The 110,039-nt window shown below is 66.1% G+C and carries 114 protein-coding genes (2 of these 114 cut by a window edge); 45 read left to right on the top strand and 69 right to left on the bottom strand.

Features of this window, described 5'->3' with window-relative positions; all coding sequences use genetic code 11:
- Positions 1-1,067, top strand: the 3' portion of a protein-coding gene (locus ASF57_RS12750) for a cobyrinate a,c-diamide synthase (protein WP_056179041.1). The gene continues 244 nt to the left of window position 1, outside the view; only the last 1,067 of its 1,311 coding nucleotides appear in the window; the start codon falls outside the window, past its left edge; it ends in the stop codon at positions 1,065-1,067.
- Between the two features lie 17 nt (positions 1,068-1,084).
- On the opposite strand, the gene ASF57_RS12745 is transcribed toward ASF57_RS12750, so the two are convergent.
- Positions 1,085-1,489, bottom strand: a complete 405-nt coding sequence (locus ASF57_RS12745; protein WP_056179038.1) for a helix-turn-helix transcriptional regulator — start codon at positions 1,487-1,489, stop codon at positions 1,085-1,087.
- Positions 1,490-1,974: 485 nt separating this feature from the next.
- Between ASF57_RS12745 and ASF57_RS12740 the strand changes: the two genes are divergently transcribed.
- Positions 1,975-2,310 (top strand): antibiotic biosynthesis monooxygenase, encoded by a 336-nt coding sequence (locus ASF57_RS12740; RefSeq protein ID WP_056179034.1) that lies wholly within the window; start codon positions 1,975-1,977, stop codon positions 2,308-2,310.
- An 87-nt stretch (positions 2,311-2,397) separates the two neighbouring features.
- Here ASF57_RS12740 and ASF57_RS12735 read toward each other — a convergent pair whose 3' ends face one another.
- Positions 2,398-3,600, bottom strand: a complete 1,203-nt coding sequence (locus tag ASF57_RS12735) for an MFS transporter (RefSeq protein ID WP_056484506.1) — start codon at positions 3,598-3,600, stop codon at positions 2,398-2,400.
- A 500-nt stretch (positions 3,601-4,100) separates the two neighbouring features.
- Between ASF57_RS12735 and ASF57_RS12730 the strand changes: the two genes are divergently transcribed.
- Positions 4,101-5,603 (top strand): undecaprenyl-phosphate glucose phosphotransferase, encoded by a 1,503-nt coding sequence (locus ASF57_RS12730; RefSeq protein ID WP_056484503.1) that lies wholly within the window; start codon positions 4,101-4,103, stop codon positions 5,601-5,603.
- 88 nt (positions 5,604-5,691) lie between these two features.
- Here ASF57_RS12730 and ASF57_RS12725 read toward each other — a convergent pair whose 3' ends face one another.
- Positions 5,692-6,180 (bottom strand): Fur family transcriptional regulator, encoded by a 489-nt coding sequence (locus ASF57_RS12725; protein ID WP_056483825.1) that lies wholly within the window; start codon positions 6,178-6,180, stop codon positions 5,692-5,694.
- A gap of 122 nt (positions 6,181-6,302) precedes the next feature.
- Between ASF57_RS12725 and ASF57_RS27265 the strand changes: the two genes are divergently transcribed.
- From ASF57_RS27265 to ASF57_RS12715, 3 genes are read left to right on the top strand one after another with little or no spacing between them, the layout of a single operon-like run.
- Positions 6,303-6,428 (top strand): hypothetical protein, encoded by a 126-nt coding sequence (locus tag ASF57_RS27265; protein ID WP_274533536.1) that lies wholly within the window; start codon positions 6,303-6,305, stop codon positions 6,426-6,428.
- Positions 6,429-6,435: 7 nt separating this feature from the next.
- Positions 6,436-7,281, top strand: coding sequence for an ABC transporter ATP-binding protein (locus ASF57_RS12720; RefSeq protein ID WP_056484500.1), 846 nt, complete (start codon positions 6,436-6,438; stop codon positions 7,279-7,281).
- A gap of 38 nt (positions 7,282-7,319) precedes the next feature.
- A complete protein-coding gene (locus ASF57_RS12715) occupies positions 7,320-8,144 on the top strand; it encodes a metal ABC transporter permease (protein ID WP_156376132.1) in 825 nt (274 codons plus the stop codon).
- A 64-nt stretch (positions 8,145-8,208) separates the two neighbouring features.
- On the opposite strand, the gene ASF57_RS12710 is transcribed toward ASF57_RS12715, so the two are convergent.
- On the bottom strand, positions 8,209-8,811 hold the full coding sequence (locus tag ASF57_RS12710) for an exopolysaccharide biosynthesis protein (RefSeq protein WP_274533535.1): 603 nt from the start codon (positions 8,809-8,811) through the stop codon (positions 8,209-8,211).
- 364 nt (positions 8,812-9,175) lie between these two features.
- On the opposite strand from ASF57_RS12710, the gene bcsS reads away from it, so the two are divergent.
- The gene (bcsS, locus tag ASF57_RS12705; RefSeq protein WP_082503918.1) at positions 9,176-9,886 is read left to right on the top strand and encodes a cellulose biosynthesis protein BcsS; all 711 of its coding nucleotides are present in this window, start codon (positions 9,176-9,178) and stop codon (positions 9,884-9,886) included.
- On the opposite strand, the gene ASF57_RS12700 is transcribed toward bcsS, so the two are convergent.
- Both ASF57_RS12700 and ASF57_RS25770 read right to left on the bottom strand, forming a co-directional pair.
- Positions 9,864-11,504: a cryptochrome/photolyase family protein gene (locus tag ASF57_RS12700; RefSeq protein WP_082503917.1), complete on the bottom strand. Its 1,641-nt coding sequence runs from the start codon at positions 11,502-11,504 to the stop codon at positions 9,864-9,866. The genes bcsS and ASF57_RS12700 overlap by 23 nt on opposite strands.
- A 5-nt stretch (positions 11,505-11,509) precedes the next feature.
- Positions 11,510-11,773: a hypothetical protein gene (locus ASF57_RS25770; protein ID WP_156376115.1), complete on the bottom strand. Its 264-nt coding sequence runs from the start codon at positions 11,771-11,773 to the stop codon at positions 11,510-11,512.
- Here ASF57_RS25770 and ASF57_RS12695 point away from each other — a divergent pair.
- Positions 11,751-12,617 carry a formyltransferase family protein gene (locus ASF57_RS12695; RefSeq protein WP_056483822.1) on the top strand — a complete coding sequence of 289 codons (867 nt, stop codon included), beginning with the start codon at positions 11,751-11,753 and terminating at the stop codon, positions 12,615-12,617. The genes ASF57_RS25770 and ASF57_RS12695 overlap by 23 nt on opposite strands.
- Positions 12,618-12,635: 18 nt before the next feature.
- On the opposite strand, the gene ASF57_RS27260 is transcribed toward ASF57_RS12695, so the two are convergent.
- From ASF57_RS27260 to ASF57_RS12685, 3 genes are read right to left on the bottom strand one after another with little or no spacing between them, the layout of a single operon-like run.
- On the bottom strand, positions 12,636-12,779 hold the full coding sequence (locus tag ASF57_RS27260) for a hypothetical protein (protein ID WP_274533534.1): 144 nt from the start codon (positions 12,777-12,779) through the stop codon (positions 12,636-12,638).
- Positions 12,733-13,032: a type II toxin-antitoxin system RelE/ParE family toxin gene (locus tag ASF57_RS27255; protein WP_274533533.1), complete on the bottom strand. Its 300-nt coding sequence runs from the start codon at positions 13,030-13,032 to the stop codon at positions 12,733-12,735. Before ASF57_RS27255 ends, ASF57_RS27260 begins: the two co-directional genes overlap by 47 nt.
- Entirely contained in the window at positions 12,920-13,180 is a 261-nt protein-coding gene (locus ASF57_RS12685) for a type II toxin-antitoxin system ParD family antitoxin (protein ID WP_056179019.1), read from the bottom strand. Before ASF57_RS12685 ends, ASF57_RS27255 begins: the two co-directional genes overlap by 113 nt.
- Positions 13,181-13,263: 83 nt before the next feature.
- Here ASF57_RS12685 and ASF57_RS12680 point away from each other — a divergent pair, with 83 nt between their 5' ends.
- The gene (locus ASF57_RS12680; RefSeq protein ID WP_082503960.1) at positions 13,264-13,437 is read left to right on the top strand and encodes a DUF2256 domain-containing protein; all 174 of its coding nucleotides are present in this window, start codon (positions 13,264-13,266) and stop codon (positions 13,435-13,437) included.
- Positions 13,438-13,505: 68 nt separating this feature from the next.
- Here ASF57_RS12680 and ASF57_RS12675 read toward each other — a convergent pair whose 3' ends face one another.
- From ASF57_RS12675 to ASF57_RS12660, 4 genes are read right to left on the bottom strand one after another with little or no spacing between them, the layout of a single operon-like run.
- Positions 13,506-14,093, bottom strand: a complete 588-nt coding sequence (locus ASF57_RS12675) for a nucleotidyltransferase family protein (RefSeq protein ID WP_056483819.1) — start codon at positions 14,091-14,093, stop codon at positions 13,506-13,508.
- The gene (locus ASF57_RS12670; RefSeq protein ID WP_056483813.1) at positions 14,086-15,111 is read right to left on the bottom strand and encodes a molybdopterin-binding protein; all 1,026 of its coding nucleotides are present in this window, start codon (positions 15,109-15,111) and stop codon (positions 14,086-14,088) included. Before ASF57_RS12670 ends, ASF57_RS12675 begins: the two co-directional genes overlap by 8 nt.
- On the bottom strand, positions 15,108-15,809 hold the full coding sequence (locus tag ASF57_RS12665; protein WP_056483810.1) for an XdhC family protein: 702 nt from the start codon (positions 15,807-15,809) through the stop codon (positions 15,108-15,110). Before ASF57_RS12665 ends, ASF57_RS12670 begins: the two co-directional genes overlap by 4 nt.
- A 9-nt stretch (positions 15,810-15,818) precedes the next feature.
- Positions 15,819-16,184 (bottom strand): XdhC family protein, encoded by a 366-nt coding sequence (locus tag ASF57_RS12660; protein WP_056483807.1) that lies wholly within the window; start codon positions 16,182-16,184, stop codon positions 15,819-15,821.
- Between the two features lie 184 nt (positions 16,185-16,368).
- Here ASF57_RS12660 and ASF57_RS12655 point away from each other — a divergent pair, with 184 nt between their 5' ends.
- Positions 16,369-17,520 (top strand): branched-chain amino acid ABC transporter substrate-binding protein, encoded by a 1,152-nt coding sequence (locus ASF57_RS12655; protein ID WP_200935861.1) that lies wholly within the window; start codon positions 16,369-16,371, stop codon positions 17,518-17,520.
- A 331-nt stretch (positions 17,521-17,851) separates the two neighbouring features.
- Positions 17,852-18,124 (top strand): translation initiation factor IF-1, encoded by a 273-nt coding sequence (gene infA, locus ASF57_RS12650; protein WP_056178999.1) that lies wholly within the window; start codon positions 17,852-17,854, stop codon positions 18,122-18,124.
- A gap of 105 nt (positions 18,125-18,229) precedes the next feature.
- Here the strand turns inward: infA and ASF57_RS12645 are convergent, their stop codons facing one another.
- The 3 genes from ASF57_RS12645 to recO form a co-directional block, all read right to left on the bottom strand.
- Complete coding sequence (locus ASF57_RS12645; protein WP_348528124.1) at positions 18,230-18,445, bottom strand: hypothetical protein; 216 nt, start codon at positions 18,443-18,445, stop codon at positions 18,230-18,232.
- A gap of 119 nt (positions 18,446-18,564) precedes the next feature.
- Positions 18,565-20,814 carry a DNA topoisomerase IV subunit A gene (parC, locus tag ASF57_RS12640; RefSeq protein WP_056483801.1) on the bottom strand — a complete coding sequence of 750 codons (2,250 nt, stop codon included), beginning with the start codon at positions 20,812-20,814 and terminating at the stop codon, positions 18,565-18,567.
- A 53-nt stretch (positions 20,815-20,867) separates the two neighbouring features.
- On the bottom strand, positions 20,868-21,608 hold the full coding sequence (gene recO, locus ASF57_RS12635) for a DNA repair protein RecO (RefSeq protein ID WP_056483798.1): 741 nt from the start codon (positions 21,606-21,608) through the stop codon (positions 20,868-20,870).
- A 127-nt stretch (positions 21,609-21,735) separates the two neighbouring features.
- On the opposite strand from recO, the gene ASF57_RS12630 reads away from it, so the two are divergent.
- From ASF57_RS12630 to ASF57_RS12620, 3 genes are all read left to right on the top strand, one after another.
- Positions 21,736-22,155: a hypothetical protein gene (locus ASF57_RS12630; protein WP_056484488.1), complete on the top strand. Its 420-nt coding sequence runs from the start codon at positions 21,736-21,738 to the stop codon at positions 22,153-22,155.
- A gap of 76 nt (positions 22,156-22,231) precedes the next feature.
- On the top strand, positions 22,232-22,936 hold the full coding sequence (locus tag ASF57_RS12625) for a gamma-glutamylcyclotransferase (RefSeq protein ID WP_056483795.1): 705 nt from the start codon (positions 22,232-22,234) through the stop codon (positions 22,934-22,936).
- A gap of 213 nt (positions 22,937-23,149) precedes the next feature.
- Positions 23,150-25,144: a HAMP domain-containing methyl-accepting chemotaxis protein gene (locus tag ASF57_RS12620; protein ID WP_244476924.1), complete on the top strand. Its 1,995-nt coding sequence runs from the start codon at positions 23,150-23,152 to the stop codon at positions 25,142-25,144.
- A 318-nt stretch (positions 25,145-25,462) separates the two neighbouring features.
- Here ASF57_RS12620 and dnaE read toward each other — a convergent pair whose 3' ends face one another.
- From dnaE to ASF57_RS12500, 24 genes are all read right to left on the bottom strand, one after another.
- Positions 25,463-28,966, bottom strand: a complete 3,504-nt coding sequence (gene dnaE / locus ASF57_RS12615; RefSeq protein ID WP_056483792.1) for a DNA polymerase III subunit alpha — start codon at positions 28,964-28,966, stop codon at positions 25,463-25,465.
- A 335-nt stretch (positions 28,967-29,301) separates the two neighbouring features.
- Positions 29,302-29,574 (bottom strand): Txe/YoeB family addiction module toxin, encoded by a 273-nt coding sequence (locus tag ASF57_RS12610; RefSeq protein WP_056483789.1) that lies wholly within the window; start codon positions 29,572-29,574, stop codon positions 29,302-29,304.
- Entirely contained in the window at positions 29,571-29,825 is a 255-nt protein-coding gene (locus tag ASF57_RS12605) for a type II toxin-antitoxin system prevent-host-death family antitoxin (RefSeq protein ID WP_056483786.1), read from the bottom strand. Before ASF57_RS12605 ends, ASF57_RS12610 begins: the two co-directional genes overlap by 4 nt.
- An 88-nt stretch (positions 29,826-29,913) precedes the next feature.
- Positions 29,914-30,627: an ABC transporter ATP-binding protein gene (locus ASF57_RS12600; protein ID WP_056178969.1), complete on the bottom strand. Its 714-nt coding sequence runs from the start codon at positions 30,625-30,627 to the stop codon at positions 29,914-29,916.
- Positions 30,628-30,641: 14 nt separating this feature from the next.
- The gene (locus ASF57_RS12595; RefSeq protein ID WP_056178967.1) at positions 30,642-31,946 is read right to left on the bottom strand and encodes a lipoprotein-releasing ABC transporter permease subunit; all 1,305 of its coding nucleotides are present in this window, start codon (positions 31,944-31,946) and stop codon (positions 30,642-30,644) included.
- Positions 31,947-31,954: 8 nt separating this feature from the next.
- A complete protein-coding gene (gene proS / locus ASF57_RS12590) occupies positions 31,955-33,280 on the bottom strand; it encodes a proline--tRNA ligase (RefSeq protein WP_056178964.1) in 1,326 nt (441 codons plus the stop codon).
- Between the two features lie 735 nt (positions 33,281-34,015).
- Entirely contained in the window at positions 34,016-34,351 is a 336-nt protein-coding gene (locus ASF57_RS12585; RefSeq protein ID WP_200935860.1) for a DUF1467 family protein, read from the bottom strand.
- Between the two features lie 5 nt (positions 34,352-34,356).
- Complete coding sequence (gene mce, locus ASF57_RS12580) at positions 34,357-34,761, bottom strand: methylmalonyl-CoA epimerase (protein ID WP_056178961.1); 405 nt, start codon at positions 34,759-34,761, stop codon at positions 34,357-34,359.
- 171 nt (positions 34,762-34,932) lie between these two features.
- Positions 34,933-36,606, bottom strand: coding sequence for a ribonuclease J (locus ASF57_RS12575; protein WP_056178958.1), 1,674 nt, complete (start codon positions 36,604-36,606; stop codon positions 34,933-34,935).
- A gap of 13 nt (positions 36,607-36,619) precedes the next feature.
- The gene (locus ASF57_RS12570) at positions 36,620-37,399 is read right to left on the bottom strand and encodes a biotin--[acetyl-CoA-carboxylase] ligase (RefSeq protein WP_056483783.1); all 780 of its coding nucleotides are present in this window, start codon (positions 37,397-37,399) and stop codon (positions 36,620-36,622) included.
- A 4-nt stretch (positions 37,400-37,403) separates the two neighbouring features.
- Positions 37,404-38,846, bottom strand: a complete 1,443-nt coding sequence (nuoN, locus tag ASF57_RS12565) for an NADH-quinone oxidoreductase subunit NuoN (protein ID WP_056483776.1) — start codon at positions 38,844-38,846, stop codon at positions 37,404-37,406.
- Positions 38,847-38,858: 12 nt separating this feature from the next.
- A complete protein-coding gene (locus ASF57_RS12560; RefSeq protein ID WP_056483773.1) occupies positions 38,859-40,382 on the bottom strand; it encodes an NADH-quinone oxidoreductase subunit M in 1,524 nt (507 codons plus the stop codon).
- Between the two features lie 31 nt (positions 40,383-40,413).
- Positions 40,414-42,549, bottom strand: coding sequence for an NADH-quinone oxidoreductase subunit L (gene nuoL / locus ASF57_RS12555; protein ID WP_056483769.1), 2,136 nt, complete (start codon positions 42,547-42,549; stop codon positions 40,414-40,416).
- Positions 42,550-42,692: 143 nt separating this feature from the next.
- Entirely contained in the window at positions 42,693-42,998 is a 306-nt protein-coding gene (gene nuoK / locus ASF57_RS12550; RefSeq protein ID WP_055947368.1) for an NADH-quinone oxidoreductase subunit NuoK, read from the bottom strand.
- A 43-nt stretch (positions 42,999-43,041) separates the two neighbouring features.
- A complete protein-coding gene (locus ASF57_RS12545; RefSeq protein WP_056483766.1) occupies positions 43,042-43,662 on the bottom strand; it encodes an NADH-quinone oxidoreductase subunit J in 621 nt (206 codons plus the stop codon).
- 189 nt (positions 43,663-43,851) lie between these two features.
- On the bottom strand, positions 43,852-44,340 hold the full coding sequence (nuoI, locus tag ASF57_RS12540) for an NADH-quinone oxidoreductase subunit NuoI (protein ID WP_056178940.1): 489 nt from the start codon (positions 44,338-44,340) through the stop codon (positions 43,852-43,854).
- Positions 44,341-44,364: 24 nt separating this feature from the next.
- The gene (gene nuoH / locus ASF57_RS12535) at positions 44,365-45,387 is read right to left on the bottom strand and encodes an NADH-quinone oxidoreductase subunit NuoH (protein ID WP_056483763.1); all 1,023 of its coding nucleotides are present in this window, start codon (positions 45,385-45,387) and stop codon (positions 44,365-44,367) included.
- Between the two features lie 12 nt (positions 45,388-45,399).
- Complete coding sequence (gene nuoG, locus ASF57_RS12530; protein WP_056483760.1) at positions 45,400-47,481, bottom strand: NADH-quinone oxidoreductase subunit NuoG; 2,082 nt, start codon at positions 47,479-47,481, stop codon at positions 45,400-45,402.
- Between the two features lie 46 nt (positions 47,482-47,527).
- Entirely contained in the window at positions 47,528-48,829 is a 1,302-nt protein-coding gene (gene nuoF, locus ASF57_RS12525; RefSeq protein ID WP_056483757.1) for an NADH-quinone oxidoreductase subunit NuoF, read from the bottom strand.
- 1 nt (position 48,830) lies between these two features.
- The gene (nuoE, locus tag ASF57_RS12520; RefSeq protein ID WP_056483751.1) at positions 48,831-49,940 is read right to left on the bottom strand and encodes an NADH-quinone oxidoreductase subunit NuoE; all 1,110 of its coding nucleotides are present in this window, start codon (positions 49,938-49,940) and stop codon (positions 48,831-48,833) included.
- A gap of 19 nt (positions 49,941-49,959) precedes the next feature.
- A complete protein-coding gene (locus tag ASF57_RS12515) occupies positions 49,960-51,150 on the bottom strand; it encodes an NADH-quinone oxidoreductase subunit D (RefSeq protein ID WP_056178923.1) in 1,191 nt (396 codons plus the stop codon).
- 16 nt (positions 51,151-51,166) lie between these two features.
- Positions 51,167-51,814: an NADH-quinone oxidoreductase subunit C gene (locus ASF57_RS12510; protein WP_056483748.1), complete on the bottom strand. Its 648-nt coding sequence runs from the start codon at positions 51,812-51,814 to the stop codon at positions 51,167-51,169.
- Positions 51,815-51,832: 18 nt separating this feature from the next.
- Positions 51,833-52,420, bottom strand: a complete 588-nt coding sequence (locus tag ASF57_RS12505) for an NADH-quinone oxidoreductase subunit B (RefSeq protein ID WP_056483745.1) — start codon at positions 52,418-52,420, stop codon at positions 51,833-51,835.
- 90 nt (positions 52,421-52,510) lie between these two features.
- The gene (locus tag ASF57_RS12500; RefSeq protein WP_056484480.1) at positions 52,511-52,876 is read right to left on the bottom strand and encodes an NADH-quinone oxidoreductase subunit A; all 366 of its coding nucleotides are present in this window, start codon (positions 52,874-52,876) and stop codon (positions 52,511-52,513) included.
- A 425-nt stretch (positions 52,877-53,301) separates the two neighbouring features.
- On the opposite strand from ASF57_RS12500, the gene ASF57_RS12495 reads away from it, so the two are divergent.
- From ASF57_RS12495 to ASF57_RS12485, 3 genes are all read left to right on the top strand, one after another.
- Positions 53,302-54,435 (top strand): glycosyltransferase family 4 protein, encoded by a 1,134-nt coding sequence (locus tag ASF57_RS12495; protein ID WP_056483742.1) that lies wholly within the window; start codon positions 53,302-53,304, stop codon positions 54,433-54,435.
- A gap of 161 nt (positions 54,436-54,596) precedes the next feature.
- Positions 54,597-56,927, top strand: coding sequence for a glycogen debranching N-terminal domain-containing protein (locus ASF57_RS12490; protein WP_056483739.1), 2,331 nt, complete (start codon positions 54,597-54,599; stop codon positions 56,925-56,927).
- Between the two features lie 279 nt (positions 56,928-57,206).
- Positions 57,207-57,578: a hypothetical protein gene (locus ASF57_RS12485; RefSeq protein ID WP_156376114.1), complete on the top strand. Its 372-nt coding sequence runs from the start codon at positions 57,207-57,209 to the stop codon at positions 57,576-57,578.
- 376 nt (positions 57,579-57,954) lie between these two features.
- On the opposite strand, the gene infC is transcribed toward ASF57_RS12485, so the two are convergent.
- Both infC and ASF57_RS12475 read right to left on the bottom strand, forming a co-directional pair.
- Positions 57,955-58,476 (bottom strand): translation initiation factor IF-3, encoded by a 522-nt coding sequence (gene infC, locus ASF57_RS12480; protein WP_244476923.1) that lies wholly within the window; start codon positions 58,474-58,476, stop codon positions 57,955-57,957.
- A gap of 188 nt (positions 58,477-58,664) precedes the next feature.
- Complete coding sequence (locus tag ASF57_RS12475; protein WP_056483730.1) at positions 58,665-59,897, bottom strand: glycosyltransferase family 4 protein; 1,233 nt, start codon at positions 59,895-59,897, stop codon at positions 58,665-58,667.
- A 182-nt stretch (positions 59,898-60,079) separates the two neighbouring features.
- Here ASF57_RS12475 and ASF57_RS12470 point away from each other — a divergent pair, with 182 nt between their 5' ends.
- Complete coding sequence (locus ASF57_RS12470; protein WP_056483726.1) at positions 60,080-60,859, top strand: alpha/beta hydrolase; 780 nt, start codon at positions 60,080-60,082, stop codon at positions 60,857-60,859.
- Here ASF57_RS12470 and ASF57_RS12465 read toward each other — a convergent pair.
- Together ASF57_RS12465 and ASF57_RS12460 are read right to left on the bottom strand one after the other, a co-directional pair.
- A complete protein-coding gene (locus ASF57_RS12465; protein WP_056483723.1) occupies positions 60,856-61,140 on the bottom strand; it encodes a DUF1150 domain-containing protein in 285 nt (94 codons plus the stop codon). The two genes, ASF57_RS12470 and ASF57_RS12465, sit on opposite strands and share 4 nt — an antisense overlap.
- A 76-nt stretch (positions 61,141-61,216) precedes the next feature.
- Positions 61,217-61,687, bottom strand: a complete 471-nt coding sequence (locus ASF57_RS12460) for an Hsp20 family protein (protein WP_056483720.1) — start codon at positions 61,685-61,687, stop codon at positions 61,217-61,219.
- Between the two features lie 566 nt (positions 61,688-62,253).
- On the opposite strand from ASF57_RS12460, the gene ASF57_RS12455 reads away from it, so the two are divergent.
- The 7 genes from ASF57_RS12455 (at position 62,254) to ASF57_RS27250 (ending at position 66,429) form a co-directional block, all read left to right on the top strand.
- Positions 62,254-62,667 (top strand): Tat pathway signal protein, encoded by a 414-nt coding sequence (locus tag ASF57_RS12455; protein WP_244476940.1) that lies wholly within the window; start codon positions 62,254-62,256, stop codon positions 62,665-62,667.
- A gap of 53 nt (positions 62,668-62,720) precedes the next feature.
- Positions 62,721-63,413 carry a MotA/TolQ/ExbB proton channel family protein gene (locus ASF57_RS12450; protein ID WP_056483714.1) on the top strand — a complete coding sequence of 231 codons (693 nt, stop codon included), beginning with the start codon at positions 62,721-62,723 and terminating at the stop codon, positions 63,411-63,413.
- A gap of 155 nt (positions 63,414-63,568) precedes the next feature.
- Positions 63,569-64,066, top strand: a complete 498-nt coding sequence (gene tolR / locus ASF57_RS12445) for a protein TolR (RefSeq protein ID WP_056483711.1) — start codon at positions 63,569-63,571, stop codon at positions 64,064-64,066.
- 4 nt (positions 64,067-64,070) lie between these two features.
- Positions 64,071-65,171: a TonB family protein gene (locus ASF57_RS12440; RefSeq protein WP_056483708.1), complete on the top strand. Its 1,101-nt coding sequence runs from the start codon at positions 64,071-64,073 to the stop codon at positions 65,169-65,171.
- Positions 65,172-65,199: 28 nt separating this feature from the next.
- The gene (locus tag ASF57_RS12435) at positions 65,200-65,730 is read left to right on the top strand and encodes a metallophosphoesterase family protein (protein ID WP_056483705.1); all 531 of its coding nucleotides are present in this window, start codon (positions 65,200-65,202) and stop codon (positions 65,728-65,730) included.
- A gap of 159 nt (positions 65,731-65,889) precedes the next feature.
- Positions 65,890-66,198 (top strand): hypothetical protein, encoded by a 309-nt coding sequence (locus ASF57_RS26945; RefSeq protein WP_082503916.1) that lies wholly within the window; start codon positions 65,890-65,892, stop codon positions 66,196-66,198.
- A 96-nt stretch (positions 66,199-66,294) separates the two neighbouring features.
- The gene (locus tag ASF57_RS27250; RefSeq protein ID WP_280138762.1) at positions 66,295-66,429 is read left to right on the top strand and encodes a hypothetical protein; all 135 of its coding nucleotides are present in this window, start codon (positions 66,295-66,297) and stop codon (positions 66,427-66,429) included.
- Between the two features lie 20 nt (positions 66,430-66,449).
- Here the strand turns inward: ASF57_RS27250 and ASF57_RS12425 are convergent, their stop codons facing one another.
- Positions 66,450-66,695 (bottom strand): hypothetical protein, encoded by a 246-nt coding sequence (locus tag ASF57_RS12425; RefSeq protein ID WP_056484477.1) that lies wholly within the window; start codon positions 66,693-66,695, stop codon positions 66,450-66,452.
- Between the two features lie 173 nt (positions 66,696-66,868).
- Here ASF57_RS12425 and flaF point away from each other — a divergent pair, with 173 nt between their 5' ends.
- Positions 66,869-67,228, top strand: a complete 360-nt coding sequence (flaF, locus tag ASF57_RS12420; protein ID WP_056483698.1) for a flagellar biosynthesis regulator FlaF — start codon at positions 66,869-66,871, stop codon at positions 67,226-67,228.
- 87 nt (positions 67,229-67,315) lie between these two features.
- Here the strand turns inward: flaF and ASF57_RS12415 are convergent, their stop codons facing one another.
- Positions 67,316-67,735 carry a flagellar biosynthesis repressor FlbT gene (locus tag ASF57_RS12415; RefSeq protein WP_056483695.1) on the bottom strand — a complete coding sequence of 140 codons (420 nt, stop codon included), beginning with the start codon at positions 67,733-67,735 and terminating at the stop codon, positions 67,316-67,318.
- A 242-nt stretch (positions 67,736-67,977) separates the two neighbouring features.
- Between ASF57_RS12415 and ASF57_RS12410 the strand changes: the two genes are divergently transcribed.
- Positions 67,978-70,065, top strand: a complete 2,088-nt coding sequence (locus ASF57_RS12410) for a flagellin (protein WP_162241563.1) — start codon at positions 67,978-67,980, stop codon at positions 70,063-70,065.
- 119 nt (positions 70,066-70,184) lie between these two features.
- Here ASF57_RS12410 and ASF57_RS24765 read toward each other — a convergent pair whose 3' ends face one another.
- The 4 genes from ASF57_RS24765 to modA all read right to left on the bottom strand — a co-directional run bounded on the left by ASF57_RS24765 (position 70,185) and on the right by modA (position 73,399).
- Complete coding sequence (locus ASF57_RS24765) at positions 70,185-70,589, bottom strand: hypothetical protein (protein WP_082503915.1); 405 nt, start codon at positions 70,587-70,589, stop codon at positions 70,185-70,187.
- 148 nt (positions 70,590-70,737) lie between these two features.
- Entirely contained in the window at positions 70,738-71,838 is a 1,101-nt protein-coding gene (gene modC, locus ASF57_RS12400; RefSeq protein WP_056483689.1) for a molybdenum ABC transporter ATP-binding protein, read from the bottom strand.
- On the bottom strand, positions 71,835-72,560 hold the full coding sequence (gene modB, locus ASF57_RS12395; RefSeq protein WP_056179963.1) for a molybdate ABC transporter permease subunit: 726 nt from the start codon (positions 72,558-72,560) through the stop codon (positions 71,835-71,837). Before modB ends, modC begins: the two co-directional genes overlap by 4 nt.
- A gap of 47 nt (positions 72,561-72,607) precedes the next feature.
- Positions 72,608-73,399 (bottom strand): molybdate ABC transporter substrate-binding protein, encoded by a 792-nt coding sequence (gene modA, locus ASF57_RS12390; RefSeq protein WP_056483686.1) that lies wholly within the window; start codon positions 73,397-73,399, stop codon positions 72,608-72,610.
- A gap of 404 nt (positions 73,400-73,803) precedes the next feature.
- Here modA and ASF57_RS12385 point away from each other — a divergent pair, with 404 nt between their 5' ends.
- From ASF57_RS12385 to ASF57_RS25760, 6 genes are all read left to right on the top strand, one after another.
- Positions 73,804-74,742 carry a 50S ribosomal protein L11 methyltransferase gene (locus ASF57_RS12385; RefSeq protein WP_056483683.1) on the top strand — a complete coding sequence of 313 codons (939 nt, stop codon included), beginning with the start codon at positions 73,804-73,806 and terminating at the stop codon, positions 74,740-74,742.
- Positions 74,743-74,764: 22 nt separating this feature from the next.
- On the top strand, positions 74,765-76,591 hold the full coding sequence (locus tag ASF57_RS12380) for an aminopeptidase P family protein (RefSeq protein ID WP_056483680.1): 1,827 nt from the start codon (positions 74,765-74,767) through the stop codon (positions 76,589-76,591).
- Positions 76,592-76,762: 171 nt separating this feature from the next.
- Entirely contained in the window at positions 76,763-78,931 is a 2,169-nt protein-coding gene (locus ASF57_RS12375; protein ID WP_056483676.1) for a protein-disulfide reductase DsbD domain-containing protein, read from the top strand.
- A gap of 200 nt (positions 78,932-79,131) precedes the next feature.
- A complete protein-coding gene (locus ASF57_RS12370) occupies positions 79,132-80,364 on the top strand; it encodes an MFS transporter (protein ID WP_056483673.1) in 1,233 nt (410 codons plus the stop codon).
- Positions 80,365-80,543: 179 nt separating this feature from the next.
- The gene (locus tag ASF57_RS25765; RefSeq protein ID WP_156376113.1) at positions 80,544-80,696 is read left to right on the top strand and encodes a hypothetical protein; all 153 of its coding nucleotides are present in this window, start codon (positions 80,544-80,546) and stop codon (positions 80,694-80,696) included.
- Positions 80,697-80,753: 57 nt separating this feature from the next.
- Positions 80,754-81,122, top strand: coding sequence for a hypothetical protein (locus ASF57_RS25760; protein WP_156376112.1), 369 nt, complete (start codon positions 80,754-80,756; stop codon positions 81,120-81,122).
- A gap of 23 nt (positions 81,123-81,145) precedes the next feature.
- Here the strand turns inward: ASF57_RS25760 and tolB are convergent, their stop codons facing one another.
- The 5 genes from tolB to ybgC form a co-directional block, all read right to left on the bottom strand.
- Positions 81,146-82,465 (bottom strand): Tol-Pal system beta propeller repeat protein TolB, encoded by a 1,320-nt coding sequence (tolB, locus tag ASF57_RS12360; RefSeq protein ID WP_056178844.1) that lies wholly within the window; start codon positions 82,463-82,465, stop codon positions 81,146-81,148.
- Between the two features lie 151 nt (positions 82,466-82,616).
- The gene (gene tolA / locus ASF57_RS12355; RefSeq protein WP_056483666.1) at positions 82,617-84,011 is read right to left on the bottom strand and encodes a cell envelope integrity protein TolA; all 1,395 of its coding nucleotides are present in this window, start codon (positions 84,009-84,011) and stop codon (positions 82,617-82,619) included.
- A gap of 13 nt (positions 84,012-84,024) precedes the next feature.
- The gene (locus tag ASF57_RS12350; protein ID WP_056178837.1) at positions 84,025-84,471 is read right to left on the bottom strand and encodes a biopolymer transporter ExbD; all 447 of its coding nucleotides are present in this window, start codon (positions 84,469-84,471) and stop codon (positions 84,025-84,027) included.
- Positions 84,472-84,498: 27 nt separating this feature from the next.
- Positions 84,499-85,215, bottom strand: a complete 717-nt coding sequence (gene tolQ, locus ASF57_RS12345) for a protein TolQ (protein WP_056178834.1) — start codon at positions 85,213-85,215, stop codon at positions 84,499-84,501.
- Between the two features lie 253 nt (positions 85,216-85,468).
- On the bottom strand, positions 85,469-85,912 hold the full coding sequence (gene ybgC, locus ASF57_RS12340; RefSeq protein ID WP_056483663.1) for a tol-pal system-associated acyl-CoA thioesterase: 444 nt from the start codon (positions 85,910-85,912) through the stop codon (positions 85,469-85,471).
- Positions 85,913-86,294: 382 nt separating this feature from the next.
- Here ybgC and ASF57_RS12335 point away from each other — a divergent pair, with 382 nt between their 5' ends.
- A complete protein-coding gene (locus ASF57_RS12335; protein WP_082503914.1) occupies positions 86,295-89,054 on the top strand; it encodes an EAL domain-containing protein in 2,760 nt (919 codons plus the stop codon).
- Between the two features lie 9 nt (positions 89,055-89,063).
- On the opposite strand, the gene ruvB is transcribed toward ASF57_RS12335, so the two are convergent.
- The 4 genes from ruvB to ruvA all read right to left on the bottom strand — a co-directional run bounded on the left by ruvB (position 89,064) and on the right by ruvA (position 92,461).
- Positions 89,064-90,116, bottom strand: a complete 1,053-nt coding sequence (gene ruvB, locus ASF57_RS12330; protein ID WP_056484467.1) for a Holliday junction branch migration DNA helicase RuvB — start codon at positions 90,114-90,116, stop codon at positions 89,064-89,066.
- 657 nt (positions 90,117-90,773) lie between these two features.
- Positions 90,774-91,271 (bottom strand): bacterioferritin, encoded by a 498-nt coding sequence (gene bfr / locus ASF57_RS12320; RefSeq protein WP_056178826.1) that lies wholly within the window; start codon positions 91,269-91,271, stop codon positions 90,774-90,776.
- A gap of 62 nt (positions 91,272-91,333) precedes the next feature.
- Positions 91,334-91,591, bottom strand: coding sequence for a (2Fe-2S)-binding protein (locus ASF57_RS26940; protein ID WP_082503913.1), 258 nt, complete (start codon positions 91,589-91,591; stop codon positions 91,334-91,336).
- Between the two features lie 252 nt (positions 91,592-91,843).
- Positions 91,844-92,461, bottom strand: coding sequence for a Holliday junction branch migration protein RuvA (gene ruvA / locus ASF57_RS12315; protein WP_056484465.1), 618 nt, complete (start codon positions 92,459-92,461; stop codon positions 91,844-91,846).
- Positions 92,462-92,637: 176 nt separating this feature from the next.
- Between ruvA and ASF57_RS12310 the strand changes: the two genes are divergently transcribed.
- On the top strand, positions 92,638-93,279 hold the full coding sequence (locus ASF57_RS12310; protein ID WP_056484462.1) for a YceI family protein: 642 nt from the start codon (positions 92,638-92,640) through the stop codon (positions 93,277-93,279).
- On the opposite strand, the gene ASF57_RS12305 is transcribed toward ASF57_RS12310, so the two are convergent.
- Together ASF57_RS12305 and ruvC are read right to left on the bottom strand one after the other, a co-directional pair.
- Positions 93,263-94,018 carry a hypothetical protein gene (locus ASF57_RS12305; RefSeq protein ID WP_056483657.1) on the bottom strand — a complete coding sequence of 252 codons (756 nt, stop codon included), beginning with the start codon at positions 94,016-94,018 and terminating at the stop codon, positions 93,263-93,265. The genes ASF57_RS12310 and ASF57_RS12305 overlap by 17 nt on opposite strands.
- 119 nt (positions 94,019-94,137) lie before the next feature.
- A complete protein-coding gene (ruvC, locus tag ASF57_RS12300) occupies positions 94,138-94,704 on the bottom strand; it encodes a crossover junction endodeoxyribonuclease RuvC (protein ID WP_056178815.1) in 567 nt (188 codons plus the stop codon).
- 84 nt (positions 94,705-94,788) lie between these two features.
- On the opposite strand from ruvC, the gene ASF57_RS12295 reads away from it, so the two are divergent.
- Complete coding sequence (locus tag ASF57_RS12295) at positions 94,789-95,007, top strand: hypothetical protein (protein WP_056483653.1); 219 nt, start codon at positions 94,789-94,791, stop codon at positions 95,005-95,007.
- Here ASF57_RS12295 and ASF57_RS12290 read toward each other — a convergent pair.
- The 5 genes from ASF57_RS12290 to ASF57_RS12270 all read right to left on the bottom strand — a co-directional run bounded on the left by ASF57_RS12290 (position 94,998) and on the right by ASF57_RS12270 (position 99,586).
- The gene (locus ASF57_RS12290; RefSeq protein ID WP_056483649.1) at positions 94,998-95,744 is read right to left on the bottom strand and encodes a YebC/PmpR family DNA-binding transcriptional regulator; all 747 of its coding nucleotides are present in this window, start codon (positions 95,742-95,744) and stop codon (positions 94,998-95,000) included. The genes ASF57_RS12295 and ASF57_RS12290 overlap by 10 nt on opposite strands.
- 424 nt (positions 95,745-96,168) lie before the next feature.
- The gene (locus tag ASF57_RS12285) at positions 96,169-96,921 is read right to left on the bottom strand and encodes an HAD-IA family hydrolase (RefSeq protein WP_056483646.1); all 753 of its coding nucleotides are present in this window, start codon (positions 96,919-96,921) and stop codon (positions 96,169-96,171) included.
- Positions 96,915-97,601: a ribulose-phosphate 3-epimerase gene (gene rpe / locus ASF57_RS12280; protein ID WP_056178807.1), complete on the bottom strand. Its 687-nt coding sequence runs from the start codon at positions 97,599-97,601 to the stop codon at positions 96,915-96,917. The genes ASF57_RS12285 and rpe overlap by 7 nt, the downstream gene beginning before the upstream one ends.
- Before the next feature lie 33 nt (positions 97,602-97,634).
- Positions 97,635-98,495 carry a phosphoribulokinase gene (locus tag ASF57_RS12275; RefSeq protein WP_056178804.1) on the bottom strand — a complete coding sequence of 287 codons (861 nt, stop codon included), beginning with the start codon at positions 98,493-98,495 and terminating at the stop codon, positions 97,635-97,637.
- A gap of 29 nt (positions 98,496-98,524) precedes the next feature.
- Positions 98,525-99,586, bottom strand: a complete 1,062-nt coding sequence (locus tag ASF57_RS12270) for a class 1 fructose-bisphosphatase (protein ID WP_200935859.1) — start codon at positions 99,584-99,586, stop codon at positions 98,525-98,527.
- Between the two features lie 230 nt (positions 99,587-99,816).
- Here ASF57_RS12270 and ASF57_RS12265 point away from each other — a divergent pair, with 230 nt between their 5' ends.
- Positions 99,817-100,773 carry a LysR family transcriptional regulator gene (locus ASF57_RS12265; RefSeq protein ID WP_056178801.1) on the top strand — a complete coding sequence of 319 codons (957 nt, stop codon included), beginning with the start codon at positions 99,817-99,819 and terminating at the stop codon, positions 100,771-100,773.
- Entirely contained in the window at positions 100,770-101,993 is a 1,224-nt protein-coding gene (locus tag ASF57_RS12260; RefSeq protein WP_056483643.1) for an FAD-dependent oxidoreductase, read from the top strand. Before ASF57_RS12265 ends, ASF57_RS12260 begins: the two co-directional genes overlap by 4 nt.
- An 18-nt stretch (positions 101,994-102,011) precedes the next feature.
- Here the strand turns inward: ASF57_RS12260 and ASF57_RS12255 are convergent, their stop codons facing one another.
- Positions 102,012-102,350 (bottom strand): helix-turn-helix transcriptional regulator, encoded by a 339-nt coding sequence (locus tag ASF57_RS12255; protein WP_056483640.1) that lies wholly within the window; start codon positions 102,348-102,350, stop codon positions 102,012-102,014.
- 303 nt (positions 102,351-102,653) lie between these two features.
- Between ASF57_RS12255 and ASF57_RS12250 the strand changes: the two genes are divergently transcribed.
- The 7 genes from ASF57_RS12250 (at position 102,654) to ASF57_RS12235 (ending at position 107,562) form a co-directional block, all read left to right on the top strand.
- On the top strand, positions 102,654-103,151 hold the full coding sequence (locus tag ASF57_RS12250; RefSeq protein WP_056178791.1) for an META domain-containing protein: 498 nt from the start codon (positions 102,654-102,656) through the stop codon (positions 103,149-103,151).
- A 124-nt stretch (positions 103,152-103,275) separates the two neighbouring features.
- The gene (locus ASF57_RS25755) at positions 103,276-103,449 is read left to right on the top strand and encodes a hypothetical protein (RefSeq protein ID WP_156376110.1); all 174 of its coding nucleotides are present in this window, start codon (positions 103,276-103,278) and stop codon (positions 103,447-103,449) included.
- A 256-nt stretch (positions 103,450-103,705) separates the two neighbouring features.
- Positions 103,706-104,683, top strand: coding sequence for a cysteine synthase A (gene cysK / locus ASF57_RS12245; protein WP_056178788.1), 978 nt, complete (start codon positions 103,706-103,708; stop codon positions 104,681-104,683).
- A gap of 123 nt (positions 104,684-104,806) precedes the next feature.
- A complete protein-coding gene (locus ASF57_RS12240) occupies positions 104,807-105,148 on the top strand; it encodes a hypothetical protein (RefSeq protein WP_056483637.1) in 342 nt (113 codons plus the stop codon).
- Between the two features lie 2 nt (positions 105,149-105,150).
- Complete coding sequence (locus tag ASF57_RS24755) at positions 105,151-105,426, top strand: hypothetical protein (RefSeq protein ID WP_082503911.1); 276 nt, start codon at positions 105,151-105,153, stop codon at positions 105,424-105,426.
- 4 nt (positions 105,427-105,430) lie between these two features.
- The gene (locus tag ASF57_RS26425; protein ID WP_200935858.1) at positions 105,431-105,607 is read left to right on the top strand and encodes a hypothetical protein; all 177 of its coding nucleotides are present in this window, start codon (positions 105,431-105,433) and stop codon (positions 105,605-105,607) included.
- 299 nt (positions 105,608-105,906) lie between these two features.
- Positions 105,907-107,562, top strand: coding sequence for an acyl-CoA synthetase (locus ASF57_RS12235; protein ID WP_056483634.1), 1,656 nt, complete (start codon positions 105,907-105,909; stop codon positions 107,560-107,562).
- 140 nt (positions 107,563-107,702) lie between these two features.
- On the opposite strand, the gene typA is transcribed toward ASF57_RS12235, so the two are convergent.
- Both typA and ASF57_RS12225 read right to left on the bottom strand, forming a co-directional pair.
- A complete protein-coding gene (gene typA, locus ASF57_RS12230) occupies positions 107,703-109,523 on the bottom strand; it encodes a translational GTPase TypA (protein WP_056178778.1) in 1,821 nt (606 codons plus the stop codon).
- Between the two features lie 155 nt (positions 109,524-109,678).
- Positions 109,679-110,039: the 3' portion of an MFS transporter gene (locus tag ASF57_RS12225; RefSeq protein ID WP_056483631.1), read on the bottom strand. The gene runs 956 nt beyond the window's last position; the window shows 361 of its 1,317 coding nt (coding positions 957-1,317); its start codon lies off the right edge, out of view; its stop codon occupies positions 109,679-109,681.

The raw sequence follows: 110,039 nt of genomic DNA, 5'->3' as shown, positions 1-110,039 counted from the left end.
CCGACCTCGTGGTGGCCGAGGGGTCGATGGGGCTGTTCGACGGTATCGTGGCGCATGAGGGCCGGACGGGGGCGAACGCCGACATCGCGGCGCGCTACGGCTGGCCGGTGATCCTCGTCCTCGACGTGTCGGGCGCGGCCCAATCCGCCGCCGCCCTCGCCCTCGGCTGCCGGGCCTACGATCCCCGCATCCACATCGCCGGGGTGGTGCTGAACAAGGTCGCGAGCCCGCGCCATCGCCGTCTCGTGGAGGCGGGCCTGAGCCGCATCGGCATGCCGGTGCTCGGCGCCCTAATGCGCGACGCCAGCCTCGTCCTGCCCGAACGGCATCTTGGCCTCGTCCAGGCCCGCGAGACCAACGACCTCGAGGCTCGCCTCGACCGGCTGGGCGACCTCGCCGAAGCGGGGCTCGACCTCGACGCGATCCTGGCCGCCGCGGCCGGTGCGGCGCCCGGCCCCGGCTCGGGCACCCTGCCCCGGCCGCCGGGCCAGCGCATCGCCCTGGCGTCCGATGCGGCCTTCTCGTTCCTGTACCCGCACATGGAGGCGGGCTGGCGCGCGGCCGGGGCGGAACTGGTCCCGTTCTCACCACTGGCGGACGAGGCGCCGCCCGCCGATTGCGATGCGTGCTGGCTGCCCGGCGGCTATCCGGAGCTGCATGCCGGCCGTCTGGCGCAGGCCGATCGTTTCCTCGGCGGCCTGCGCGACTTCGCGCAGCATAAGCCGGTCCACGGCGAATGCGGCGGCTACATGGTCCTCGGCGAAAGCCTGGAGGACGCCGCCGGCGTGACGCACGCGATGGCCGGGCTGCTGCCCGTGGCGACGTCCTACAAGGCGCGCCGCCTCCATCTCGGCTACCGGGTCGCGACGCTTCTGGCCGAAGGGTCCCTCGGCGGAGCGGGCGCGCGCCTGGTCGGGCACGAGTTCCACTACGCCAGCGAGCGCAGCGACGCACCGACGCAAGAGACCGGCCTGGCTGCCGTGACCGACGCGGAAGGCGTGCCCCTCGGCATCGCGGGGCACCGGCGCGGCTCCGTCACCGGCAGCTTCTTCCACTGGATCGGGTAGGGCCTCGACGCGAGCCCCTACTCGGCAGCGGCGGCGGGCTCGGGGGCCTGCTTGCCCATCTTGGCGGCGGTGCGCACGATCGCCAGCACGTCGCGGCGCAGTTGATCGTCCTCGATCAGCGCGTAGGCCCGCAGCAACTCGATGGCGCCCTGCGCACTGAGGAAGCCGAAGACGTCCGACTGGGTGCCGCCGACTTCGTCCTCCTCGAAGAACGCCGAGACCGGAACCTCGAGGAGACGGGCGATCTCGCGCAGGCGACCGGCGCCGACGCGGTTCTGGCCCTTCTCATACTTCTGGACCTGCTGGAAGGTGACGCCCACGGCAGTGCCGAGTGCGGTTTGACTGAGGCCGCGCGCCTTGCGCAGTGCGGTGATCCTCAATCCGACGAGGCGATCAACGTCGGTAGTCTGCTTCGGCATCATCTCTCGATTCAGTCCCTAAAGAAATTCCCGCTCGGCCTCGCTCCCGGAAGGGCTGGGAGAATTGAGCGCTTTCGTACAAAGCTGTGCAGGACACCCCAAGCTCATTCATCACGAAACAAAGGCAGTCGAACGTCAATTTCACGAGCTCTGTGAGACTATCCTTGTCTGCCGTCAAATGCCACTGGGCGTTTTACTCCGCATCAGCATCGGACCTGACCATTCTGACAGCTTGACCACAAAGCCGGCACGGATTGCAAGCGCGACGTTGTGATCTCCAAGCCGAGATTCGCTGCATTGCGCTGTCATTCGCAGCACGAAACCCTTCGGCGTCACCTTCGGTAACGACACGGATCGGGGTTCAGGCGGGGCGGCTCCGGCCGCGGCCGCGACGCATGCGCCGAATCCGATGGTCTTTCCCCGGCCGGCGCCCCAGATTCCCTTCGTCGATGGGGACCGCCCCGGACGCCCGAAAACCCAGGTGGATCATGTTTATCGCAATGAATCGCTTCAAAGTCGTCAAGGATGCGACGGAAGATTTCGAGCAGGTCTGGCTCGGTCGTGACAGTCATCTCGGCGAGATGGCGGGCTTCGTCGAGTTCCACCTGCTGCGCGGACCCGAGCACGAGGACCACGTCCTCTATGCGTCGCACACCATCTGGTCGTCGAAAGCCGATTTCGAGGCGTGGACCCGCTCGGAGCAGTTCCGCAAAGCGCATGGCCGCGTGCCCTCGACCAAGCCCCTGTACCTGGGCCATCCGCAATTCGAGGGATTCGAGGCGATTCAGACCGTCGCGCGCCCCGATTCGGAGGCCGCGGCGTAGCGCGCGGCTCCTATTCCCGAGGACGGGACCCGTCCGCGACCCCGCGCACCTCCGGCGTCGGGCCGGCTGTCGTGGCCGAAACGGGGGTCAGCGGCTGGCGAGGCGCGGCAGCAATGCCGCGCTGAGGCCGATCAGCGGCAGGTAGGCCGAGAGGGCGTAGACGAACTCGATGCTGGTGTGGTCGGCGACTTCGCCCAGGATCGCCGCCCCGAGCCCGCCCATGCCGAAGGCGAAGCCGAAGAACAGGCCGCCGACCAGCCCCACCCGGCCGGGCAGCAGTTCCTGGGCATAGACCAGGATCGCCGGCATCGCCGAGGCCAGGATCGCCCCGATCGGGATCGTCAGCGCCACCGTCCAGGCCAGGTTGGCATGGGGCAGGATCAGCGTGAACGGCAGCACACCGAGGATCGAGCCCCAGATCACCGGCTTGCGGCCGACGCGATCCCCGATCGGGCCGCCCAGGATGGTGCCGGCGGCGACCGCGCCCAGGAAGACGAACAGGTAGACCTGGGACTGTGCCACCGACACGCCGAAGCGATGGATGAGATAGAACGTGTAGTAGGACGAGAAGCTCGCCATGTAGAAATACTTGGAGAAGATCAGCGTCAGCAGGATCGCGACCGTTGCGACGATGCGGGCGCGCGAGAGCGGCGTGACCGTCCCCGCGCGGGATCGCGCCGGCGCCCGGGCACTGGCGGCGAGCCGGTCCCGGTACCAGCGCCCGACGATGCCGAGGACGATGATGCCGGCGAGCGCGGCCAGGGAGAACCACGCCACGCTGGACTGGCCGTGCGGCACCACGATGAAGGCGGCGAGCAGCGGGCCGAGAGCCGTGCCGGCATTGCCGCCGACCTGGAACACCGATTGGGCGAGCCCGTAGCGCCCGCCGGAGGCGAGGCGGGCGACCCGCGAGGCTTCCGGGTGGAAGATTGCGGAACCGATCCCGACGAGGCCGGCCGCGAGCAGCAGCACGCCGTAGGTCCAGGCCATCGAGAGGAGCAGGAGCCCGACCAGGGAGGCGGCCATGCCGAGGGCCAGGGAGAACGGCATCGGGCTCCGGTCGGTATAGAGCCCGACGACCGGCTGCAGCACCGAGGCGGTGAGCTGGAACACTAGGGTGATGAGGCCGATCTGGCCGAAATCCAGGTGGAAGCTCTGCTTCAGCAGCGGATAGATCGCCGGAAGCAGCGACTGCACCAGGTCGTTGAGGAGGTGCGACAGGCTCAAGGCCGCGAGGATAGCATAGGCCGTCCCTCGGGCGGCGCTGGCTGGAGCCGGCGACGCAGGCATCGACTCGACGGTGTCATTCAGGGTCGGGGACATCGGAATTCCGTCACGCGCCGGGACGACGCACAGGTTTCTTTACCGTCACGCCGCGCAGCCGGAGGGCGCGCAGCAACGGCAATCTCGAGGCCGCCCGGAGACAAACCAAGGTTGCGCCAGAACAGCGCCGACACTATGCGCCGTGCTTGTCCACACCTGACGCGCGAAATCAACCGAAACTCGGCCCCTGTTCATCTCCAGTTGTTTTCTCATCGAGCAGTAGAGACGCCTCCCGGGCAGGCCGGATCGGAATCCCGGTCTGTACAGCGCACAGCCCGGCCGTCTAATCCTGCGGCGTTGCGGCAAGCCATGGTGACTGTCGGGCTGATCGCTCCCGGTGATCTCGGAACACTGCCGAGAAACGTCAGGTCCGGTCTTTGCTGAGTCTATCGCAGAAACCAAGATTGAGTCGCATTTTGTCTCAACTTGGGACAGTCTTCGCATCAGGACGGGACATGGCGCTCCAGATGTTTCACGATCGGATCCCGGAGGCTTTCGAGAAGCTTCCGGTCACGCGCGCGCGCCGCGATGTCTGGGCGGCTCTCCTGCCCCGTCGCCGGCGGGCGGCGTTCCGCATGGGCCTGTCGGCGGCGACGGCCTGTGTGGATCTTCTCACCATCTTCACGGTCGCGGCCTTGGTCGACGTCACCTATTACGGCGGGCTCGTCGGTGCGATTCCCGAGGTCAGCACCAGCGGCAGCTTCGAACTCTCGGTGCTGGTCGGATTGTTCGTCCTCCTGACGCACATCGTGCGCGAGGATTACCGGATCGAGACGCTGCTGGCGGACCGGCCCCACCTGCGACGGACCGCGACCGCCTGGGTCGGAGCCTGGGCCATCGTCCTGGTGATCGGCTTCGGCACCAAGACGACCCACGATTATTCGCGCCTCGTCTCCCTGGGGTTCTTCTTCACGGGGTTGCCCGCGATGTTGCTGGTCCGGTGGGGCATGCTCAGCCTCGTCCGCAAGGCCGCGACACCGAACTCGGCCTCCACCAACCGGGTTCACCTCGTCGGCTACGAGGAGGATATCGCGCGGTTCTATGCCCACAACGACGCCGAAGCCCTCGGCCTGCGGGTGATCGGAACGAGCTACCTGCGCCGGATCGACACGATGGGCGACGACGAATCCCGCCGTGCCCAGCTGTCGGAGGATCTCGACCTCGCGGTTTCGGTGGTGCGCTTCCTGCGCCCGGACGACGTCTTCATCCTGGTGCCGTGGTCGGCATCCGCGGACATCGAGCGCTGCATCGACGCCTTTCTGCGCGTGCCGGCCGCCCTGCATCTGCGCCCCGGCGCCGTGATGGACCGATTCCCCGACCTCAAGCTCGCCCGGGTCGGCGGCCTGTCCGGCATCAACATCGGACGGCGCCCGCTTCAGGCCGGCGAACTGTTCCTGAAGCGCAGCCTCGATCTGGTGCTCGCCCTGATCGCCCTGGTGCTGCTCAGCCCGCTGTTCCTCGTGGTGGCGGTGCTGATCAAGCTGGACAGCCCCGGTCCGGTGTTCTTCCGGCAGAAGCGCTATGGCTTCAACCAGCAGCCCTTCGGCGTCTTCAAGTTCCGCAGCATGAAGGCCGCCGGAGACGCGGTGTTCAAGCAGGCGACCCGCAACGACAGCCGGATCACGCCGGTCGGCCGGGTTCTACGCCGCTCGAACATCGACGAGCTGCCGCAGCTCTTCAACGTGGTGCGGGGCGAGATGTCTCTCGTCGGCCCCCGCCCGCACGCCCTCGCGCATGATCGCAGCTTCGAGAACCGCATCGCCCTCTATGCGCGCCGTCACAACGTCATGCCGGGCATCACCGGATGGGCCCAGGTCAACGGCCTGCGCGGCGAGACCCTGACGGATCTCGACATGGAACGGCGCGTCCAGCACGACCTGTACTACATCGACAATTGGTCGGTCTGGTTCGACATCCGGATCATGTTCATGACTGTCTTCTGCGCGCGCGCCTACAAGAATGCGCGCTGAGGGGAAACGGCGCCCGAAGCCGGCCCGCCGCTCGCGTCTTTCGTTTGTCGTGTCGGGATAACCGGCCTCCACGGATCCCTGACAAACGCTAGTCGTCGGCGGACCGCAGACGACATGCGCCGCACTCGCCCTCGACTTCGAGGATCCGGCTCGTCGGCTTGAAGCCGACCTTGGCCAGGGTGCGCCCGAGCTGATCCTCGACTTCCGGCGACGTGGTCTCGTCGATGGTTCCGCAGTTGCGGCAGATCAGGAAGACGAGGCCAGCCCCGTCCGTGTGCGCGTGGCCGCAGGACACGAAGGCGTTCCGGCTGGCGATCCGGTGGACCAGTCCGTGCTCCGTCAGGAAGTCGAGGGCGCGATAGACCGAGACCGCCGCCACGCGCCGGCCGGGCTCGCTCAAGGCCTCGGCGATGTCGTAGGCTCCCATCGGCCGGGTCTGGCCTGCCACCGCCGCCAGCACGTCGCGACGCAGGCGCGTAAACTGGAGGTCGCGCTCGCGACACAGGCGCTCCGCCCGTGCGATCGCCTCCTGCGCGCCGCCGCAACCGTGGTCATGCGTCGCCGCATGGTCGTGCATGGTCTGCCCCGCGAACCCGGACCGTTGAACTGGCCGAGTGTTACAGTGTATCATCACCAACATAAGCCGACGCTTCCGTTCGGGCAAATGATCCATCCGTGACCCGACCCCCGCGTCCTCCCGTGTCCCTTCGCTCTCCCGCGCCCCTGCGCCGCTCGCTGTTCCAGGCCGGCGCATCGCTGCGCTTCGCGGTGGCCTTCGCCCTGAGCCTGCTGCTCTGGGGCGCCATCCTGTGGGCTTCGCGATGAGGTGCCGATGAGCTGCGACGTTCCCGGCGCCATCGCGCTCCGCGGGTTGACCCTCGGCTACGACCGTCACCCCGCCGTCCACCACCTCGAGGGAATCATCCCGCCCGGCGCCCTCCTGGCGCTGGTCGGGCCGAACGGTGCCGGCAAGTCCACGCTCCTGAAGGGCATAGCCGGCGAGATCCCGTGCCTGGAGGGCCGGATCGAACGGCCAGGGCTGGATGAGGCCATCGCCTACCTGCCGCAGGCCGCCGAGATCGATCGCAGCTTTCCGCTCAGCGTCCTCGATCTCGTGGCGATGGGATTGTGGCGTCGTCTCGGACCCTGGCGCAGCGCGCGGCGCCACCAGTCGACCCTGCTGGAGGCGCTCGCCACCGTGGGCCTCGCGGGTTTCGAGAAGCGCCTGATCGGCACCCTGTCGGGTGGCCAGTTCCAGCGCGCCCTGTTCGCCCGCCTGATCGTGCAGGAGGCTCGCGTGCTCCTCCTCGACGAGCCCTTCACCGGCGTCGACGGGCGAACCACCGCCGACCTCCTCGGCCTCATCGGCATCTGGCACGGACAGGGCAGGACCATCGTGGCGGCCCTGCACGATCTCGGACAGGTGCGGAGCCACTTTCCGCACAGCCTGCTGCTCGCGCGCGAGGCTGTCGCCTGGGGACCGACCGAACGGGTGCTGACGGCCCCGAACCTCGCGCGCGCCCAGAGCCTGTCGGAGGCCTGGGACGAGGATGCGGCGGTCTGCGCCGGGCACGATGCGGGCGGGACCGAACCGGCCCATCGACACGACCATGCGGGTCCGCACGACCATTCCGGACACCCTTCTTCCGCGCACGACCACCACGGGCACGCCGCGTGATCGACCTGCTGTTCGGCCCCTTTCTCGAATTCGGCTTCATGCGCCGGGCGCTCGTCGGCTGCCTCGCGCTGTCGCTCTCGGCCCCGCCGGTCGGCGTCTTCCTGATGCTGCGGCGCATGAGCCTGATGAGCGACGCCATGAGCCATGCCATCCTGCCCGGGGCGGCCGTGGGCTTTCTCGTGGCCGGACTGTCCCTGCCGGCCATGACCCTGGGCGGCCTCGCGGCCGGCCTCGCGGTGGCGCTGATGGCCGGCTTCGTGACCCGCTCCACGGTGATCAAGGAGGATGCGAGCCTTGCGGCCTTCTACCTGATGTCGCTCGCGGGCGGCGTCCTCCTGGTGTCGTTGCGCGGATCGCAGATCGACCTCCTGCACATCCTGTTCGGCAGCGTCCTGGCCCTGGACGATCCGGCCCTGTGGCTGCTCGGGGGCATCGCCACCGTGACCCTGTTCGGCCTGGCGGCCCTCTACCGGCCGCTGGTGATGGAATGCGTCGACCCGCTGTTCCTGCGCACGGTCAGCCGGGCCGGCGGGCCGGTGCATTACGCCTTCCTCGGCCTTGTGGTGATGAACCTCGTCGGCGGATTCCAGGCCCTGGGGACCCTGCTAGCCGTGGGGCTGATGCTGCTCCCCGCCATCGCGGCCCGGTTCTGGGCGGCCGACCTGTCCGGGATGATCCCGGTCTCGGTGCTGATGGCGATCCTGTCGAGCGTGATCGGGCTCAACGTCTCCTACCAGGCCGACGTGCCCACCGGACCGGCGATCGTGCTGGCGGCCGGGGCGCTCTATCTGGGGTCGATGCTGGTGGGACGCCGCGGCGGCCTAGTCTGGCGGCTGTTCCGCGCCCGGCACCTCGAAGCCTGACGGCGCGAGGCGCCACGGAGGGCCCCCTGGTGTGGGAAGCGCCGCCGGCGGGGGCAGGCGCGGCTCAGAGGTTGAGCAGGCTCATGATGCCGGAGATGATGGCGTAGACGAAGCCGGCATTGAGGAGGACGCCGACCGCCCCGATGGCAAGGCCCCCCATCACCACGACGCCGTCGCGCTCGACGAGGCCGAGGCCGACAAGACAGATGGCGAGGCCGAGGGGAATCTGCCCGACGATCGGCGCGGCCACGATCAGCGCCAGCGACAGGGTGAGGAGCAGGAGGCCGACGCCCCGCATGCCGAGGCCGGTTTCGAACAGGCTCATGCGCGGACGGGACCAGTGCTCGAGCCGGCGCAGGAGCGGCACGGCGCGGCTCGCTGCGCGCTCGACGTCCCGGCGGGCGACAGACCGGCGCAGCAGCGCCCGCGGCAGCCAGGGCGAGGCCATGCCGGCCGTGATCTGGATGGCCACCAGCAGCAGCAGCAGCCCGCAGACCAGCGGGATCGGCGGCGGCATCGGCAGGCAGTTCGGCAGCCCGAGAATGACGATGAGGAGCGCGAAGGCACGATCCTTCAGGACGGCGACGATGTCGCCGACGGTCAACCGCTCACCCTCCTGCTCGGCGAGCACGGTGAGAACCTCGGAAGTTCTGGCAGCGGGTGACAAGAATGCTCGGCCATTGGCGACTGTCCTGGGCCGGGCTGTAGCCGAGTTGGGAGCCTAGGCCAAGCGGCGCATCCGCACGCCGCGCGATGACCCTCGGGTGATTCGCCGAAACGTGACGCCGCGCCGCCAAGAGCAATACAATCTCAGATTGAATAACCGAAAATCCATTTCCGTGAGGTACGAAGATTGGGTCGGAAGCGGCCGGGCCTGTTTCGAATCGTCACGATACTTTCTTATAACCTGAAAATTCCAAGCCTGTTCTTGATTTCCATTAAATTGAGTCAAACACTACCGGCTTCGTATACCATGAAGCAGGCAGGCGGTGCGTGTGCGCGCGGGGCTTTTGGGCGGAGCCAACCGCTGGATGGGACCCGTCGCGGGCCTCGCCGGTCTGGTTGCATCCGCGCCGACCGCGCCGGTTCGCGGGGCGGAGTTCGCCGGTCCGTCCCCGGCATCGGTTCTTCTCTTCGGGAGCCTGGAGGCCGGGCCCTCCGTCTTCGTCACGACAGGCGCCAAGGCGGCGCTGGATCGGATCGACCGGGAGGGGTTCGTCGCCCTGGCCAGTGTGGGCGGTGGTCAGCGTCGGGAAACGGCAGGCATCCGCGCCACCACCATCGGAGCGGTCGTGTTCGGCTATCAATGGTTCGCCGATTGGGGCGTGGTCGCACTCTACGCGGGACCGGAAGGCACGGCGGACGTGATCTATGGCTGCGGCTGCCTGCGGGCGCTGCCGCCCCGCTTCGGCCTGCGCCTGCACGGGGAGATCTGGGCGCGGCCCAGCGACGAAACTCTGTTCGTCGCCACCCTGATCCTCGGTAGTACGCGCGCCAGTGCCTGGGGCCGGGCCGCCTGGGGGTATCGGGCCTTGGGCGACTGGGTTTGGGGCGCCTATCTCGGACCGGAGGTGTCGTTCTACGGAGACGAGACCGGGTACCAGAAATGGGGTGCGGGCCTTCACGCCACCGATGTCGATCTCGGCCGGGTTCACCTCAGGCTCTCGGCCGGGCTGCAATTCGCCAGCGAGCGGCAGGATACCGGCCCCTATGTCGGGCTCACCGTCTGGTCGCCCTGGTGACGGGCGCCTCGGCGCGCCGTCGGAGGTTCGGGGAACGCGGGACCGCGAGGTCGAGGGTGCCCTGCTCGGTGGATGTCGGGCCGACCGGGGCGCCGTCACCGAGGCGATCGAGAAACCGGGACGCCTCCGCGACGATCGCCGCCCGCCGGGCCGCGTCCATGCGCTCAATCGCGCGGTAGGGCATCGCCAGGCGGGGGTTGTCGCCCAGACGGTCCGCGTGCCGGATGAGGAAGGCCCAGTACAGATAGTTGAACGGACAGGCCTTCGGACCGGACTTCTGGGCGACGTCGTAGGCGCAGGATCGGCAGTAATCCGACATGCGGTTGATATAGGTACCGGAGGCCGCGTAGGGCTTCGAGCCCATCACGCCGCCATCGGCCCACAGCACCATGCCGTGGACGTTGGGCAACTCGACCCACTCGTAGGCATCCGCGTAGACCACGAGGTACCATTCCTCGATCTGGGCCGGCGCGATCCCGGCGAGGAGGGCGAAGTTGCCCGTCACCATCAGGCGCTGGATGTGGTGGGCATAGGCGTGGGTCCGGGTGGCGTCGATGCACTGCGACAGGCAGTTCATCTCGGTCTCGCCGGACCAGTAGAACCACGGCAGATCGCGGCTCGCCGCGAGGGCGTTCGAGGTCGCGTAATCCGGCATCCGCGCCCAGTAGAGCCCGCGCACGTATTCGCGCCAGCCGAGGATCTGCCGGATGAAGCCCTCGACGCAGTGAAGCGGCGCCGCACCCGTCCGATAGGCACGCTCCGCTGCCCGGCAGACTTCGCCCGGCGTGAGCAGGCCGGCATTGAGCGCAGCCCCGATCAGCGCGTGATACAGGAAAGGCGCGCCGCTGCGCATCGCATCCTGATAGTCGCCGAAGCGGGGAAGACAGACAGCGAGGAAGTGCTTGAAGGCCGTGAGGGCCTCGCCGCGCGTGACCGGCCAGGCGAAGGCGTCGGTTGTGCCGAAATGATCCGGGAATTCGGCCTCTACCAGGGCGATCACCTCCCGGGTCACGGCATCGGGCGGGAAGCCGAGGCGTTCCGGCAGGATGTGGCCCTTCGGCAGCCCCTTGCGGTTTTCCGGGTCGAAGTTCCAGCGCCCCCCGACAGGCTCGGCCCCATCCATGAGCAGGCCGGTACGCCGGCGCATGCCGCGGTAGAACGTCTCCATGCGCAGGCTGCGGCGATCGCCCGCCCAGGCGGCGAACTCCGCCCGGGGACACAGGAAACGGTTGTCGTCGCGGATCTCCACCGGCAGGCCGAGATCGTCGCGCCAGGCCTGCATCATCTCCCAGACCCGCCACTCCCCCGGTTCGGTCACGACGATCCGGTCCGGGGCGTGGCGTGCGATCGCCCGCTCCAGCTCCCCGGTGAAGCTGCCGGTGTTGCCGGGCGCATCGAGCCGGACGTAGTCGACGGCGATCCCCTCCCCGTCCAACTCCGCCGCGAAGTGGCGCATGGCCGAGAACAGGAAGGCGATCTTCTGCTTGTGGTGGCGCACATAGGTCGCCTCGGCGCGGACCTCGACCATCAGGACGATGTCGTGGTCCGGGTCGAGATCCGTCAGGGTGGCGATGCGACGGGTGAGCTGGTCGCCGAGCAGGAGCCTGAGGGTGCGGATGGCGATCAGCCCTCGCCGCGCGCGGCCGGGCGCGCGGCGACCGGATTCGACATCCCGACCGGCGCCGTGTCACCCGTCGCGTCGGCGACCTGGTCCCGCCGCAGAGGCGCTTCCAGCCTGGCTACTCTCAACTTCGACGCTCCCAATTCGCCGCCGATCGGGTAGGTATGGCGAAAGCCGGTGACGGGGAGCCGTCGTCGCGCGGGATCGACCGATCCGTGACGTCGCAGGACCGCCGAGGGGCCCATGAAGTTCGCCTTTGCCGGCATCGATTTCCTCGGCGGCGTGTTCGAGGCCTTGATCGGGGCCGGCTGGACGCCGATCAAGCTGTTCACCCGCCCCTGCGACGGGCTGTACGATCACAACGAGGCGGTCGTGGCGAGCGCTCGCCGCCACCGCATTCCGATACAGCTCTCGCGGTTGAAGCCCGAGGATCTTGCCGCGCTGGCGGACGCGCAGGGGCGCGACTGGGCGCTGGTGGTCGCCGGCTATCCCTGGATGATCAGGGGCTGGCGGGGTTCTGCCGCCTACGGGCTCAACTTTCATCCGTCGCCGCTTCCGATGGGCCGGGGACCCTATCCGCTGTTCAAGGCGATCAGCGACGCCCAGTCCGAATGGGGCGTCACCGCCCATGTGCTCGCCGAGGAGGGTTTCGACACGGGCGACATCCTGGCCCAGGAACGCTTTCCCCTCGGCCCCCTGGAATCGCACGAGACCCTGCTGGCCAAGTGCCAGATGGCAGCGAGCCGCATCGCCTCCGGTCCCATCGCGCGCGATCTGCCGGCCCTCTGGAAGGCGCCCGTGCCCCAGGGCACCGGCTCGTACTGGCCGCGAGTGACGGATGCGGATCGGACCCTGGATTTTCGCACCGAGGTCGACGCGATCCTCCGCCGGGTACGGGCCTTCGGCACTATCGAGACGATCGCGCGGATCGGCGAGAGCCGGGTCTACGTGGCGGCGGCGGAGGGCTGGCGCGAGGCGCACCGCCACCCGCCCGGAACCGTGGTGCAGCGCTATCGCCGCCACGTCGTCGTCGCCGCCCGCGACGGCTTCATCCAGCTCAATCGCTGGAGCCCCGTCCCGGCGACGGAGGTCGGGCATCTCGGGCGATAGGCATGCGACACCGGCTCTTCAGAGCGCAAGGCCGCGCACGCTCCGCCCATGGACCAGTGCAAGGATCAGCACACCGTCCGGGATTTCCTCATAGAGGATGACATGGCTCTCGAACTCATGTCGCCGTACGCCTTCCGCGAGCCGATGGGCGGGACGTCCCAAGGCCTGGATTGTCGGCGAGGAGGCGAAAGCAGCGATCAAGGCCTGTTCGATAGCGCTGGGCCTGAACGTCCCCGAAATTTTGAAGCCCGAAGACGAAGAGGTCGAGAAGATCGTCATCTGCCCTTTGCGTCAGGCGATACTCACCCACGCCTCGATCCGCGCGCCAGATCCTGTGCCTGCGCGAAGATCGCGTCGACGTCACGCGGACTGGAGCCGCTGGCCCGAGCCTCGGCGACGCTCTGGCGGAGATCATCCATCGTCATGGCCATTCCGCGCCGCTCCCGATCACGCCGGATCAGATCGGCAAGATAGGCGCTTGAACTGGCGTAGGCGCCGGTCCGGACCTGAGCGTCAACCCAATCCGTGATCGGATCGGGAAGGGAAACGGTCATGGTGGCCATCAAGCCCCCTTTTCGATCGATGCGCTGCACCCGACGATATCACGATGAAGCCGGTTGCGGCGCGAAGAATGGACCTGATCCTCATGGCGCGCATGCGCAAGAAAGCCGACCTGCCCACCAAGATCTGCGTCCAGTGCGGCAAGCCGTTCGCGTGGCGCAAGAAGTGGGAGCGCGTCTGGGACGAGGTCCGCTACTGCTCCGACCGGTGCCGGGCGGAGGCCAAGCGCGGCGCCCGCGCGGGGGAAGCCCAAAGCTGAATCCGAGAGTCTTTCGTTTTCGTTTGTCGTGTCGGGATGACCGGCTTCCGCTTGTCCCTGACACACTTCTAGCGAAGCGCGTCGAGGCCGGCGGGGGTGTCGACGTCCTGGGTCACGCCGACATCCATCGCGATCTCCAGCACGTCGGTGCGTCCGGCCAGCAGGCGCCCGGCGCCCTGGTCGCCCGTGAGGGTCGCGAGGGCGGGACCGAGCCGAGAGCGGTTGAGCAGGACCGGGTTGCCCCGCTGTCCGCCATGGACCGGCACCACGGCGGAGGGCGCCGGGTCCGCTTCGCGAAACGCCTCGGCGAGACGCGTCAGGTGTTGGGGCGTGACGCGCGGCATGTCCCCGAGAAGCACCAGGACCGCCGCGACCTCGGCCGGGAACGCGGCGAGGCCGGCCTGGAGCGAGGTCGAAAGGCCCTGCGCGTAGTCCGGGTTCATGACCGGGACGAGATCGAGCCCATCGAGGGCGGCGCCGACCCGGTCGGCATGGGCGCCGAGCACCGCAACCACCGGGCCGAGCCCCGAGCCGAGGGCAGCCTCGGCCACATGGCGCACGAGGGGCTGCCCCCCGAGGGCCTGCAGCAGCTTCGGCTCCGTCCCGAAGCGGGTCCCGCGCCCGGCGGCGAGGAGGATGAGGCCGAGGTCAGGCATCGTCCTCGGCCGGGCTGCCGCCGGAGCGGGGCTGGGGCCGGGACACGATCTCCATGAGGAGCCCGCCGACGCCGAGGCCGACGATATCCGCGCGGGTCACCGCGAGGCCGGCCAGCAGCCGGTGCAGCACCCAGTCGAAGCCGTTCTCCTTGGGCGAGCGGGCACAGCCCGGTGCGCCGATCACCGGCACCTCGGCCACCGCCCCGACCAACAGGAGGTTGCCCGGGTCGACCGGCATCCCGAGATGCTCGACCCGCCCGCCCGCCGCCTCGATCCCGGCGGGAATGACGTCGCGCCGGTCGGCGATGGCGGAGGCGCCGAACACCACGACGAGTTCGGCCCGATCCTCCGCCACCGCCGCCCGGATCGCGTCCGCCACCGCTTCGCGGCGATGCGAGACGCGGGCCTCGGCGACGAGATCCGCCCCCGTCGGGGCGAGCCGGTGGCGCAGATTGTCCAGCGTCTTGTCGATGGTCGTGGGCTTGAGCCCCGGCAGCAGCGTCGAGACCACGGCGACCCGGCGCAGGCGATAGGGCGTGACCCCCAGGGCACCTCCGGGCGCGGCCCGGCAGGCCCGCGCGAGAGCCTCGCCCGAGACCGCGTACGGAATGATCTTGACCGTGGCGACCATCTCGCCGGCCACCACCGGCTTGTGGGGAGCCAGGGTCGCCACCGTGATCGCCTCGTCGACTCCGTTGACGGCGTCGATGGCAGCCCGATCGATGCGCAGCAATCCGGCGCTCGCCGCGTGCAGGTTGCAGCGCCCGGTGAAGGGCGGCGCGCGGTCGAGATGCGGGCCGGCGAGATGCGTCGCGAGGCGCTCGGCCGCCGCATCCTCGGCCACGTCGCCGGGTTCCAGGGTGACGGCGACGAGCTCCGACAACCCCGCCGCGTCGAGACGCGCCGCATCCTCCGCGGGAATCACCCGGCCCTTCCGGAGGGTGACGTCGTGCGCCCGCACCGTGTGGGCGGCGATCAGCCCGGCGGCCTCCCGGGTAGGAACGGCGCCGAACTTCACGGGGCGTCCCCGAGGCGCGGTGCCCGCAGCGCGGCAATGATCTGGGCCAGGATGGACACCGCGATTTCGGCCGGGCTGACGGCGCCGATGTTGAGCCCGATCGGCGCCGCGATCCGGCCGATCTCGGCTTCCGAGAACCCGGCCTCGGTCAGGCGGGTGACGCGGGCCGCGTGGGTTTTGCGCGAGCCGAGGGCGCCGACGTAGAAGCAATGCGCCCGCAGGGCCGCGACCAGCGCCGGATCGTCGATTTTCGGATCGTGGGTCAGGGCCGCCACCGCGCAGTAGCGATCGAGGGGTGGAACCGGCCCCGCGAAGGCATCGTCCGGCCATTGCGCCACGAGGTCGACGCTGGGAAAGCGCTCCGGGGTCGCGAAGGCGGTGCGCGGATCGATGACCGTCACCGCGAGGTCGAGGGCCTGGGCCATCGGGACCAGGGCCTGGCTGATATGCACCGCGCCGATCACCACCAGCCGCACCGGCGGGGCCTGCACGGTGAGGAAGACGCGGCGCCCCTCGGCCTCCGCGAGGCCGCTCTTGCCGGAGGCGAGATGCCGGGCGAGCAAGTCTGCGAGCGGGTCGCCGGCGATCTCGGCCTCCCGCACCACGCGCTGGGCGCCGCCGTCGAGGTCGGTCACCAGGATGGCGGCGCGGCGGGCGGCCCGTTCGGCATTGAGAATCGCGAGGGTTTCGAGCTGCATGGCCGCGCCTCAGGCCACGGGCTCGACGAAGACGCGGATGCGCCCGCCGCAGGACAAGCCGACCCGCCAGGCGGTCTCGTCGGCAACGCCGAATTCGATCACCCGCGCCCGCCCGTCGGCAATCGCCTCAAGACCTTCGGTGATCACCGCCCCCTCGACGCAGCCGCCGGAAACCGATCCTAGGAAGTTGCCCTCGCCATCGACCACGAGATGGCTGCCCACCGGGCGCGGCGCCGACCCCCAGGTCTCGATGACGGTGGCGAGCGCCACGGCGCGGCCCTCGCGCCGCCAGGCTTCGGCGGCGCCCAGGATATCGTTGAGGAAGATATCGTTGAGGGCGATATCGTTGAGGCGGTCGGTCTCGGTGGAGAGCATGGTCCTGACGAACTCCGGCGCGCGATTGGACCCGGCAACGGGACCCCTGACCCACGAATTAAGCGCCCGCGCGGCGGGGACAATGCGGCCTCGCGAACGATCGCGCCAGGGCGTGACTTCCCGCACCGACCCGCCGGCCCTATCCTGAGTGCCGGATTCTCACCGTCACGGACCTGCCCTCCCGATGCTCAGCCCGCGCGCCCAGGTCATTTCGCGAGCGTTCGCCTTCGGGCTCGCGGCCTGGTCTGTGACAATGGCCGGGCGCGCCGAGGCCCAGGTGCGGATCGGCGTGTCGGCTCCCCTGTCCGGCCCGGATGCGGCCTTCGGCCAGGGGGTGCGGCTCGGGGCCGAGCAGGCGGTTGCCGATCTCAACAAGGCCGGAGGCGTCAACGGCCAGCGCCTCGTCCTGGTGGTCGCGGACGATGCGGGCGAGGGCAAGCAGGCCCTGGCGGTGGCCCGGCGATTCGCGACCGACCGGGTCGGCCTCGTGGTGGGCCCTTTCGGTGCCGGAGCCGCCGGTCTCGCCATGCCGGCCTACGCCGAGGCGGGCATCGTCGCGGTGACGCCCGGGACCACCGATCCAGGACTGACCGGCAAGGGTCTGTGGAACGTCTTCCGCACGGTGCCGAACGAGTCCGAGCAGGGCACCGTCGCCGGGGCCTATCTGGTCGGCCACCATTCCGGGCAGCGCATCGGCATCGTCCACGACAAGAGCCTGTTCGGACGCGGCCTCGCGGAGATCGTCAGTCGGGCCTTGAAGGCGGCCGGACAGCCGGAGGTGGCCTTCGAAACCCTGAACCGGGGCGAGCGCGACGTCTCCACCCTGGTCGCCCGCCTCAAGCGGGCGCGGGTGGAGGTGGTGTATTTCGGCGGGCTCGCGCCGGACGCGGCCGTGCTCCTGCGGGCTTTGCGCGACGCCGGGGTGAGCGCGCCCCTCGTCGGAAGTGACGGGCTCCTCGATCCGGCCTTTCCGCAGGGCGCCGGGCTGGCCGCCGAGGGCACGGTGATGACCCTGGCACCCGAGCCGCGCCGCCTGCCCGAGCCGAAGGGAGCCAAGGCACCGCGGACGGCCGAGGCGAATGCCGTTGCGGCCCAGGCCTACGCCGCCGTCGAGGTTCTGCGCCAGGGCGTCGAGGGCGCCGGCTCCGCCGACGGACAGGCGGTTGCCGCGTTCCTGCACCAGGGCCGCCCCATCCGCACGATCCTCGGCGACCTCGCCTACGACGCCAAGGGCGACCTCAAGGCCGATCCGCGCCGGCCGACCACCCTGCTGCAGGTCTGGAAGCGGACGCCCGACGGCCGGATCGACTACGCCGGCAACACCGTCACGCCGTGAGACGTCGCGTCCGTGGACCGGTGCCGGCGCGATCCGCCGTCAAGCCACCCTGAAGGATTCATCCGGCCGGCCATCCGCCCCGCCTCCCCAGCCCCGATTCCGGCGCGACATCTCCCCGTCGTGCCGAACCTTCGACCACAGCATGCCGCTTTCGTCGGCCCTCGCCTCGGGAAAAGCTTGCTTCGGAGCGGTCCGGACATTATGTCGGGGCAACGCTCGCCGGTGTTGCGCATCCGATGGGATCGGACCCGCCGCCCGCCGCGTTTTGCCGAACGGCTTCGTTTTGTGTCCCGGGTCGCCCCTTTTCAGGCCGTCCGGCTGGAGAGTGTGGATGGCGAAAGAAGAGTTGATGCAGTTCGACGGTCTCGTGATCGAGATCCTGCCGGACGCGCGCTATCGCGTGCAGCTCGACCAGGGGCACGAGATCGTGGCCTATACGGCCGGCAAGATGAAGAAGAACCGCATCAAGACTCTGGCCGGCGACCGCGTCACCGTCGAGATGTCGCCCTACGACCTGGAAAAGGGCCGTCTCGTGTTCCGGCACAAGGACGAGCGCTCCTCCGGCCCCCGTCCGCCGATGCGCGGCCAGTTCCGCCGCCGCTGATCCGACGCATCCGCGATGCCTCTCCGTTTCGAGAGGCATCGATCGACGAACGCGTATGCGTCCAGGGGCTCCGAGGCGGTGTCGAGAGCGTGCGCCTCGCCCGCTTCACGCACCGATGAACTTGATGAAGGCGGTGCCCACCCCGAACAGGGCCGGACCGACCGCCATCCTGGACAGGGCAATCCGCCAGGGTGCGAGCATCCTGTCCCACTCGCGCGTCATGGCCTCGGCCGTCAGCTTTTTTGGCTCGGCGACGAATTTTTTGCTTTCCTCGCGTGCGCGCCGGATGCGTCCGATCCGCTCCTCGAGGTCAGGCGTCAACGGTGTTGGACCCTCGCCCATCGGGATCGTCTTTCGTCGCGTGGAATCGCGTAGCTGATCCTGCCCTCCTCCCGTGAGGGATCCAGCGCGCGCGTGTGATGCGCGCGCTGGATGTTTTCCTACTTCCCGAACCGCTCGAACTTCGGGAAGCTCCGGGTCATCAGGGTACCGGCATCGGAGCGGTGCCCCATCCATTTCTCCAGGATACCCGCCTGGGCGAGCCGGGCCTCGCCGCCGGTCTCGCGCCAGGGCAGGCCCTCCGCCAGGGTGAAGATGTGAGCGTCGGTGAGCGCGGTCTGGCGGCAGCGCTGCAGGCGTACGCCCTTGCCGCGCACCATCTCGGGCAGTTCGCTCAGCGGAAAGACGAGCATCAGGCGGTCGGCGCTGCACACCGCGATGTGGTCACCGGCAGCCGGCACCAGCACGGCGGCGGTGGCCGGCGAGTCGAGGCCCATGATGCCCTTGCCCTTGCGGGTGTTGGCCACGAGCGCATCGGCCGGGGCCAGGAAGCCGCGCCCGTCGGTCGCCGCCACCAGGACCTTCCCGCCCGGTTGGTAGGGGATGGCGGCGACGATCTCGGTGCCGTCGTCGAAATCCACCATCAGGCGGATCGGATCGCCGAAACCGCGCCCGCCCGGCAGCTTGGCCGCCTCCAGGGTGAACACCTTGCCGTTCGAGGCCAGCACCAGGATCTTGGCCGTGGTCTCGCTTGGAAAGGCCAGCTTCAGGCCGTCATCGCCCTTGAAGGCGACGCCCGAGAGATCGGCGACGTGGCCCTTGAGCGCCCGGATCCAGCCCTTGTTCGAGACGATGACGGTAATCGGTTCGCGCTCCACCATGGCGGCGGTGAAGTCGATGCCGGCGGTGTCCGGCGGGTTCTCCAGGGTGGTGCGCCGGGCGCCGATCTTGGTCTCGGGTCCGAAGGTCTTCTTCACCGCGCGGATCTGCTTGGTGATGTCGGCCCATTGCAGCTTGTCGGAGCCGAGCAGCCCCTCGATCCCCTCCTTCTCCAGGGTCAGAGCGTCGAGTTCGCGCTTCATCTCCATTTCTTCGAGCTTGCGCAGGGAGCGCAAGCGCGTGTCGAGGATGGCGTTGGCCTGGATCTCGGTCAGCGCGAAGCGTTTCATCAGGGCGGGCTTCGGCTCGTCCTCCTCGCGGATGATGCGGATCACTTCGTCGAGGTCGAGATAGACGATGAGCAGGCCGCCGAGGATTTCCAGGCGGCGGTCGATCTGACCGAGACGATGGCGCGAGCGGCGCTGGAGCACGACGCGGCGGTGGTCGAGCCACTCGCGCAGCGCCTCGGCCAGGCCGATGACGCGGGGGACGAGCCCGCCCACCAGCACGTTCATGTTGAGCGAGATGCGCGATTCGAGCTCGGTGAGCCGGAACAGCGATTCCATCAGGATCACCGGATCGACGTTGCGGGCGCGCGGCTCCAGCACGATGCGGACATCCTCGGCCGATTCGTCGCGCACGTCGGCCAGCAGCGGCAGCTTGCGCTCCTGCAGCAGCTCGGCGAGCTTCTCGATCAGGCGCGCCTTCTGCACGCCGTAGGGGATCTCCGTGACCACGATGGTCCAGGTTCCGCGTCCCAGATCCTCCTTGGCCCAGCGGGCGCGCACGCGAAAACCGCCGCGCCCGGTGCGGTAGGCCTCGGTGATCGATTCGGCGCTGTCGATCAGGATGCCGCCGGTGGGGAAGTCCGGTCCCTTCACGAAGGTGAGGAGTTGGGCCGAGGTCGCCTCGGGATGACCGATCAGGTAGAGCGCCGCGTCGCACAGCTCGGCGGCGTTGTGGGGCGGGATCGAGGTCGCCATGCCGACCGCGATGCCTTGGCTGCCATTGGCCAGCAGGTTCGGGAAGGCGGCGGGGAGCACCACCGGCTCCTCCTCCTGCCCGTCGTAGTTCGGGCGGAAATCCACCGAATCGTCGTCGAGGCCTTCGAGGAGGAGGCGTGCCACCTCCGTCATCCGGGCTTCGGTGTAGCGCTGGGCGGCGGCGTTATCGCCGTCGATGTTGCCGAAATTGCCTTGTCCGTCGACCAGCGGGTAGCGCTGTGCGAAGTCCTGCGCCATGCGCACCAGAGCGTCGTAGGCTGCCGTGTCGCCGTGCGGATGGTATTTGCCGATGACGTCTCCGACGATGCGGGCGCATTTCTTGAAGGCCGAGGTCGGATCGAGCTTCAGGAGCCGCATGGCGAACAGGATGCGACGGTGGACGGGTTTGAGCCCGTCGCGGGCATCGGGCAGCGCCCGGTGCATGATCGTCGACAGCGCGTAGGCGAGGTAGCGATCCTCCAGAGCGGTCTTCAGCTCGACGCTCTCGATGCCATCGGGACTCGATGGCGGCTCGAAGGGCTGGCCCATCACGAACTCCCGGGCCTCAGACGACCCAAATCAGAACAAAACACGAACGGAATTTAGGCGTTCCGCGTGCCCAATGCAACGAAGCGCGCGCGCTCCTCCGGAGCTGGGATCGCGCGCGGCCCCCAGATGTGCTGGTCGAGGAAGTACCCCGTCAAGGTAAACCCCTCCGTAACGGCACGGGAATCGGGGGTCATCGGCGCCAAGCCCCCCGGATCGCGGGCGCGCAGGAAGTCGGGCAGCGCCAGGAGCTTGTCGCGATAGGGCTCGCCGGCCGAGGCGCTGACGGCCCGGCCGCTGCGGGGCGAGACGTAGATCAGGGCATCGTTGCCCCCCGTCGCCGCGCAGGCCGCGAGATCGAGGCCGAAGCCCAGTTCCGCCAGGAGCGCCAGTTCGAAGCGCACCATCAGGGGCGGGGCGATGTCGGGATCGTGCAGGTGGCCGATCAGGAGCCAGGCGGCCTCGAACAGTTCGGGATGCGGATCGCGCTCCGGCAGCAGCCGGAGCAGGCCGGCCAGGTGGCTGACGCCGTAGAGCGCCAGGGCCGAGCCCATCAGCCGGGCGGCGACCGACTGGACCGGCTCGATCGCGAAGGCCCCGAGGCTCCCGTCGAGGCGCGCCCGCCAGGTGGCGCGGACCCGGTTGCCGGGCTGCAGCACCGGCTGCATCCGGCGTGAGCGTCCGCCATGCACCAGCCCGAGATGGCGGCCGTGATCGCGGGTCATCAGTTCGAGGATGACGCTGGTCTCGCCCTGTCGGCGCAGGCCGAGCACCAAGCCGTCGTCAGTCCATTGCATGGGCTGTCTTACGGCGGCGATCGCCCATTGCAAACGCGACGGGATGGCACCGATTGCAAGCCTGACGTTGTTCGCGCTTTGCGGGAATGTCACTACGCTCGACCACACCCGAATCGAGGCCCCCGCCATGCCATTTCCCTGTCGACCGTCGAGCCTCGGCCCGACCCTGCTGGCGGTCCTCACCATCGTGGCTCTGGCGGGCTGCACCGCGCGCGGATCGATTCCGGTGCCCGCCGCCACCGCGCCCATACGCGAGCGCCTCGCCGCCCTGGCGCTGAGCCAGACGGAATTCGGCTCACTCTCGCTGATTCCGGTCCGGTTCATTCACAGCCGGGTCTCCGGCCCCTTCCTCGACGAGGGCCGCACCCTCTACTGCGTGTCGAGCCGGATGCGGGGGCGCAGCTTCGGCCGGTCCGAACGGCCCAAGATCGTCATCCAGGAGAAGGCAGGCGTGCTCACCGTCATCAACGAGGACAAGGAGGCCTGCGACCTCCAACGCACCGAGCCGTTCCCCGAACTCGAGACGATGTCGGTCAACAAGGGGTGAGCCAACATGGGGTGAGACGGCAACGGTTGAGCCGGCGCGTCTTGCCCTGTGGAGCGCCCGATGATTCGGTGGGGCCATGCCGGACCAGCCGCTCGCCCTGAGCCTCGACCTGATCGCCCGCGCCCACCCGCTGCCGGTGGCCGACGACGCCACCGCCCTGGCCCTGATGACCGACGCCGAGTTGGCGCCGGGCCTCGCCGCCGCCCTGGCGGCCCACCCCGCCCCGTCGGAGGGGCTCTGGGTGTTCGGCTACGGCTCCCTGATCTGGCAGCCGGAATTCGCCTATGTCGAGCGCCGCGTCGGCACCCTGCATGGCTATCACCGGCGGTTCTGCCTGTTGCAACGCCGGTTTCGCGGCAGCCCCGGCAATCCCGGCCTCGTCCTGGCCCTCGAGACCGGTGGCACATGCGAGGGCGTCGCCTTCCGACTCACCGGGGCGACGGCCGCCGAGACGCTGCTGCCGGTCTGGCGCCGGGAGATGCGGGGCAACGGCTATCTCGGATGCTGGGTGCCGGTCGCGACGGCGGCGGGGACGATCCAGGCCCTCACCTTCGTGGTCAACCGCGAGAGCGACCGCTACACCGGCCCGATCTCCGACGCGGCCATTGCCGAGCGGATCGCCGACGGAGCCGGACATCTCGGCCCCAGCGCCGAGTATCTGTTCCGCACCGTGGACGCCTGCGTGGCGGAGGGCATCCGGTGTCCGCACCTGCTGACCCTGCAGGCCCTGGTGGCCGAGCGCCTGCAGGCACGCTTGGCGTCGAACGGGCCGAACGTCTGAGGAGACGTCGAGGCGCCACAACGCCTCACTTAGATCACAACCATAAGTATCAGTTCGCCCGCTGTCGTTCCTCTACGTGCGATGAGCTTTATTGGCTCAGCGAGACATCTGTATGGTGGAACGATTTGGATCAATACTTGCTCTTCAGACTTCTTTATTTGTTTCCGGCTACGTCGATTGATCAGAGAAATTACTCTTCTGGAATACGTCGTCATGCTCGGAATTCGTTCGCGCCTCTATGCCGGCTTCGGCAGCCTGATGATCATCACCGGCGGGCTCGGGCTCACCGCCCAGTATCAGCTCGCCTCGGTGGTCGACGATTACGGCCTGAGCGCGCGGCTGGAAGAGGGCGCGCGCAACGTCTTCTCGGTCAATGGCCAGGGTGAGCGCCTGTCCGGTCTGGCCATGGAGTTCCAGGCGAACCCGAGCCCCGAGCGGGTGATCGAGATGGAGCAGGCCCGCGACGCCATGGCGGGCCTGCTGAAGCGTCAGGTCGACATCGCCCTGTCGGCCGAGCGGAAGGCCCTGTACGCGGACATGTTCGACCAGACGTCGGCCCTCAAGGACGACATCCGGAACCTCGGGCGGGCGGGGGAGCCGGTGGCGCAGAGCAAGGCGACGCTGTTCAAGACCGGCGACGAACTCACCCGGGTCAGCGGCCTCCTCATGGCGGAGGTCCGCAAGACGGGCACCGCCGCACAGATCAGCCAGGTCGCGACCCTGGAGAGCGCCGTCCTGCTGATGCGGGTCAGCAACTGGCGCTTCCTGGCCACGCGCGACCCGAACGGCCCTGCGACCTTCGCGAACAACAGCCAGAAGGTCGATCTCGCGATGAAGGCCCTCCGGGCCCTCGATCCGGACGGCGTGTTCACCCGCTCGACGAAGGCGCTCGACGAGACCGTGTCGGCCTATGTGGGCGCCTTCAACGGCGCGGTCGCCGCGCTGGAGGCGACACGAGCCGCCTATGACGACGCCTTGAAGCCGCACCTGGCGGCTTTGGGCCGGTCCGGTCTGACCGTGCGCACCAAGATCGAGGCGGCGGTGGCCGAGATCCGGGCCGCCACGGAGGCGAGCGTGAGCCGGGCGCGCCTGATCCAAATCGCGCTGATCGCCCTCGCGCTCGCCCTCGGCGGCGCGCTGGCGTTCCTGATCGCCCGCAGCATCATCGGGCCGATCGTCGGGATGACGCGGGCGATGAGCCGCCTCGCCGCGGGCGAGACCGCGGTGGCGGTGCCCTCGCAGGAAGCCGTGGACGAGATGGGCCAGATGGCCAAGGCCGTGGACGTGTTCCGTCTGAACGCGATCGCCCGCATCGCCCTGGAAGAGCAGCAGGTCGCCGAGCAATCCGCTCGCCAGCGCCGGGCCGACCGGGTCGACGCGCTCGTACAGGGCTTCGAGCAGACCATCGCGGGGGCGATCGGCATCGTCACCTCGGCCGCGACCGAACTCGACGCGACGGCGCAGTCGATGACCCAGGTGGCCGAGAGCACCAGCGGCCAAGCCGCCGCCTCCAGCGCCGCCGCGGCGGAAACCTCCGCCAACGTGCAGACCGTGGCGGCGGCCGCCGAAGAGATGGTGGCCTCCCTGCACGAGATCGAGCGGCAGGTGCAGCAATCCAGCGCCGCGGCCGGCGTCGCGGCCCGTGAGGCCGAGGCGACGGATGCCACCATGGGAACCCTGACGCAGGCCGCCGACCGGATCGGCGAGGCGGTGACGATGATCTCCAGCATCGCCGGCCAGACCAACCTGCTGGCGCTCAACGCCACCATCGAGGCGGCGCGCGCCGGCGAGGCCGGGCGCGGCTTCGCGGTGGTCGCCGCGGAGGTGAAGGAACTCGCCGGCCAGACGGCCCGGGCCACGGATCAGATCAGCGGTCAGATCGCCGCGATCCAGCAGGCGACCGCCCAGGCCGTCGCGGCGATCCGGCAGATCGGGCAGACCATCGTGTCGGTCAACACCATCGCGGAGAACATCGCCATGACGGTGGTGGAGCAGACGGCGGCGACAGGCGAGATCTCGCGCAACGCGGCGGAGGCGGCGCGCGGCACCCAGGACGTCTCGATGAACGTGGCCCGGGTCCTCGCCTCGTCCGGCGAAACCGGCACGGCCGCCCAGCAGGTCCTGATGGCGGCCGGCGAGCTCGCGACCCAATCGGTGAACGTGAAGCAGGAAGTCGAAGGATTCCTGTTGGCCATCCGGGCGGCGTGAGGAGCGGATTCGACTGATCCCCGCGCCTACCCCCCTTTGTGGGCAAAGGGTAGGCGCGGGGGCGGGTTAGGTGACCCTCAAGCTACGGAGGCCAGCGGAACCACCCCCACCTTCAACGCCTCCCCACAAGCTCGATGGATCGCGGGCAGGCCCGAGATCCGCTGGGGAGGAGGGCCGCGTCGCGCTGAGATGATTGAATACGGTCGCTGACAGAATCGGATTTACGACGTCACGGAACGGCTTCGCGCAACCGCACGCTTTTCCGCAGACGGTGGCTCGGCTCGAACCGAGCCGGCCGCTGTTTGACGAAATGACTTCTCAATTGACCTCGACCTGAACCACCCCCGGGACAGCCCGCAGGGCGCCGGCGATCTGCGGGGTGGCCTGGTAGCGGCCCGGCAGCTTGACCTCGACCTCGCGCTCGCCGTCGAGAAGGAGGATGAGGGAGACCTCGCCCTCCCCGCGGACCTGGAGGCGCTGCTGCACGGAGGCGATCGGGCGCTCGTCCTTGAGATAGACGCGCATGCCCTTCTGGTGGCGGGCGACCGCCGCGTCGAGGGGTTCGGCGGTCATGATGCGGGCGCGCACGTCCTCGCCCTCGAGGTTGGCCTGGAGCTGGAGCACCAGCGGACGGCCCGGCTCCAGGATCTCGCGGTACTGGCCGAGCCCTTCCGAGAAGATGATCGCCTCGAAATGCCCGGTCTGGTCGGACAGGATGACGATGCCGAGCTTGTTTCCGGTCTTGGTCCGGCGCTCCGAGCGATCGAGCACGGAGGCCGCCACGCGGCCCACGCTGGTGGTGCCGGCCCGGACGGCGCGGCAGAACTCGGCCCAGGTCTGGACCCTGAGCTTGCCCAGGAGGTCTCCGTACTCGTCGAGGGGATGGCCCGACAGGAAGAAGCCGACCGCCTCGTATTCCTTCTTCAGCTTGTCGGCCATCGGCCAGGGATCGTAGGGGGGCACCCGCAGGGTGACGTCGGCGGCGGTGATGCCGCCGAACATGTCCTCGATGCCGGTGCTGGCCGCTTCGGCCGCGCCCTGAGCGAGCTTCATCATGGGCTCGATGGCGGCGCAGGCCCGGGCCCGATCCGGCTCGATGGTGTCCATGGCGCCGGCCGCCACCAGGTTTTCCAGGGTGCGCTTGTTGAGCATGCGCGGGTTGAGCCGGCGGGCGAGGCAGGCGAGGTCCCGGAAGGGCTTGTCGCCCCGCGCCTCGATCAGCGCCTCGACCGCCCCGCGGCCCACGCCCTTGATCGCCGCGAGGGCGTAGTGGATGCGGCCGTCGCGCACCTCGAAGCCGACGCCGGAGGTGTTGATCGAGGGCGGCTCGACGGTGATCTTCAGGCGCTGTGCGTCCTGGCGAAATTCGGCGAGCTTGTCGGTGACGTCGATATCGAGCTGCATCGCGGCGGCCAGGAACTCCACCGGATGGTTCGCCTTGAGGTAGGCGGTCTGGTAGGTCAGCAGGGCGTAGGCGGCAGCGTGCGACTTGTTGAAGCCGTAATCGGCGAACTTCGCCAGCAGGTCGAAGATCTCGTCGGCCTTGGCCTTGGTGAGGTCGCGCTCCATGCAGCCCTTCACGAAGCGGTCGCGCTGGGCGTCCATCTCGGCCTTGATCTTCTTGCCCATGGCGCGGCGGAGCATGTCGGCCTCGCCCAGCGAGTAGCCGGCCAGGACCTTGGCCACTTCCATCACCTGTTCCTGGTAGACGATGATGCCGAAGGTCTCCTTCAGGATCGGCTCCAGCTTGGCGTGCGGGTACCAGCTCGCCTCGTTGCCGGCGTCGCGCCCGAGCTTGCGCTCGCAATAGACCGGGATGTTGGCCATCGGACCCGGGCGGTACAAAGCCACCAGCGCGATGATGTCCTCGAAGCGGTCCGCCTGCATCTCGACCAGGGCCTTGCGCATGCCGGCCGATTCCACCTGGAACACGCCCACGGTCTCGCCGCGCTTCATCGGCTCGTAGGTGGCCTTGTTGTCGAGGGGCAGCGAGGCGAGGTCGACGATAATGCCGCGCCGGGCCAGGAAGTCGGTGCAGCAGCGCAGCAGCGTCAGGGTCTTCAGGCCGAGGAAGTCGAACTTCACCAGGCCGGCGGCCTCGACCCACTTCATGTTGAACTGGGTCACCCGCATCCCGGTCTTCGGGTCGCGGTAGAGCGGCACCAGCTGTTCCAGCGGCCGGTCGCCGATGACCACGCCGGCGGCGTGGGTCGAGGCGTGACGGTGCAGGCCTTCGAGCTTCTTCGAAATTTCCATGAGGCGGGCCACGATCGGCTCCTCCTCGATCGCCTGCTGCAGCTTCGGCTCGCCCTCGATGGCCTGGACCAGGGTGACGGGGTTGGCCGGGTTCTGCGGCACGAGCTTGGTCAGCTTGTCGACCTGCCCGTAGGGCATTTCCAGCACGCGGCCGACGTCGCGCAGCACGCCGCGGGCGAGCAGGGTGCCGAAGGTGATGATCTGCGCCACCTGCCGCTCGCCGTAGCGCTGCTGCACGTACTGGATCACGCGCTCGCGGCCCTCGACGCAGAAGTCGATGTCGAAATCCGGCATCGAGACGCGCTCGGGGTTGAGGAAGCGCTCGAACAGGAGGCCGAAGCGGAGCGGGTCGAGATCGGTGATGAGGAGCGACCACGCCACCAGGGAGCCGGCGCCCGAACCGCGGCCCGGCCCCACCGGAATGTCGTGGTCCTTGGCCCACTTGATGAAGTCCGACACGATGAGGAAGTAGCCGGGAAACTTCATGCCCACGATGACGTCGAGCTCGAAGGCCAGACGGTCGCGGTAGACCTGCTCGGACATGCCCGGCGCGGTGCCGTGCTGAGCGAGGCGCAGTTCGAGGCCGGCTTCCGCCTGCCGGCGCAGCTCGGCCGGCTCGTCGAGGGGCGGGGCCGCCGCGATCTCGGAGGCGGCGGCGTCGGGTGCCGCGGCGGCGACCACGCCGAAATTCGGCAGGATGGGCTTGCGGGTGCGCACGCGGTAGGCGCAGCGCATGGCGATCTCGACGGTGGCGTTGAGCGCATCCGGCAGGTCGGAGAACAGCGCGCCCATCTCGGCGCGGGTCTTGAAGCCGTGGCGCGGCGTGAGCTTGCGGCGGCGTTCGTCCGAGACGAGGCGCCCGTCCGCGATGGCGAGCAGCGCGTCGTGGGCGTCGTAGTCGCCTTCCTTGGCGAAGAAGGGTTCGTTGGCCGCCACCACCGAGAGGCCGTGGCTGTCGGCGAGGCGCAGCAATTCCCGCTCGACCATGCGCTCGTCGGGCAGCCCGTGGCGCAAGATCTCGACGTAGAGGCCGTTCTCGCCGAAGGCGGAGCGCAGCTGTGCGAGGCGGCCGGCGGCGAGTTCGGCCCGGCCCATCCGCAGGGCGCTGTCGAGGGGGCCGGTGGAGCCGCCCGTGAGCGCGATCAGGCCGGCGCTCGATTCGGCCAAAGCCGCCACGCTGACGCGGGGGGCATCGCCGAGGGCGCCGTCGAAATAGGCCCGGCTCGCCAGCCGCAGCAGGTTGCCGTAGCCGGTCTCGTCCTGGGCCAGCACCACGATGTTGGCGCAGCCCGATTGCGCCAGCCCCACCCGCGCCATCGGATCGGGCGCCTCGAAGGCCACGGTGAGTTGCAGGCCCGGGATCGGCTGGATGCCGGCGCCGGACGCCTTCTCGGAGAATTCGAGCGCGCCGAACAGGTTGTTGGTGTCGGTGAGCGCCAGGGCCGGCTGCCGGTCGGCCAGCGCCGCCTTGACGATGTCGCCGACCTTCAGAGCCCCCTCGAGCAGGGAGAACGAAGAATGGACGTGAAGGTGGACGTAAGCGGGGTCTTTCAGGATGCGCGCCATGCGACCACCAGCCCGAGTCGGGGTTTCCAATCCATGACAAACCGATGCCGCGGCCCGTTTCGCTGTGGACCGCTCAGCCTCTGTGCCCCGGGTGCAACGCTATCGCAACGGCGCCAGTGCGACAGCCCAGGCAGCGACCGACACCGCCAGCAGCCCGAAGGCCATGAACTCGACCGCACCCGTCAGGATCATCCGCTTGAACATCGGCATCGCCTCTCGTTGAGGCCCCGAGTTTTGTTCTTGTTTTGTTCTTTGTAAAGTGGGTTCGGATATCCCTGTGCGGCAAGGTTAGCGGCTCGTTAATAAGAGGCGAACCCTCGGAGCCGTCGCACTTGTCAGGCTTCGTAATGCCAGCGGCAGTGGAGGATTTCGAGGGCCCGATCCGGTCCCTGCCCGGCGACCCGGTAGACAAGGCGGTGCTCCCCGGTCATCCGTCTCGGCCACCAGCCCTTGAGATGGCCTTTCAGCGGCTCGGGCTTGCCAATGCCCTGAAACGGATGCCGCCGGGCCTCACCGATCAACACGGTGATGCGCTGGAGGGTCGTTCGATCGGCCGCCTGCCGGTGACGGTAATCGTCCCAGGCATGGTCAGACCAGACCAGCTTCACGGCTGGATCAGGTCCCGCTCCGTCCCCCCAGCACCGTCGCGTTGCGCCATGGCTTCGGTCAGGCGCCGGGCATTCGCCGGTGTCCCGAGCAGGTGAAGGGTCTCACGCAGGCTCTCGAACTCGGCAAGCGGCAGCATGACGAGATCTTCGTGGTTCTGCCGCGTTACCACCAGTTCGGTGCGATCCGTCTCGACCCGGTCGAAATGGGTCGCCGGGTTCTTCCGCAGCTCGGTGAAACCGACATGGGTCATGGCTCTGAGCCTTATGTACACACCCATGGACGTATTCTGACGACTCCGCGCAGGCAAGGCGGTGCCGCGATCAGGCCGCCCAGCCCGGTCACGCCACCTCTTCGATCAGCCCGTCCCGGATCGTCACCCGCCGGTCCATGCGGGCGGCCAGGTCCATGTTGTGGGTCGCGATGAGGGCGGCGAGGCCGGAGGCGCGCACCAGCGCCACCAGGATGCCGAAGACGTGGGCCGCGGTGTGCGGATCGAGATTGCCGGTCGGCTCGTCGGCGAGCAGCAGGCGCGGGCCGTTGGCGACGGCGCGCGCGATGGCGACACGCTGCTGCTCCCCGCCGGACAGTTCGGCCGGCCGATGGACGAGCCGGTCCTTCAGCCCGAGGAAGCTCAGGAGCTCCGTCGCGCGCGCCTTGGCCTCGCGGTTCGACAATCCCCGGATGAGCTGGGGCATGACCACGTTCTCCAGGGCCGAGAACTCCGGCAGGAGATGGTGGAACTGGTAGACGAAGCCCATCTCCTCGCGGCGCAGGCGGGTGCGCTCGGCATCGGCCATCGCCGCCGTGGGCGTACCCCCGAGGTAGATCTCGCCGCCATCCGGGCGCTCCAGCAGGCCGGCGAGATGCAGGAGCGTGCTCTTGCCGGCGCCCGAGGGCGCCACCAGGGCGACGAGCTCGCCGGGCCAGATCGCGAGGTCGGCCTGCCGCAGGATCTCGAGGGCACCGGTCCCCTGCGGGTAGCGCCGCTCCACCTTGGCGAGGAACAGGGCCGGGACCGGCTGCGCGCCGGGCGCCTCGGCTTTCGTGGTCATGGAGGTTCGGGCCTTCAGCCGTAGCGCAGGGCCTGCACCGGATCGAGCCGGGCGGCGCGCCACGAGGGGTACAGCGTCGCGATCAGCGACAGGGCGATGGAGGTGACCACCACGACGGTGATCTCGTTGGCGTTCATCTCGGCCGGGATCTCGGCGAGGAAGCGCACGGTCGGGTCCCAGGCGGAGGGGAACAGCACCCGCTGGATGCCCTTGATGTTGACCGTGATCAGGATGCCGAGCGCCAGCCCGCTCAAGGTCCCGACCACGCCGATCAGCGCGCCGTTGATCAGGAACACCCGCATGATGGTGCCGGGGGTCGCCCCCATGGTGCGCAGGATGGCGATGTCGCTCGACTTGTCGCGCACCAGCAGGATCAGGCCCGAGATGATGTTGAGGGTCGCCACCACGACGATCAGGCTGAGGATCAGGAACATCACGTTCCGCTCCACCTCCAGGGCGCCGAAGAAGGTTCGGTTGCGCTGGCGCCAGTCGGTCAGCAGCACCGGGCGCTCGGCCGCCATCTCCAGATCGGGTCGCATCGCCGCCACCGATTCGGCGTTGTCGAGATAGACCTCGATCAGGCTGACGTCGGAATCCCGGTTGAAGAAGGCCTGCGCCTCGGTGAGCGGCATGAACACGAAGGTCGAGTCGAACTCGGTCATGCCGATCTCGAAGATCGCCTTGATCGAATAGCCCTTGGTGCGGGGCGCCGTCCCGAACGGGGTCGAGGCGCCCTTCGGCGTCAACAGGTTGATCTGGTCGCCGGCCTGGACCCCGAGGGATTCGGCGAGCCGGCGTCCGATGGCGACGCCCGAGCCGTCGTCGAAGCCTTCGAGGCTGCCGCTTTTGACGTTGCTGGCGATGGCGCCGATCTTGTCGAGATCCTCGCCCCGGATGCCGCGCACCAGCACGCCGCTGCCGGCGCCGCCATAGGGCGAGGAGGCGAAGGCCTGCCCCTCCACCAGGGGAATCGCGGCCCGGACGCCGGCAACCTTGGACAGGCGTTCGGACAGGTCGGCATAGTCGGTGAAGAGCTTGTCGATCGGCGAGACGAAGACGTGCCCGTTGATGCCGATGATCTTCGACAGGAGTTCCGTGCGGAAGCCGTTCATCACCGAGAGCACGATGATCAGCGTGGCCACGCCGAGCGCGATGCCCAGCAACGAGAAGAAGGCCACCACCGAGACGCCGCCGCCCCGGCGCCGAGCCCGCAGGTAGCGCCCGGCGATGATCCACTCGAATCCGGCGAAGGGCGGCGTACTCCCGCGCTGGAAACGCGTGCGAAGACCCGCGAGCCTGTCCGTCAGGGCCCCCGCCATGATGCGCCTCAGACCCGCTTCAGACGGGCGAGCAGGTCGATCGGGGCGATGCTCTCGCGTTCGGCCCCGGCGCGCCGCTTCAGCTCGACCTTGCCCTCTGCGAGGCCGCGCGGGCCGACGATGACCTGCCAGGGCAGGCCGATGAGATCGGCGGTGGCGAACTTCGCGCCCGGGCGCTCGTCGCGGTCGTCGTACAGCACGCTGAGCCCGGCGGCCTCCAGGGTCGTCTGGATCTCCGCGCAGGCCGCGTCGGTGGCAGCGTCGCCGGTCTTCAGGTTGATCAGGGCGACGTCGAAGGGCGCGACGGAATCGGGCCAGATGATCCCGGCCTCGTCGTGCGACGCCTCGATGATCGCCGCCACGAGGCGGCTCGGGCCGATGCCGTAGGAGCCCATGTGGACCGGGCGATCGACCCCGTCGGGACCGGTGACCTTTGCGCCCATCGGCTCGGAATACTTGGTGCCGAAATAGAAGATGTGCCCGACCTCGATGCCGCGCGCGGCCATCTGCCTATCGCCCTGCACCTCGGCGAAGGCCGCCGGCTCGTGCATCTCGGAGGTCGCGGCGTAGAGCGAGGTCCAGCGGTCGACGGTGCCCTGGAGCGCGGCGACGTCCTCGAAATCGGTGGTCACCGGCGGGATCTCGAAGTCGAGATACTGGCTGTCGCAGTAGACCTCGCTCTCGCCGGTCTGGGCCAGGATGATGAATTCGTGGCTGAGATCGCCGCCGATCGGCCCGGTATCGGCCCGCATCGGGATCGCCTTGAGACCGAGACCCGCGAAGGTGCGCAGATACGCCACGAACATCCGGTTATAGGCATGGCGGGCGGCGGCCTGGTCGATGTCGAACGAGTAGGCATCCTTCATCAGGAACTCGCGCGAGCGCATGGTGCCGAAGCGCGGCCGCACCTCGTCCCGGAACTTCCACGAGATCTGATAGAGGTTCTTCGGCAGGTCCTTGTAGGAGCGCACGCTGCCACGGAAGATCTCGGTGACGACCTCCTCGGCGGTGGGCCCGAACAGCATCTCGCGGTCGTGGCGGTCGGAGATCCGAAGCATCTCCTTGCCATAGGCCTCGTAGCGGCCGGATTCGCGCCAGAGCTCGGCCGACTGGATCGCCGGCATCAGGATCTCGATGGCGCCCGCCCGGTCCTGCTCCTCGCGGATCACCGCGCAGACCTTGTTCAGCACGCGCAGGCCGAGCGGCAGCCAGGCATAGATGCCGGCGGCCTCCTGGCGTACGAGGCCGGCCCGCAGCATCAGGCGGTGGGAGACGATCTCGGCTTCCTTGGGCGTCTCGCGCAAGGTCGGCAGGAAATAGCGGGAGAGACGCATGGAAGGCCCTGGAAACAGCGTGCCAGTGGGTCAACGGCACGCCCCGGCACACAACACATTGCATCAGGAAAAGACAAGCGCGGCCAGGTGACACCGATCCGCTCAATCGCCGTTCCGGTGCGGTCACGCGGACAAATGCGCAGAACCGACACGCATTCCGGTAGAAAAGCGCAAGAATGTGTCACGAAGGACGTGACAATGAGAATTGTTGTTCCTATAAGCGCCCCGTGATGGTTGCACCGCCCAAGCAGCGGCGCCGCACGGTCCGAGTCTCGGGAGGAATTTCAGCCGCCACGCCGTCAGCAATGCGTGAGACAATCGAGGCTGAGCGCACTACCATCTTTACAAAGCAAGGCTTAGGCCTTGCTTTTTTTATGCCTAGACGCTTGCGCGGGGCTGGCATCGCCTCTTCGGCGTCTGCGTCGCTTGGGTGCCCTCGTCCAAAAGCGGTTCGATCGGAGATTCCATCCCCGGTGTCATTCCGGGGCGCCACAGGCGAGCTCGGACCCGAAGGGGCGCGCCGGCGGTGTGCAATTCAGAGCCGCTGACGGCGTAAGTTCCTGAACGACTTGCGTTTCTGGACTCCGGGCTCCGCTGCGCGGCCCCGGGATGACGGGGTGCTGCGTCTGGACTTCGCCCCCGATGCGAGCTTATGCGGTGACTCTGTCCCGGCGTCGACGGGGATGCGGCCCGACCGCTAAGAGACAGCTGCGTAAACCCGGTCGCGCCGTCGCCTCAGAGCCCCGCCAGCTCGAACACCTGGATCGTCACCAGGAAGACCACGCTCGCCAGGAGCGAGGTCAGGATCGCCTTCTCGCGCAGGCGCGGGCTGGCCGGCGCCCCCGGGTCCTGGCCGGGCACCATCCGTGCCGGGTCGCTCTCCACCTGGTTGCGCAGGGGCAGGATGACGAAGAGCAGCGTCCACCAGACCACGAAGTAGAGGGCGAGCGCACCGAACACCGAGAGCTTGAACAGGCTCACCGCGACGGCGACTGCCGTGGCAAGCACCACCACCATCACCCCGAGGGTGCGGAGGGTGGAGGCGGCCAGGGCCTGGAGGACTGCGCCCATTCGGCTCAGACCTGTTCCAGCTCGACGAGGGTGCCGAGGAAGTCCTTCGGATGCAGGAAGAGCACGGGCTTGCCGTGGGCGCCGATCTTCGGCTCGCCGGTGCCGAGAACGCGCGCGCCCTGGGCCTTCAGCTGGTCGCGCGCAGCCAGGATGTCGTCGACCTCGTAGCAGACGTGGTGCACGCCACCGTTGGGATTGCGCTCGACGAAGCTCTCGATCGGCGAGCCCTCGCCGAGCGGCGCCATCAGCTCGACCTTGCTGTTGGGCAGGTTCACGAACACCACCGTGACGCCATGCTCGGGCTGCGGCAGCGGCTCCGTGACGGTGGCGCCCAGGGTGTCGCGATAGATGGCGCAGGCGGCGTCGAGATCGCGAACCGCGATGGCGACATGGTTCAGGCGTCCGATCATGATGGGCTCCCCCCGTTATGCTTGCCCCGCGAAATGCCCCTCTCCCCTCCGCGGGAGAGGGTGGCCCGCGAAGCGGGACGGGAGAGGGGAGCACCCGTTCCGGAGAGGTCCACCCCTCTCCAACCTTGCTCCGCAGGCCCCCTCCCCCGCCGAGGGGGGAGGGTCGATGCCCTAGACCTCGACCACCTGCACGTGGCAGGCGGGCTTCTTGCCCCAGACCTCGTTCACGGCCGAACGGATACCCCGGTCGACCGCCTTCTCGACGGCTTCGGCGTCCTTGCGCTTCGGCTTGGACAGGCCCGACAGGGTCCGCGAGACCGACTCGACCACCACGTCCAGCATCGCCTGGCCGTTGCGGCCGCGATTGGGCAGGCCGATGATGTCGATGGCGGGCTCGCCGAGGATCTCGCCCTGGACGTCGATCGCGATGGCCACGGAGACCAGACCGGCCTGCGAAAGCTTGCGCCGCTCGGGGATGGCCCGGTCCTTGGCGTCGATCAGGACGTTGCCGTCCTTGAACAGGCGCCCGGCCTTGACGTGGTCGACGATCTCCGGCGTGCCGGGCGCGAGGCGCACGACGCTGCCGTTGCGGGCCTTGACGATGTTGGGAACGCCCTGGGCCCGGGCGAAACGCGCGTGCTCGTCCAGGTGCAGGGCCTCGCCGTGGACCGGGATCGCGGTCTGCGGCCGGGTCCAGGCATACATCTCCGCCATCTCGTCGCGGCGGGGATGGCCGGAGACGTGGACCAGCTTGGTGCGGTCGGTGACCACCTCGATGCCGGCATTGATGAGGTCGTTGATGATCGCGCCGACCGCCCGCTCGTTGCCGGGAATGGCGCGCGAGGAGAAGATCACGCGGTCACCGGCGGCGAGCGTGATGTCCGGATGGTCGTCGCGCGAGACCCGGGCGAGCGCGGCCCGCTCCTCGCCCTGCGAACCGGTGAGCAGGGCCACGACCTTGTCGCGCGGCAGGTAGCCGTAGCTGTCCGACGACCGGAATTCCGGCAGGCCGTCGAGGAAGCCGCATTCGCGCGCGACTCCGATGACCCGGTCCATGGCGCGGCCGACCGCGATGACTTCACGGCCACAGGCCTGGGCGGCCTCGGCCACGGCCCGCATGCGGGCGACGTTGGAGGCGAAGGTGGTGACCGCCACGCGGTGCGGCGCCTCGGCGATCAACTCGCGCAGGGTGGCGGCGACCTCGGCCTCGCTCGGGGACCGGCCCTCGCGCACGACGTTGGTCGAGTCGCTGATCATCGCCAGGATGCCCTCGTCGCCGAGCGCCCGGAAGGCGGCCTCCGAGGTCACGTCGCCGAGGATCGGGGTCGGGTCCAGCTTCCAGTCGCCGGTGTGGAGCAGCAGGCCGTGCGGCGTGCGGATCGCGACCGCGTTGGATTCGGGGATCGAGTGCGAGACCGGCACGTACTCGATCTCGAAGGGACCGATCTGCACCCGGCGCCCGGCCTGGATCTCCTTCAGGATGACCTTGGGGGCACCCGGCTCGCTCAACCGGCGGGCTTCCAGCAGGTTCTTGGCGAACCGCGTCGCGTAGACCGGCGCCTTGAGCTTGGGCCACAGTTCACCGATGGCGCCGATATGGTCTTCGTGCGCGTGGGTGATGAAGATGGCGAGGAGGTCGTCCTTGCGCTCTTCGATGAAGCTCAGGTCGGGGAACATCAGGTCGATGCCGGGGAAACCCTCCTCGCCGGCGAAGCCCATGCCGCAATCGACCATGATCCATTTGCGCCGCTTCGGGGGGCCGAAGCCGTAGAGCGCCGCGTTCATGCCGATCTCGCCCACGCCGCCGAGCGGCACGAAGACGAGTTCGTCTTGCCCTGTCGTCATTGTCCGTCAAACCTCAAGCCGCCGTCGCGGCCGTTCCCAGATGCACCTCGCCCGCCGTCACGGTCCGTCGCGTTCCATCCTCCGAGCGGACGACGAGGCGTCCCGCTCCGTCGATCGTCTCGAAAATTCCGTGTACGAGGGTGTCGCCTGTCCGCACCGAAACCGGCGCGCCGATCCCGGCCGCGTCAGCGATCCAGCGCTCGCGGATTCTCTCGAACCCGCGGCCACGGTCCCATTGTCGCGCTGCGTCGATGACGGCGTCCGTCAGGTGGACGAACAGATCCTCGGCGCGCGTGTCGTACCGCATCTGCCTGAGGCAGGTTGCGGGATAAGGCAAGCCCTGTGGCGCCGCAGCGACGTTGACGCCGAAGCCCATCACGACCGCGCGACGCCCGCCGGGGCGGCTGTCGGCCTCCAGCAGGAGGCCCGCGAGCTTGGCGCCGGAGGCCAGAACGTCGTTCGGCCACTTCAGGCGGCACCCCTGGACGCCGGCGGCGGCGAGGGCGGCGGACAGGGCGACACCGGCGACGAAGCCGAGGGTCGGCACCTGGCCGGGCTCCACGTCGTCCACCGGCCACAGCAGGCTCGCGGTCAGGTTGCCGGGCTCGGAGGCCCAGGCATTGCCGCGCCGGCCCCGGCCCGCGTCCTGCCGATGGGCCACGATCCAGAGCGGACCGGTCTCGCCGGCCCGGAAACACGCCATCGCCTCGGTGTTGGTGGAGTCGAGGCGCTCGTGGACGTGGAGGCGATGTCCCGCGACCCGCGCCTGCGGGCCGAGGCCGTATCCGCTCAAGGGGCTAGAACAGCGACTTGGCGGCGGCACCCGCGGCGTCCACCAGCGGGGCCGGCACGATCCCGAACAGCACCACCACGAGACTCGCCAACGCGAGGACGATGCGGGTGCCGGGCGCCATCGGCTCGTAGGCGGCCACCGGCTCGTCGAAATACATCACCTTGACGAGGCGCAGATAATAGAACGCCCCGATCACGCTGGTGACCACGCCGATGATCGCCAGGGCCACGAGGTCGGCTTTGATGGCGGCGGCGAAGACGTAGTACTTGGCGAAGAACCCGGCCAGCGGCGGGATGCCCGCGAGGGAGAACATCATCGCGGCGAGGCAGAAGGCCAGGACCGGATGGGTCCGCGACAGGCCGGAGAGATCGTCGACGGTCTCGAACATCTGGCCACCGCGCCGCAGCGACAGCAGCACCGCGAAGGCGCCCAGCGTCATCGCGAGGTAGATGATCATGTAGACGACGACGCCCCGGATACCTTCCTGCGAACCGGCGGCGAGGCCGACCAGGGCGTAGCCGACATTGCCGATCGACGAATAGGCCATGAGCCGCTTGAGCGAGCGCTGGCCGATGGCGGCGAACGAGCCGAGCGCCATCGAGGCGATCGCCACGAACACGATGATCTGCTGCCACACCGCCGTCACGTCCGGGAAGGCGCCGATGAAAAGCCGCACCGTCATCGCCATGGCGGCCATCTTGGGCGCCGAGGCGAAGAACGCCGTCACCGGCGTCGGCGAGCCCTCGTAGACGTCGGGGGTCCACATGTGGAACGGCACGGCCGCGAGCTTGAAGGCGACGCCGGCGGCCACGAAGACGATGCCGAGCACGATCCCGAAGCCCGCCGTGCCGTCGAGCGCCGCGACGATGCCCGGGAAGGAGACGGTGCCGGTGAAGCCGTAGACCAAGGAGGCGCCGTAGAGCAGCATGCCCGAGGAGAGCGCACCGAGGACGAAGTACTTCAGCCCGGCTTCCGTGGACTTAAGGTTGTCGCGATGGAACGCCGCGATGACGTAGGCGGCGAGCGACTGCAGCTCGAGTCCGAGATAGAGCGAGATCAGGTCGTTGGCCGAGGCCATCACCATCATGCCGACGGTGCACAGGATCAGCAGGATCGGGAACTCGAACCGGTCGATGCGCTCGCGCTGGAAGTAGTCGCGCGAGAGCAGGATCGTGGCGGCCGAGCCGAGCAGGATCAGCGCCTTCATTACCTTGGAGAAGTTGTCGATGATGAACGAGCCGTTCAGGGTGGTGATCTTGGCGCCCGACTGGGACATGACCGCGAACAGCGCGAGCACCAGCAGGATCAGGGCGCCGACATTGACGCCCTCGGCGGAGCGCTCGCCCCGGAACGCCCCGTAGAGGATCAGCACCAGCACGCCGATGCTGAGGATCAGCTCCGGCAGGGCAGGCCCGAGCGCGGGCAGGACGATCTGAGCGGCGTTCATCGGATCAAGCCTTCAGCGCGACACGGACGGCAGGGTGGCCGCGGCGGTCTGCGTGTTCGAGAGCGCGGTCCGCATGCTCTGCATCAACGCTTCCGTCGAGGGCGCGAAGGTGTCGAGCACGGGGGCCGGGTGGACGCCGTAATAGATCGTCAGGGCGACGAGCGGCGCGATGATGATCTTTTCGCGGAGATCCAGGTCGAGGATGCCCTGCAGGTTGGGCTTCTCGAGCTTGCCGTAGATCACGCGGGCGTAGAGCCAAAGGGCGTAGCCGGCCGACAGAATGATGCCGAACACCGAGAAGAACGCCACCGTCGGGTTGGCCCGGAAAGCCCCCATCATGGCCAGGAACTCGCCGACGAAGCCCGACGTCCCGGGCAGGCCGACATTGGCCATCGTGAACACCATCATGGCCGCCGCGTAGAGCGGCATCCGCTTCACCAGCCCGCCATAGGCGGCGATCTCGCGGGTGTGCATCCGGTCGTAGACGACGCCGACGCAGAGGAAGAGCGCGCCCGATACGATGCCGTGCGAGATCATCAGGAACAGCGCGCCCTGGATGCCCTGCTCGTTCATGGTGAACAGGCCGAGCGTCACGAAACCCATATGCGCCACCGACGAGTAGGCGATGAGCTTCTTGATGTCGGTCTGCATCAGGGCGATCAGCGAGGTGAAGATGATGGCGATCACCGAGAGGGCGAACACCATCGGGGCGAAGGCTTGGCTCGCATCCGGGAACATCGGCAGCGAAATCCGGATGAAGCCGTAGCCGCCCATCTTCAGCAGGATGCCCGCCAGGATCACCGAGCCGGCGGTCGGCGCCTCCACGTGCGCGTCGGGCAGCCAGGTATGGACCGGCCACATCGGCATCTTCACGGCAAAGGAGGCGAAGAAGGCCAGCCACAGCCACGTCTGCATATGCACCGGGAAGCGGGTGTGCAGCAGGGTCGGGATGTCGGTGGTGCCGGCATGCCAGTACATCGCCATGATGGCGAGCAGCATCAGCACCGAGCCGAGCAGGGTGTAGAGGAAGAACTTGAAGCTGGCGTAGATGCGCCGCTTGCCGCCCCAGATGCCGATGATGAGGAACATCGGGATCAGGCCAGCCTCGAAGAACAGGTAGAACAGCACCAGATCGAGGGCGCAGAACACACCGATCATCGTCGTCTCGAGGACGAGGAAGGCGACGAAGTATTCCTTCACCCGGGTGTTCACCGAGAGCCACGAGGCGCCGATGCAGAACGGCATCAGGAACGTGGTCAGCAGGATCAGCGGCATCGAGAAGCCGTCGACGCCGAGCTTGAACCGCGTGGTCTCGCTCAGCCAGGCATGGGTCTCGACCAGCTGGAAATTCGCGGTCGTCGCGTCGTAGCGGCCCCAGGCCACCAGCGAGAGCAGGAAGGTCGCGAGGGTCGTGATGAGCGCGGCCCAGCGGGCATTGCGCTTCGAAGCCTCGGTCTCCTCCCCGAGGGTGAGGATGAAGGCCGCGCCGCAGAGCGGCACGATGAGGAGGCCGGAGAGAATTCCGAGGCCTAACATGAGCGGGCGCTCCGATACGTGACGGCGGCCATCAATGGGCGACCTTGGGCAGGCCGGTCAGCATGTACCAGCTGATGAGGGCGGCGACGCCGACGAGCATGACGAAGGCGTAGTGGTAGACGTAGCCGGTCTGGAGACGGACGACGCCGCGGGTCACGTCGAGGACGCGGGTGGCGATCCCGTCCGGACCCATGCCGTCGATGACCCGGCCATCGGCCTCCTTCCAGAGGAACTTGCCGAAATCCTTGGCCGGTCGGACGAAGATCCGGTCGTAGAGTTCGTCGAAGTACCACTTGTTGAGCAGGAACCGGTACAGGCTCGGCTGCTGGGCTGCGAGTTGGCCCGGCAGTTCCGGCCGGCGGATATACATCCAATAGGCCAGCACGAAGCCGATCAGCATCATGATGAAGGGCGAGTAGGCCACCAGCGCCGGCACCGCGTGGATATCGTGCATGATGTGGTTGTCCGGGCCGTGCCCCAGGGCGTGGCCCCAGAATGTCTCCATGCCCTCGCCGATGAAGCGGTTCTTGAAGATCAACCCGGCGAAGAGCGCCCCGAAGGCAAGGATGCCGAGGGGGATCGTCATCACCAGCGGGCTCTCATGCGGGGTGTGCGCATGATCGTGGTGCTCGATGGCGCTGTGCGAGGCCGGCTCGACGTCGTGGCCCTTGTCGTCGTGGGCGACGCCCTCGTGGTGGCCCGGGGCGCCGTCGGCCTCAGCCGACGAATTGACATGGACGGCCTGCGCGGAAGCGCCGGCCTGGACAGCCGCATGCCCGGCGGCATGGTGATCGTCGTGATGCGCGGCGCCATGGCCGGCCCAGCGCGCCGGTCCCTCGAAGGTCATGAAGAACAGGCGCCAGGAATAGAACGAGGTCATCAGCGCGGCGACGACCGTGCAGATGAAGGCCAGGGTGTGACCGGGCCGCGTCGACGCATAGGCCGCCTCGATGATGGCGTCCTTCGAGTAATAGCCGGCTGTGAAGGGGAAGCCGATCAGCGCCAGGGTGCCGATGGTCATCATCGCCGAGGTGAAAGGAATGTAGCGGCGGAGATTGCCCATGTTCCGCATGTCCTGCTCGTGGTGCATCGCGTGGATGACGGAGCCGGCGCCGAGGAACAGCAGCGCCTTGAAGAAGGCGTGGGTGAAGAGGTGGAACACGGCGGCCGAATAGGCGCCCACGCCGAGCGCCACGAACATGTAGCCGAGCTGCGAGCAGGTCGAGTAGGCGATCACCCGCTTGATGTCGTTCTGAACGAGGCCGATCGTGGCGGCGAAGAACGCCGTGATGCCGCCGATCACCGTGACCACGATGAGGGCGTTGGGAGCGAGTTCGAACAGCGGCGACAGGCGCGCCACCATGAACACGCCGGCCGTCACCATGGTGGCGGCGTGGATCAGCGCCGAGACGGGGGTCGGCCCCTCCATCGCGTCGGGCAGCCAGGTGTGCAGCAGGAACTGGGCCGACTTGCCCATGGCACCCATGAACAGCAGCAGGCAGGCGAGCGTCAGGGCGTTCCAGTCGTAGCCGAGGAAGTGGAAGGTCGCGTCCTTGATCTCGGGCGCGCGAGCGAAGATGCCATCGAAGGCGATCGATCCCGTCAGCACGAAGACCAGGAAGATGCCGAGCGAGAACCCGAAATCGCCGACGCGGTTGACGATGAAGGCCTTCATGGCGGCGGCGTTGGCCGAGGGCTTCTCGTACCAGAACCCGATCAGCAGGTAGGAGGCGAGGCCGACGCCCTCCCAGCCGAAGAACATCTGCACCAGGTTGTCAGCCGTCACCAGCATCAGCATGGCGAAGGTGAAGAGCGACAGGTAGGCGAAGAAGCGCGGCCGGTGCGGATCCTCCTCCATGTAGCCGATGGAGTAGAGGTGCACGAGGGTCGAGACCGAGGTGACCACCACCAGCATGATCACCGTCAGGGTGTCGATGCGGAAGGCCCAGTCGACCACGAGGTCGCCGGCGGTGAACCAGGTCGCCACCTGCACGCGGGTGGCGTGCTCGGTGCCGGGCACCTCGAGGAAGGCGCCCCAGGACAGCAGCGCCGAGAAGGCGAGGAGGCCGGTGGTGATGCCCTCGCTGAGCTTCGGGCCGAGCTGGCGGCCGAACAGGCCGGCGAGCAGCGCACCGACGAGCGGGAGGAAGACGATCGCGTGATACATCGCTGGCTTGTCCGGCCTCCTGGGGTGCGCCCGGGCCCGCGCAGGGCGCGGGAGCCGATGCGGCGCCCTGTGTGTCGTGTCACCGGTCCGGCGCGCGGAGACCGCGACGCCGGACCGTCAGAATCGATGGGTGTCGGTTCCGCTCACCCCTTCATCATGTTGACGTCCTCGACCGCGATCGAACCGCGGTTTCGGAAGAACACGACGAGGATGGCGAGGCCGATGGCCGCTTCCGCCGCCGCCACGGTCAGCACGAACAGGGCGAAGACCTGTCCGGTGATGTCGTTGAGGTGGGTCGAGAAGGCGACGAGGTTGATGTTGACCGCGAGCAGGATCAGCTCGACGGACATCAGGATGACGATGACGTTCTTGCGGTTCACGAAGATGCCGAGCACGCCCAGCGTGAACAGGATCGCGGCGACCGTCAGGTAGTGGCTCAGGCCGATCATCGGATGTGGCTCCCGGTCTCTGCCGTTCGAGGTCCGCGGGCCATCAGACTTCCACGCCCTGGCGCGAGGGTACCTTGCGGGTCTCCACCGCCAGGGCCTGCGTGCGCGCGTTCTGGACGGAGATGTTCTGACGCTTGACGCCCGGACGGTCGCGCAGGGTCAGCACGATGGCGCCGATCATCGCCACCAGCAGGATCAGGCCGGCGAGCTGAAAGAAGAAGACATAGTCGGTGTAGAGCACCCGGCCGAGGGCCTGGGTGTTGGTGACCGCCTCGGCGCTGGCGACCGGGCCGAGGGGCGCCTGGATCAATCCGGGATCGATGGTCCACGACCCGACCACCAGCAGCAGCTCGATCAGGAACACCGCGCCGATCAGGGCGCCGATGGGCAGGTATTGCTGGAAGCCCTGACGCAGCTGGGCGAAATCCACGTCCAGCATCATCACGACGAACAGGAACAGCACCGCGACGGCGCCGACATAGACGACGACCAGGATCATCGCCAGGAACTCGGCGCCCATCATCACGAACAGCCCGGCGGCGTTCACGAAGGCCAGGATGAGGAAGAGCACGGAGGCCACGGGATTGCGCGAGGCGATCACCATGAAGCCCGAGGCGATGGTCACACCTGCGAACAGGTAGAAGAAGGCAGCGGCTGCGCTCATGCGATTCTAGAGATCAGCCGTCCCGAGGACGGCCCCTTCTGCCGAAACTGTGCCACGGCCCACCGGCCGCCCGTCTATAGAACCCGCCCCTGCGGTGCACAACCGCCTCGGCGCGCCTGGGCCGGTTCCGCGGAGGCAGAACCGGCGCTCTGTTTCATCCGCCCGGGGGCGGGCCAGCATTCCGGTCGTTCAGCGGTAGGGCGCGTCCACCGAAAGATTGCGGGCGATCTCGCGCTCCCAGCGGTCACCGTTCAGCAGGAGCTTCTCCTTGTCGTAGAGAAGCTCCTCGCGGGTCTCGACCGAGAACTCGAAGTTCGGCCCCTCGACGATCGCGTCGACCGGGCAGGCCTCCTGACACATGCCGCAATAGATGCATTTCACCATGTCGAGGTCGTAGCGCGTCGTGCGGCGGGTGCCGTCGTTGCGGCGGGGGCCGGCCTCGATGGTGATGGCCTGGGCGGGGCAGATCGCCTCGCACAGCTTGCAGGCGATGCAGCGTTCCTCGCCGTTGGGGTAGCGACGCAGGGCGTGCTCGCCCCGGAAGCGCGGGCCGCGATGGCCCATCTCGAAGGGGTAGTTGATCGTGGCCTTCGGCTTGAAGAAGTACTTCATCGCCAGGACGAACCCGGACGCGAACTCCTTCAGCAGCAGACCCTTAGCGACCTGATCGAGCTTCATGGCTCGGATCTCCGTGAGGGGTTGTCAGGCGCCCGGCGCGAGGCCGGTGAGCTTGAGGACAAAGGCGACGACGATGACCGAGACGAGCGAGAGCGGCAGGAACACCTTCCAGCCGAGGCGCATGAGCTGGTCATAGCGGTAGCGCGGCACCATGGCCTTCACCATGGCGATCATGAAGAACAGGAAGCTGGCCTTCAGGGCGAACCAGATCAGGCCCGGCACCCAGGTGAAGGGCGCGAACGGGATCGGCGAGAGCCAGCCGCCGAGGAACAGCACCGTACCCAGCGCGCACATGGTCATGATGGCCACGTACTCACCCAGCATGAACAGCAGGTACGGCGTCGAGGAATACTCGACCATGTAGCCAGCCACGAGTTCCGATTCCGCCTCCGGCAGATCGAAGGGCGGGCGGTTCGTCTCGGCCAGCGCCGAGATGAAGAACACCACGAACATCGGGAACAGCCAGAGCCAGTACCAGCCCAGGATGCCCAGTGAGGTGTCCTGCGCCATGACGATGCGCGACAGGTTGAGCGACCCGGCGCAGAGCAGGACGCAGATGATGACGAAGCCGAGGGAGACCTCGTAGGAAATCATCTGCGCCGCCGAGCGAAGCGCGCCCAGGAAGGCGTATTTCGAGTTCGACGCCCAACCGCCCATCAGCACGCCGTACACTCCGAGCGAAGAGATCGCGAAGATGTAGGTGATGCCGACGTTGAGGTCGGCGATGGCCCAGCCCTCGGCCAGCGGGATCACCGCCCAGGCGGCGAGCGCCAGGGTGGCGAAGACCAGGGGCGCCAGCAGGAACAGCGCCTTGTTGGCGCCGGCCGGGATGATCGGCTCCTTCAGGACGAATTTCAGCAGATCGGCGAAGGACTGGAACAGGCCCCAGGGCCCGACCACGTTGGGGCCGCGCCGGAGCTGGACCGCCGCCCAGATCTTGCGATCGGCCAGCAGGGCGTAGGCGATGAAGACGAGGAGCAGCGCCAGCAGGACGAAGCTCTTGAGCACCAGGAGCAGGACGGTGCCGAGGATTTCCCAGGAGGTCATGGCAGGAAATCCTTATTCGGCCGCTTCGAGGCCGCGCACCCGGGCGAGGCTCGAACACTCGGCGAGCACCCGCGAGGCGCGGGCGATCGCGTTGCTGAGATAGAAGTCCGGGATCGCCGAGGCGAAGGCGGTGCGGCTCGGCTCGCCGCTCAAGGCCGACAACGTCTCGACCGTGGCCACGGCGTCGCTCGGGGCGATCGCATCGAGGGCGGCGAAGTGCGGATGCTCGGCATAGAGGGCACGCCGAAGCGCCGCCAGCGAATCGAACGGCAGGCGCCGGCCGAGCACGTCCGACAGGGCGCGCAGGATCGCCCAATCCTCGCGGGCATCGCCCGGCGGGAAGCCGGCCCGATTGGTGGTCTGCACCCGACCCTCGAGGTTGACGTAGGTGGCGCTTTTTTCGGTATACGCGGCCCCTGGTAGGACGACGTCGGCGCGGGTGGCACCGCGATCGCCATGCGTGCCCTGGTAGATCACGAAGGCGCCGGGTTCGATTGTGACCTCGTCGGCACCCAAGTTGTATACCACGTCGAGCGAACCCGCTCCCGCGATCCCGGCGAAGTCCAGCCCGCCCTCCCCCGGCACGAAGCGGAGATCGAGGGCGCCGACCCGCGCAGCAGCCGTCTGGAGCACGCCGAAGCCGTTCCACTCGGGCGTCACCGCGCCGTTATCCTGCGCGAGCTTCGCCGCGGCGGCCAGAATGGCGGCGCCGTCGGGTCGGGTGAGCGCCCCCGTGCCGACGATGATGAGCGGACGGCTGGCCGCCTTCAGGGCCTCGGCGAAGCTGTGCTGGCCGGAGGCGAGGTCGGCCAGCGTCTCGGGGCCGGCACCCAGATAGGTGTGCGGATAGGTGAGGTCGACGGGCTCGCCGATGAGGCCGACGGCCAAAGGTCCCATGCGCCAGCGCTTGCGGATGCGCACGTTGAGCAGCGAGGCTTCGAGACGGGGATTCGTTCCGACGAGCAGGATCGCGTCCGTGTCTTCGATCCCGGCAATGCCGGTGCCAAGGGTGTAGGCAGCCCGGCCCCAGGACGGATCGATCGCTTCGCCGGCCTGCCGGCAATCGAGATTCGTCACGCCAAGCGACGTCATCAGTGCCTTCAGCGCATAGATCTCCTCCACGCCGGCAAGATCGCCGACCACGGCGCCCATACGCTTCGGATCGGTGCTCTTCACCTTGGCAGCGATAGCACCGAACGCCTCACCCCAGGACGCAGGACGCAGGCGGCCATTCTCGCGCAGATACGGCCGGTCCAGGCGCTGGGTGCGCAGGCCGTCCACAGCGTGGCGGGTTTTATCGGAGATCCATTCCTCGTTGATCCCCTCGTGAACCCGCGGCTCGATCTGCATGACTTCGCGACCGCGGGCATCGACCCGGATGGCGCAGCCAACCGCGTCCATCACATCGACGGATTCGGTTTTCGACAGTTCCCAGGGCCGAACCTCGTAGCTCTGCGGCTTGTGGACCAAGGCGCCGACGGGGCAGAGGTCGGCGACGTTGCCCTGAAGCTCGGAGCCCATCGCAGATTCGAGGTAGCTGGTGATCTCCATGTCCTCGCCACGCCCGATGGCGCCGAGATCCGGCACGCCAGCGACTTCGGCCAGGAAGCGGACGCAACGGGTGCAGTGAATGCAGCGATTCATGGCGGTCCGCACCAGCGGACCGATGTACTTCTCCTCGACCGCGCGCTTGTTCTCGCCGTAGCGGGTCGAGTCGACGCCGTAGGCCATCGCCTGGTCTTGGAGATCGCAGTGGCCGCCCTGGTCGCAGATCGGGCAGTCGAGCGGGTGGTTGATGAGGAGGAATTCCATCACCCCCTCTCGCGCCTTCTTCGTTTGGCCCGAGCGGGTCAGCACTTCCGGCGGTTCGCCGTTGGGACCGGGCCGGCAATCCTTCACCGCATAGGCGCAGGAGGCCACTGGCTTCGGCGCGCCCTTGAGCTCCACGAGGCACATCCGACAATTGCCCGCGATGGACAGCCGCTCATGAAAGCAGAAGCGCGGAATTTCCGCGCCTGCCGCTTCGCAGGCCTGGAGCAGCGTGTACTCCGCCGGAACATCGACCTCGGTGCCGTCGACGACGATCTTGGTCATTCGCTGAGTCTCGGTCTCGAAACTTGGGGACGGGTCGCGGGGCGGATCACTCCGCCGCCATCGGCACCGGGTCGGAATGCGGATTGGCGCTGTAGCGGTCGATGCGCTTCTCGATCTCGGGCCGGAAGTGGCGGATCAGCCCCTGGATCGGCCAGGCCGCCGCGTCACCGAGCGCACAGATGGTGTGACCCTCGATCTGCTTCGTCACGTCGAGGAGCATGTCGATCTCGCGGCGCTGGGCCCGGCCCTCGGCCATGCGCAGCATGACGCGCCACATCCAGCCTGTGCCCTCGCGGCAGGGCGTGCACTGGCCGCAGGATTCGTGCTTGTAGAAGTAGGCGATGCGGGCGATGGCCGAGACGATGTCGGTTGAGCGGTCCAGCACGATGACCGCCGCAGTACCGAGGCCGGAGCCGAGGTTCTTCAGAGTGTCGAAGTCCATCTTGGCGTCGATGATCTGCTCGGCCGGCACCAGGGGCACCGAGGAGCCGCCAGGAATGGAGCAGAGCAGGTTGTCCCAACCGCCGCGCATGCCGCCGCAATGCTTGTCGATGAGTTCGCGAAAGGTGATCCCGAGCTCCTCTTCGACGTTGCAGGGCTTGTTGACGTGGCCCGAGACGCAGAACAGCTTGGTGCCGGTGTTGTTCTTGCCGCCCAGGCCAGCGAACCACGCACCACCGCGACGCAGGATGGTGCCTGCCACCGCGATCGACTCGACATTGTTGACCGTCGTCGGGCAGCCGTAGAGGCCCATATTGGCCGGGAACGGGGGCTTCAGGCGCGGCATGCCCTTCTTGCCCTCGAGGCTCTCCAGAAGTGCCGTTTCCTCGCCGCAGATATAGGCGCCGGCGCCGTGATGGACGTAGATGTCGAAGGGGTAGCCGTGGACGTTGTCCTTGCCGACGAGCCGCGCTTCGTAGGCCTCGTCCACGGCCCGCTGGAGGGCGTGCTTCTCGGCGACGTACTCGCCGCGGATATAGATGTAGCAGGCATGTGCGGCCATCGCGAACGAGGCCAGCAGGCAGCCCTCAATCAGGAGGTGCGGATCATGCCGCATGATCTCCCGGTCCTTGCAGGTGCCCGGCTCGGACTCGTCGGCGTTGACCACGAGATAATGGGGGCGCCCGTCGGACTTCTTGGGCATGAACGACCATTTAAGGCCGGTCGGAAATCCAGCGCCACCGCGCCCGCGCAGGCCCGACTGCTTCATCTCGTCGATGATCCAGTCGCGTCCCATCTCGAGGAGGAACTTAGTACCGTCCCAGGCGCCGCGCTGCTTGGCCGCTTCCAGCCCCGGTGCGTGCAGGCCATAGAGGTTCGTGAAGATGCGATCCTGATCGGCGAGCATGTCAGTTCCCCTTCTTGGGGGCGGGAGACCGAGGGGTGGACGGCTTCGCGCTGGAGGCTTTCGCCGTCGACGGCTTCGTGTCGACCGGCGGAGCCTCCGCAATGTCCGCGCTGGCACCCGATGCGGCCGGCTGGGGCGGCGGTTCGTTGCGTGGAAGATCCGATTGTGTCCCGGCTTCCGCGCCGGCGGCTTCGGCCTTCGCGATCGTTTCAGGAGCAGGCATCGGTGCGGCCTGAGTTGGCGACGTCGCGGTCGACTCCTTGGGGTCGGCGGCGTCTGCCGTATCGCCGGCCTTCACAGGCATCTCCCCCGCTGCGGCACGCTGAGCCGGCGCGTCCGTCACCGGCTTCTCAACGGCACGGCCCGCATCGGGGCGAGCCGGCTTCGGCTCGGAAGCGGCACGCTGCTCAGACGAGGCGGCCTCGGCCTTGCCTTGCTCGCTGCCGTCCTCAGCTTCTTTGTCCTCGAAACGCTTGCGCCAAGCACCAACGCGCGATCCGTCGAACAGGGTTGCGTCGATAAGGGTGTCGGCACCACCGAGGGGCTCCGAAGAGGTTCGCCCGACCTGCGAGCCAACCTTCACGGGCCGCCCTGCAGCCAGATCGTCCATCAGCTTGCCGAGGAGGTCAGGTGTCAGGTCCTCGTAGTAATCCTGATTGATCTGCGCCATTGGCGCGTTGCAGCAGGCGCCCAGACACTCGACTTCGAGCCAGGAGAAGTTGCCGTCGGCGCTGACATGACCCGGAGCACCGAGACGGTGCTGCAGGTAGTCTTTCAACTCACGCGCGCCGCAGGAATCACATGGAACGGTCCCGCAAAGCTGGATCCAGAATCTACCTACTGGCTCCAGGGCGAACATCGTATAGAACGTCGCCACTTCGAGCACGCGGATATGCGGCATCCCGAGTTCGTCAGCCACCGCTTCGATGGCCTTCTGCGGCAACCAACCGCCATTCTGCTCCTGCGCCTTCCACAGGAGCGGAATCACCGCCGAGGCCTGGCGCCCCTGCGGATACTTCTCGATCTGGCCCTTCGCCCACTCGGCGTTCTCGGACGAAAACGCGAAGGCGGCGGGTTGCTCGGATGCGGGGGCGAGTCTGCGGTTGGCCATCAGTTCTGAACCTTGATCGTCACCGGTCCACCTCGCCGAACACGATGTCCAGGGTGCCGAGCACACAGGACACATCGGCCAGCATATGGCCACGGCACATCCAGTCCATCGCCTGGAGATGGGCGAAGCCTGGAGCGCGGATCTTGCAGCGATATGGCTTGTTGGTGCCGTCGGCGACGAGATAGACGCCGAACTCGCCCTTCGGCGCTTCGACGGCGGCATAGACTTCGCCGGCCGGCACGTGGAAGCCCTCGGTGTAGAGCTTGAAATGGTGAATCAGCGCCTCCATCGAGCGCTTCATCTCGCGGCGCGGCGGCGGTGCGATCTTGCCGTCGGTGGCGGAAATCGGCCCCTGACCGGCTGGCTCGCGCAGCTTGATGCAGCACTGCTTCATGATCTTGGCTGATTCGCGCATCTCTTCCATGCGGATGACCTGGCGATCATAGGTGTCGCCGTTCTTCCCCACGGGGATGTCGAATTCCATTTCCTCGTAGGCTTCGTAGGGCTGCGATTTGCGCAGATCCCAGGGAATCCCTGAGCCGCGCACCATCACGCCAGAAAAGCCCCACGCCATCGCCTCATCGACCGTGACGATGCCGATATCGACGTTGCGCTGCTTGAAGATACGGTTTCCCATGACAAGGTTGTCGAGGTCGTCGACCACCTGCAGGAAGGGATCGATGAACGCCTCGATGTCGTCGATGAGTGCGGGCGGCAGGTCCTGATGGACGCCACCGGGACGGAAGTAGTTGGCATGCAGGCGAGCGCCCGACGCGCGCTCGTAGAAGATCATCAGCTTCTCACGCTCCTCGAAGCCCCAGAGCGGCGGCGTCAGGGCACCGACGTCCATCGCCTGCGTGGTGACGTTAAGCAGATGGGAGAGGATGCGGCCGATCTCGCAGAACAGGGTGCGGATGAGTTGGGCGCGCCGAGGCACCTGCAACCCGAGCAACTTCTCGATGCCGAGGCAGAAGGCATGCTCCTGGTTCATCGGGGAGACGTAGTCGAGCCGATCGAAATAGGGCGTCGCCTGCAGGTAGGTCTTGTGCTCGATCAGCTTCTCGGTGCCGCGATGCAGCAGGCCGATATGCGGGTCGACCCGCTCGACGATCTCGCCGTCGAGTTCCAGCACCAAGCGCAGCACCCCGTGTGCGGCCGGATGCTGAGGCCCGAAATTGATCGCGAAATTGCGGATGTTGTGCTCGGTCATGGCCTCGCTCCGCCGCTCAAGCCGACGTCTTCTCGTCGCCCGGGAGCACGTATTCCGTGCCCTCCCACGGCGAGAGGAAGTCGAAGTTCCGAAATTCCTGGGTGAGCTTTACGGGCTCGTAGACCACGCGCGCCTCATCCTGGTCGTAGCGGACCTCGACGAAGCCCGTAAGGGGAAAGTCCTTCCGCAGCGGGTGCCCTTCGAAGCCGTAATCGGTGAGCAGACGCCGTAAATCCGGATGGCCCGAGAACAGAATGCCGTAGAGGTCGTAAGTCTCCCGCTCGAACCAATTCGCCGCCGGGAAAACCTCGATGACGGAGGGTACTGGCGTCTGGTCGTCGGTCTGAACCTTCACGCGGATGCGGGTGTTATGGCGCAACGAGAGCAGGTGATAGACCACATCGAACCGCTTCTCACGGGCCGGATAGTCGGCACCGCAAATGTCAATGAAGCAGCGGAAGGCACAGGCTGGATCATCGCGCAGATAGGTGAGCGCATAGACGATATCGCTGGCCTGGACCACGAGGGTCAACTCGCCGAACGCGATGGCACGCGAGACGATCGCGGGGCCAAGGGCACCGGCGACGTGATCGCCGATTCGCTCAAGCGCCGCCATGCCCGAGTCGGGACTCGTGTGTGCAAGGATGCTGATGCCGTTGGTCATGCCGGAGCGTCCTTATTCCTAGCGCTCGATCGTGCCAATGCGGCGGATCTTCTTCTGGAGCAGGAGTACGCCGTAAAGCAGCGCCTCGGCGGTCGGGGGGCAACCCGGAACATAGATATCGACCGGCACCACCCGGTCGCATCCGCGCACCACCGAGTAGGAATAGTGATAATAGCCGCCACCATTGGCACACGAGCCCATGGAGATCACGTAGCGCGGTTCCGGCATCTGGTCGTAGACTTTGCGGAGGGCGGGCGCCATCTTGTTGGTCAGGGTGCCGGCAACGATCATGACATCGGATTGCCGGGGCGATCCGCGTGGCGCGAAACCGAAGCGCTCGCAATCGTAGCGCGGCATCGACATCTGCATCATCTCGACGGCGCAACAGGCGAGGCCGAAGGTCATCCACATGAGCGAGCCGGTCCGCGCCCAATTGATGAGGTCGTCCGTCGAGGTGACCAGGAAACCGCGATCAGCGAGTTCATTGTTGATCGACAGGAAGGTCGGATCGTTCGCGCCGATCGGCAGCCCCGTGTTGGGATCAATGATCCCTTTCGGAGCCGGCGCGATCGCCGGAGCGCGGGACAGGTCGGGGCTGAAGGCCATCGGTTTCTCGGGATCAGGCTTCGGGCAGGCTGAGTTCGGATAGACGGAGCTCGAACAGGCAGGCGTAGAGCGAGCTGTGATTCGTGAGCGTTAGTCCCACTCGAGCGCGCCCTTGCGCCACTCATAGACGAACCCCACGGTCAGAACTCCGAGAAACGCCATCATCGACCACATGCCGAACCAGCCGAGCTCACCGAAGGTAATCGCCCACGGGAAAAGAAAGGCGACCTCGAGGTCGAAGATGATGAAGAGGATTGCAACGAGATAGAAACGCACGTCGAACTTCATCCGCGCGTCATCAAAGGCGTTGAAGCCACATTCATAAGCTGAAAGCTTCTCAGGATCGGGGCTGTTATAAGCAACCAGGAATGGGGCGATGAGCAGAGCTACGGCGATGAATCCCGAAACGCCGATAAAGACGATGAGCGGCAGATAGTCTGCCATCAGGCCGGTCATGCAGGACCCCTCGTGTTCGCGGGCGATTGCGACGCCCTGAGCGCCGTCGGCCACGTGGAATTGCTCCAATGCCAGACTGCGCAGGCGCGAGGCTTAGACGACCCCCTGGAGTGAAACAAGGGCATCGTGCGTCGCACAAAATCTCGCATGCATCCCAGGTAGTTCTTCACCCGATCCACACAACACGACGGATGCGCGCAGGGTGGCCTCAGGCGACATCCTGGTGGGCACGAGCGAAGACTGATTCACCATACCGGACGGTGACCAGCGCAAGGATATCGGGGACATCCTGGGCCATTTGTCAGGAAGATCTGGCGGCAGGCGTAGATGGGGAACCATAACCTTGGCCGTCCGTTTCGTTCATGTCCCACTCAGGCCGGATCGCGTTAGGTCGGCGCAACATTCGACCTCACAGGAGACGCTTCGTGCGCATTGCCCAGATTGCTCCGCTGTCGGAGGCCGTACCCCCGAAGTTCTATGGTGGGACCGAGCGCGTGGTCTCGTGGATCACGGAAGAGCTGGTTCGTCAGGGCCACGACGTAACCTTGTTCGCGAGCGGCGACTCCGAGACGTCCGCCAAGCTCGCGGCCTGCACACCGGAGGGCCTGAGGTTGCTGGGCTATCGCGACCATACCGCAAGCCATCTTGCGATGCTCCACCATGTGCACAAACGGGCACATGAGTTCGATATCCTGCACTTTCATATCGACCTCCTGCAGTATCCGATGTTCGAGGACCTGAACCACAAGTGCCTCACCACGATGCACGGTCGCCTCGATGTGCCGGATTTCATGCCGGTCTATCGGACCTTCACGGGCATGCCCTTGGTGTCGATCTCAGACAACCAACGTGATCCGATGCCGGAGAACGTGAATTGGCTCTCGACGATTCATCACGGCCTGCCAGCACAGAACTGCCCGTTCTATCCGGAGGCCAAGGGCGGCTATCTCGCCTTCCTCGGCCGCATTTCGCCGGAAAAGCGGCCCGACCGGGCCATCGAGATGGCCATCCGCTCGGGCGTGCCGCTCAAAATCGCCGCCAAGGTCGACAAGGCTGACCAGGACTATTGGGACGAGGTCATCGAGCCGATGATTCATCATCCCCTCATCGAGTTCATCGGTGAGATCAACGAGGAGCAGAAGAAGGACTTCCTCGGAAACGCACTCGCCCTCGCCTTCCCGATCGACTGGCCGGAGCCCTTCGGCCTCGTAATGATTGAGGCGATGTCGGCTGGAACCCCCGTAATCGCATTCCGCAACGGCTCCGTGCCGGAGGTCATTGCCGACGGCATCTCGGGCGTCTTGTGCGATTCGATGGATGATGCGGTCGCGGCAGTCGATAAAGTCAAGTCTATGAGCCGAGCCGGTGTGCGCAAGCACTTTGAGGGAAATTTCACCGCTGAGTGCATGGTGCTCAAGTACGTGTCTGCCTACGAGCAATTGCTTGCTGGCACTAATTCGGTGATCAAGCTTCCGCATGCGGGATCTTTCACGTCCCACTACGGCGAGTTGAATGGCTCCGCGCTGCCGCAGATCTCGGTCGCCGCCATGCCGGCCTAATCCGGCCAAGCCACGGCCCCTTCGAATCCGATTCTGCTCGCTTCCGGAGCGGGCTGGCGCCGCAAGATTGCCGCACTACCTCTGCCACTGAGGGCCGCCGCGCCGCACTTTGCGACCGGCGGCTCTTTCGATTCGACCCCCCTTTTCGGAGATGCGCAGGCATGGCAGCGGATACACTGAAGGCGACCTCCGAGCCCGCAAGCGAGACGCGGATTTCTCAAGGCTTCCAGGATGCCGACGAAGTTCTGCCGCAGTACCATATCGAAGCGCAGACATCCCTGGTCGAACGCCCACTCCGATCGCTGAAATACGGCGAAGCCTTTGCGGTTCTCGACAGCTACGGCGACATTGGAGTGCTTCCGGGTCCTGAAGGACTCTACTTCCAGGACACGCGCTATCTCTCCCGTATGCACGTCACCATTGAGGACCAGCGCCCCCTGCTGCTCTCCTCTGTGATGCAGGACGACAACGGCGCGCTCAGCGTCGACATGACGACGCCCGACATCCGCATCGACGCTCACGACGAGACCACGATCCCGCGTGAGTTGATCGCGATCGAGCGCACCAAGTTCCTGTTCAAGGGTGCGTGCTACGACCGGATCGGTCTACGCAATTACGATTCCCGCCATTGGCACCTCAAGGTCGCCGTCACCTTCGACGCGGATTTCCGCGACCTGTTCGAAGTTCGCGGCATGGATCGCCCGGTGCGCGGCAAGCGCAGCGTGCAGGTGGCGAGCGATTCCGAGGTCCAGTTCCGTTACGCCGGCCTCGACGAGGTGGTACGGACCACAAGCCTCCACTTCGGTCCGAAGCCGAAGCATATCGAGCCGGGCCGGGCCGAGTTCGTCGTTTCCCTGCCGCCCGGGGGGCGCGCCTCGCTGTTCCTCCGCGTCGTCTTTGAATCGCACCGCGCCTTCACCAGCGCGCCTGCCGCGGAGCGCGTCGGTGAAGATGCGGCCGCCGGGCTATCCCATGCCGCCGGCAGCACGGCCTCCGCGCGCCATCCGAAGGGCCTTGCCGAGGGTGTGATCTTCGCGCGGGCATATCGCGACTCGCGCCGTGATCTGCGGCAGCTCACCGCCGGCATCACCACGATCATTTCGTCGAACGACCAGTTCAACGAGGCCGCCTGTCGCGCAACCGCCGATCTTTATATGCTGGCGAGCCGGACGCCGGAGGGCATCTATCCGTTTGCTGGGATCCCCTGGTACTCGACGGTGTTCGGGCGCGACGGCATCATCACCGCCATGATGGCGCTTTGGATCGATCCGAACTTCGGAAAGGGCGTGCTGCGTTACCTCGCGTCGACGCAGGCCAAAGCGATCGACCCGGCCGCGGATGCGCAGCCCGGCAAGGTGCTGCACGAGACCCGTCGCGGCGAGATGGCCATGCTCGGCGAGGTGCCCTTCCGCCACTACTACGGCACCATCGACGGTACGCCACTCTTCGTGATGCTGGCCTGGGAATACTACGCGGTCACGGGCGACCTGGAGACCATCTCGGCGATCTGGCCGGCGCTCGAATTGGCGCTCGAATGGATGAACAAGTACGGCGACCGCGACGGCGACGGCTTCGTCGAATACGCTCGGGACACGGACAAGGGCCTCGAAAATCAGGGCTGGAAGGACAGCCACGATTCGATCTTCCATACCGATGGGAACCTCGCCAAGGGCCCGATCGCCCTCTGTGAGGTCCAGGGTTACGTGTATGCGGCGAAGAATGGGGCGGCTAAGCTTGCCTCGCTTCTCGGCCGGGACGACCTTGCCCAGCGTCTCGGCGAGGAATCCAAGGCGCTCCGGCAGAATTTCGACAAGGCGTTCTGGTGCGAGGCGATCGGCACCTACGCCCTCGCGCTCGATGGCGAAAAGCGCCAATGCGCAGTCCGCTCCTCGAACGCCGGCCACGCGCTCTTCACCGGCATCGCTTTGCCGGAGCGTGCGGCCAGTGTCGCGGCCAACCTGCTGTCAAAGGACGGCTTCAACGGCTGGGGCGTGCGTACGATCGCCCGCGGCGAGGCTCGGTACAACCCGATGTCCTACCACAACGGTTCGATCTGGCCGCACGACAACGCCCTGATCGCCTTGGGGCTGGCGCGCTATGATCTCAAGCCCGAAGCCTCGCGCATCTTCCAGGGCATGTTCGATACGGCTTTGTACCAGGATCAGAAGCGGTTGCCGGAGCTGTTCTGCGGCTTCATGCGGCGCCACCAGCGAGGACCAGTTTCCTACCCGGTGGCCTGCTCACCGCAGGCCTGGGCTGCTGCGGCGCCCTTCGCCTTCCTGGCGGCTTGCCTGGGTCTGGAAATCGACCATGACCGCAACCGGGTCCGCTTCCGCAACCCGACCCTGCCACCCTTCCTCGACGGTGTCTCGATCTTCAACCTGAAGATTGGCACCTCGCGGGTGGATCTGCGCCTGCAACGCTATGGCGAGGACGTCACCGTGAACGTTCTGCGCCGCACGGGGGATGCGCAGATCTCCTTGCTCAAATGATTCGATCGGGCGGCGCCTGAAACGTCGGTCTCCGGCGTCGTCCCTTCGATTTCGCACTCTATGCCAGCGAATACCTTCCGATCAGACATACGAATTTCGGCACGCGCTTACACAGAAGACTGTGGCACGCCCCCGCGCTGAGGATCGGCCTACAGCAGCTCTGAAGTGGGAAAGGCTCAAGCCGAGACTGATATTAAGCATGCTTGTCGTGCTCTGTAGCCTCGTCCTGGCCGCTGCACGGGCCGACGCGAGGGCCGATGACATCCGCGAGGCGAGCAGATGGCACATCCCGCGGCTGCACCGGACAGCTGTTCCTATCTGCTGTTCGTACCTCACGGCTACCCAGCGATGCCGCGCCAGGAATGGCCACTCGTGATTTATCTCCACCGCGCGGGCAGCCTCGGCGACGATCTGGATCTCGTGAAGCTATGGGGATTGCCCAAAGCCCTCGCTTCGCACCCGGGCACACCGTTCTTCGTTTTCTCGCCGCAGGCCAAGGGCAGCCTTCAGATCGGTGGACGGTGGAAAACGGAGCGGATCGAGCGGTTGCTCGCCGACCTGCGCGGCATCTACAGGATCGATGCGAGCCGCATTTATCCGACAGGTTGGTCCATCGGCGGAAACGAGACTTGGCGCTGGGCAGTTAAGTAGCCCCATCTCTTTGCCGCCGCAGTGCCGATCGGAGTACATGGTAACCTCAACCGGGATGCCGATTTGCTGACGGTCTGCGCGTTAAAGGATATGCCGCTCTCGGCCTTTGACGGAGATCACGCCGCCAGACAAAGCAACCAAAGTCGTCGAGGCTCTCTACCGATGTCGCGGGGGCACACAGCAGCCTCCCCTGACCATCCTGCCCGCGACCGGCCATAACGCCGCCGATCCGGCCTAAGCAGTCCGGCCTTGTGGCTGCGGATGCTCGAACAGAGGCGGTCGACCGTGCCTTCGCTGGTCGCTCCTTCAGTCAACCAAAAAGGCGCCGTTCCGGATGGAACGACGCCTTGAGCAATTCTCACCTCAGACGGCTGCTTTAGCGCGGTGCCAGGATCATGATCATCTGGCGTCCCTCGAGCATCGGCTCGCTCTCGACCTTGGCAATCTCCTGGGTTTCGTTCTTGACCCGCTCGAGCAGGCGCAACCCGATATCCTGGTGCGCCATCTCACGGCCGCGGAAGCGCAGGGTCACCTTGACCTTATCACCTTCCTCGAAGAACCGAATCACGGCCTTCATCTTGGTGTCGTAGTCGTGCTTGTCGATGCCGGGACGGAGCTTGATCTCCTTGACCTCGACCGTCTTCTGCTTCTTGCGCGCTTCGTTCTGCTTCTTCTGCTCGTTGAAGCGGAAGCGGCCGTAATCGAGAAGCTTACAGACGGGAGGAACGGAGTTCGGAGCGATCTCGACGAGATCGAGGCCTGCCTCCTCGGCCAAGGCGATGGCGTCGAAGAAGGCGACGACGCCACGGTTCTGCCCGGTGTCGTCGATGAGCTGCACTTCGCGAACGCCACGGATATCCCGGTTGGCGCGCGGCCCGTCCTTCTGCGGGGCCGGCATAGCTCTCATAGGTCTACGAATGGCTTTGTTCTCCTAGTGAAACGACGAAACGGCAGCCCGCGAACCCAAGCCCCGTTTGGGGTCGATCCTGGCCACCCATCGCTCGCGAAATTCGTTGCGACACCTTGGCGAAAGTCTCGTGCAAGTCAACACGGTCGTCGCCGTTTGGTTCATCGGGTCCGACGCGGTCATCGGTGCCTCGCAAGCGCCTGCTTCGCAAGGAGGTCTGCGTAGACCGCGAGCGTATCGCCCACCATCCCCTCCAACGAAAAATGGGCTTCCACATGCACCCGTCCGCGACGGGTCATGGCATCACGGGCACTCGCACCGAGCGAGAGCGCTTCGCAGAGGGCATCGGCCAAAGCCGCTGCATCACCGGGAGGAACCCGCCATCCCGTCCGCTGCGAGGTCGGCACCTCCGGCGGCGACAGCACGGTCTCCGGCACGGCACCGAGATCCGACACGATGACGGGCGTCCCGAGCGCCTGCGCCTCAACCGCCGAGCGTCCGAAAGCCTCCGGCTCCACCGATGGGACCGCAACGACGGAGGCTGCCCGGAACGCTGCGGGCATGTCGGCGCAATGCCCGACCCGATGCACGATGCCCCGCAGGCCGCGGGCGGCGACGAGGGCGTCGAGTTCGCGCTCGTAGGCGACGCGCCCCTGCGGATCGCCGGCCAGCACGATCGCGACGTCGGTGACGCCCCGGTCCCGCATCAGGGCTGCTGCCTCGATGAGGACGCGCTGTCCCTTCCACGCGGTTAAGCGCGCAGCCAACAGCACAACGCGCTCGTGAGGGGCGACACCCCAGGCCCGTCGCAGAGCCTCGACCCGGGCCGGGAGGACCGCGGCAGGCGTAAACAGGGAGAGATCGGTTCCGCGATGGATGACCCGGATCCGGTCGCCTGCCTGCTCCGGATGCAGAGAGCGGATCAGGGCCGCGGTATAATGCGAGTTGGCGATGACGACATCGCCGCGCGCCATCACGGAGTTGTACAGGACCTTGACGCCCGTCCGGCCGGAATAACTCCCGTGATAAGTGGTGACGAAGGGAAGCTTCATGCGGCGAGCGGCACCGAGCGCCACCCAGGCCGGCGCCCGCGAACGAGCGTGGACAATCTGCACCCCCTCACGCCGGCAAAGCCGCGCGAGCCGCCCGACATTCAACGCCATGGCGAATGGGTTCTTCGAAGCCGCCGGGAAGGGAAGCCAGACCCCTCCCTTCGCCTGCAACTCGCCCACCAGGCGCCCGCCCTCGGTGGCCACCAGGGCTCGGGCACCGGCGGCTGCGAGAGCTGCGGCGACATCGACGGTCGTACGCTCGGCACCGCCTGCGTCCAGTTCGGGGATGATCTGCAGGATGGTGGCACCGGATAGCGGCGCGCGCTCGCTCGGAAATCCGCCGCGGACCTCGCCGTTCATAATACGCGCGCCGAGACGGCCCGAAGTTCGAGAGACGATTTCGGGTAGTCTTCCCGAAAGTGGCAGCGTCCGTCCGGCGTATCGGTCATGGACGCAGCTTGAACGCTGCGCTTTACGGCTCGGTAAACGAAATGCGAAAGCGATGCATTCAGTTCGAGGCACCGTCGAGCCAAGGTTGAGAAATGACGTCTGCGCAGGGCGAAGCTCCCGAATTCATCGTCGTCGGCGAAGGGGGAAAGGCACGACGAATCGCGGTGCGATGCCGGGCCGGCGATGGCTCCCCGATCGTCTGGCTCGGAGGCTTCCGCTCCGATATGGGCGCGACGAAGGCGATGGCGCTCGATGCTTGGGCCGAACGGAATGGACGTGCATTCCTCCGATTCGATTATACTGGGCACGGTGAATCGGACGGTGTTTTTGCCGAGTCTACCCTTTCGACGTGGCTTGCGGACGCCCAGGCGGTAATCGAAACCTTCGCGCCGAAGCGCCCGCTGCTGGTCGGATCATCGATGGGTGGGTGGATCGCCTGCCTTATCGCGCAGGCACTCACGCAACAGCAGAGGCCGCCATCGGGGCTCGTTCTCATAGCCCCGGCGCTGGATTTCACACAGGACCTGCTCTGGGAGCGTTTCAGCCCGGATATCCGCGCCACGATCGAACGAGACGGGGCTTGGTTCAGGCCCAGCGCCTATGATCCGTCCCCGGTGCCGATTACCAAAGCCCTCATCGCGGACGGACGAAGGCACCGCTTGCTTGGCAATGCCTTCGATCCAGGCTGTCCCGTTCACATCCTGCAGGGCATGGACGATCCCGATGTTCCCTATCCGCACGCCTTGAAGGTGGTCCAATCCCTGCCGAAGGCCGGCACGCTGCTCACCCTCATCGCCGACGGAGACCACCGCCTGTCCCGACCGCAAGATCTCGCACGGCTGGTTAGGGCAGTGACCGATATGTCAGCCTAGTGAAGACTGACCGTGTACAGATCGTTGGCTGCCGCATTGGCCACGATCGCATCGCGCGAATCGGCCAACAGGATCGGCGCGCCGCTGGCGGACAGGAGAGCGAACAGGTCGAGACCAGGCGTGAGATCGGGAGCCTGCGGGAAGATGCGCTTCACCTCATCGGATCGGATAGCGCGCACATAGGCAATGTGCCCCTCACCCAAAGCCGCCAGATCGGCCGCGTTGAACTCGGCCGGGTCGAGATCGGCCTCGGTGATCGGATTGGTGTTGAACTCGGTCATGGACTGCCCTCCTTCTTGGCAGAGCGGTACACCGGGATCGCTTCCCGGTGGTCTATATGCGTTAAAGCCCCCGACATCACACCTCGTCGCGGGATGCGATGGCGATCTTGCGCACGATCCGGTCCGGCTCAGGCCGGGTCAGGTCGATGGAAAGCAGGCCGTTGGATAGATCGGCACCCATCACCTCCATGCCGTCGGCAAGCAGGAAGGCCCGCTGAAACTGTCGCGCTGCGATGCCGCGATGGAGGAACTGCCGGGTCTTGTCGTCCACCTGCCGACCCCGCACCACGAGTTGGCTCTCCTCGAGCATCACATCGAGTTGATCGCGGGTGAAGCCTGCGACTGCGAGGGTGATGCGAAGACGCTCTGGCTGTTGCTCGGTGCGTGGCAGCCGCTCGATGTTATAGGGCGGATAGCCGTCATTAGCCGCCTTCGACACGCGGTCGAGGGCCTGCTCGATTTCGTCGAAACCGAGAAGAAAGGGATGTCCGAACGGAGAGGGCCGAGTCGTCACAAACGCATGTCCTTCCAGCGAAGCCCGAAACATTGTTTCATGAGGCACTTCGGTGATCGGGGCCCGCCTGCGCAGCACCCCTCCCGGAGATCGCTCACCGGTCACAGCGATATGGAGGTGGCTGCTGGGTGCATCAAGGGTCTGATGCATCAAGGGCTTGATGCATCCCGGGTCTGGCCGGGATGCGTCATCTGCCTGACTTGGCAGAGGGTTGGGTATTCTCGGAATCTTGCTTCAGGATATCGTGGCACAGCGTAAGCTTGGACATTGGAAGGCCGACGAGTAACAGTTTGGAATTCCTCTGATATTCGGCCCTGACCTTGATCTACGGTCACGATCTCGGATATGCCGGCCTCGCACGACGAGCGCCCCGAACGCGGTCTTTCGACCTCGTTCTATGGCGCATGTCGAATCGAACCCGTGCCATTCCGGTCTGTCACGACTGATTGTCGAGCCGGAACCGCGTGCAGGCGTCGGGAGCGTCGCGGAGGGCGACGGGCCCCTTGAATGGAGTGCACGGCGTGATCGGAGAACGGCCTTTGCAAAGTATCAAGACATGTGCAGCGCGGCACCTCGTGTCAGGCCTCGCCTCCCTGACGATGCTCGCCGGCTTCGGCGGCGTGGCGATGGCTCAGGACAAGGCCGCAGCACAGGACAGCAAGGGACCTGTTCTGAAGCTGGAATTGAACCGCCTGGAACCGGCGGGTGAGTCGTGCCGGACCTACCTCCTGGTCGATAACAGCCGAGGCCAGGCACTGAAATCCTTGAAGGTCGATCTCTTCGCGTTCGACAATGACGGGATCGCTCAAAAGCGCTTGGCCGTGGAACTCGGCCCCGTTCAGGACCGCAAGACGATGGTTCGCCTGTTCGACTTCCCTGCGATTGCCTGCCCGAAGATCAGCCGGGTCCTTCTCAACGATGTGCTCTCCTGTGAGGGCGGCGACGCCAGTCGCGAAACCTGCCTCGAGCGGATCGAGACCGAGAGCAAAACGGCAGCGACGTTCACGCGCTGAGCGGCGCCCTTCTTCCTATCGTCAGAAACCCGCACGTACCGAGAGAGCCCGCCATGGATCCGACAGCCGCGCCGGCCGGAGTCACCCACGACTTATCCTTCTTCGGACTGTTCCTGCAGGCCGATCCGATCGTGAAAGGCGTCATGCTCCTGCTCGTGATCGCCTCGATCGCGTGCTGGACCGTCGTGTTCGAGAAGATCGTACGGGTTGCGGCCGCCAAGCGTCAGGCTCGCGCCTTCGATGCCCTGGTGCGCTCCGGAGGCGCGCTGGAAGCCTCCGGTGGTGGCATCGACGCCCAGATCACGGGAGCGGCCGTCGAGGCTTGGCGCGATCAGGATGCCACCGAGACCCGTGCCGAGCGGCGCGATCGCATCGAGCGCGCGATGCGGGCTGCCCTGACCTCACGCATCAAGCGCTTGCAGACCGGCCTACCGTTGCTGGCCACCGCCGGCTCGACGGCGCCGTTCATCGGTCTGTTCGGCACGGTCTGGGGCATCATGAATTCGTTCTCGTCGATCGCGAAGAGCCAGGATACCTCCCTCGCCGTCGTAGCCCCCGGCATCGCCGAGGCACTGTTCGCAACGGCCATCGGCCTCATCGTCGCCATTCCGGCGGTCATGGCCTACAACAAGCTCATCAACGATGTCGGCCGGGTTCAGTCGAGCTTCATTTCGACCATCGGAATTCTCGGCAACCGACTCGCCCGCGACCGGACTGTCCACGGACGCGCCGCCGCAGCGGAATGACGATGAGGATTGCAGCGGTGATCTCTCGGGCCTGATCGGGTTCCAGTTCAATTCAGAGCCGTTTCGGTGCCGCGACAGCGCCGATTCAGACACAGCAATCTCTGCGATGGGCCGGCTTACGGTCGTCCACCCTGGCCCCGGAGGGCCGCTTCACGATGGCAATGGGTTCGATCCGCGCCGGCGGCGGCGATGACGAGGATGGCCTCGACGCGGCGCCGATGTCCGAGATCAACGTCACCCCGATGGTCGACGTCATGCTCGTGCTGCTCATCATCTTCATGGTAGCCGCGCCCCTGATGACGACGGGCGTGCCGGTACAGCTCCCGAAAACGACCGCTCAGAAGGTGGCGCAGGCCCAGAAACCGCTCGAGATCTCCATCGATAAAGATGGCAAGCCCTATCTCGCCAAGGAAGAATTGTTCCCGGATACGATCCTGCCACGTCTGCGGACATTGGCAGCACAGGATCCCAACCAGGTCATGCTGGTCCGCGGGGATCGCGACGTCTCCTATGGTCGGGTCATGGAAGTAATGGGGCTCGTCGGACAGGCGGGATTCTCCAAGGTCTCGCTGATCGCGCAATCACCCGGCGGCGCGCTGCCCTCCGCACCGGCGGCCCCTGCTCCTGCCGCCGCCAGCGGAACGCCACGCTGATCTCATGAGTGTCCTTCAACCCCCGAGCGCCTTCGCAACGACACGCGGCCCGGAGCGGCAAGGCCCATCCGGCCTCGCCTATGCCTTCCTGGTCGCTCTCGCGCTGCACATCGCAGCTCTCGTCGGCATGATGGTGTTCGGCGCCGCGCCAACGGCACCTCCTGGCGAAAACATCGTCACGATCGATCTCGCCCCGCAGATGACGGACGCAGATACACAGTCGCCAGCCGAGCAAGCCGCGTCGAGCCCGGCTCCGCCCGAAGCGAACCCCGTCGAAACACCGGAAGCCGAGCCGGTGGTGAAACCGATGGAGACGACGGAGGTCGCCCCACCGGAAGCCACCATGCCGCCGCCACCGGACGCGACACCCGTCGCCCCGGAAGCCACCACGATGGCCGACCCAACGGATGCGCCGGTGCAGCCACCGGTGGAGGCGGTGGCGGAACCGCCGCCGGAGGATCAGGTCATCACCTCGTCGGCGCCCGAAGCGCCCGCGCTGGCACCGCCGCCACCCACCGTCGCTGTCGCTCCCAAGCCAACGGAAATCGAGAAGCCTAAGCCCGACCCGGCCAAGATCCTCGAAGCCAAGCGGGAGGCGAAGCGCAAGGCCGACCGTGAGGCTCGCCTGAAGGCAGAGCAAGAGGAGCGGCGCGAAGCAATAGCCGACGCGCGGCGCGAAGCCGCCAAAGAGGCGAAGGCCAAGGCTGCTAAGGAAGCGGCCCGCCGTGCGGCGGCGACGGCAAGCGAGGGGCGCGCGCAGCAGAACTCCGCGTCCGCGTCCCGTCAGAGCAGTGCCGGCGCTGCCGCTGGTGGCAACGACCCGAACGCCCTACGCGCTTGGCAGGGTATGCTGAGCTCCGCCATTCGCGGCCGGATGAACGCCAATGCGGCGGCGGGGACCAGCGGTGGCGTCGCTGTGGTGCGATTCACCGTGTCCCGCTCCGGGCAGGTTCTGAGTGCGGGCCTTGCCAGCAGCAGCGGCATCGGTGCGATCGACAGCGCAGCCCTGGCGACCGTACGCGGCTCGCTTCCGCCCGCCCCCGCCGGCATCACTCTGAGCAGCTTGGCCGTGACCGTTCCGCTGCGCTTCAGCCCAGGGCGGTAATCGAGGTGTCCGGCAATAGGCGCTGATCATGCCGGTGTGGTTCACCAGCGACACGCATTTCGGAGATTCGCGGGTCCTGCGGATCGACAAGCGTCCCTATCCGGACCTTGCGGCTCACGACGCAGCCTTGATCGCCGCCTGGAGTGCCGTGGTGAAGCCGGAGGATGAGGTCTGGCATCTCGGCGACTTCGCTCTCGGCCCTTCGGACACCCGCATCGCCGAGATCCTCGTATCCCTTCCCGGAACCAAACACCTGATCGTTGGCAACAACGATGGGCCTGGGACGCTGCGCGCATCAGACTGGACGTCGGTTTCGCACTACGCCGAACTCACCGTCGATGACCGTCGCCTCGTTCTCTGCCACTACGCCTTTCGCACTTGGAACGGGATCGGGCGGGGGGCCATCAATCTGCATGGGCACTCGCACAACCGCCTGAAGCCCATACCCCGACAGTATGATGTCGGAATTGACGCTCAAGGTCCTGCTCCGGTCAGTCTTGCAGCGATCCTGGCCTCCCGCCGCAAGCGGACGGCAGTGCACAAAAGCGTGGAACCTTAGCGACGGGTGCGCCGTTTCCGAAACCTGAACGCAGGACGAGCAGCGCAACGCCTATTTCTTTTTGGGCCAAGCCAACTCTCATCTTGCGGACACTCTCGAACGATCCGTGAATTCAATTCACCGGCCGCACGCCCCAGTGTCCACATCTCAGGTGTTTCCATGCGTCACCCGCTTCGACTTACGCTCGGCACGATGCTCCTGATCAGTCTCGCGGCTCCTGCCCTCGCAGCCCCTGCCTGTCTCGATGCGCAGCGCAAAGTCGATGAGGCCAACGCGCTCCGCTTCCAGTTCCGCCAAGAGGCTCGGCTCGGCAACCACGATCGCGCCTGTGACACGCTGGACGAGATCGGAGACCGCTATGCGGATGCCCGGGATGCATTCGAGGATTGTGGTGCCGGCGTTGTCGCTATCGACCTGCGCAGTGAATCTCGCGCTTTGCGGGCTGCCAAAGCCGCGCACCGCTGCTGACTGACAGGGTGCGGACCCGCACGCCCTTCCGGACCCGAACGATCCACCTTCCCATCCCACCCGGCCGATGATTCGCCGCCGCCAAGGTCAGCCCTGATGAACACCACCGCCGACGTGAACGCCCTGCACCATAACCCGGCCATCGGCCCGTCCTTCGCGGCAGCCCTGTGCGGCTTCCTCAGCACCACCGTGGCGACCACGATGGTGATGTTCCTGATCAGCAGCATCTGACTACCCCGCCCCTCCCGTCTTCAGGGAGCGACAAACCAGAACCGACGCTTTGAGAACAGCATGTCGGGCTGTCCAACGGTCGCCAGCGGGCGACAGGCGGGATCAAGGCGGTTGATGGCCGGAGATTTGGCTGCCGGCATCAGGAGCGCATTCGAGACGGGAAACAGTCCCAGCTTGGCCTGGACGCTCGGATGTCGGACGGCCGAGATCGTGACCAGCCCGACCAGGAGGCCGCCCGCCATCGTCCCCAGAATGAAGTTCATCATGATGGTGGAATCCGGCGCCCGTCGCGTGGTCTGCGCGGGCGCGACCCTTCCCTCGCCGCTCATCTCGGCATGATTACGGCATAGGTTGATATTACGATCCCTTAATCATCGGCTGCCTAAGGTCGCCTCCGCTGCCCCGAATCGGGCTTGCGCACCTGAGGGAGGATCGAGCAATGTCGTACGGGGCCAGCGCCTATGCCCGGGTTTCACAAACGGCGTTGTCGCCGCGCGAAGCGGAAGCCGCCGTGCTGATCAAGGCTGCGACCCGACTTCAAGCCATCCAGTCGGATTGGTCCAATCAGGCACCGGGGCTCAGTGAGGCCCTGAACTTCAACCAGAAGGTCTGGACCATCATCGCTGGGGCCGCCACCGCTCCGGAGAGCCCGCTGCCTGCTGAGATCAAGAACAGCATTGCCGAACTCTCGACCTTCGTTTTCAAACGGATGATCGATACGTTGATCGATCCGACTGCCGAGAAGTTGTCCGCCCTCATCAGCATCAACCAGAATATCGCCGCCGGCCTCCGCATGTAGGCTGACGGCGGCGTGCTCCTGCCGCACGAAAGAGCCCGCCGCTTCCCAGCGGCGGGCTCTTTCGATTCCTGCGGCAAGCTCCGAAATTCAGCGGTGCGTCGACGGATCGGGATTGGCTGGGGGCACCAACCGTTCCGCTAGCGACTGCTCGTATTGGATCAGGTCCTTGCAGCGCTTCAGGGCTCGGTACAACTCGCCCTGCGCGATGAAATCGTGAATGTCGCGGAGATAGGGCGCCATGCTCGGCGCGGCCGTCATCAACGCATTGGCCTGGGTGATGAACAGGTCCTCCGCTTCGGGCGTGCTGTCCGCAAGATACAAGACCGTCAGTGTGACGTAGAGACGCTTACAGGCCGTATCGGCCTCGCTCTCCAGGATGATGTCGCTCTCTCGCAGAAACTTGGTCACGGTCTCGATGACGAAGCTGGAGCGACGCGATCCATTGCGAATTGCCGTGCCGCCAATGAGCAGACGCTCGAACGGCTTGAGTTCGATCTTCAGGGGCATGGCGCTACTCGTTGCGGATCTGGGAGCATACTCGCCGAGCATGGTTAACAGAACCTAAAGAAGATGATGCGAGCGGATCGCCAAATAATTGATATATCTTGCTATTTTCAACATTCGCCACGTTTGACCGAGCTCATTAACAGTTCGTTCGCGAGACTCATTAAGTCGATTGCAAGGGATCGATGGTCATCTGCGGTCGCCTCCAAAAACGGAGGCGCACCGATCAGAATGGATCGACCATCATGTCTTTAGGCGTCACCCTCACCTCTGCCACTCGCCAGAACCTGCTCTCGCTGCAGGGCACGGCTGATCTCGTCGCCACCACTCAGAACCGGTTGTCGACCGGCAAGAAGGTCAATTCGGCCCTCGACGATCCGACGAGCTTCTTCACTTCCCAGGCGCTGTCCGGCCGCTCCGGCGATCTCGGCGCGCTCCTCAACGGCATCTCCAACGGCGTCCAGACCATCCAGGCTGCCAACCAGGGCATCACCTCGATCCAGAAGCTGGTCGATTCGGCGAAGTCCCTCTCGAACCAGGCTCTCGCAGACAAGAGCGCTATCTCGAGCGGCAAGGCTGCAACCACCGCTGCAGTCTCTGGAAACATCTCCTTCCAGGGCCTCGCCGGCACCTCGGACGGCACGCAGGACTTCTCTACGCTGGGCAAAGACGGCTCGGTCGACATTACGCTTGGCACCGGCGCCAACGCCAAGAGCGCAACGATCCGCCTGGATTCGTCCACGCTCCGCAGCGCCTCCGGTGACCTGACCAAGGTGACCGCCGAGCAGGTCGTCTCGGCCATCAACAGCCAGATCGGCAACAGCACTGCTCTGAAGGGCCAAGTGTCGGCCTCCGTTGCCAGCGACGGCCGGATTACCTTCAACACCACCGGCACCGGCGCCGCACAGACCCTTAACGTGAAGGGGTCGTCCGGTTCGACGCTCGACATCGGCTTCGGCAAAGCATCCAGCACTTCTGCTGCGACCGTGGCCGGCACCGCTAACTTTGCGACACAGGATTTCGGTACGAACTCCGCTTCATTTTCCGTCAGCGATGGACTTCAGAGCGTTGCCATCACGCTCGATGCAAACACCGTCTACAACGACAACGGCGACAAACTCGGCGCAACGGCGACCACGGGCAATGAAGCCAATACGCTGGCAGCCATCAACCGTCAGCTTCAGGCTGCGGGCTCGTCAATCACAGCGACGTTCGCCAGCAACCGGTTGACCTTCACTGGAAACGACGTCGGAACCAGTGCCAACGTGACTTACACTCAGGGCACTGTAACGGCGAACCTTGGCTTCGGCACCACTGCAACTTCTGTGACGGATGCCGGCACCGGCACTGTCGCCACGGGTCTGACTGCCTCTGGCTCGGACGCGACGGACGGATCGGCCAAGGCCATCATTAGTGGCGCTAATGCTATTGACGCCGCGGCGAACAACGATTTCGCAGCCGGTGATGATGGCTCCTTCACGATCAAGCTCGGCGATAATCCCACGAAGAAAATCTCCCTGACCAGTGTTGAGCTGGGCGACAACTCGACCGCAGACCAAATTGTTGCTGCTATTAACAAGCAATTCGCAGCCGACACCGGTCTTAACGGAAAAGTCGAAGCAAGCGTAGACAGTGCTGGCAAGCTGCAGATCAACTCGACTGCTGTTGGCGCAAATCAGACAATCACGATCAACGCAGCGCAAACGGCCGTTATCGCCAACCAGGTTGACATCGGCTTTGGTCAAGCTGCTGCGACAACCAAGCCGGCCGAGCGGACTGCGACCGGCAAGGACAGCACCGGCTCAACCAACTCGACCCGTAACGCCTTGGCCAAGCAGTTCAACGAAATCTTGAACCAGATCACCCAGCAGGCAAAGGACTCGAGCTACAACGGCATCAATCTGCTGTATCGCTCGGGTACGGATGAAAAGGAGAACTCGCTGAAGGTGACCTTCAACGAGACCGGTTCGTCAAGCATCACCATCGCCGGCGCCAAGCTTGACTCCGATGGTCTCGGCCTCACGGCTGTGACCGGCGGCTTCCAGAACGATGACGAGATCAACAAGACGCTGACGGCCATCACGGCCGCCACCAGCCAGCTTCGCGCACAGTCCTCGACCTTCGGCTCCAACCTCTCGGTGGTGCAGAACCGTCAGGACTTCTCGAAGAACCTGATCAACATCCTCGACACCGGATCGGCGAACCTGACGAACGCGGACCTCAACGAGGAAGCCGCCAACTCCCAGGCCCTGTCGACCCGCCAGTCGCTCGGCATCTCGGCCCTCTCGCTCGCGAACCAGGCGAACCAGGGCATCCTGCAGCTGCTTCGCTAAGGGATAAGCCCGTCGCCGGCCTTCGGGCCGGCGGCTTTCTCCATCTTTCCATCGAACCGTATAAAAAAGGCCGGGGCTCATCGCCCCGGCCTTTTTTTCGTTTGGGTCGGCGCTTCGGCTCAAGCCGTAAGGTCGAGCGGACGAGCAGATAGCTTGGCCCGGGCCTCGGCTGCCTCGGCATAGGCGCGGGCCTTGAGCACCACCGGGTCCGGCAGTTGTATCACCACGTCACCCGAGGCCGGATCGACTTCCTGATAGATCACTGTCTTGGTGTCCTGGTCGATCCGGATACGCGGCTCCATCGCGGCCTGAGCCGCTCGTGGGGTTCTGGCGTCCTCGTCCGGTTCAGGAGCCCGTGCCGTCCCGATCCGGGCATCGGAACTCTGGTCCTGACTGCGGATATCGACCTTGACCGCAGGCGCAAGGGGAGCTGGAGCCTGGACAGGCTGAACGGGAGAGATCGGGGCCGGCGTTGCGCCGACGACGTAGGATGCTGGCGTCGCGCCTAGGCTGGGGATCGACATCGCACGCTCCTGCGGTCGGCTGTTGCGGTCGTCTTCTAGACACGACGCGCGGCGTGAATGGGATCTTAAGGAATCCGTTCCGGCGCGAGGATCTTGATCCGCAAAATCAAGCCGACAATAAATTCAGCACTCGAATTTTAACGACCCATCAGATCTCGATCGCACCAACTCCGTGAGGGTCGAAGGCGACGCTCTTAATAATCGCGAAGATGGGTGTGCCGGGCGCGAGGCTAAGTTCCTGAACGGAGGCCCGCGTCAGGCGCGCGGAGAGTACGGCACCGCTGCAATCCACCTCCACCAGCACGGCACCCTCGGCCTGATCATGAAGAGCCGAGACGTGGCCGCTCAGTCGATTGCGGGCGCTCAGGCCCCGCGGATCGTCAAGAGAGAGCAGAACGTCGCGGGCGGGCACGTGGATTCGTACGGTGGTTCCGACCGCCTGGCTCAGACGCGGCACCAGCAGGCGCCCTGCACGGCCGGAGAGACGTGTCAGCCCGGCATTTGGCACGTCCGCCTCCACCACCATATCGAGGAGCGCGCCGGCCTGGGCGGCATGAAAGGCGCCGAGGTCACCCCGTCGCAGGATGGCCTCGGCGGGTCCGGCGGCGGCGATTCGGCCGCCCTCCAACACCACGATGGTGTTGGCGAGCCGTGCGACCTCGGAGACCGCATGGCTGACATACACGATGGGGAGGCCGGCAATGTCGCGCAGGCGTTCGATCAAGGGCAGGATCTCGGCCTTGCGCTCGGCATCGAGGGCGGCCAGCGGTTCATCCATGAGAAGAAGGCGGGGCCGCGACAGCAGCGCCCGACCGATCGCGACCCGTTGGCTCTCGCCACCGGAGAGACCCACGACCTGTCGGTCGAGGAGATGGCCGATGCCCAGCAGATCGATCACAGCCCCTGGTTCGAGCCCGGCGGTATCGCGCAGTCCGCGCGCGAACCAGCGCCCATAGGCAAGGTTCTGCCGCACCGAGAGGTGGGGTATCAGCCGCGCCTCCTGAAACACCGTTCCGATCCGACGCCGATGCGTGGGCACATCGATGTTGCGGACCGTGTCGAGGAGGATTTGATCGTCCAGGGCAATCCGGCCCCGGTCCGGTCGAACCAGCCCGGCCATGCAGGCGATCACCGTGCTCTTCCCCGACCCTGAGCGGCCGAACAGAACGGTCAGCCCAGGAGGCGCCGTGAAGGCCGCGTCGAGGTGGAAGGCGTCCCGCTTGAGGGCGAGATCTACCGTGATCGTCATGCCCCCCCGCCTCCTCTCGCCATCTGCTCATGACCTTGGCCCAGGCGACGCCCGAGCCTGCGGGCGAGAAGCTCCGAAATGAGCAAGGCCCCCATCGAGATGGCCACCGAGATCAGGGTGAGACGTAGGGCGCCCGCTTCGCCACCGGGCACCTGGGTCAGCGTATAGATCGCCGACGGCAGGGTCTGGGTCTCGCCGGGGATATTCGACACAAAGGTGATGGTCGCCCCGAACTCCCCCATCGCCTTGGCAAAGGCCAGGACCGTGCCGGCCAACACACCCGGTAGAGCGAGCGGCAGAGTTACGGTGAGAAAGACGGCGAAGGGGCTGGCGCCCAGGGTCGCGGCGGCTTGCTCCACTCGACGATCCACGGCCTCCAGGGACAAGCGCATGGCCCGAACCATCAGGGGGAAGCCCATCACGGCGCAGGCTAGTGCTGCTCCGGTCCATCGGAAGGAGAGCACGATGCCGAACTCGGCCAGCATGCTCCCGAAGGTACCCCGTCGCCCGAAGGCGAGAAGGAGGAGGTAACCCGTCACGACGGGCGGCAGGATCAGCGGCAGATGGACCAGACCATCGAGAAGCGCACGCCCCGGAAAGCGCTTCCGCGCCAGCACCCAGGCGATCGCAAGCCCTGGGACGAGGCTTGCCAAGGTGGCGACGGACGCGACGCGCAGGCTCAGCGCGATTGCGCTTCCCTCGTCCGGAGTCAGGCCGAACATGTCCAGGAGCGGATTGACCAAGGCTCAGTGGACCCGCATCCGACCGGTCAGGTCCGATTCTCCACGCCGATAACCGAGAACCCCTGGCGTTCGAAGAATACCCGTGCGGCCGGACTGCGCAGATAGGCGAGGAAATCCGCTGCGTCCGGGTTGGTTGAAGCCTTGGTGAGGGCGACCGGATAGATCACGGGCGGGTGGCTCGCGGCCGGAAACGCAGCGATGACCTTGACGCTCGTGTCCGAGATCGCATCCGTTGCATAGACGATGCCGAGGGGTGCCTCGCCGCGGGCGACGAGAAGGAGAGCGGCGCGGACATTCTCGGCCTGAGCAACCCGGTCCTTCACGCTGTCCCAAGCCCCAAGCGTTTCGAGGGCGGCCTTTCCGTATTTTCCCGCCGGGACCGCTTCGACATTACCCATGGCGATGCGTCCCTCACCCAGAGCCTTCGTGAGGTCGAGACCCGGCTTGAGATCGACGGTGAGAGACGAGTCCGTTGGCGCGATCAGCACCAAGGCATTGCGCAGAAGGCTGGTGCGGGTCGAAGCCTGAATGCTACCCTTGACCGCCACGTAGTCCATCCAGGCAAGATCGGCGGAGAAGAACAGATCGGCAGGCGCGCCAACCTCGATCTGCTTGGCCAGAGCGCTGGACGCTGCATAGGAAATCCTGACGGTCTTTCCCGTGGCCTTCGTCCAGGCCCCGCTAACATCATCCAGCGCGTTCTTCAGGCTGGCGGCCGCGAAGACCACCACCGGCGCCTCGGCACACGCAGGGGTTCCAGCGACTCCCAGGACCAGGCACAGGATCGCACCGAGCCACGCCCGCCGAATCTGCACCATCACCCTGTCTCCCGTTGCCAGCCAAGCCGATCCGGCAGGTCGGCCATAGCATGGTTCGGAACAACGCCGTCAGTTGCCGCGATCTTCGTCCTCCGAGGGCGAACGCTCCGAACGGTGCAGACGGCTCAGCAGAACCAGCATCGAACCGGGAAGTGGCCCCGTCAGAGTTTCGGCATCCGAAAAGAGGCCCCGATCGCGAACGAGGCGACGGCGGGCCTTGGACTTTTCTGCGAGGACGACCGGCGTTCGACCGCCGGTTCTTCTGATTTTCATACGCACAACGCACGCTCCGAAACCGACGTGAGCCTGGAGAAGCCACAGCAAACGCAGATCTCACGCTTCCGTTCCGGCCAAGCTTCCGCCCCTGGTGGCGGCGGGACGTCGCGGGTGATAGAGCCCCGGGCATGCTCGAAGGCCTGCCCCCCCACCGCCCGACCCATGTGCTCCGCCTCCTCACCGATGAGGGCTCGGCGCGTGCGATGACCGATCTTCTCGGCGAGATGTTCGACCCGACCCAGACGGCGGTCGCCGCCTTCGAGGCGGAGGACGGACAGACGTGGAGGCTGGAGGCCTACTTCGCCGACGCCCCAGACGAGGACATGATCCGCGACTTGATCCGGCCCGTGGTGGGTGAACAGGCGGATGTCGCGAGCTTCGAGACCATCGATCAGCAGGATTGGGTTCGTGCATCCCTGGAAGGCCTGAAGCCCGTGCGGGCCGGACGCTTTTTCGTTCATGGCAGCCACGACCGCGACACGGTGCGGGCGAACGATCTTGCCATTGAGATCGAGGCGGCGCTGGCTTTCGGGACCGGCCATCACGGTACGACACTCGGCTGCCTCAAAGCCCTGGCGGAGATCCTCAAGCGCGGGCGCCCCGCCCACGTGCTCGATGTCGGCACCGGCACCGGTATCCTGGCCTTCGCGGCGGCCAAGGCGCTTCATACACCGGTCATCGCCGGAGACCTCGATCCCGAAGCGGTGACCACCGCGGTCGGCAATGCCCGCCTCAATGGCCTCGGGCCGGTGCTGCGGCTTTACCAGGGACCGGGCGTCCGCCATGCGCTCGCCGATCGACCGCGCCGGTTCGACGTGGTCTTCGCCAATATCCTGGCGCGCCCCCTGAAGGGCTTGGCACCCTCCCTCACGGCGGTCGTTGCCGATCAAGGTATCCTGATCCTGTCCGGCCTGATCGAGCGCGACGTCCCGGGCGTCCTCTCGACTTACCGCCACCGCGGGTTTCACCTCGCCCGTCACGGCCTGATCGAGGGCTGGGCCACCCTGGTGCTGAAACGTGGCGGCAGCGCCCCACGTCCGCGTCGCGGCTGGTTGCGGCACTCCTGAGCCCGGCGTAACCCTGGGCGCCATGACCCGCGCCCGTTTCCAGACCTTCGATGATCCGAGCCACAGCGAGGGCGCAAGCCGCATCCGGTCCCTCCGTCAGGCCCTGCGTGCAGCCGGGCTCGATGGGTTCGTGGTCCCCCGTGCCGACGAGCATCAGTCCGAATATGTCGCCCCGCAAGCCGAGCGCCTCGCTTGGTTGACCGGCTTCACTGGATCGGCTGGTACCGCCGTGATCCTGCACGATGAAGCCGCGCTCGTCGTCGACGGACGGTATACCCTGCAGGCGCCGGCTCAGGTCGATACCGCCATCATCACTCCGGTACCGCTGGCCGAGAGTCCCGTCGCGGCCTGGGTCGGCGCCCACCTCAAGCCGGGCGAAGTTCTTGCCTACGATCCCTGGCTTCACACGCCCGACAGCGTGGCGCGCCTGGGGCGAGCAGCGAGTAAAGCCGGAGCGACCCTCCGAGCCGTGGAAGCGAATCCTGTCGACAGCGTCTGGACCGACCGGCCCGGCTCACCCGCGGGCAGCGTGGTGGTCCATCCCTTGGCGTTCGCTGGAGAGGCCGCAGCCGAAAAGCTCGGTCGCATCCGTGCTGCCCTGGCTGATGTCGATATTGCGGCTCTGGTGATCTCCGATCCGCATAACCTCGCCTGGGCCTTCAACCTGCGCGGCTCCGATGTAGCGCATACGCCTCTGGCGCTCGGCTATGCAGTGGTGCCGCGCGAAGGGCGCGCCGCCCTCTACCTGACGTCGCCGAATCTCAGCCCGGAGTTGCGCACCGCACTGGAACCTCTCGCCGACCTTCATCCGCGCGCAGCCTTCGAGGATGGTCTCGCCGCGCAGGCGGCAAACGCCGCCCGTGTCAGGCTCGATGCCGGCACGGCGGCCTACGCCTTGAAGCTTCGTGTCGAGGCGGCCGGTGGGGTAGCTGATCTCGGCCCCGATCCGATCACCGCCATGAAGGCCGTCAAAAATCCATCGGAAATCGCCGGCACCCGGGCGGCGCATCACCGTGATGGCGTCGCGGTCACGCGCTTCCTCGCTTGGCTCGATGGCCAAGGCGAGGGGCTGACCGAGATCGCCGCGGTCGAAGCACTGGAGGATTTTCGTGCGGAGAGCGGCCTTCTCCGCGATGTCTCGTTTCCAACGATCTCGGGCAGTGGCGCCAACGGTGCCATCGTGCACTACCGGGTGAGCCGGGAAACCAACCGACACATCCTGCCTGGCGAGCTGTTCCTGGTGGATTCCGGAGCACAATACGAAGATGGGACCACCGACATCACCCGCACGGTGGCGATCGGCATGCCGTCGGAAGCGATGCAGGATCGTTTCACACGCGTCTTGAAGGGACATCTGGGCATTGCCCGCGCGGTCTTCCCGCAGGGAACGACGGGTGCGCAGATCGATTCCTTCGCGCGCCTTCCACTCTGGGAAGCCGGGCTCGACTTCGACCACGGGACGGGCCACGGGGTGGGGGTCTTTCTGTCGGTCCATGAGGGGCCGCAGCGCATCGCCAAGACCGGAATGGTCGCCCTCGAACCGGGCATGATTCTTTCGAACGAGCCGGGCTACTACAAGCCGGGCGCCTACGGCATTCGGCTGGAAAACCTCGTCCTTGTCGAAACGCGGACGATATCCGGCGGCGAACGGCCGATGCTCGGTTTTGAGACCCTGACGTTGGCGCCCTTTGATCGGCATCTCATTCGCCTCGATCTGCTGACCCCCGAGGAGCGAGCCTGGATCGACAGCTACCATGCGCGGGTATGTGCCGAATTGAGCCCGGATCTGGACGTTACAACCCGGAACTGGCTCGAGCAGGCCACGCGGCCATTGACCACCGTCGCCTGAGGCAGAGCCGCACCGGGCAGCAGACATGCACCGACCGTGCGACGATCCTGTCGACTCCGCCTGGCTGTTCCGGCTCGGAAAAATCGGAGACAGAGGGTCTCGCGGCTTCGGCATTTTGTGTCCGCGTCGAACGGACGTAATCTCGCCGCTTCCGGAACCGAATAGGCCCTGATGATCCGGCTTCTCGCCCTGGCGCTTACGCTGTTCGGTCTCCTCCTTCCTGTCGCGCATGCACAGGGGTTCAAGGTGCCGACCGACCTGGTGAAGGCGTCCCTCGTTGGGGAGCCTTCTGCGATCCGGCCTGGCGAGCCCTTCACGGTCGGCATCCGCTTGGTGATGCGTCCGCATTGGCACATCTACTGGCGCAATCCGGGGGATTCGGGCCTCGCCCCGGAGATTGCCTGGACCTTGCCCAAGGGATTTTCGGCTGGCCCGATCCAGTGGCCGGTGCCGAGCCGCATCCCGGTCGCGCATCTGATGAATTTTGGCTACGAGGGCGAGGCTGTTCTCCTGGCCGAGATGATGCCACCGGCCACGCTGGCGCCGGGCAAGGCCGTAACGCTGCAAGCCAAGCTAACCTATCTTGTCTGCGAGCGCGAATGCGTCCCCGGGTCGGCCGAGCTTCGCCTGACCCTGCCGGTCGCCGCGAGCGGCACCAGTTCTGGAACGGCACCGGGCGGGATGGTGCTGTTTGCGGAAGCTCGAGCAGCCCTGCCAGTTCCCGCGCCTTGGCCGGTGCGCTACGGTAGCGAGAACGGGCGTCTGCAGGTCCATCTCGCCACGTCTTCCGACCTCAGGGCGTCTGCGGTTGCCTACTTCCCCTATGCGGAGACCGCGATCGAGAATGCGGCGTCCCAGCAGGCACGCAGCGATGCCAGCGGGCTGCATATCGATCTGGCACGCGGCGACGCGACGGAGGTCGCGCCGGCAAGCCTGCCGGGCGTTCTGGCCTTCGACGAGACGACGCCTGACGGCGTGGTCCGACGCGCCTACGCGGTCGGGGAGCCACCATCATCTACGGCTCTCGCCTCCACCGCAGCGTCGTCCGCTCCGGCGACGCCGATACCCACCCAGACATCAGAAGACGGGCTAACCCTTTGGAGCGCCGCCGGCCTCGCCTTTCTGGGCGGGCTCCTTCTCAACCTGATGCCCTGCGTCTTCCCGGTCCTGTCGATCAAGGTGTTGAGCCTTGTGCAGCATTCCGGCGAGCCGCTCCGGCGCATTCGGTTGCATGGCCTCGTCTACACCGCAGGTGTCCTGACAGCCTTCCTCACGCTTGCCGGACTGCTGATTGCGCTGAAGGGAGCGGGTGCCGGAATCGGGTGGGGCTTTCAGCTGCAATCGCCGTTGGTGGTCGCAGGCCTTGCCTACCTGTTGTTCGCTATGGGCCTCAGCTTGTCCGGCGTTGTGCATGTGGGTGCGGGGATCGTCGGGATCGGCGATGGACTGAGCCGACGGGCCGGGCTGGAGGGATCGTTCTTCACAGGCATCCTCGCCACCGTGGTTGCAACCCCCTGCACCGCGCCCTTCATGGGATCGGCGGTCGGTTTCGCGCTGACGCAGGAGGCTGGTGTCAGCCTGACGGTATTCGCCAGCCTCGGCCTTGGCCTCGCGCTGCCCTTCCTTGTCCTGACGATCTGGCCAGCGGCATTGCAGCGTCTGCCTCGGCCGGGTGCCTGGATGGACACCCTGAAGGGTGCCCTGGCCTTTCCAATCTACGCCACGGTGGCTTGGCTGGTCTGGGTCCTGGCTCAGCAGGTTGGTGCGGCCGGCCTGCTCGCCGCCCTCATCGGCCTCGTCCTCGTGGGATTCGCGGCCTGGGTCTGGGAACGTGGCCAAGCGGCCGGGCCGGTGGGTGGCTGGATCGCACGCGGAACCGCCATCGCGGCGATGGTCGCCCTTGGCGCGCTCATCTTCGGACTCGACCGGGACAGACCCCCGTCCACAACGGCGCAGGCGGGGCAGGACGCTTTCAGCCAAGCGCGTCTCGATGGACTTCTGGCAGAGGGCAAGCCGGTCTTCGTGAACATGACGGCAGCCTGGTGCATCACCTGCCAAGTCAACGAGCGCGTCGCCCTGCGATCCGATGTCGTTCAGGCTGGTTTGAAGGCGCGCGGAATTACTTATCTTAAGGGTGACTGGACCAACCAGAATCCCGAGATCACCCGCCTGCTTGAGCGCCACGGACGGAGCGGAGTTCCGCTATATCTCCTGTATGCAGGCTCCAAAGAGCCTACCGTCCTACCGCAGATCCTGACGCCCGGCGTCGTTCTGGAGGCCCTGAGTACGGTGTCTATCTCAGCCGCCGACCGCAGCGCTGCCTTGAGCACTGGGCCATAGCTCGAACCGATCGTTCGGATCGACGAAACGCCAACGTCACTCAGCGAAACGTTCCCCGGCATGACCAAGCCTGGCTCCGTATTCAGGAATTGCCGCGCGAGAGTCCCTGCCAAGCTGCCTAACCCCGCCGGGACGGCGCACCATCGGAATCTGTTCCGACATACCTTGACGGGCTGGGCGCCCTCCCCCAGCACCACGCGATGAGCCCTGCTTCCGCGCCGCGATGGACCGTCTTCCGCAATCGCGATTTTCGCCTCTTCGGCTCCGCCCGCTTTCTCACCGGTCTCGCCTTTCAGATGCAGGCGGTCGCCGTCGGCTGGTTCGTCTACGACATCACCCACTCCGCTCTTGCTCTCGGCCTCGTGGGACTGGCGAGTTTCCTGCCCGCGATGCTGTCAGCCTTGGTGGCGGGCCATGTCGCCGACACCTACGATCGACGCATCGTAGCCGCCGCCGCCTACGTGGCCCTGGCTTTAGCCGACCTCGGCCTTCTCCTAGCGGCGCATCTCGGCACCACGACCCTTTGGCCGATCTACGGCCTCGTCATCGTCATCGGCACCGGTCGTGCCTTCGCCAATCCTGCGTTGCAGGCCCTGCTGCCGACGCTGGTGCCACACCCCCTGTTCGGTTCGGCCATCGCATGGAACGCCTCTCTCTGGCAAAGCGCTTCGATCCTCGGGCCGGCGACGGGCGGCTTTCTCTATGCCCTCGGGCCGGCGGTCGTGTTTGGCGCAGCATCCGCCGGTTTCGCCCTGGCCAGCGGTCTTATCCTGGCGATCCGGTTCCGCCCTGCCCCGGTTGCAGAGCGCCCACCGGTAACCTGGGCGACGCTGTCGGCTGGTCTGACCTACATCCGCACGCACCCCGTGGTCCTTGGCGCCATCTCTCTCGACCTCGTGGCGGTCTTGCTCGGGGGGGCCACCGCCCTTCTCCCGATCTTCGCGGCCGAGGTGCTGCATGTCGGCCCTCTCGGCCTCGGCGTCTTACGCAGCATGCCGGCGGCCGGTGCGGTGCTCACCGCGGTCGCCCTCGCCTACTGGCCCTTGCAGCGGCGTGCCGGCCTGCGCATGCTTCAGGCGGTGGGGATCTTCGGCCTCGCGACGATGGGTTTCGGTCTCTCGACTTCTCTGCCGCTGTCCATGGCCTGCCTGTTCGTCACCGGCGCAGCCGACATGATCAGCGTCTTCGTGCGCCAGACCTTCGTTCAGGGTGAGACACCGGATGCGATGCGCGGCCGGGTCTCGGCAGTCAATTCCGTCTTCATCGGCGCCTCCAACGAACTTGGCGAATTCGAATCCGGCACAGCGGCGGCTCTGATCGGCGCCGTTCCCGCGGTCGTGGCCGGTGGACTGGCGACCCTGCTGGTCGCCGCTCTGTGGGGCCGAGTGTTCCCGGCGCTGCGGGCACGGGATCGGCTCCTGTCGGCGGAATGAGGAACGGGACGACCCCTTGCTCGGCATTGCTTCGAGCGAGTGAGGGATACATCGGCTCGCGACAAATTCTGCATCCCTGATGCCAAGCCGTATCCGGCACCAATCCGTCCCTCAAAGCCGAGTTTTTGTACATGACAGCCGAATGCACGCAGAGGTAGAGATACGAACCGGAGGATGCGATGGCCGACATCAAGGTGGTTGCTTGGAATTGCGGCAAAGGCAGGGGCACGTACCAGGCAGACGTTCTGACCAGCCCGGACGGCGTCGAGCGCTCGGTCGAAAGCATCTTCACCGATGAGGCCCACGGGAACGTCGCAGGCGCACGGAATTGAGGTGGACAGGTTCTCGACGGCCTGAAAGGAAGCCTCGCCCTTGCGTCGAACATCGACTTGAGCGGACCGGCGCTACTCGCCGCCACTGCATTGACATCAGTGTCGGCCGAAGAGTCTCAGCCTCAGACCTTGCTGGAAATAACATTTCAGGATGGAGACTTGCTAATCGCCTTGGCCGATCCACGACTTCCGGCTTTGATGAGTAACGATCGAGAGGTCCTGCGACGGGGCTTTGCGCGGGCCGCGCAGCGTGTAGCCCAACCGGTCGATGTCCTGACGAATGCCGAATCAACCCTGGTTGCGACGGCAAGCGATGCTGCGCAAGCCGCCGCAGGCGCCGTTCAGGCAGCGGCCGGAGCTGCCGGTGCCTCGCTGAGTTCCGCCTTCGGTTTCGTCCGTCGGACCGCAGGCTTCGAGCGCGGCTGAAGGTTCAACCAAACGCGAAGCGTTTACTTCCCCGACAGCAGCGGCGACCAAGTCGGGTCCGACGCGTAGGACGGCGTCGGTACCGGCTGCTCAACCTTGCCGGTGATATCCACCATGTAGAGCTTGCCCCCGCCCTGGCCGCCTGGATCACGGAAAAACAGCACGTATTGACCATTCGGCGCGAAGGTCGGACCCTCGTTGTGGAAGCCTTCGGTCAGCACGCGCTCGCCCGTCCCGTCGGGCTTCATCACGCAGATAGCGAAGCCTCCCTTGCGCTGGCGCGTGAAAGCGATGAGGTCGCCGCGTGGCGACCAGGCCGGCTGCGAGGCCGATCCTTCGCCGAAGGAAATGCGAGTCGGGTTCGAGCCCGAGGCACTCATGACGTAGATCTGCTGCGAACCTCCGCGATCCGACTCGAACACGATCTGGCTGCCATCGGGTGAGAAGGTCGGCGAGGTATCGATGGCGTTGCCGTTGGTGATCGGCGTCTGCGCCTTCGTGGCGAGGTCCATGATGACGATGTCGGCATTGCCGCCCTCCTGAACGCTCATCACGAGGCGGCGGCCGTCGGGCGAGAACCGCGGGCTGGTGCTCATCGAACCGGATTTGCCGAGCGCCTGCCGGCTCCCGGTCTCGAGGTTGATGACCTGAATACGCGGTTGCTGGCCGGTGGTCTGTGTCATGAAGGCGATGTCTTGAGTCGCCGGCGAATAGCGCGGCGCGACGACGGCGTTGTCGCCGTTGGTGAGCGCCCGCACATTGGCGCCGTCCTGGTCCATCACCATGAGTCGCTTGCGCCGGTTCTCCTTAGAGCCGGACTCGTCCACGAAGGCGATGCGACTGTCGAACCAGGGACCAAGGCCGGTGATCTTGGTATAGACTGCATCGGAGATGAGATGCCCGGTGCGGCGCGCGTTGGCTGGATCGGTGCCGTATTGCTGACCTGTCATCTGCTGGCCGGAGGTGACGTCCCAGAGACGAAACTCGACTTTGAGCTTGCCCGAGGCGTCGCGCGCGACGCGCCCGGTGATCAGAGCCTGAACACCCGCCGCCTTCCACTTATCGAAACCCGGGACCGCATCGAAACCCGGGGCCTCGGGGAACTTCCCCTTCTCCACGGGGGTGAAATAGCCGGAGCGACGCAGATTGTTCGTGACCACGCTGGAGACAAGAAGGCCGAGGCTCGGATCACCCGAGAAATCCGTGACTGCGATCGGCATCGGCTGGAACGATCCACCGCCGATGCGCAGGTTGAGTTGCGCCGTCGCCGGGTTGAGGCCGAATAGAACAAGGGCCAGGAGAGCGAGGAGCGACGTCAGGCCCCTGGGAAGACTGGGATGCATGTTCGATTCCGTGGTCGTGGGAATGCGAGGATCGGGGATGGGTTCGGAGCGGCGGGCATGCGTCGACCCGGGACAAGGGACCGAGGCATGACGAACCATGTCAGCGCCCGGCGTCCGGAAAGCTCTACGCCGTCACCACCTGACGCCGCTATCACACCCGCGAGAACTCGAACTCCGCGTTGATGGCTTTCCAGTCGTTGTAATACGGCGCGTACTGGGTCGGTATCTTGTAGGGGGCACATCGGCGCACGGCGCGCTGAGCGGCCTCCGCGATCGAACGATCGACCGCATTCGCGCCCCCCCGCATGATGCGAGGTTCGGTGGTCAACGTACCATCCGGATTGAGCCGGATATCGAGCATCGGCAGCACCACCCCTTGCGTAGCGCCTGGAGGCGCCACGTAACAACGCTCGATCTGCTGCTGGAGCATTCCCACGAGAGCGTCGCGCAGGGACGGTGACAGGCGCTGGGCGTTGCCGGAGGCAGCCCCGAGGGACGCGGTGCGCTGTACCTCTCGGCCTGTGGCGCCGGTGGATTGCGATGGTGCCTTCGCGGCGAGGAGCGAGCGGATATCGCCCGCGCTGAACTTATCCGCGAGTTCGGCCTGCTTCTTGGCCTTGGCTTCCCCATCCGCCTTCGCCTTGGCATCGGCCATCGCCTTGGCCTTCGCCTTGGCGGCGGCATCCGCCTTGGCTTTCGCGGCAGCCTCAGCTGCCGCCTCCGCTTTAGCTTCGGCAAGTTCCTTCTGGCGCTCGGCCTCGGCCTTGGCTTTCGCCTCCGCGACAGCCTTGGCCTTGGCCTCGGCTTCCTTCTCGGCCTTCGCCTCCGCGTCGGCCTTCGCCTTGGCTTCAGCCTTGGCTTTCCGGGCCGCCTCCGTCCTTGCCTCGGCCTTCGCAGCCTCGGCCTTGGCGGCGGCTTCGGCCTTCGCCTCTGCCTCGGCCTCCTGCTTCTCAATCAGTTCGGCAAGTTGCTCGCGCTTGATGGCTTCAGCCTTTGCCTTCGCAGCGGCGGTCTTCGCTTCGGCCGCTGCGGCTTTGGCCTCGGCAGCGGCCACGGCCTTCGCCTCGGCGGCAGCAGCGGCCTTGGCTTCAGCGGCGGCAGCGGCTTTCGCGGCTTCAGCCTTCGCGGTCTTTTCCGCCGCTTCCGCCTTAGCTGCTTCGGCCTTGGCTGCTTCGGCCTTCGCTTCCTGCGGATCGGGTTCGCTGGAGCGCAGCGGCATCTCCTCGGCGCTCGCCACCTTCATGTCGGCCGGTCGTTTCGGCGGGGCAGGAGCATCGACCTTGGCGTTCTCGGGCTCGCGCTCCTCGAACTTGTCGGCAACGCGGTCGGCCCGAGGTTTGGCGTTCGGCTGCGGCGCGTCGGCATTGCGTTCGCCCTTGGTGAGTTCCGAGTATTGCTGCTCGGTCATCACTTCAACGGGGACACCCTCTTGCGCATCTGGCAGCGCCGGGGCTGCCACCGACAGCAGGGCGACCGTCAGCAGGCCGACATGCGTCGCGGCCGAGACCCAGACACCCGGTTCACTGCGCTTGAAGGGAATCCGCACCGTCCCGCGCCCGCTACTTCTGATCTGGCTCAGTGACAAGGGCGACCTTCTTGAAGCCGCCCCCGGTTACGATCGCCATCACCTGCGCCACCCGGCCGTAATCCACCCGCTTGTCGCCGCGGACGAAGACCCGTTCGTCGAAGCCGGACTTCGACGTTTCGGTGAGCTTCGGCACGATGGTATCGTCGGAGAGTTCGTTCTCGCCCAGAAACACCTGACCGGACTGACGAATCGACAAAGTCACCGGCTTGGTGTCGGAATTGAGTGGGCTCGCCTTTGATTGCGGGAGGTCGAGAGGCACCCCCACCGTCATCATCGGTGCCGCAACCATGAAGACGATGAGCAGCACCAGCACGACGTCGATGAACGGCGTCATGTTGATCTCGTTTATAGCAGCGTGTCGGCGTCCCCGCCGACGCCGTCCGCCCCCGCCCTGCGCTGCTCCGTGGGCCATGCCCATGTTCGTTCCTCGGCTGTCGGTGTGGGATCAGGCGACGAGCGAGAGGCGCTCGTCGATCTGCCGCGAGAGGATGGCGGAGAACTCGTCGGCGAAACCCTCGAGGCGCGACTGGTTCTTGGCTACCGTCGCCTGCAATTTGTTGTAGGCGAGCACGGCCGGAATGGCAGCAAAGAGGCCAATTGCCGTTGCGAACAGCGCCTCGGCAATGCCAGGCGCCACGACTGCCAGAGAGGTGTTCTTCGAGGCCGCGATCGACGTGAAGGCCGTCATGATGCCCCAGACCGTCCCGAACAAACCGATATAGGGGCCTGCCGAACCGATCGAGGCGAGAAAGAGCAAGCGGGACTCAAGGCGCTCGACTTCACGCTGGATCGTTACATCAAGCACCTTGTCGATCCGCTGAGACAAGCTCTGGATCTGACGTCCGGAACCCTCGAAGGAGCGTTTCCACTCCCGCATGGCGGCCACGAACAAAGCGCCTTGCCCGACGGCCGGACGATCGTTGAACGAGCGGTAGAGTTCCTCGAGCGACCGCCCGGACCAGAATGCCTCCTCGAAGGCGTCCATCTCAGCCTTGGTCCGACGAAACAGAAGCGTCTTGTCGACGATGATCGACCAGCACCAGATCGATGCGCCGATCAGCCCGAGCATCACGACCTTCACGACGAAATGCGCCTGAAGGAACAGGCCGAGCAACGTCATGTCTGGGGCCGGCATCGCCTGCATGGCATCGGCTGGGTTCATGACATGATCCTCGAAAAACCCCGCGCGCAGGCGTCACGGATTCGGCGGTCCGACTCACGCGCCTCAATCAGAACCTTGTGCGATTTCAAGGCTCAATGGCTCGCGAATCTGTCGAAAGTATGGGGCGCCCTTGTGCGTCGCACACGCCCGCCCTCGGATCAGTTAAGCATGCGTCAGGGTTAACATTCCCTTGCCGTCCCCAGAGGTGAAGGTCGCCCTCATCCCGGCGAAGTCCGCGAGATCAGACCATCGTTCAGCGGCTTGACTGCAGGTGATCACCGCTTTGGTCCGGCGCGAGTCTCAGGTGCAAACTGTCGGGCAGGCGGACTGCCCGACCGTCGCGAACGCAAGCGACGACGACCTCCGCCTTCACCAGCCCCTCGTCCCCGCGCCGAACCTCTTGGGCGAGGTGCATTGACGCGCCCTTCATCGCGGTCGTCCAAGTCCCGACCGTCAAGATGTCGTCCATCCGCGCGGGCTTGGCATAATCAATCACCATCCGTCGAACCACGAAATGCAGACCTTCCGCATCTCGATGCAGATCGGACTGATCACCGGCGAGACTACGCAGGAGTTCGGTGCGTCCCCGCTCCATGAAACGGAGGTAGCTCGCATGGTAGACGAACCCGGAAAAGTCCGTGTCTTCATAGTAGACGCGCACTTGTAGGGTGTGTTCGCCAGGATTCCCGAGGGTCAACGGTGAGGCTCCCGAATTTGTGATGGGGTACGGCGTGGATTGCGTCCTCGCCGTGTTTTGCGGCAGCAGTCGAAGGGATCGTCAACGCCGCTTTGAGGGAGGCGGACCGTTTGGATCGCTTAGTGGCTGGCGGCTCTAGCAGATTCGCGATCTCGAGCAACGAAGATCCACTTCAATGTTCGGCTGATTAAAACCAGCGCGTGCAAACCATCCCAAGCACCGCCGCGCGCAGGTTGGGAGGTCTCATAGGAAAAATTAACCCGTTTCCTCACTGGTCGCAGGAGAAGCGCCTGTGCGCAGAGCTCTTGGCTCTTTTACGAAGCTGACTTGAGCGTTGCTGCATCAGTGAGCAAGCCATGATGATGGTGCTCAGGATGGTGTCATGCTTTTGGCTAAGGCTTGGATACGATTTTCTCACCTGATCAATGTGATAAAAATCCTTCTCTCCAAATCCTTTGTCTTACCGACACTGGCAGGTGCCTTGCTCGGACTCGCCATTGCGGCGAGCGCAGTCTTGTTCGTTATGGACCTTCACGACCGTGCTGTCTCCGACACGGAGCAGAACCTCATCAGCTTGACGACTGTCCTGGCAGATCAGGCCGACCGCGCCCTCCAGGCGATCGAATTGGTGCAGGAGGCAGTCATCGACGAGGTCCGAGCGGCCGAAATCACGACGCCAGCGGCATTCGACGTCCATCTCACGACGCGCGCCATGCACGAATCCCTCCGGGCTCGAACGGCGGCCCTGCCCCAGGTCAATGCTGTGACAGTGGTCGACCATACCGGGAAGCTGCGCAACTTCACGCGGTTCTGGCCGATCCCCGACGTCAATATCGCCGACCGGGACTACTTCAAGGCGCTGGCATCAAATCCTGCGCTCCAGCGCTTCATCAGTGAACCGGTCCAGAATCGCGGCAACGGAACCTGGACGCTCTATATCGCCCGCAAGATCTCCGCCCCGGATGGCAACTTCCTAGGTCTCGTACTCGGGGCCGTAGAGTTGCAGTACTTCACCGGCCTTTACAGCCAGATCGCGCCACAACCCGACTATGTCATCTCCATGTTCCGGACAGACGGGGTTCTTCTGGTCCGCCATCCGCACTGGGAGGGTGCGATCGGGCGCGGCTATTCGACGACCGGTGCCGCCCTGATCGCCGCGCAGAATCGGGCCGGCGGTGTCACTCGAACCGTCAGCCCTATCGATGCACAGGACCGTTTCGTCGCGACCAGAACTCTGTCGAATTACCCTGCGATCCTGAGCGTCAGCCGGACTACAGCGGCGGCGCTCGCACCATGGCACCGTCACGCTATGGTGCTCGGCCTGTCGGCAGGCCTGCTCGATCTCGGCCTCGTCGGCCTTCTGGTGCTTGGTTTCCGTCAGGCCCGCGGACAGGAGATGCTGCTGCGCGCTGAGGAGCAAGCCCGGAGCGAACGCGACCTCCGTCATCAGTATGCTCGCTTCGGGATCGCACTGGACAACATGGCGCAGGGCGTTTGCCTGTTCGACTCGGACGACAGGCTCGTCGTCATGAATGCGCGCTACATCGAACTTTACGCCGTGCCATCGGACCTGCGACAGCCCGGAACGACACTCGCCTTGATCCGGGCCTATCTTGTCGCGTGCAACGGCGATCGAGGCCCGCCCTGGCCGAACCGGGAGCGTGCTTGGGAAATGCCGGCAGCCTTCACCTGGGATCTCGCGGATGGGCGAGCCATCGCCATCAAGCACGTTCCCAACCGTGATGGCTGGCAATGCACGCATGAAGATATCACCGATCGGCGCCAGAGTGAGGCGCAGATCCTTCGGATGGCGCGTCACGATACGCTCACCGGCCTTCCGAACCGTGCCTTCCTGCGTGAACATTTGGAGACCGTCCTCGATCAACGGATCTCCGGATCGCTCACGGCTGCCCTGTATCTGGACCTCGACGGCTTCAAGATGGTGAACGACACGCTGGGCCACCCGGCCGGCGATGCCCTCTTACGCCAAGCTGCACAGCGCCTGCAGGACTGCCTGCGGGCGACGGACTTCGTCGCCCGTCTGGGCGGCGACGAGTTCGCTATCGTCCAATCCGGGATCGCCGATCCCGCGGATGCGGCTGATCTCGCAGCGCGCATCGGCGCCATGCTCCAGATTCCATTCACGCTTCAGGACCAGGAGATCGTGGTCGGCACAAGTATCGGCATTGCGGTCGTGGATGCGGAGGCGGACACCGACAGCGATACCATTCTGCGCCGTGCCGACGTGGCACTGTATCAAGCCAAAGCAGCGGGTCGCGGAACCTGGCGTTTCTTTGCAGACGATATGGATACGGCGATCCAGCGACGTCATCGTCTCGGAGCTGAGCTACGCCGCGCGTTGGCTGCTGGCCAGTTCGAGTTGCATTATCAACCCCTCGTCGCGGCGCGGGCTCGCACCCTCAACGGCTTCGAGGCCCTGCTGCGCTGGCGCCATCCGGAGCACGGTCTGATCAGCCCCGCGACGTTCATTCCGCTGGCGGAGGAGACCGGATTGATCCGGCCCATCGGGGCCTGGGTGCTGACTCAGGCTTGCCACGATGCGGTCGATTGGCCGGATGCTCTTAAAGTCGCGGTCAATCTCTCGTCCGTGCAGTTCGTCCGGGGCGACCTCGTCAATGACGTAGCCCAAGCGCTGATGCGTTCCGGGCTTCCCGCAAGCCGCCTGGAGCTCGAGATTACGGAATCCGTGCTGCTCCAGGACAATGCCGAGACCCTGAGGACCCTGCATCGACTCCAAGCCCTCGGTCTGCGGATCGCCATGGACGATTTCGGCACCGGTTATTCCAGCGTCAGCTACCTGCGGCGCTTTCCCTTCGACAAGCTCAAAATCGATCAGAGCTTTGTCCGGACTCTGGGGCGGGACGCAGGCAGCGTCGCCATCGTCCGGGCGATGGTGGGTCTAGGTAAGGCCTGCAACATGGGTGTTGTGGCCGAAGGTGTCGAAACGCTGGAGCAGGCCGCCATTTTAGAAGCCGAGGGCTGCGATGAAGTGCAGGGCTTCCTGTTCAGCCGTCCCCTTCCGCTCGTAGACCTGACGAGCTTTCTCGCGAACCCGGCATCCGCAATATCAAGCTTTCACGAAGCCCGGGGCGACGCGAAGCCGCAACGCGACGCGGCCTGATGGGTCGGTTCAGGCGTCCGGATCGTCCGCATTGAACAGGCCGAACTGCCCGCCCGATTCGCGTCGGGGCTCGGGAAATCCCATATGCCGAAAGGCGTGGGGCGTGAGCATCCGCCCGCGCGGCGTCCGCTGAACGAAGCCCTTTTGGATCAGGAACGGCTCGATGATGTCCTCGATGGCATCGCGCGGTTCGGACAGCGCGGCAGCGATGGTCTCGATCCCCACGGGTCCACCGTTGAAAGATTTTGCGATCATCGTCAGGTACTTGCGGTCCATGACGTCGAGACCCGCCGGATCGACGTCGAGGAGTTGAAGCGCCCGGTCGGCGATAGCACGCGTCACCGTCGGGGCATCGGCCACGATGGCGAAGTCGCGCACTCGGCGCAGGAGCCGCCCAGCGATACGGGGCGTGCCTCGCGCACGCTTGGCGATCTCGTTGGCCCCCTCGGCCGACATGCCGAGGCCCAGCACCCGGGCGCCGCGGCTCACGATCAGTTCGAGTTCATCGACGTCGTAGAATTCCAGGCGGATTGGAATGCCGAAGCGGTCGCGCAAGGGCGTGGTCAGCAGGCCAGCACGGGTCGTTGCGCCGACCAGAGTGAACTTAGGCAGCTCGATTTTCACCGAGCGCGCAGCCGGTCCTTCGCCGATGATGAGGTCGAGCTGATAATCCTCCATCGCTGGATAGAGGATTTCTTCCACCGCCGGATTAAGACGGTGAATCTCATCGATGAAGAGTACGTCGCGCTCTTCGAGGTTGGTGAGCTGCGCCGCCAGATCACCCGCCTTGGCGATGACGGGACCGGAGGTCGATCGGAAGTTCACCCCGAGCTCACGCGCCACGATCTGCGCCAGCGTCGTCTTGCCGAGGCCGGGCGGGCCAACGAACAGGACGTGATCGAGCGCGGAACCAGTCTTCTTGGCCGACTCGATGAAGATGCTCATGTTGGCACGCGCCGCCCGCTGTCCGATGAACTCGGACAGGCTCAACGGGCGGATCGATTGCTCCAGGTCATCCTCGCGCCGCTCGGGCGTGAGCAGCGACTCGGGCAGCGGGTGCAGGGTCGGCGATTTTGGCGCCGACGCCTTCGAGGCGGGTCTCGGAGGTTTGCTCACACGGACTCTCGGTAGTGGGCAGCGGCGCCCGCGTCCATCATCTGTTCTGGTGGCCGATGTCGCATAAAGGCGCCGCGCGCGCTACATTGCGTCGTGGAACAGGACCTCCGCAACGGCTCGGAAAGGGCTCGGCCACCCGGAGCGGAGCGCGGCGCCGTCAGCAGTGCGTTGCACGCGTACGAAGGGGCGGCCCTTGATAACTTCGAGGACCTTCTCGGCGACAAGCCCGGCAACGAACGCTGGGAGTCGATCGGTGGGTATGAATGGCGCGTCGCGCCGAGAGTGACATCGGCGGATAGCCTCAGCGGCCTATTCGAGGCTCTCTGACCCGGGATGGAGGCCCGGGACCATATCGACGCGTTGCAGGGTTAACCGCGATTGCCGTCCCTCAAGCACTAAGCACCGGCAACAGGGGACCAACCGTATGTCGAGATCGACGTCCGGTTAGAGGCGAGTTGGAGCCGCTTTCCTGTGCCTGAAGGCCCCGAAACCATTCTGGACCTCCCAGCGGCTCGGGTTACGCTTCGGCTGCGTGGGATCTGCCACGGCGTCTTCACCGGGTGAGCGCCGCGCTTGAAGCCCGGCGCCCGAGGCGTTCCGACGTTACTCGGCTTCCGGAGCGATCGGCTCCAGGCCGCCGATATGCTTCTGCGCGTAGAGCGGCAGGCCGATCTGCGAGATCAGCTCCAGCTGCGTCTCGAGGAAGTCGATATGGCCTTCCTCGTCCTCGGCCAAATCCTCGAACAGGCGCTTCGAGACGCGATCGTTGATCGAATCACAATATTTGGCGGCTTCAAGGTACAGGGCGCGTGCCTCATTTTCGGCAGCGAGGTCGCACTCGATGATCTCCTGGACGTTCTGGCCGATCCGCAGGGGGTCAAGTTCCTGGAGGTTCGGGAAGCCGTCGAGGAACAGAATGCGATCGACGAACCGATCCGCATGGTTCATTTCTTCGATAGATTCCTTGCGCCAAAACTTGGCGAGATCGATGTAGCCCCAATCATTGAGCATGCGGAAATGGAGCCAATACTGGCTAACCGCCGTTAGCTCGCTGCGCAGTCCTCGATTGAGGTACTCGACGACCTTCGCATCACCCTTCATCCGCCCCATCTCCCTCGAAGCACGTTAAGCTGGAGGGGAGCTTCAGCACCCGGAATGGGCGCTCAGGCGGCAATCCCCTCCTCAACAGTTTGGACCTTGACCAAACTACAGGAGCTCGCGCAAGTCGCCGTACACGCATGCGCCGCCTCATCGAGAGCATTTTGTAGAATGCCGCGGATGGTCCGGGCGCAGCGCCCGCATTTCGGGCTGCACCCGAGGCAGGCCTGAACCTGGGCCGGCGTACGCGGACAATCCGGGCCACGATGCAGGCAAGCGCGCACAGCGCGGTCGGACAGGACGTTGCAGGAACAGACGATCATTGGGACCGTAACTCGTGCGTGGCTCGTGCCGCTGGGTGAGGCCATCGGGTAGGATGACCCCGATTGCTCCGTCGAAGGATGAGCGACAGTGATGCTTGAGCGCGAAAACCGAACCCATGCATCGAATTCGCCGCCAGATTAGAATTATTGAAAACTGCTTTATTATCAGAAGGTTAGGTCTTCGCACCCGATCTGGCAACGGATGATGGCGAAGTCAAGGACGCAATCGTCTCGCGCGAGATGATGTCCACCTCAGCGAGCGAGTTCGCGCAGGCCCAGCCGGATCAGCGTCTTCGCCTCTGCGCTCTCTCCGGCCTGCTTCAACGCCTCGGCAATGGCAGAGGACGCCTGAACAGGAGCGTAGCCGAGATTGACCAGGGCCGAGATGGCATCCGAGACGGGTTGTGGCGCAGTGCGATTCTCGACCGCACCCGACAGCGCGATCACCGCAGGATCGATCGCTGCGAAGGCGGGGGCCTTGTCCTTGAGTTCCGCCACGAGGCGGGCGGCCAGACGCGGCCCGACACCGGGTGCACGCGCGACCGCCCCCTTGTCCCCCATGGCGATAGCCGAGGCCAGGGCCGACGGCTCGAGCACCGAGAGCAACCCGAGAGCGACCTTGCTCCCCACGCCCTGTACGGTCTGGAGTAGGCGGAACCACTCGCGCTCGGCATCCGAGCGGAAGCCGTAAAGCCGGATCATGTCCTCGCGGACGTGAGTCTCGATCGCCAGATCTGCCGCCTCGCCGATTCCAGGCAGGCGCTGGAGCGTCCGGGCGGAGCAGTGAACCACGTACCCCACCCCTTGGACGTCGAGGATCACAAAGTCCTCGCCGTAGGAATCAATCACCCCCTTCAGCTTGCCAATCATCGCCTCAACCATTCTCCTGCCGCCGGAATGCCTACAAGGCGGCACACCGGAGCGCCATGTGCCGCGTCGCGCCAACGACAAGCGACTGTTCCCTCCCCGGCCTCGTATGTCTTGAGGCCGGGCGAGGTTCGTGAAATCAAAGGCGCCTGACCCCAGACACACGGATGACCGACCCGATGCGCCAAACCGCGCTGTTTCTCGCCTTCGGATTCCTGCTCACCGCCGGCGCGGTCGCGGCCGTCGAGACACCGGCGACTGCCACTGTGCCTTCGGCAGCGCCCTCCAGCGATCCAACTCAGGTGCGTCAGGGCTCCTATGTCCTCGATCCCGCACACGGCAAGATCACCTGGTCGGTGAGCCACCTTGGATTCTCGACCTATTACGGGTCGATCACGGATGTGAGCGCTCAGGCGGTGCTCGACCCGAAGGAACCCGGAAAATCCAGTCTCACGGTCACCATCGGTACGGACAGCATCAATGGCCTCAACGACCACCTCAATCAGAACCTGAAGTCCCCCGACTTCTTCGATACCGCGAAGTTTCCGAGGGCGACCTTTACGGCCACCAGCATCGAACCGACCAGCCCGACCACGGCGCGGATCAACGGCGACCTGACCCTGAAGGGCGTGACCAAGCCGTTCGGGTTCGACGCGACCTTCAATCAGGCCGGGACCAATCCGGTGAGTAAGGCCTATACCGTCGGCTTCGACGGACGGGCTGTCATCAAGCGCTCCGATTTCGGCATCAGCGCTTACCTGCCGATGATCGGCGACGAAGTTTCCCTGCGTCTCGAGGGTGAATTCAAGGCTGTAGAGTGACCCCACGCCCCGGCGCCCGCAGCCAGCGATAGATCTCGGCGAGCAGAGCCGTTACCAGCACCAGCATCGCCATTTCGATCAAGGCGGAAGCAAGAATCCGAATCGCCAAAACGAACGGGGAGAGATCTGCGCCAGCCCGCTCGGACCCGTGAAGCATGCGGTCGATGAAGCCCAGGGGCAGAATGGCTGCGACGAGGATCAGGCCAATCCGTCCCGCCGACCCACGGGTCATCGCGATCACCGCGCGCAGGTTCGCATCGGGAGCGCCAGCTGCCAGCGCAGGCGCAAGCATGCTGGTCCAGATCTGCAGGATCAGGATGGCGATCCACGCCGAGAGGCCGGGGATCACCCGGGCTGATCCGAAAGTGTCGGTCGATAGCACCCGATCCAATACACCACTGACCAGAAGCCAGAACAGTTCGAGAGCCAGGAAGTCCTGGAAGGGGCCGGCTCGCCCAGTGACGATCGCCTGCACGGAGCCATCGACTCCGATGATCGTCCGGAACATCGCCATCCAGTAGGGGGCGAGTAGAATCGTACAGATCCCATCGACCAGGAAGATGTCTTCGTGGAAGCGGACGGGTGCGGCCGCATCAGCCATCAGCGTGTGCGCCGCTTCCTTGGCAAGAACGACGAGGAACGCGAAGGTTGTGGCGGGGCCGAGACTGCGCATGGACGGAGGCGCGACGATCAACGCATTCCGAAACGTGTCCGCCATCGGCAGCGTCGGACGCGTCATTCCAGGATCAGCCATTTCGCTCGATCTCCACCCAATCCGCTGGGATGCTCAGAAGGTGCGAACCGCCTAGCCGGGACTGGTGCATGGCCTCGACGTCCAAGTCGGGGCCATGCACCGCCTCAGTTGCGCGCCAGGGCGGCCGCGATCCGGGCCGCCGCGAGGCTGCTCGCCCCGGCGACGGGAGCGTGCTGGCGCTTCAGCGCATGCCCTCCCCGATGGCTGTTGTGGGTGATGGCGATGGCAAGTGCATCCGCTGCGTCGGCGACCTTGAACTGCGCCAGCGGCAGCAGGAACTTCACCATGGCCTGGATTTGCGCCTTCTCGGCATGCCCCGAGCCGGAGACCGTCTTCTTGATGAGATTGGCCGAGTATTCGAACACCGGCGTTCCGGCCAGAGCTGGCACCAGAAGGGCCATAGCCCGGGCATGGCCGAGCTTGAGCGTCGCCTGCGCGTCCTTGTTGACGAAGGTCTCCTCGACGGAGACCTCATCGGGCCGAAACGACTCCACGATGCGAGTGATGCCCTCGTAGAGTTCACGCAGGCGCAAGGCGAGCGGCAAATCTCCGTCAGAGGTGACGACACCGCAATCGACATAGGCGAGCTTCGTACCCGTGGCCGTCACGACGCCCCAACCGGTGCGCCGCAGGCCCGGGTCAATACCAAGGATGCGGACGGGAAGCGTCATGCGAACACAATCATGGACGGGTCGGCTCCAGGCGCGGACTTCGCGCCGATCCGAGCGTTAGGGACATACCGTGAACGGAGCGTTATGCCAACGGCCACGGCGTTCGGATATGCGAACGCATCAGCCCCACGTCAGATCAGCGTCGAAACTCTCTTGCGAGAGATTGGCGTGATCGCCGCCAGAGTTCTTGCTTCGGCCTTTAAACGCGCGCGTGAGGCCGGCATTCTCGATGACGAGATCAAACGTGACCGCGACATTCTGAAGGCCGGCTCAAGCAACCGGTTCCAGAGCATTCAGCCCTGAAGCTTCTCCATCAGCGCGTCCGAGAGCGCGAAATTGACAAAGACGTTTTGGACGTCGTCCTGGTCCTCGATCACCTCGACGAGGCGGATCAGCTTCTCGCCGGTCTCGTCATCGACCTCGATGGTGTTCTGGGCCTTCCACACCAGGGCAGTCCGGCGCGGCTCGCCGAAGCGCGCCTCCAGCGCCTTCGAGACTTCGCCATAGGCGTCCTGAGCGCAGATGATCTCATGACCGTTCTCGTCCGAGCGCACATCGTCCGCGCCGGCCTCGATGGCGGCTTCCAGCACGGTATCGGCATCCGCAACCTTGGCGTCGAATTCGACGACGCCAACATGATCGAACATGAAGGAGACGGCGCCCGTCTCGGCGAGGCTGCCACCGGACTTGGTGAAGGCCGAGCGCACGTCCGAAGCGGTGCGGTTGCGATTGTCGGTCTGCGCCTCGACGATGAGCGCGGCACCACCTGGACCGTAGCCCTCGTAGCGGATCTCGTCATAGCTCTCGGCATCGGCACCCTGCGCCTTCTTGATCGCGCGCTCGATGTTGTCCTTGGGCACGTTCTCGGCGCGCGCCGCGATGATGGCGGCACGAAGGCGGGCATTCATCGCCGGATCGGGCAGCCCGAGCTTGGCGGCCACGGTGATTTCGCGGGCGAGCTTGCCGAACAGCTTCGAGCGGACCGCGTCGACGCGGCCCTTGCGGTGCATGATGTTCTTGAACTGGGAATGGCCGGCCATGACGTGACCCTAGACTGGAAGAACGAGGGCGGATCGCGAGGGCCATCTGCCGGGGCGGCACGCCCGCGATGCCGGACGAACGGATTTGGCCGGCTTATAGGCCGCCCGCCGCACCGATGACAACGCTGCGGCGCACCGTGGGCAACCCTGGCATCGGCGCGGTGGCATTCCGCTTCGCGAACGCTATCCTGTTGGAATGACGCACGATGCCATCCATCGAGAACGCTCCGAGACGCTCCTTGCGGACGCGCGAACCCAGCCTGAGATGACGCAGCGCTGGCTTAAGCTGGGGATCGCGGGAATCCTCGGGGTGGTTGCAGGTGCAATCCTGTTCCCGAAGCGTGCGGAGGGCGAACCCATCGGACAGATCGGGACGCGCGGGCGCTCACGTGGAGGGCGCCCGAAAGTCTGACGTTGCGCACACTCAGGAAGCGACGTGGGCGTGCCAAGCGCGCAGGGCGCTCAAACTGACGATGCCCCCCGGCCACACGTGTCCGAAGAGGTGTCGGTGCGGCGCGCCGGGCTCGCCGAGATCCGAGACCGCGGAGAACGCGCCGTCGAGGCGGTGGCTCTCGGTGTAGCGGCTGCGGGTGGCGATCACCGGCAGGCCTGCATCGAGGGCCGAGCGGATGCCGGCAGCGGAATCCTCGAAGGCCACGGCTTCCGAAGGAGTGACGTTCAGTCGCCGGAGGGCTAGGTCGAAGACGTCGGGGGCCGGTTTCTTGCGGGCTGCCTCGTCGCCGCAGGCGATCACGTCGAAGGGCACATCGCCCGCGGGGAAGTTGATCCGCAGCAGCGTGTCGACGTTGGGGCGGCTCGTCGTACTCGCCACCGCGAGTTTGATGCCCGCGGCCCGCGCCTCGGCGATCAGTCGGCCGACGCCTGGGCGCAGCGCGAGGTTGCCACCCTTCACGAGGTCTCCGTAGCGACGGGTCTTGCGGTCATGGATCTCCCCCATGCGCGAGCGCAAGGCATCGACCTTATCGGCATGCTCGGTCTCGACGTAGTGGCGCAGGCGCTCCTTGCCTCCCATTACCGTGAGAAGATCGGCATAGCGGGCCGGTGACCACGACCACGGCAGGCCCATATCCGCGAAGGCGCCGTTGAAGGCCTGCCGATGCAGATCCTCTGTTTCCGCCAGCGTCCCGTCGACGTCGAAGATGAGTGCCCTCAGCATGCGAGGGGGCCGACTCCCGCAGACGCGGCACCGGCACGGATCGCGGCAATGCGCTCCGCGTAGCCCGCCGCACCGCCCTTGAACACGGCGTTGCCCGCCACGAAGGCGTTGGCGCCGGCACGCGCTGCAAGCGCCACCGTTTCGGGACTGATGCCGCCATCGACTTCGATGTCGATATCCCGCCCGGCGGTCATCGTGCGAATTCGGCGGATGGTCTCCAGCGTCGAGGGAATAAAGCTCTGGCCACCAAATCCGGGATTCACCGTCATCACCAGGACGAGGTCGACGAGATCGAGAATCGGCTCGATAGCAGAGGCCGGCGTACCCGGATTGAGGGCGATTCCGGCCCGCTTTCCGAGATCGCGGATCGCCTGGAGCGAGCGGTGACTGTGTGGGCCGGCCTCGACATGGATCGAGATCGTGTCGGCGCCGGCTTCCGCGAAAGCCGCGAGGTAGGGGTCGGCGGGGGCGATCATCAGGTGCACGTCGAAGTGCTTGGCCGAGTGCGGTCGTAGCGCCTTGATCACAGCCGGACCGAAGGTGATATTGGGCACGAAATGTCCGTCCATCACGTCGAGGTGGATCCAGTCGGCACCCGCCTCGGACACCGCGCGCACCTCCTCGCCGAGCTTGGCGAAATCCGCCGAGAGAATCGAGGGCGAGATGATCGGGCCGTTCATGAATGGGGTCCTCTGCTGCGCATCACCGGAGCCTTATGCCATCCGGCGCTTGCGCTCGACGAGTTGCATGATGATCGGCGTCAGAATGAGCTGCATGGCAAGATCAAGCTTGCCGCCCGGGATGACGATCGAATTGGCGCGGCTCATGAACGAGCCCTGGATCATCGAGATCAGGTAGGAGAAGTCGATCCCCTTGGGGTCCTTGAAGCGGATCACCACCATCGATTCGTCGGCGGTGGGAATCCACCGCGCGATGAACGGATTCGAGGTATCCACCATGGGGACGCGCTGGAAGTTGATATCGGTCCAGGTGAATTGCGGGCAGATGGTCTGCACGTAGTCCGGCATGCGACGCAGGATGACGTCGGTGACGGCCTCGGTGGAATACCCCCGGAACGAGCGGTCCCGGTGCAATTTCTGAATCCATTCGAGATTGATCACCGGCACGACGCCGATCTTGAGGTCCGCGTAGCGGGCCATGTCGACATTGTCGTCGACAACGCAGCCGTGCAGCCCCTCGTAAAACAGCAGGTCGGAGCCCGTGGGGAACTCCTCCCAGGCCGTGAAGGTCCCGATCTCGGTGCCGTACTGCGCCGCGTCCGCTCCGTCATGCGCATAGTGGCGCGTTCGCCCACGACCCGACTCGCTGTAGGTGCGGAACACCTCCTCAAGTTCGGGCAGCAGGTTGGCTCGCGGCGCGAAGTGGCTGAGGTTGGGCTCCTCGGCCATCATCCGTCGCATCGTGTCACGATCATAGGCGTGGAATGCGTCGCCCTCGATATAGACCGCGCTCACATCTTCGCGGCGAAAAATCTGCTCGAAAGTGTTGCGGACCGAGGTGGTCCCCGCCCCCGAGGAGCCGGTGACCGAGATGATGGGGTGACGCGCCGACATCGTTGTTCGTGCTGACCCGCGCCGGTGCGCTAGCTGCGCATCAGGCCGCGCTGCCCGAACAGGGGCGAGCGGCCGGCAGCGGCGTTGCGACCGTCGTAGTACTTCGCGACGCACGCGACCTCGTCGAGCGAACCAAAGATCAGCGGCACGCGCTCGTGAATGCCGGTGGCGCTGATATCGAGGATGCGGCGCTCGCCATCGATCGCAGCGGCACCGGCCTGCTCCATCAGCATCGCAATGGGGGCGGCCTCGTAGAGGAGACGCAGGCGCCCCTGGGCGTAGCCCTTCCGGTTGTCGCCCGGATACAGGAAGACGCCACCGCGCAGGAGCACGCGCTGAGCATCGGCGACCAGCGAGCCAAGCCAGCGCATGTTGAAGTCCTTGTCCAGGGGACCGTCCGAACCGCGCAGGCAATCCTCGACATAGGCCTTCACAGGTCCGTCCCAGTGCCGGGCATTCGAGGCGTTGATCGCGTATTCCTTCGCCGAAGTAACGACGTCCAGGCGCGGGTGCGTCAGGCGGAAGGTGCGTTCGGCGCGGTCGAGCGTGTAGATCTGCGTGCCGTGGCCGAGCGTGACGACCAGGGATGTCGCCGGCCCATAGGTCACGAACCCTGCTGCGATCTGCGCAGTGCCGGGGGTGGTGAAGGAGGAGATCGAATCCGCGTCTCCGGCCACAGCGGGACGGATGCCGAAGATCGACCCCACCGCCATATTCACGCCGATGTTGGATGAGCCGTCGAGCGGATCGATCGCCACCGCGAGCGGTGCGCCGGCGGTGAGTTGCATCATGCCCTCGGCCTCTTCCGAAGCCACCACAGCGACCGGCGCACCGCGCAGAGCCTCGGTGAATCGCTCGTGGGCCAGGACATCGAGCGCTTTCTGGACGTCGCCGTCGCTGTTGTGCTCGCCGGTGGCGGCGAGATCGGCTCCGCCGAGCATGCCCCGGCCGATCACCTCGCTGACATCGACGGCGGCTTCGGCACAGGCGGCGACCACGGCCGCCGCATCGGCGAGTTGCGCATCGGCCGTTACCATTGTCGCGAGGCAATCCGCGAGAGTGGATCCGAACTCCAGAGACACCGTCGACATGAACGTCCGTCCTTCTTCATTCCTGACAGGGAGGTCCCGGCCGACAGCTTCGAAGCGGAAGACTCCGCTTTCGCTCACCGACCGTTCACCGTCGCATCCTGCCCCTTGGCACGAGAGCGGCCAGCGACACCAGGGCTTCGAAAGCTTCGGCCCCCTCACGGCCCACATCGTATCACCGAAAGAATTCTGAAAAAACTTGCGAGCGATTCCAAAAAAACTAAAACCGCCTGATGCGCAACCTTTCCCTCAAACAGCTCCAGGCCGTCGCCGCGGTCGCCCGCCTCGGCACCATGACGCGTGCCGCGCAGGAGCTCAACGTGACCTCGGCCGCCCTCTACGCGCGCATCCGCCAGTTGGAGGAGGAAGCCGGCCTGATGCTGTTCGACCGGACACCCACAGGCTTGAAACCGACCGATGCCGGGCGCGAGATGCTGTGGGCGATCAACAGCATCAACACCGTGCTCGAAACCTGCGCAGACCGCCTGGAGACTCTGAAGGGGGGCAGCGGCGGACGCGTGGCCATGGGGGTGGTTTCCACGGCCAAGTACTTCGCTCCGGGGGTGATCGCCGGCTTCGTCGGCCTGCACCCGGCGGTGGAGATCAATCTCACGGTCGGCAACCGCGGCGCCATGGTCGAGGCTCTGCGCAACTACGAGATCGATTTTGCCATCATGGGCCGTCCGCCGCGCGATTTCGCCATTGAAGCGGAAATCTTCGGGCCACACCCGATCGTGATCATCGCAGGACCGCACCACCCCTTCGTCGGTCGCGCGGGCCTGACGCGGGCGGATCTCGCTCAGGAATCCTTTCTCGTCCGCGAGGAAGGTTCTGGCACCCGCACGGTGTTCGAGGAGTTCATGGCAGGCGTCATGATCAAGCGTGCCCGCCTGGGGATCGATTCCGGTTCGAACGAGACGATCAAGCAGGCTGTGATGGCAGGACTCGGCATCGCCCTCATCTCTGCCCACACGGTGGCAGCCGAACTGGACAGCGGGCGCCTCGCCGTCCTCAACGTGGAGGGCTTGCCGATCCGACGCGACTGGTACGCGGTACGCAGGGCCGACAAGGTTCTGGGCCCAGCTGCCGCGGCGTTCTGGGATTACGTCGCCAAGGACGGTGGCCGTTGGCTGCCCCAACTCCGGCTTTCGCAGAACCCGTCGTCGGTCACCGCGGAGTTCGAGGCATGAGCACGGCCGGTGTCGTCATCGTCGGCGCCGGTCAGGCCGGCTTCCAGGTCGCGGCCTCCCTGCGCGAGGTGGGCTTTGCCGATCCCATCACCCTGTTGGGCGACGAGGGCCTGCCCTATCAGCGCCCCCCCCTGTCGAAGGCTTATTTGGCTGGGAAGACCGATGCGGCCGGCCTCTGCCTGCGGCCGCCATCCTATTTCGTCGAACACAGGATCACCCACCGGTCGGGCGTGACCGCGACGGCAATCGACCGCGGGAAACGACGCGTGGCGCTCAGCGATGGAAGCGCGCTGGCCTACGACCATCTTGTGCTGGCCACTGGCGCCCGCAATCGATCGCTACCGGTCCCAGGGGCAAATCTGGCGGGCGTCCATCAACTGCGGACCCTCGCCGATGCAGACGCTCTCAGGGCGGCCCGTGACAGAGCAAACGCCATCGCGATCATCGGTGCGGGCTTCATCGGCCTGGAATTCGCCGGCATCTGTGCCGGCTCCGGCATTCCCGTGACCGTCATCGAGGCGGCGGACCGGCCGATGGCCCGGGCCGTCTCGCCCGAGACAGCTCGCTTCTTCACGAACGCGCACACCCGAGCCGGGATACGCTTAGCCTTCGGTGCCGGGGTTTCGGCGCTCGAGGGCAAGGATGGTCGCGTGGCCGAGGTTCAACTGGCCGATCGCTCCTCGATCGCAGCCGATCTTGTCCTGGTCGGCATCGGCGTCATTCCCAACGAGGATCTGGCCGAGGCCGCTGGTCTTGCCGTTGGCGACGGTATTCACACCGACGCGGTTCTGGCGACATCCGATCCGGGGATTTCGGCGGTGGGAGATTGTGCGTGCGTGCCAAGTCGGTTCGCGGCGGGGCAACCCGTCCGGATTGAATCGGTCCAAAACGCCGTGGATCAGGCTCGCTGTCTGGCGGCACGCCTGACCGGGCGCCCGACATCCTATGCCGCGGTACCGTGGTTCTGGAGCGATCAAGGGCCGCATAAGCTCCAGATCGCAGGTCTGACACGGCCGGACGATGTCAGCGTGCTGCGTCCGTCGGCAACGGGATTGTCGGTGTTCCGGTTCAGGGCGGGAGATCTCACCGGCGTCGAGACGGTGGACAGAGCCGCCGATCACATGGCGGCCCGGCGCATCCTCGGCCTTGGTCTCCGTTTGAGTCCCGAACAGGCGGCGGACGCGACGTGCGACCTGAAAGCTCTTGCCACCGCCCGATAGGATTTAACGGAGCAGTCTCTAGCGGTCGTTCTCGGTGTTGAGAGCATCCACCCGTGTGCCCTCGCCACGACCCTGCTCGCTGAGACGGACACCATCGGAGCCTCCGTCCTGGCTGAATAGGACCCCTTGGGTCATGAAGACGCTGCGCAGCGCTTCGATCTGACCGGATGGTACCTCACGCCCACCCGATTCGAAATCGCGCACGAAATCCTCACCGAGCCCGAGTTTGCCGGCAAGATCCGATTCCGACCAGTTTAGGAGCGCGCGTGCGGCGCGTGACTGAGCCGGCGTCATGGTATTCGGGCCGGAGGCCTCGGGCTGCAATCCGCTCGGGATACCCTCGTCCGATCCCACCACCGCGCAAACTCCCACATCGTGACACTCCGCCGGACAACGGCAGCATGGGGCGATCGTTCAATGAGAAATGGCGAGCATGGAAAAATTGTCGGCGTGTTGGTTTGTGGGGGATCGAACCAAGATCGAGCCGAATCCAGCCTCACGTGGACTTGACCATATTTGTGCTGGAATCTTATCGGATTGGCCGCAGCGCACGTCCTGCTAGACGGTTGCGCGCGCGATGCCGCGGCGCGCCCCGGATCGGGACCGGCGCGGTTGCAACGTTCGACGCGACGCGAAGCGCGCTTGAAAGGGAGCCAGACGATGAGAGCAATCCCAATCGCCGTGGTCGCCGGCGCCATCGTGGCCGGGATCATGTCCACGGCGGCGAACGCGCAGATGGGCAACAACGTCACGGGATTCGGCCGCGACGCTCGCGAGAAGCCGGAGAAGAAGCAGTACGTTCCGGCCGCCAAACCGCAGGAAAAGATTTTTCCGCTCGACGCGACTTGGACGGCGGTCAGCCTGAACGGAAAGCCCTTCGGCGGCAACGACCGTCCGAGCTTCATGATCGACAAGCAGTATCGAGCCCGCGGCTACGGCGGCTGCAACACCTTCGCGGCAACCGCGTTCCCACTCAGGGAACAGCACCTTGCCGTCGGTCCGCTCGCACTGACCAAGAAGCCCTGCGACAAGGGTCTGGGTGCCAGCGAGCAGGATTTCTTCATTGCGCTCCGTACCGCAGGGCAATGGGATCTGGTCGGGTCGCAACTGGTGATCAAGAGCCAGAAGGGCGAGCTGCGTTTCGACCGGGCTCTTTGAAACGCGGGCTTTAAGGCTCCGTTGACGACGATCCGCGGTCGCGACCGCGGATTTACGCCGCGTTCAAGACGCCCTGCGCCTTCTTACCCCATCGCCGAGACTCTTGGCGGATGGGGAGCATGTGATGAGCACGAGGCTGTCATGGACGACCGGCAGCAATGGCCTTCGGCCCGGCCTGCGGGAGGAAACCCGGTACGCCTGGCCCCAGAGCGTCTATGCGGGTGCCGCGATGATCGCGGGGGCGAGCCCCGCACTCGCCACGGTGATGATCGTTTGCGCGGCCCTGCTGATCCACTGATCCCCGGAGCCTCTCTGCAGCCTGCCTAGCCCGAAGAACTAAGTTCTCCGGCTTAAGCTTGGAACAGTAGAGAAATCCTACCGTACTCCAATAAGGTTGGCATTAGAGAAGGATTGTCTTTGACCTCCGGGCTTTGCCGATTGCTTCCACGGAAACGACACGATATCTCCCGGCTCTGAGGTCGTCCCATGCGAGATCCGGCGCGTCCTTGTGCCGGCCGCCTGCGCGCCACCCACATGCTGTTCAGGAGAGATCTATGGCCGCGTCCCAGAGCCCCGCTTCCACCCGCATGCCGGGCCACGGCCACATCTTCGGCTCGATCACCGAGACCATCGGCAACACGCCCCTGGTGCGCCTGAACCGCATCACCAAGGAGCACGGGGTTGACGCCGAGATCCTGCTCAAGCTCGAGTTCTTCAACCCCATCGCGAGCGTCAAGGATCGCATCGGCGTCAACATGATCGACGCCCTGGAAGCCTCTGGGAAGCTGAAGCCCGGTGGCACCTTGGTGGAGCCGACCTCGGGAAACACCGGCATCGCCCTGGCATTCGTGGCGGCCGCCCGCGGCTACCGTCTCATCCTGGTGATGCCCGAGACCATGTCTCTGGAGCGCCGCAAGATGCTGGCGTTCCTCGGAGCCGAACTCGCCCTGACCCCCGGCCCGCAGGGCATGAAGGGCGCCATCGCCAAGGCCGAGGAGCTCCTCAACGAGATCCCGGGCGCGATCATGCCCCAGCAGTTTTCCAACCCCGCCAACCCCGAGATCCACCGCAAAACCACGGCCGAAGAGATCTGGAACGACACCCAGGGCCATCTCGACGCCTTCGTGGCCGGTGTCGGCACTGGCGGCACCATCACGGGTGTCGGTTCGGTTCTGAAGCCGCGCTTGCCCGGCCTGAAGATTGTGGCCGTCGAGCCCACCGACTCGCCGGTCATCTCCGGCGGCCAGCCCGGCCCGCACAAGATCCAGGGCATCGGCGCCGGGTTCATCCCGGACAACCTCGACAAGTCGATCATCGACGAAGTCATCACGGTCTCGAACCAGGAAGCATTCGATACCTCGCGTCAGCTGTCACGTCTCGAAGGCATTCCCGGTGGCATCTCTACCGGCGGCAACGTGGCTGCGGCCCTGAAGCTTGCCGCCCGTCCCGACTTCCGCGGCAAGCGCATCGTCACCGTCGCCTGCTCCTTCGCGGAGCGTTACATCTCGTCGGCGCTGTTCGACGGTCTCTGATAAGCGATCGGGTCCGGAAGAACACGCCCGGACCCACCTCGTCCGTCTGTGCGGATGTGCGTCCGCCCGCGAGGCAACCTCGTGGGCCGCGATGGGTTGAGCCTCCAAGATCAGGAGGATACCATGACCGACGAGCCGCGCGAGCGACCCTCGCTGAAGGATTTCGACGCCTACGCCGATCGCAATGGCCAGGACCTGGGACAGGACAACGCCCGCGATGTCGGCCTCCCCTCTCGGACCCAGGGTGACCTGAAGGGCAACCCGATGGGTGAAGCCGAGACTGCCCGCATCGCCTCCGGCACGCCCGGATCGGATGCTTCGGACCAGACGGCGGCCGAGACGCCCTCTGCCAACCTCAAGCGGATCGGCGACGCCGCGCAGAACGCAGGGTCCGCACCGTCCGGCGCCGCGAAGGAAGCGATCGATCGCGCAACCGCGCCCAACGGCAAGGATGCGGGAGAGTAGCGATGCCGAACGACCAAATTCCCATCGTCGGCACCCGCAAGCCGGACGTCGATGTCGGCAAACCCGGCGAACCTGCCGTGGCAGGGGGCCGGCAATCCGCTGCGCAGGCCTCCATCACGCAACAGGGCTCCGGTGGCGAGACGGATACGCGCCGCAACGCCGCCTGGACCGGGACGCCGAAGGGTCGCAACCCTGCTCCGGTCGGTGGTTCGTCGGATGGTCAGTCGGATCGACGCCAGCCCGGCGGCACCGGTTCCGAAACGAGTTCTAGAGAGTGATGCGATGACGGCGCAGAACGAAACGGATCGGCCGAAGGACGATGCCCCGGCGAAGGGCAAGCCCGCCAACACCGCGCCCGACGCGGTGATGGATCCGAACGAAAAGACGGACGGCAAGCCGGGGCAAGGGCCGAAGGGCGGCAACCAGCCGGATGGCGAGACGGACCCCGGCAGCGGCTGACGGGGAACGCTCCCGCGCCACGGCTCCAGACACTCTCCGATCCGGCAAGCACATCAGGGAGAGTCCGGACGAAGGCGCCAGTCAACGCCGGCTTGAAGTTTAGTGTAGCGACAGTGATTCGGCGATTTGCATCGAGCATCTGCGTATCCTGCTGCCGGCCGAACCGGCAGAGCCCCGTGCGGTGCCCGTCATGCGCGTTCGCAACCGGCACCGCAGCGAACGATCGACTTCCACCGAGCCTCCTGTCTCCTTGTGAGATCGGAGCGACGCGATACTCTGCGGATCAGGGAGATCCGCCGATGAATGCCTCGACGACGGCCGACAGGGCCGCGCCATCGATCTATGACCGGGACCTCGACCGGAACCCGGCGAATTACCAGCCGCTGACCCCGCTGAGCTACCTCGACCGGGCGGCGCGCGTCTTTCCAGACCACATTGCCGTCATCCATGGTCCCCTGCGGCGCAATTATGCCGAGCTATACAGGCGCTGCCGCCGGCTCGGGTCGGCCCTCGCGGCGCGTGGTATCGGGCGCGGCGACACCGTCGCGGTGATTCTGGCCAATACGCCGGAGATGATCGAGGTCCATTACGGGGTGCCGATGACGGGCGCCGTCCTCAATACCCTGAACACCCGCCTCGATGCCGCCGGGCTCGCGTTCTGCCTCGACCACGGCGAGGCCAAGGTGCTGATCGCCGATCGGGAGTTCGCCAAGGTCGTGGCCGCGGCCCTGGCTCAGGCCCGGGTGAGGCCGCTGGTGATCGATGTCGACGACCTGGTATACACCGAGGGTGACGAAACGGTCGTCAGCCTCGGCTACGAAACGCTTTTGGAAGAGGGCGACCCGGCCTGGGACTGGGCGATGCCCGGCGACGAGTGGGACGCGATCTCGCTCAACTACACGTCGGGCACCACCGGCGATCCGAAGGGCGTGGTCTACCACCATCGCGGGGCCGCGCTTCTCAGCCTCGGCAATGTGATCACGGGCAATCTCGGCCAGCACCCGGTCTATCTTTGGACCCTGCCGATGTTCCACTGCAACGGCTGGTGCTTCCCCTGGACGCTGTCGGTGGTCGCCGGCACCCATGTGTGCCTGCGGCAGGTGCGGGCCGGCGCGCTCTATGCGGCATTGGTCGAGCACGGGGTGACGCATCTCTGCGGGGCGCCGATCGTGATGCAGCTCCTCCTCAACGCCTCGGAGGCCGAGCGCCGCCCCCTGCCCCGGCGGGTCGCCTTCCTGACTGCGGCCGCGCCCCCGCCCCAGGCAGTCCTCGGTGCCATGGGCGCGGCCGGCTTCGACGTCACCCACCTGTACGGCCTGACCGAGACCTACGGTCCGGCGGTGGTGAATGCCTGGCACCGGGATTGGGACGCCCTGGACGCCGAGGCGCGTGCGGAGAAGATGGCGCGCCAGGGCGTGCGCTACCCGGTGCTCGAGGGCTTCGATATCCGCGATCCCGAAACCTGCGAATCGGTGCCGGCCGACGGCGTGACCATGGGCGAGGCGATGTTTCGCGGCAACGTGGTGATGCGCGGCTACCTGAAGAACCCGAAGGCAACCGCGGCGGCCTTCGCGGGCGGCTGGTTCCGCTCCGGCGATCTCGGGGTCAAGCACCCGGACGGCTACATCCAGCTCAAGGACCGTTCGAAGGACATCATCATCTCGGGCGGCGAGAACATCTCGTCCATCGAGGTCGAGGACGCCCTGTTCCGCCACCCCGCCGTCTCCGCCGCCGCCGTGGTGGCCCGGCCGGACGCGAAATGGGGTGAGACCCCGATGGCGTTCGTCGAGCTGAAGCCCGACGCCACCGTGGAGGCCGACGCCCTCATCGCCTGGTGCCGCGACCGGCTGGCCAGCTACAAGCTCCCCCGCCACATCGTCTTCGGCGAGTTGCCGAAGACGTCGACCGGCAAGGTGCAGAAGTACCTGCTTCGGGAACGGGCGAAAGAGAGCTGAGCCGGCATCACGGTCATCGATCCCAGGTCGGGACCCCGTCGATCAGGGGTGCCGGGACGCCCTGAGATCGTATTCCAACGAAAAAAGGCCGGGCTTTCGCCCGGCCTTTCGTCGCACAAGTGGGTTGTGACTGGGGTCGCTTACGCGACGCCGCCCGAGCGCTCGAAGCGCTTGCGCTCGTTGGGGTCGAGGTAGGTCTTGCGCAGGCGGATCGACTTCGGCGTGACTTCCATCAGCTCGTCGTCCTGGATCCAGGCGAGCGAGCGCTCCAGGGTCATGCGGATCGGAGGGGTGAGGCGCACGGCCTCGTCCTTCGAGGTGGTGCGGATGTTGGTGAGCTTCTTGCCCTTGAGCACATTCACCTCGAGGTCGTTCTCGCGGTTGTGCTCGCCGATGATCATGCCCTGATAGACCTTGGCGCCGGGCTCGATCATCATCGGGCCGCGATCTTCCAGGTTCCACATGGCGTAGGCCACGGCCTCGCCCTTGTCGTTCGAGATCAGCACGCCGTTGCGACGGCCGGGCATCTCGCCCTTGTAGGGCTCGTAGGCCTTGAACAGGCGGTTCATGATCGCGGTGCCGCGGGTATCGGTCATGAGCTCACCCTGGTAGCCGATGAGGCCGCGGGTGGGCGCATGGAAGACGAGGCGCAGGCGCGAGCCGCCCGACGGCTTCATCTCGATCATCTCGGCCTTGCGCTCGGACATCTTCTGCACGACGACGCCGGAATACTCCTCGTCGACGTCGACCACGACCTCTTCGACGGGCTCGAGGACGTTGTCGTTCTCATCCTTCGAGAGCACCACGCGGGGACGCGAGACGGCGATCTCGAAGCCTTCGCGGCGCATGGTCTCGATCAGGATGGCGAGCTGGAGTTCGCCGCGGCCCGAGACGAAGAACGAATCCTTGTCGGCCGCCTCCTCGATCTTGAGCGTGACGTTGCCCTCGGCCTCCTTGAACAGGCGATCGCGGATCATGCGGCTCGTGACCTTGTCGCCCTCGGTGCCGGCCAGCGGCGAATCGTTGACGATGAACGACATGGTGACGGTGGGCGGATCGATCGGCTGGGCCTGGATCGGGGTCTCGACCTGCGGGTCGCAGAAGGTGTCGGCCACGGTGCCCTTCACGAGGCCCGCGATGGAGACGATGTCGCCAGCCTCACCCACGTCGATGGGCGCGCGCTCCAGACCGCGGAAGGCCAGGATCTTCGAGACGCGACCGGTCTCCACCAGCTTGCCGGTGCGGTCCATGACCTTGATGGCCTGGTTCGGCTTGACGGTGCCGGACGCGATGCGGCCGGTGATGATGCGGCCGAGGAACGGGTTCGCCTCCAGCAGGGTGCCGAGCATCCGGAACGGACCCTCCTCGACCTTGGCCTGGGGCACGTGCGCGAGCACGAGGTCGAACAGCGGTGCGAGTCCCTCGGTCTGGTCGCCGTCGGGCGCCGTCGCCATCCAGCCGGCGCGGCCGGACCCGTAGAGGATCGGGAAGTCGAGCTGATCGTCGGTGGCGTCGAGCGCCGCGAACAGGTCGAACACCTCGTTCACCACCTCGGTGATGCGGGCGTCCGGACGATCGACCTTGTTGATCGCCACGATCGGCTTCAGGCCGATCTTGAGGGCCTTGCCGACCACGAACTTGGTCTGGGGCATCGGGCCTTCGGCGGCATCGACGAGCACGATCACGCCGTCGACCATCGAGAGGATGCGCTCCACCTCGCCGCCGAAATCGGCGTGGCCGGGGGTGTCGACGACGTTGACGCGGGTGTCCTTCCAGACGACCGAGGTCGCCTTGGCCAGGATGGTGATGCCACGCTCCTTCTCGAGATCGTTCGAGTCCATGGCGCGTTCCTCGACGCGCTGGTTCTCGCGGAACGATCCGGATTGCGACAGCAGCTTGTCGACGAGCGTCGTCTTGCCGTGGTCGACGTGGGCGATGATGGCGATATTACGAAGCTTCATGGGGTATCCGAAGCGAGAAGAGCCCGTCACGCGACGGGCCGCAGGAGGCGGCCGGCTACGCCGGGTCACGGGATCGAGCTATCGCGTCGCAATATAAGGTGTGGGCCTCCGGGGCAAGGGGCGACATCCGCCGGGCGCGGCATGCCCCTCCCCCGTCAGGCGCGGGCGGTTTCCGCGCGCAAAGCCCGGACCCGGTAGCGGCCGAGCGCCGTGACGCACACGAACGAGATCGCCGCGAGGGTGGTGCCGAAGGCGGCGATGGGCCACCAATGGCCCTGGAAGCGTTCGGCCAGGAGGGTGCCGACGATCGGCGTGAGCCCGCCCGCAAGGGCGCCGCACACCTGATAGGCCACGGAGATCGCGGTGTAGCGCACCCGCGTGGGGAAGGCGCCGGCCACGTAGCCGGCAATGACCGCGTAGAAGGTGGCGCTGCCGAGCACGTTGAGGGCGAGGCCGAGGGTCAGGGCCGGCACAGAGCCCATGTCGACCAGGAGGAAGAGCGGATAGGGCGCCAGC

This window comes from Methylobacterium sp. Leaf117 (assembly GCF_001422985.1).
GTDB lineage: Bacteria > Pseudomonadota > Alphaproteobacteria > Rhizobiales > Beijerinckiaceae > Methylobacterium.
Note: the sequence above shows the minus strand (reverse complement) of the source record. Positions and strands in the feature narration are given on the sequence as shown.

What these genes read in the sequence shown, in the direction of transcription:
- ASF57_RS12450 (WP_056483714.1), top strand. Translation starts at nt 62,721, where the DNA reads ATGGATCCGACAGCCGCGCCGGCCGGAGTCACCCACGACTTATCCTTC.
- ASF57_RS12350 (WP_056178837.1), bottom strand. Translation starts at nt 84,471, where the DNA reads ATGGGCATGGCCCACGGAGCAGCGCAGGGCGGGGGCGGACGGCGTCGG.
- ASF57_RS12595 (WP_056178967.1), bottom strand. Translation starts at nt 31,946, where the DNA reads ATGGCGGGGGCCCTGACGGACAGGCTCGCGGGTCTTCGCACGCGTTTC.
- nuoI (WP_056178940.1), bottom strand. Translation starts at nt 44,340, where the DNA reads ATGAAGCTCGATCAGGTCGCTAAGGGTCTGCTGCTGAAGGAGTTCGCG.
- flaF (WP_056483698.1), top strand. Translation starts at nt 66,869, where the DNA reads ATGTCGTACGGGGCCAGCGCCTATGCCCGGGTTTCACAAACGGCGTTG.
- nuoE (WP_056483751.1), bottom strand. Translation starts at nt 49,940, where the DNA reads ATGGCCAACCGCAGACTCGCCCCCGCATCCGAGCAACCCGCCGCCTTC.
- ASF57_RS12375 (WP_056483676.1), top strand. Translation starts at nt 76,763, where the DNA reads ATGATCCGGCTTCTCGCCCTGGCGCTTACGCTGTTCGGTCTCCTCCTT.
- ASF57_RS12655 (WP_200935861.1), top strand. Translation starts at nt 16,369, where the DNA reads ATGCTCAGCCCGCGCGCCCAGGTCATTTCGCGAGCGTTCGCCTTCGGG.
- mce (WP_056178961.1), bottom strand. Translation starts at nt 34,761, where the DNA reads ATGATCGGACGCCTGAACCATGTCGCCATCGCGGTTCGCGATCTCGAC.
- nuoL (WP_056483769.1), bottom strand. Translation starts at nt 42,549, where the DNA reads ATGTATCACGCGATCGTCTTCCTCCCGCTCGTCGGTGCGCTGCTCGCC.
- ASF57_RS26425 (WP_200935858.1), top strand. Translation starts at nt 105,431, where the DNA reads ATGACGGCGCAGAACGAAACGGATCGGCCGAAGGACGATGCCCCGGCG.
- ASF57_RS12500 (WP_056484480.1), bottom strand. Translation starts at nt 52,876, where the DNA reads ATGACCGGCCTGATGGCAGACTATCTGCCGCTCATCGTCTTTATCGGC.
- ASF57_RS12295 (WP_056483653.1), top strand. Translation starts at nt 94,789, where the DNA reads ATGCCAACGGCCACGGCGTTCGGATATGCGAACGCATCAGCCCCACGT.
- ASF57_RS12575 (WP_056178958.1), bottom strand. Translation starts at nt 36,606, where the DNA reads ATGACGACAGGGCAAGACGAACTCGTCTTCGTGCCGCTCGGCGGCGTG.
- ASF57_RS12660 (WP_056483807.1), bottom strand. Translation starts at nt 16,184, where the DNA reads ATGCTCTCCACCGAGACCGACCGCCTCAACGATATCGCCCTCAACGAT.
- typA (WP_056178778.1), bottom strand. Translation starts at nt 109,523, where the DNA reads ATGAAGCTTCGTAATATCGCCATCATCGCCCACGTCGACCACGGCAAG.
- ASF57_RS12310 (WP_056484462.1), top strand. Translation starts at nt 92,638, where the DNA reads ATGCGCCAAACCGCGCTGTTTCTCGCCTTCGGATTCCTGCTCACCGCC.
- ASF57_RS12510 (WP_056483748.1), bottom strand. Translation starts at nt 51,814, where the DNA reads ATGACCAACGGCATCAGCATCCTTGCACACACGAGTCCCGACTCGGGC.
- ASF57_RS12460 (WP_056483720.1), bottom strand. Translation starts at nt 61,687, where the DNA reads ATGTTTCGGGCTTCGCTGGAAGGACATGCGTTTGTGACGACTCGGCCC.
- parC (WP_056483801.1), bottom strand. Translation starts at nt 20,814, where the DNA reads ATGGGCCAGCCCTTCGAGCCGCCATCGAGTCCCGATGGCATCGAGAGC.
- ASF57_RS12305 (WP_056483657.1), bottom strand. Translation starts at nt 94,018, where the DNA reads ATGACGCGTCCGACGCTGCCGATGGCGGACACGTTTCGGAATGCGTTG.
- ASF57_RS12415 (WP_056483695.1), bottom strand. Translation starts at nt 67,735, where the DNA reads ATGCCCCTGAAGATCGAACTCAAGCCGTTCGAGCGTCTGCTCATTGGC.
- ASF57_RS12385 (WP_056483683.1), top strand. Translation starts at nt 73,804, where the DNA reads ATGCTCGAAGGCCTGCCCCCCCACCGCCCGACCCATGTGCTCCGCCTC.
- ASF57_RS12715 (WP_156376132.1), top strand. Translation starts at nt 7,320, where the DNA reads ATGCGCCGGGCGCTCGTCGGCTGCCTCGCGCTGTCGCTCTCGGCCCCG.
- ASF57_RS12735 (WP_056484506.1), bottom strand. Translation starts at nt 3,600, where the DNA reads ATGCCTGCGTCGCCGGCTCCAGCCAGCGCCGCCCGAGGGACGGCCTAT.
- ASF57_RS12380 (WP_056483680.1), top strand. Translation starts at nt 74,765, where the DNA reads ATGACCCGCGCCCGTTTCCAGACCTTCGATGATCCGAGCCACAGCGAG.
- ASF57_RS25765 (WP_156376113.1), top strand. Translation starts at nt 80,544, where the DNA reads ATGGCCGACATCAAGGTGGTTGCTTGGAATTGCGGCAAAGGCAGGGGC.
- ASF57_RS12720 (WP_056484500.1), top strand. Translation starts at nt 6,436, where the DNA reads ATGAGCTGCGACGTTCCCGGCGCCATCGCGCTCCGCGGGTTGACCCTC.
- infC (WP_244476923.1), bottom strand. Translation starts at nt 58,476, where the DNA reads ATGCCGGCCCCGCAGAAGGACGGGCCGCGCGCCAACCGGGATATCCGT.
- ASF57_RS12275 (WP_056178804.1), bottom strand. Translation starts at nt 98,495, where the DNA reads ATGTCGGCGCGTCACCCCATCATCTCGGTCACCGGCTCCTCGGGGGCG.
- ASF57_RS12235 (WP_056483634.1), top strand. Translation starts at nt 105,907, where the DNA reads ATGAATGCCTCGACGACGGCCGACAGGGCCGCGCCATCGATCTATGAC.
- ASF57_RS12485 (WP_156376114.1), top strand. Translation starts at nt 57,207, where the DNA reads ATGGCACATCCCGCGGCTGCACCGGACAGCTGTTCCTATCTGCTGTTC.
- ASF57_RS12455 (WP_244476940.1), top strand. Translation starts at nt 62,254, where the DNA reads ATGCTCGCCGGCTTCGGCGGCGTGGCGATGGCTCAGGACAAGGCCGCA.
- ASF57_RS12270 (WP_200935859.1), bottom strand. Translation starts at nt 99,586, where the DNA reads ATGTCGACGGTGTCTCTGGAGTTCGGATCCACTCTCGCGGATTGCCTC.
- ASF57_RS12435 (WP_056483705.1), top strand. Translation starts at nt 65,200, where the DNA reads ATGCCGGTGTGGTTCACCAGCGACACGCATTTCGGAGATTCGCGGGTC.
- ASF57_RS12625 (WP_056483795.1), top strand. Translation starts at nt 22,232, where the DNA reads ATGCCGGACCAGCCGCTCGCCCTGAGCCTCGACCTGATCGCCCGCGCC.
- bcsS (WP_082503918.1), top strand. Translation starts at nt 9,176, where the DNA reads ATGGGACCCGTCGCGGGCCTCGCCGGTCTGGTTGCATCCGCGCCGACC.
- ASF57_RS12290 (WP_056483649.1), bottom strand. Translation starts at nt 95,744, where the DNA reads ATGGCCGGCCATTCCCAGTTCAAGAACATCATGCACCGCAAGGGCCGC.
- ruvC (WP_056178815.1), bottom strand. Translation starts at nt 94,704, where the DNA reads ATGACGCTTCCCGTCCGCATCCTTGGTATTGACCCGGGCCTGCGGCGC.
- ASF57_RS12240 (WP_056483637.1), top strand. Translation starts at nt 104,807, where the DNA reads ATGACCGACGAGCCGCGCGAGCGACCCTCGCTGAAGGATTTCGACGCC.
- ASF57_RS12600 (WP_056178969.1), bottom strand. Translation starts at nt 30,627, where the DNA reads ATGACCACGAAAGCCGAGGCGCCCGGCGCGCAGCCGGTCCCGGCCCTG.
- ASF57_RS12740 (WP_056179034.1), top strand. Translation starts at nt 1,975, where the DNA reads ATGTTTATCGCAATGAATCGCTTCAAAGTCGTCAAGGATGCGACGGAA.
- ASF57_RS12605 (WP_056483786.1), bottom strand. Translation starts at nt 29,825, where the DNA reads ATGACCCATGTCGGTTTCACCGAGCTGCGGAAGAACCCGGCGACCCAT.
- ASF57_RS26940 (WP_082503913.1), bottom strand. Translation starts at nt 91,591, where the DNA reads ATGATCGTCTGTTCCTGCAACGTCCTGTCCGACCGCGCTGTGCGCGCT.
- ASF57_RS12680 (WP_082503960.1), top strand. Translation starts at nt 13,264, where the DNA reads ATGGCGCGCATGCGCAAGAAAGCCGACCTGCCCACCAAGATCTGCGTC.
- modA (WP_056483686.1), bottom strand. Translation starts at nt 73,399, where the DNA reads ATGGTGCAGATTCGGCGGGCGTGGCTCGGTGCGATCCTGTGCCTGGTC.
- ASF57_RS12725 (WP_056483825.1), bottom strand. Translation starts at nt 6,180, where the DNA reads ATGCACGACCATGCGGCGACGCATGACCACGGTTGCGGCGGCGCGCAG.
- rpe (WP_056178807.1), bottom strand. Translation starts at nt 97,601, where the DNA reads ATGAACGGCCCGATCATCTCGCCCTCGATTCTCTCGGCGGATTTCGCC.
- ASF57_RS12630 (WP_056484488.1), top strand. Translation starts at nt 21,736, where the DNA reads ATGCCATTTCCCTGTCGACCGTCGAGCCTCGGCCCGACCCTGCTGGCG.
- ASF57_RS12425 (WP_056484477.1), bottom strand. Translation starts at nt 66,695, where the DNA reads ATGATGAACTTCATTCTGGGGACGATGGCGGGCGGCCTCCTGGTCGGG.
- modB (WP_056179963.1), bottom strand. Translation starts at nt 72,560, where the DNA reads ATGTTCGGCCTGACTCCGGACGAGGGAAGCGCAATCGCGCTGAGCCTG.
- ASF57_RS12260 (WP_056483643.1), top strand. Translation starts at nt 100,770, where the DNA reads ATGAGCACGGCCGGTGTCGTCATCGTCGGCGCCGGTCAGGCCGGCTTC.
- dnaE (WP_056483792.1), bottom strand. Translation starts at nt 28,966, where the DNA reads ATGGCGCGCATCCTGAAAGACCCCGCTTACGTCCACCTTCACGTCCAT.
- ASF57_RS12695 (WP_056483822.1), top strand. Translation starts at nt 11,751, where the DNA reads ATGAAGTTCGCCTTTGCCGGCATCGATTTCCTCGGCGGCGTGTTCGAG.
- ASF57_RS12730 (WP_056484503.1), top strand. Translation starts at nt 4,101, where the DNA reads ATGTTTCACGATCGGATCCCGGAGGCTTTCGAGAAGCTTCCGGTCACG.
- ASF57_RS12490 (WP_056483739.1), top strand. Translation starts at nt 54,597, where the DNA reads ATGGCAGCGGATACACTGAAGGCGACCTCCGAGCCCGCAAGCGAGACG.
- ASF57_RS12515 (WP_056178923.1), bottom strand. Translation starts at nt 51,150, where the DNA reads ATGACCGAGCACAACATCCGCAATTTCGCGATCAATTTCGGGCCTCAG.
- ASF57_RS12470 (WP_056483726.1), top strand. Translation starts at nt 60,080, where the DNA reads ATGACGTCTGCGCAGGGCGAAGCTCCCGAATTCATCGTCGTCGGCGAA.
- ASF57_RS12250 (WP_056178791.1), top strand. Translation starts at nt 102,654, where the DNA reads ATGAGAGCAATCCCAATCGCCGTGGTCGCCGGCGCCATCGTGGCCGGG.
- tolQ (WP_056178834.1), bottom strand. Translation starts at nt 85,215, where the DNA reads ATGAACCCAGCCGATGCCATGCAGGCGATGCCGGCCCCAGACATGACG.
- ASF57_RS12265 (WP_056178801.1), top strand. Translation starts at nt 99,817, where the DNA reads ATGCGCAACCTTTCCCTCAAACAGCTCCAGGCCGTCGCCGCGGTCGCC.
- ASF57_RS12505 (WP_056483745.1), bottom strand. Translation starts at nt 52,420, where the DNA reads ATGGCCTTCAGCCCCGACCTGTCCCGCGCTCCGGCGATCGCGCCGGCT.
- ASF57_RS24755 (WP_082503911.1), top strand. Translation starts at nt 105,151, where the DNA reads ATGCCGAACGACCAAATTCCCATCGTCGGCACCCGCAAGCCGGACGTC.
- ASF57_RS27250 (WP_280138762.1), top strand. Translation starts at nt 66,295, where the DNA reads ATGAACACCACCGCCGACGTGAACGCCCTGCACCATAACCCGGCCATC.
- tolB (WP_056178844.1), bottom strand. Translation starts at nt 82,465, where the DNA reads ATGCATCCCAGTCTTCCCAGGGGCCTGACGTCGCTCCTCGCTCTCCTG.
- nuoN (WP_056483776.1), bottom strand. Translation starts at nt 38,846, where the DNA reads ATGAACGCCGCTCAGATCGTCCTGCCCGCGCTCGGGCCTGCCCTGCCG.
- ASF57_RS12410 (WP_162241563.1), top strand. Translation starts at nt 67,978, where the DNA reads ATGTCTTTAGGCGTCACCCTCACCTCTGCCACTCGCCAGAACCTGCTC.
- proS (WP_056178964.1), bottom strand. Translation starts at nt 33,280, where the DNA reads ATGCGTCTCTCCCGCTATTTCCTGCCGACCTTGCGCGAGACGCCCAAG.
- ASF57_RS12475 (WP_056483730.1), bottom strand. Translation starts at nt 59,897, where the DNA reads ATGAACGGCGAGGTCCGCGGCGGATTTCCGAGCGAGCGCGCGCCGCTA.
- ASF57_RS12620 (WP_244476924.1), top strand. Translation starts at nt 23,150, where the DNA reads ATGCTCGGAATTCGTTCGCGCCTCTATGCCGGCTTCGGCAGCCTGATG.
- nuoH (WP_056483763.1), bottom strand. Translation starts at nt 45,387, where the DNA reads ATGACCTCCTGGGAAATCCTCGGCACCGTCCTGCTCCTGGTGCTCAAG.
- ruvA (WP_056484465.1), bottom strand. Translation starts at nt 92,461, where the DNA reads ATGATTGGCAAGCTGAAGGGGGTGATTGATTCCTACGGCGAGGACTTT.
- ASF57_RS12745 (WP_056179038.1), bottom strand. Translation starts at nt 1,489, where the DNA reads ATGATGCCGAAGCAGACTACCGACGTTGATCGCCTCGTCGGATTGAGG.
- modC (WP_056483689.1), bottom strand. Translation starts at nt 71,838, where the DNA reads ATGACGATCACGGTAGATCTCGCCCTCAAGCGGGACGCCTTCCACCTC.
- ASF57_RS12335 (WP_082503914.1), top strand. Translation starts at nt 86,295, where the DNA reads ATGCTTTTGGCTAAGGCTTGGATACGATTTTCTCACCTGATCAATGTG.
- ASF57_RS12675 (WP_056483819.1), bottom strand. Translation starts at nt 14,093, where the DNA reads ATGCCTGACCTCGGCCTCATCCTCCTCGCCGCCGGGCGCGGGACCCGC.
- nuoG (WP_056483760.1), bottom strand. Translation starts at nt 47,481, where the DNA reads ATGACCAAGATCGTCGTCGACGGCACCGAGGTCGATGTTCCGGCGGAG.
- nuoF (WP_056483757.1), bottom strand. Translation starts at nt 48,829, where the DNA reads ATGCTCGCCGATCAGGATCGCATCTTCACGAACCTCTATGGCCTGCAC.
- ASF57_RS12465 (WP_056483723.1), bottom strand. Translation starts at nt 61,140, where the DNA reads ATGACCGAGTTCAACACCAATCCGATCACCGAGGCCGATCTCGACCCG.
- ASF57_RS12560 (WP_056483773.1), bottom strand. Translation starts at nt 40,382, where the DNA reads ATGTTAGGCCTCGGAATTCTCTCCGGCCTCCTCATCGTGCCGCTCTGC.
- ASF57_RS12665 (WP_056483810.1), bottom strand. Translation starts at nt 15,809, where the DNA reads ATGCAGCTCGAAACCCTCGCGATTCTCAATGCCGAACGGGCCGCCCGC.
- nuoK (WP_055947368.1), bottom strand. Translation starts at nt 42,998, where the DNA reads ATGATCGGCCTGAGCCACTACCTGACGGTCGCCGCGATCCTGTTCACG.
- ASF57_RS25770 (WP_156376115.1), bottom strand. Translation starts at nt 11,773, where the DNA reads ATGCCGGCAAAGGCGAACTTCATGGGCCCCTCGGCGGTCCTGCGACGT.
- ASF57_RS12440 (WP_056483708.1), top strand. Translation starts at nt 64,071, where the DNA reads ATGAGTGTCCTTCAACCCCCGAGCGCCTTCGCAACGACACGCGGCCCG.
- recO (WP_056483798.1), bottom strand. Translation starts at nt 21,608, where the DNA reads ATGCAATGGACTGACGACGGCTTGGTGCTCGGCCTGCGCCGACAGGGC.
- ASF57_RS12285 (WP_056483646.1), bottom strand. Translation starts at nt 96,921, where the DNA reads ATGCTGAGGGCACTCATCTTCGACGTCGACGGGACGCTGGCGGAAACA.
- cysK (WP_056178788.1), top strand. Translation starts at nt 103,706, where the DNA reads ATGGCCGCGTCCCAGAGCCCCGCTTCCACCCGCATGCCGGGCCACGGC.
- ASF57_RS12370 (WP_056483673.1), top strand. Translation starts at nt 79,132, where the DNA reads ATGAGCCCTGCTTCCGCGCCGCGATGGACCGTCTTCCGCAATCGCGAT.
- ASF57_RS26945 (WP_082503916.1), top strand. Translation starts at nt 65,890, where the DNA reads ATGCGTCACCCGCTTCGACTTACGCTCGGCACGATGCTCCTGATCAGT.
- infA (WP_056178999.1), top strand. Translation starts at nt 17,852, where the DNA reads ATGGCGAAAGAAGAGTTGATGCAGTTCGACGGTCTCGTGATCGAGATC.
- tolR (WP_056483711.1), top strand. Translation starts at nt 63,569, where the DNA reads ATGGCAATGGGTTCGATCCGCGCCGGCGGCGGCGATGACGAGGATGGC.
- ASF57_RS25755 (WP_156376110.1), top strand. Translation starts at nt 103,276, where the DNA reads ATGAGCACGAGGCTGTCATGGACGACCGGCAGCAATGGCCTTCGGCCC.
- ASF57_RS12685 (WP_056179019.1), bottom strand. Translation starts at nt 13,180, where the DNA reads ATGGCCACCATGACCGTTTCCCTTCCCGATCCGATCACGGATTGGGTT.
- ASF57_RS12585 (WP_200935860.1), bottom strand. Translation starts at nt 34,351, where the DNA reads ATGGGCGCAGTCCTCCAGGCCCTGGCCGCCTCCACCCTCCGCACCCTC.
- ASF57_RS27255 (WP_274533533.1), bottom strand. Translation starts at nt 13,032, where the DNA reads ATGATCTCCGCCAGAGCGTCGCCGAGGCTCGGGCCAGCGGCTCCAGTC.
- ASF57_RS12545 (WP_056483766.1), bottom strand. Translation starts at nt 43,662, where the DNA reads ATGAGCGCAGCCGCTGCCTTCTTCTACCTGTTCGCAGGTGTGACCATC.
- bfr (WP_056178826.1), bottom strand. Translation starts at nt 91,271, where the DNA reads ATGAAGGGTGATGCGAAGGTCGTCGAGTACCTCAATCGAGGACTGCGC.
- ASF57_RS24765 (WP_082503915.1), bottom strand. Translation starts at nt 70,589, where the DNA reads ATGTCGATCCCCAGCCTAGGCGCGACGCCAGCATCCTACGTCGTCGGC.